The following is a 115343-nucleotide window of genomic DNA, read 5'->3' as shown; positions in this document are numbered from 1 at the left end:
GCAACGTATGGAAGGCCAAACTCGACAACCGCGCTGCGGCGTTTGTCTGGTACTTCACTGAAATCAGAAAGCGGGAAGAAGCCATCTAATGCGATTTGGTGCACTTCTTGTTTGCTTAGAGCAATACTCTTTGTGCCCCCAAGTAGCTTAGAGCCGCTACCTAACATGGTGATCTTCACTTCGTCAGGTGCGCTCGCTGAAAGCAAGTTCTCTTTCGCTTTACGTGTTTGCTGAATTAGCTTTGTTAGGCTTGCTGCAGTGAGCTTCTTACTTTGATTGAAGCGGCTTTCTGCAAGGTGTGCTAATGCTAAGTCGAGGTTATCACCACCCAGCATCAAGTGTTCGCCAACGCCAATACGATCAAGGGCTAGCTCATCTTGAGAAGAGAAACTTGCTTCAATCAAGCTTAAGTCGGTGGTACCACCGCCCACATCGCACACCAGAATCAGCGGTAACTCTTTGAGCTCATCAGCTGCGGTTTTCTGATGGCGTGCGTACCAGTCGTAACATACGGCTTGTGGCTCTTCGAGCAGGACGATTTTCTTTAAACCTGCCAACTCTGCGGCTTCAAGCGTGAGCTTACGAGCGGTTTCATCGAACGACGCTGGAACGGTCACAACCACATCTTGGTCTTCTAGCTTGTTACTAGGATGTCGGTAGTTCCATGCTTGACGAATGTGGTTAAGGTAGCTTGCGCTGGCAATGACGGGTGAGACTTTATCTACGTCTTGCGCGCCAGCCCAAGGGAGAATGTCTGAGCTACGATCAACTGCTTGGTGCGATAGCCAGCTTTTTGCACTGGATACCTGACGTCCTTCCACCTTCGCGCCTAATTCACGAGCCCATTCACCAACGATGAGATTGTTAATGTCGCCAGCAACAGGTTCGTTGTCCCAAGGAAGAGTGAGGTCAGAAGGGGAGATTTGACCTACAGCTGGATGATAGCGGAAAGAGGGCAGAAGTGGTTTACGAACGACTTCGCCCGGACCAATCAGTTGGTCGATGTCAAATAGGGATACTTCGGATTGTTCAAGGTTGTCGGTGATTTCACAGTAGGCCACCACAGTGTTTGTGGTGCCAAGGTCAATACCAACAAGAAAACGAGGAGATGCCATACAAAACCAAACCTTCGTGTATTTAAAAACGGCACCCGATTGGATGCCGTTTGACTTCTAATTATTGTTCTTCGTTTGAGTCACTTTTCGCGTCTTCGCGCACATCGAACTCAACATGCCATTTTTGCCCGTTATCAGCGGCAATGGCTTCTAAGTAAAGCGTACCAAGCTCTGTGACGCGAGAGGCTAGGGTAACTGGAACCACTTCACCTTCACGACGACCTTCAGATACAGGCAGCGTTACTTGAATTTCTGGAAGCTCTTCAAGCTCTTCTGGTGCCCAGTAGTCTAAGTGAGTACCTGCTAGGTCGTCACGACGAACGGTTGAGCCGAAGAATTGGAAGTTAACTGGCTGGCCGATGATCAAACCAAACTCTTGGCTTGGTACGTCAACGCTTGAGCCTTCTTCCATACCAAATGGTGCTACACACAGTGCTTCCATTGGAGGCGCCATGCCCGGAATCGCAGGCATCGCACTTTCGATACCCACGTAGTACGCCGAAGCAATACCGCCGCGGATACGAACGCCTTGACCACGACGCACAGAGCCGTAGTAAGCCGCACCGCTAGCAACTGCAAGGTCTAGATCCACACCTGTTAGGCGTTTCGCCATTTCTGCGTCTGCTTCAATTAGCCATTCGTTGATCGTGTCTTCTAGACGACTGGCTAGAAGTTTCGATTTCAGCACACCACCGTTGAATAGGATTGCCGTTGGTTTGATGAAGTCAGCCGATTGGGCTGCATCCGCACCTGGCATACCAGGCATGTTAGCGAATGGATTGAAATCTTGAGCTGCTGCTTCTGCGCCATTTCCTGAAGCAGAAAGGGCATTAGCTTGCTTAGACAAGAATGCAGCAATGTGACGAGTGATGCCTGCATCTTGTGCGTAAGGCAGACCCATTTGCGTTAGTGCGCCACGGTTACGTTGAACAGGGTGGTCCGTAATCGCAACTTGAGGGAAGAAGCCGTCAACCAATGTTTGTTGTACTTCTTCTTGAGTCAGTTCTGTCTTCAACGTTGCGCCAAGCAGTTTAGAACCGCGGCTTGGTACCACGATTGGTACTGACTGAAGTTCGCTGTCGTTCAATAGCGCTTCTTTCGCATCGCGACATGCGTGCGTCATCGCTTGAACTTGCCATGGCTGTAGCTCTTTGCCTTCTTGCGCTAGCTTCATCTTCAAGCGGTACGCAAGTGCAAGGTCCATGTTGTCACCGCCAAGTAGGATGTGCTCGCCTACCGCGATACGATTCAGAGTTAGGTTGCCGTCGTCTTCAGTTACTTCAACCAAAGAAAGGTCGGTTGTACCACCACCGATATCGACCACAAGCACAATGTCGCCAACTTCAACTTCGTCGCGCCATTTGTCGTTGCTGTTATCAATCCAGTTGTAAAGTGCTGCTTGTGGCTCTTCTAGAAGCGTTAGGTGCACAAAACCAACGTTGCGTGCAGCTTCGGCTGTAAGGTCACGAGCCGCAGGATCGAAAGAAGCCGGAACCGTAATGGTAACGTCTTGATCGGCAAGGTTGTAATTTGGATTTGCGTGATTCCAAGCATCTTTTAAGTGCTCAAGGTATAGCTCGGTTGCGCGAAGAGGGGATACTTTTTCCACTTCTTCTGGGCTACCTGCTGGTAGGAATGCGTCACGACGGTTTACACCACCGTGGCAAAGCCAAGATTTCGCACTTGCAACAAGACGAATTGGTGTTTTTGAACCTAGGTTACGTGCAATTGCACCAACTAGAGCTTTTGGCTCGCTCGACCACGGAAGAACGCGTGATTGCGGGTTCATTTCGTGCTCGTGCGGCTGGTAAAGGAAAGAGCCTAATTGGCTGCGAGTCTCTACTGTGCCCGGCGCAGTAAGCTGCGGGATAGGCATTACTTCAACGCGAGCATCTTCGTCGTGCGTATCAACAAAAGACATCACGCAGTGTGTGGTACCTAAGTCGATACCGACGCTGAATTTAGGCGTCTGTTGTTCTTGAGCAAACGCTTGGTTATTCGTTTCTTGAGAATGATTTTCTTGGTTCATGTGTTCCATTACAGCTCAACCTCGGCTGGAGCAATCACAGATGCATCGTAGTTTTCAGCCAGCTTAGGAAGGTTCATCGATGTTGCCTTCCAGCCTTTGTGCACTAACGTGCCTTGGAATGGCGCGCTGCCTGTCACGTTGCCAGTAAGGCGGATTTCTTGTGGGTTGAAGCCTTCTTCAACCGTAATACGAGTTTCTTCTTCTTCGTTGCGAACGTGCGCAAGTGTTACGTAATCGTTCAATACTTTCTGGCCACCAGTATGAATTACGCGAGCTGCTGCGCCGACTTCTTCATCAGAGAATGACGTTAGGTCTTCTTGTAGGAAGTCGATCAGACGAGCTTCTTGCTGCATGATAGAAAGTAGCTGCATTGCAGAATCAGTAGAAGCTGTTGCGAGTTTCGATTCAACTTCAACGACTTTTTCTACGACCTTCTCAACTTCAACGACTTTTTCTACTTCGACGATCTTTTCAACTGGCTTCTCAACTTCGACGATTTTCTCGACCGGTTTTTCTACGACTTTCTCAACCACTTTTGATTTGCGAGAGACCGCGACTAAAAGAAGCAAAACGCTCGATGCGGTTAGGCCAGCGTGAAGCATATCGAACGTTTGAGGAATTAGGTTCAAATCAATGTTCATGACGTTTTTTCTCTTTCTATTGATTATTGGTGCTCAGTATTGGCTCATATGTGTTCACTAAAACGATCGTCTTTGCGATCTTGCACCAAGTTTAGACATTAAAATGATGACGGATGGTAGCATATTCAAGGCTTAAGGCTGTAATAATTCGTGACTATACCGTACGAACAGCGTGAAAAATCGACGATCGGACTGCCCAGCATAGGTTGTTGCTTGATGTTTGTGCGTTGCTAACGCAGTATTTCAATAGATCCCGAAGTTTAACTTACGGAAGTATCAAAATTACGATATGACACAAAGCACCGCTCACAAGAGCGTTATCAAACGACATTCAGACTCTATTCTAGCTTTTGCAGCGACGTTGTGTGTCACTGCTGGTGTGGTCGGTGCTGCTTATACGATGCAGCAACGGTATACGCAGACGACGTTTGATACTTTAGCTGACCGACAAGCAGAATCACTGAAAGCGAACGTCGAAAATGATTTAAAGTTCATTGGTGCAGGTGCAAACTTTTTTCATTCGATTGAACGCACCTATTGGTCTTCGTTCCCAATGTATGCGGAACAAGTAATCAATAGCTCGCGAAGTCTAATTGGACTTCAATGGATGCAAAAGGTCGAATTCGAAGACCTTGATAAGCATATTTTAAAGACCCGTCAAACATTTCCTGATTTCCAACCGTTTACCGTTCCTAAAGATGGCCCCAAAACCTACGGGTACATTTTTGAACACAAAGAGCCAATTTTTATCGCATCGGATATTTATCCAAGAACACCAGAAAACCTTTCTCTACTAGGTTTCTATTTTTCACGTAAACGCTTTGATCTCATCTTGGATGATATATCCACAAATGGGCGAGCGAATGTCTCGGATAAAGTTCGCTTACTGCAAGATGGGTATGACAAGTCCATCCCTAAAACTGGGCTGCTAGTGTTCCATCCAGTGTTTGACTTCGAGGATAAACATTTATTAGGTGTAGTGACAGGGGTGATTCGAAGTACGGTTTACTTTGAGGATTTGATCACGAAAACCGCGACCGAGCTAGATATGTCGGTGCGCGTAGAAGATTTAGGCTTTGACGCAGCAGATGACCCCGTTCTCTTCCAAAGTTCAAACTGGGACAACATTCGAGGAACGGTTATAAGCCGTACCATTCAACTGCCTAATCGTGAGTGGCGGATTGATTTTAAACTTTCTGATGCCGTCTCTGCTTGGGAGCGTTCTATTTTAGCGGGCACGACATTAGCCGGGTTGGTAATCGCCTTTTTGATTAGTTGGATTGTGAATTTACAGTCACGAGAAAAAGAGCGCTTGGCGGTCATGTTAGAGCTTAAAACCGTCGAATTAAAAAGGATGGCTGAACGTGACCCTCTAACTCAGTTACTCAATCGCCGAGCGTTTAACGATCATTTGCTTAGCCAGATAAACAAAGGTGTTAGCTTCGCATTGGTTGGTTTTGATATCGATCACTTCAAAGCTATCAATGACAAGCACGGTCATTTAGGGGGAGATGAAGCATTGCAGCATGTGACTAAGCTAGTTAGTGCGAATCTAAAGCCTGGAGACCGATTTTATCGTGCTGGTGGTGATGAGTTCTGTATTATTTCTAAAGTCATTGATAAAGAAGTACTGGAAGCTTATCTGGAAAAGTTGCGGAGCATCGTGGCAAGTACGGCTTTTGACTATGGCGATGCTTCAATCATTTGCACGTTAAGTATCGGCGCGGCTGTCCATAAAGATGAAGATCCTGAAAGCTTGTATCACAAAATGGATAATCAACTTTATTTGAGTAAAAAAAACGGTCGTAATAATGTGTCGATTGGCGATTAAATGGGCGCGCAAATTCGAGTTTTACACCGTGTTACGGTAGAATCCCACGCTTTAAAATTTTATGTTAGGAATCAAGACAAACTATGAACCATAACCGTATTGTATGCTTCGATTTAGAAATGTGTTGCTGGAACGAAAATGGTGTCGGCAGCACGGGTGAAATTATCGAAGTTGGGTTGGCTGAAATAGATTTGTCTAGAGGCGAGATAGTCAAGCGAGCTCAATACTACGTAAAACCTGAACATGATGAAGTTTCGCTGTTTTGTGCCGAGCTAACAGGTATTACGCCGCGTAAAATTGAAAAACAAGGACGCCCATTAGAAGAAGTGCTTAAATCCATGGTTAAGAACTTTGGTGGTCGAAACAAGATTTATGCATCATGGGGCCGAGATGACCTCATCCTGCTTGAAGAGTGTAAGCAAAAAGGTATTGAAGCGCCATTTACGGAGTTCATCAACTTAGCGACGCTTTATCGCATTCAAAATCGTCTTAAGGATAAGCGTATTGGTCACCGAGCCGCTCAAGAAGCAAAAGGCATTGATTGGGAAGGGCGCCAACATTCTGGTTATGTGGATGCGTACAATTTAGCTAAGCTCGCTCTGACTATGCTTTAATGGTCCGCTATAGATAGGCAAACTTGTAATCAAATCGTCATTCAACCATTGTCGTTTTGTCATGGAATCTGTTTAGTGTTGAGTTCGTCAAACACATTCATATCTTGACCAGTATTTTAATAACAATGTCGTTGGCTTATCGAAAAAACGCGCGTAATGCGCGTTTTTTTGTGGCTATAGAACTCAATCTTCGCCATCATTTCACGGTAGACTTGAAATAGCTTGCGCGACTTACATGTTTACCTTGTTTCCTTACTGAGATTGCAACTTTGCTCGAATGAACTCACTGTGATCAACGTAGAGTAGTTCTGCTGTTTTGCGGATCACTGCATCTTCTAGTGGATCAATTTCGCCATCGGCATACGCCACTTCCCACATGCTTTTGATTAAGTTGTAGCGTGTTTCTTGAGTCAATTCTCTCAGTTGAGAAGTAAAATCGTACAGAGACGCGGAGTCTTTTATTTTCTGTTGCGCTTGATCTAACAAAGCATTTGATTCTTCTTCATTTAATGACAGAAGCTTCATTAATAATGAACGCTTTGTTTCTTGCTCTTTATCATCGACGTTATGGTCTGCGCCAGATACTTCACACAGCAAACACGCGATAGCCATATTCGGAGAGAGTGTGTTGGTTTGGCTTAAATCAGAGCCTTCAATGAGCTGTTTAAATAATGAGGTAAGAGAGTTAAACATATTGAACACCGAGCTATTGTTTATTTGGTTAACATGGTCATAAATACGGTAGATCTCAAGGTGTGGTATCAAATTTAGCACGCCGTTGACAGTCAAGAGCTTTGCTCATCTACCCAAATCCCTCGTACTTTTAAGTTCAGCCAAAATGACTTGCCTTCAAGAAAGGGCAAGTCATTTTGGGAGCGAGATTTAGCCTTCTGCACGAGTTGGTGGAAAATGTACCTCTTCACCATCGCTCGTTAGAATGCTAATTTGGCTCGGCTTTCCTTCGTCATCAAGACGCAGCTCACCAATGGCGCTGTGGTTAACTAAGCGATAAAAATTGTGCGAACTTGGTGCGCGTTTGTAGATCTTTAGCCGCTTACGTTTTGTGAACCAGTTTAAAGGCGAACGAGGGCTATATAGAAGCCTATCTAGACCATCACAAATATTGAGCAATTGGGTTGGGAACTGATTTTTAATCCCGCTACAGGTGATTTGATAGATATTCGGACTATTTTTTCGGTAGCGAAGTTTAATGTCGTATGCAAAAGAGTAGTGCACGTCGCCAGAGAGAATAACGAAATTGGTCGGCGTCTTAGTATGTGTAAAAATACTAATAAGCGTATTCGCACTTCCGGGGTGCGCCATCCAGTTTTCAGCATCGACCATCAATGGTTTACCAAGCATCGTCACTACTCGCTGCAGTGCTTCGATAAACTTCACTCCGAACATTGGCGCGGCAGAAACAATGATAACTTTGTCTTGATGAACAAGTTCTTGGTGGAACTCAATCATTGCTTCCCAGTCCATTAACCCAGAGGGCTTGTTCATTTTAGACTCAGAACGCCAGCGTCTGGTTCGCGTATCTAGCACGACAACTTTTGGCGTCGTCGGAATGGTGTAATGCCAATTCTCAAAGCGATACAAATATTGAATAAATGCATCTTGAGTTTGTGAGGAACCCTCGTTGAAAAAGCGTTGAGCGATACTCATAAACTCATCATTGAATTTTTCTGGCGCGTTTCCCCACCCTTGGCAGAGCCAGTAGGCAATCAGGCTGTTCCCGATAATACGTTTCGCAAAGACGTTGCTGTACGCGGCTTGTTCCCAGCCTATGGTAAGGTTCCAATCGTCGGTGACATCGTGATCATCAAAGATCATGTAGGTTGGAATGTGAGCGAGTAAGCGTTGAACCTTGTCCAGACCTGCGACGAATTTATCAATTTGAACTTTTTCTTCGCGCCATTGCTGTTGCCATTTGGGTTCGAGAGTTGCTCCGCCGACAGTAAACTCATTTTCTAATAAGCGATCTGTCCGAATAAGCTTCCATAAGGTCGGAGACCAAACCAATAAGTACATTGCAAAGCATTCGGCAAAGCTTATTAGATGGTTTTCACACTCTTTGGCGCTGAATATTGGCGTCCCTCTGTGCGGGAAAAACGTACTCAGTAAACTGCCATCATTCACATAATGAGGCAACAATTTGTCCCGACCATAATAACAAGCTGAGTGCTGGTAGAGGGCATTGGTATTTTTTATCGGCGCTTGCTCGAATTCTTCGCCCGGTAAACCGAGTAGGGCAATGACTTGTTCGATGGCGTCCAGAGTAGGGCCTGCAACATGGTCTGCGTAGATTTGGTCACCACTCATGATGAGCATATCTGGTCTTTCTTCGATGGTTTGAGATGCGATTTTATGATCCGCAGCGACCAATGTATCTTTACTGAAGTGGTGGGGATTCCGGCACGAGCCATGCAGAACATAATCTGCTTTTTCGCTGATTAGGAACTCAACGCCCAAATTTGGACAGTTATCTCGTTCATAAGTCAGATGAGGAAGCAGTTCCGTTACTGAGCCGTGTTGCGTTTGTATTTGATAGCGTAACGTTTGATGGGTCGGAAACTCGCCCTTTAATTGCAACAAACAGCACCACGCATTGAGACCGATTTGAAGCTGTTCTTTTTGCTCACTTAAGGGGGCTTGATGAATGACGGAGGCGTTTTCATCCGTAATTTGCACCATACCCTCCAAGCGTTGGGTGGTGACTAGCCAAATATTGATTTCAGTTGCGGTCACTTTGCGCAAAATCGGACCTGCAACGATAAGAGGAAGTGAAGATGTTTCAGTCGTGTTCATCAATGCTGGCAAAACGGCTCCTTATGTGTCAGCTTCTTCTTCTAATATTTCGATAACTTGTGAACTGCTAAGTTCATGTCCCATAAGGAATAAACCTAGCATGGCATCGGCTTTTGACGCGTTATCACTGTCTTCATCCAAAATCTGCTGAAGTCGCGTTCTGATTAGATCTATTTCGTGCTCGACGAAGCCGCGTCCCTCTTCGTCTCCCTGACCATCTTCTGGAGCATTATCAAAGTGCAAAAATAACATGTCACCATCAAGTTGAGTCCCTATCAACCTTTCAGGCAGCCATGCTTCTCCCATCACAATGTCTGGGTCCGTGTCTGCGGGTATATGATTCAAGGTAGAGATAAGTTCTGATGCTTTCACTTTTTACTTCATTATGTTTGATTTGGAACTAAGCTAGAGTTTTAAGAGCTTGTTACGATAGTAAAAATATTCACAAATAAGCTCATCTAGTCGTGCAATATTAATATAATCTTGGGACTCAAACTGTCACGAGGATGACAACATTTGTCATTGTAACGGCTATCATCAGAAGAACATAAGCTTTAAATGGCAAATCATTGATGTTTGCCTGCTTCTCAACTAACATTTTTCGAACTCATGAAGAGATTAATTCTAACAACACTCACTTTGCCTTTAGCTGCGATGGCTTCTTCTGCGTATGGTGTAGAAGAGCAAACGTGGGGAATTGCAGCGATGTATCGCACTGCATCGATCCCGTTTTATACCGCCGATAATGACTCGACGGTGAGTACATTTGTACCAATGATGTTCTTTGAAAACGAGCATTTGTATATCAATGGCATTGAAGGCGGCGTTTTTCTGTATGACGAGAGTGATTCTGATTGGCGCGCGAGTGCGATCATGCGATTGAGATTTGTTGATATTCCCATGTCGCTACAAAATGCCAATGAAGGGGACAGAGTCGACTTTGGTGGTCAAGTTCGTTATAGCATTAACGACAACTGGCGCGCAGAAGTAGAACTAATGACGGACGATGAACTCCAGTTTCACTCTAATTATCGCCTTGCCGCTAATTATGCGTTTGGTGATTGGGAGTTAGAGCCATCTATCACGATTCGATACAAAGACGCTGACTTCAACAGTGAATATTATGCGTTTAAAGATGTTACTGGGGAAAGAATTGGAGCAGGACTTGATGCCAACCTCGGCATCAAAGCGCGTTATCATGTGACTTCCAACTTGTATTTATTGGGGGAGACGAGTGTCACTCGCTTAGATGATAATGCCTACAACAGCCTGCTTGTAGAGGACCGATATCAAGGTGAAGTGTTTGTCGGTTTTGGCTTTTTCAACGATAAAGGCAAAGCTCCGAAATCAACACTGAGCAATAAACCATACCTACGTATCGCGCATGGTTGGGCAACGCCTTCAAATATTGGTGAAATATTTAGCTTTGAGAGAGAAAAAGACCCATACGACAATCAACTTACTTCATTGTTTTATGGGCACCCGCTAACGGACGAGTTGTTTGGTTTTCCTCTTGATATTTATTTAACGCCAGGTTTGGTTCATCACTGGTCGTCCAGTGTTCAGTCCGCGAGCACAGAATACGTGATGGCGATTAAGGCTTATTATACCGTTAATTGGCCAACGACTTGGCGATTTGGTGTTGCGGAAGGTATGTCATACGTCGACAACATTACCTACATCGAAGGAACCGAAATGGAAGACAAGGGTTATACACCAAGTAAGCTACTGAACTACTTAGACTTCTCGTTTGATGTAAATATAGGTGACTTATTCAACCAAAAAAACTGGGAAAATATGTGGGTGGGTTATTCATTGCATCACCGCTCAGCAATTTTCGAAAGTGCGTCCCAGTTTGGGCGCATTAAAGGCGGGAGCAACTACAATACCATTTACTTCCAGTTCGAGTTTTAGAGCATCGTAAGATGCATATAGGTCGGATTTGCAACTGACTTCTTTATCGCCCATTATGAGTAATGATGAATAATACAATGCTGCTTTCAACGCGAACCTTCGTGTATCGTGCCAAAGTTAAGGCTGTTTGTGATGCATCTGATGAATCGGATGGCATGAGCACCATGAGTATCGACTCCTCATTCAATATTCAAATTGAGGCGATAAACTGTACCAACGATGAATTTGCCAAGCGCTTTTTTGTCGTCCACGGGGAAGGACATTTAGAGAGTGATGAATGGTTAGTGTTGTACGTCAATTCTCTTGAGGTTGACGTTGGAGACGATCTCGAAATTCCGAGTGATGTCGCGTTTGATGCGATGATTGAGAATATGATAAACGAAGCTGAGCAGTCTTTGGAAAAGCTCTATCACGAAGCGCTACACAACTTAGAGAAAGTGAATCGCTCTGGGAGAAATAAGATAACTTCTAAACACGATTAGGGTATTTTGATCGACAAGGGATTGGCGCGAACCAATCCCTTGTTATTTGTATTCTACTTGTTCTTGAACTTAGGCCAATTTACGCTATCGCTGCAAGTTGGCTCTGCGCTTCAGAAATGCCTTTCGCAGCGAAATCTTCACCCATGTTTAGCGCTTCCGCATAAACAAATTCCACATCAGTTATACCAACGAAACCTAGCACGGTACGCAGGTATGGTGTGACGTTGTCAGTTGGTGAATCTTTATGGATACCACCGCGAGTCGTGATGACAATCGCTTTCTTACCTTCGATCAGGCCTTGAACGCCGTTTTCAGTGTATTTGAATGTCACGCCAGCACGAGCAATCAAATCAATCCAGTTTTTAAGCTGAGTTGGAATTGTAAAGTTATACATTGGTGCGGCAATAACCAAAGTGTCTGCGGCTTTTACTTCTTCAATAAGGGTATCCGACAGTTCGACAACCGCTTGTTGTTCTTGTGAAAGATCTTCCGTTGCGCGAAGTGCAGTGGCAACGGCGAAGTCCAAAACTGGTAATGGGTTGGCAGCCAAATCACGAACAGTTAGCTTGTCTTGGTCCACATTTTTGATGAAGTCTTCAACCAGTTTGTTTGATTGAGAGTAGTCGCCAAGGATGCTTGATTTTAGAGCTAGTACACGAGACATAATGGTTATTCCTTAAATAAGTGCTTTTGACTATGGGAGCCATTATAAGCGAGGCATGTTGGTTAAAAAGTATAGGGATTCGCTGAACATGTTCGAAAAATTTGAATGCGGTTTCGGTTATCTTGTTACAGATCTTGTGTGATACAATCCGCGCAGTTTTTGTAATGAAAAGAATAGGAAACGCTTTGACTTCGTCACAGCCCCCAAAAAAGAATCCCGCTGAAGAGCAAGCGACACCGTCAAATGGTGTGCAAAAGGCGACAGCGAAACAAGATAAAGCACCTCAGGCTCAAGTGAATAGCGCGGCGTCTCTACGCAAAGCGTTAAGCCAGTGCATGATGCGTGACCGCTTCCGTTTAAGTAAACGCATTTCTGGTGCGAGCAAACTTAAGAAAGACGCAGCACGTAATGCTGTGTTTGATGAAATTGCACTCGACATTGCTAAATCGATGATGGTTGCGGAACAACGCAGCAACTACAAACCAACGATTGAATACCCAGAAATTCTGCCCGTCAGCCAAAAGCGTGACGACATCGCTAAAGCGATTGAAGAAAACCAAGTGGTTATCGTCGCGGGTGAAACCGGTTCAGGTAAAACCACTCAGTTGCCAAAGATCTGTGCAGAACTTGGTCGCGGTAAATTTGGTCTGATTGGTCATACTCAGCCTCGTCGTCTTGCAGCGCGTTCGGTTGCGAACCGTATTGCCGAAGAGATGGAAACTAAGTTGGGTGAGTTTGTTGGTTACAAGGTTCGATTCAACGATCAGATCTCTGAAAATACCCAAATCAAATTGATGACGGACGGTATCTTGTTGGCTGAAATTCAGCATGACCGTTTCTTGAATCAATACGACACCATCATTATCGATGAAGCGCACGAGCGCAGCCTCAACATCGATTTCATCTTGGGTTACTTGAAAGAGTTGCTGCCACGTCGTCCTGATTTGAAAGTGATCATCACGTCGGCAACCATCGACCCAGAACGCTTCTCAAAACACTTCAACAATGCACCAATCATTGAAGTATCGGGTCGTACTTACCCAGTAGAAACACGTTACCGCCCACTAAGCGGTGATGACGACAATGATCGTGACCAGCTTGAAGGCATCTTCGAAGCGGTAGATGAACTGTGCGATGAAGGTTTAGGTGACATCCTGATTTTCATGAACGGTGAACGTGAAATCCGTGATACCGCAGATGCATTGTCCAAACGTAATCTGAAGAGCACGGAAATTGTGCCGCTTTACGCGCGTTTGTCGGCAGGTGAGCAGAATAAGATTTTCCAACCTCACACTGGTCGCCGAATTGTACTGGCAACCAACGTGGCAGAAACCTCGCTAACTGTTCCTGGCATTAAGTACGTTATCGACCCGGGTACGGCGCGTATCAGTCGATACAGTTACCGTACAAAGGTTCAGCGTCTTCCAATCGAGCCAGTTTCTCAGGCGAGTGCGAACCAGCGTAAAGGTCGTTGTGGTCGTGTGGAAGAGGGTATCTGTATCCGTCTGTACTCAGAGGAAGATTTTGAGTCGCGCCCAGAGTTTACCGACCCCGAGATCCTGCGTACCAACCTAGCATCGGTTATCTTACAGATGACGGCACTTGGCTTGGGCGACATTCAAGCTTTCCCATTTGTGGAAGCGCCGGACAAACGTAACATCCAAGATGGTGTTCGTTTGCTGGAAGAGCTTGGCGCGATTAATTCTGAGGTAAAAGACCCGAAAAAACGCCTGACTTCCATCGGTCGCCAATTAGCTCGTTTGCCAATCGACCCACGATTGGCGCGTATGGTTTTGGAAGCGCCAAAATATGGTGCGCTTAAAGAAGTGATGATCATTGCAGCAGCCTTGTCGATTCAAGATCCACGCGAGCGTCCTTCAGACAAACAACAATCATCAGATGATAAGCACCGTCGTTTCTTCCATGAAGAGTCGGACTTCCTGACGTTTGTGAATTTGTGGGAATACATACAAAAGCAGCAAAAAGCGTTGTCTAGCAACCAGTTCCGCAAACAGTGCAAGCAAGATTATTTGAACTACTTGCGCGTTCGCGAGTGGCAAGACGTGTACTTCCAAATTCATCAGTCGATGCGTGAAATGGAATTCAAACTTAACGATGAGCCTGCGTCGTACCATGGTGTACACAGTGCGATCTTGGTTGGTTTGCTGTCGCACATCGGTATGAAAGACCAAGAAAAGAATGAATATCAAGGCGCGCGCAACGCTCGTTTCCACATCTTCCCTGCATCGGGTCTATTTAAGAAACAACCTAAGTGGATAATGTCAGCCGAGTTGGTGGAAACCTCGAAACTTTGGGGCCGTATCATTGCCAAGATTCAGCCGGAATGGATTGAGCCATTAGCCAAACACCTTATCAAGCGCAGTTACAGCGAACCGCATTGGTCGAAGAAACGTGCGGCGGTGATGGCGCACGAAAAAGTCATGCTTTACGGCGTGCCAATCGTACCGAAACGTTTGGTGAACTACGGCAGTATCGATTCGACCGTTAGCCGAGAAATCTTTATTCGTAGTGCGCTGGTGGAAGGCGAGTGGGAAACCAAACACGCGTTCTTTAAGCAAAACCGTAAGCTTCTGCAAGAAGTGGAAGAGCTTGAACACAAATCTCGTCGTCGTGACATCTTGGTGGATGATGATGAGCTGTTTGATTTCTATGACCAACGTGTTGGTACCGAAGTGGTGTCTGGTAAACATTTCGATACGTGGTGGAAAAAAGCATCGAAAGAAGATCCTGAACTGCTGAACTTTGAAAAAGAGATGCTGTTCAAGGGCGACGCTAGTCATGTCACCGACTTGGATTACCCGAACTTCTGGCATCAAAATGGTTTGAAGCTCAAGTTGAGTTACCAATTTGAACCAGGCGATGATAGTGACGGTGTCACAGTGCATTTGCCGTTGCCGATTTTAAACCAAGTTGAACCAGCGGGCTTTGACTGGCAGATCCCAGGTTTACGTCATGAGCTTGTGGTTAGCTTGATTAAATCGCTGCCGAAGACGATTCGTAAGAACTTTGTGCCTGCGCCGAACTATGCCGATGCATTCTTAGCTCGCGTAACACCAATGGAAGCGCCGCTGCTAGATTCATTGGAGAAAGAGTTGCGCCGCATGACGGGTGTAGAAGTGTTGCGTGAAGACTGGAACTTGGAACAGGTGCCTGAACACTTGAAAGTCACGTTCCGCGCGGTTGATCATCGAAATCGCAAACTGAAGGAACATAAAGATCTTCACGAATTGAAAGAGAGCTTGAAAGACAAAGTTCAAGAAACGCTTTCCAAAGTGGCAGATGACGATATTGAACAGCAAGGTCTGCATACGTGGAGCTTCGGTGAATTGCCGAAAGTGTATCAACAAAAACGTGGTGGCTACGATGTAAAAGCGTATCCAGCACTTGTTGATAGCAAAGACAGCGTTGAAATCAAACTCTACGAAACCGAATTTGAGCAGATCACCGCAATGCGTGCTGGCCAGCGTCGCCTAATTTTATTGAACGTACCGTCGCCAATTAAATACTTGCACGCTAACTTACCGAACAAATCGAAGTTGGGTTTGTATTTTAACCCTTACGGCAAAGTGCTTGATCTGATCGATGACTGTATCGCCTGTGGTGTCGATAAGCTTATTGAAGAGCAGGGTGGCTTAGTTTGGGAGCCAGAGAAGTTCGAAGCGTTGAAAGAACACGTTCGTGCTGAACTGGGTGATACCGTCGTAGAGATCGCGAAACAGGTTGAGACTATTCTGACAACGGCGTTCAGCATCAATAAGAAGCTAAAAGGCAAAATCGACTTCACTATGGCGTTTGCTCTGTCGGATATCAAAGCACAAATTGAAGGCTTGATCTTCAAAGGCTTTGCGACGGAATGTGGCTGGAAACGCTTGCCGGATATTCTTCGCTACATGCGTGCGATAGAGCGTCGTATGGAGAAGTTGCCAATCGATCCAAACAAAGATCGTTTACACATGCTGAAGATTGAATCTGTGACTCAAGACTATAAAGAGTTGCTGAACAAGATCCCGAAAGGTGTGGCCATTCCTGAAAACGTAAAGGAAGTGCGTTGGATGATTGAAGAGCTTCGCGTGAGTTACTTTGCCCAACAATTAGGCACTCCTTATCCTGTTTCTGATAAACGAGTCAAAAACGCGATTGATGCTTGCTAATCAACCAGTAAAATAGCGTCAGATTTGCAATTATCGCGTATGAGGTTACTGGTACACTAATTGCTAGTAACTCAATAAGCGTTATTTTTTAGTTCTGGGAGGCAATGGTTCGCCTCCCTTTATTTGTAGTACCAACGACTGAGTTATGCAGACGTGGGAATAATAAAGAGTAAAGGTAGATGATGAAAAAAACTCTATTAGCAGTGGCGCTACTTGGCGCATCTTCTGCGGCAATGGCAGATTCTTGGATTTACGGTGGTGCAACAGTAGGTCAGTCTGACTACAAAGGTGAGACGGATACATCATACTCTGTTCACGTTGGTACAGGTATTCTACCTATCATTGGTATTGAAGCTGGTGTAACGCAACACGGTGAATTTAACGTAAATGGTCAAGACACTAAGCTAACGTCTTACTATGCAGCACTTAAGCCAAGCATCGACTTTGGTCCACTGCATGTGTATGCAAAAGGTGGCTTCCACCAGTGGGACAAAGAAGTGAAAGGCGGCAAAGACGATGACGATTTGGATCTAATGTACGGTGTAGGTGCTGAGTACTTCATTTTTGGTCCGATGTCTGTTGGTGCTAGCTACATGAACTACACGGCGGGTAAAGACGATATCGGCACGTTCTCTGTTAACGCAACACTGCATTTCCTATAAGCGTCTAGCTTTCTAACACCCATATGAAAAACACCGACTTTATGTCGGTGTTTTTTTGTCTGGAAGTCACAAAACAAAAGTTGAACATAAATTATTCACTTTTGGATCTTAAAATGCTCATGCTTTCCAATATATAGTGGCGATTAAATACGCATATTTGCGTAATGTTTCGCTTAGGAATCGCTCAGGAAGGGATAGTATGAAAAAAACACTCTCGTTATTAGCTCTAACGTTGTGCTCAACATCAGCAATGGCTGACTCATGGATTTACGCTGGCGGTCAAATTGGTCAATCTGATATCGATAGCGAAAACGATACAACCTACGGTATTCATGTGGGTACTGGTATTTTGCCATTCATTGGCATTGAGGCAGGTTACTTTAACCACGGCAAAGTGGATTTATCACTGAGTGGCAGCAGGGGTAGTGCTGATTTTGATTCATTCTATTTAGCAGCGAAACCAAGCATCGACTTTGGGCCGCTTCATGTCTATGCCAAAGGTGGCATCAATGCATTCAACGTTGATTATGACGGCGGACTGAGAAATTTAGATAAAGATGATGGTGTCTCCTACATGTATGGTGTCGGTGCCGAATACTTCTTGCTCGATAATGTTTCTATTGGGGCAAGCTATCAAGCGTTTGGCGTGGATATTGACAGCGATAGTGACACCGTGAGTAGTGTGACGGGGAATATTACCTTCCATTTCCTATAATAATCAGTCTCTATGAAAACGTTACTGACTTGGTTTCATCGCTATCTTTGAAACCAAGTCAGTGTTACTTATCTCAATTTACGCGCCCATCAATGATAAAGCCACAGAGCGCAAGTATTTCCAGTGCTTTTCGAACGATCAAATTACGATAAAATCAATCGTTAGACCTCATAATTTTTGTGTTGATATTACTTTGTTCTCATCTGCGTTTAACTGAGCCAAAAATGCAATAAATGGCGATTTTTTGCAAAAATATGTGATTACTGCTAAACTTCGCCCCGCTTTAAAACTTTAGAGTTCAAATTAATGGAGGGCGGTATTGGAGTTCTTCTCACCTGAGGGGCGTTTCAAATTCACGTTAAATTTGTATTTATGGATAATGCATTTAAAAAATATAGTATCGACACAACAGACTATCAGGTTGGACAGGACAACGTTCAAAAGTGGGGATTCGACATACATAACCCCGTTTTTGGCATCAGTGCGGGTCTCGTTGTTTTCTGTCTAATTTCACTTCTTCTTGTTGAGCCAACCACTGCTCGTGATGTATTAAACGGTCTGAAAAACGGAATTATCGAACAGTTTGATGCGTTCTTTATGTGGTCGACAAACTTCTTCTTATTATTCGCTGTTGCTCTTCTTTTTTCTCCGCTGGGTAAAATCCGCTTAGGTGGCAAAGAAGCAACGCCGGATCACTCAACTGTTTCTTGGTTGTCGATGCTTTTTGCTGCTGGTATGGGTATTGGCCTTCTGTTCTGGAGTGTGGCGGAGCCGACCGCGTACTTCACTGATTGGTGGGGAATGCCACTGAACGCAGTGCCATACACAGAAGAAGCGAAATCTCTCGCAATGGGTGCCACCATGTTCCACTGGGGTGTGCATGGTTGGAGTATTTACGCACTCGTTGCACTAGCACTTGCGTTTTTTGCTTTTAACAAGGGTTTACCGCTTTCATTGCGCGCGGCGTTTTATCCAATTTTTGGTGACCGAGCATGGGGTTGGTTAGGACATGTTATCGACATTCTTGCCGTTTTATCCACGCTGTTTGGTCTTGCAACGTCGCTGGGTCTCGGTGCTCAGCAGGCGACCAGTGGTATTAACCATGTCTTTGGTCTAGAAGGCGGCATTGGTACACAAATGATTGTGATCACCTTTGTTACCTTTATCGCGGTGCTATCAGTAATTCGTGGTATTGATGGTGGTGTTAAGCTACTGAGTAACGTCAATATGGTGGTTGCGTTTGCCCTGCTTATTTTCATTACCTTTATCACGTTTGATACGGCGTGGGGTTCGCTACGCGACACAACAATGGCTTACATTGAAAATATTATTCCGTTGAGCAACCCCCACGGTCGTGAAGATGAAACTTGGATGCACGGCTGGACGGTATTCTACTGGGCTTGGTGGGTATCTTGGTCACCGTTTGTTGGTATGTTTATCGCGCGTGTGTCTAAAGGTCGTACGGTTCGAGAATTCCTGTTCGCAGTGATCGTTATTCCTACTGTCGTTACCTTGATTTGGATGTCTGTATTCGGTGGTATCGCGCTTGACCAAGTGGTGAATAAAGTCGGTGAGCTAGGTGCAAATGGTCTAACTGATATTTCACTGACTCTGTTCCATGTTTACGATGCGCTTCCGTATAGCTCAGTGATTTCAATGCTTTCTATCGTGCTGATTCTGGTGTTCTTTATTACATCATCAGACTCTGGCTCACTGGTTATCGATAGTATCACTGCGGGTGGTAAGATTGATGCACCAATTCCACAACGTATTTTCTGGGCTTGTATTGAAGGTGCAATTGCAGCCGTTATGCTTTGGGTTGGTGGTAAAGAAGCCTTGCAAGCATTGCAGTCAGGTGTGGTTGCAACGGGATTACCGTTTACCTTTGTTCTGTTGTTGATGTGTGTAAGCTTGGTTAAAGGGTTAAGAACCGAACTGTCAGCTTACAAATAAACACTATCCACTATTGAATTTAAATGCCGAGCCTAATGCGCTCGGCATTTTTTATTTCTACTTTTCTTTTTCAATAATTCCGTTACAGTTTGGGCTTATTCCCACCTCATTTAACAACATTATGTCACTGGCTAAACTCATTCTTATTCGTGGACTTCCAGGTTCAGGTAAAACAACCTTAGCAAAGCAACTAGCGATAGAGCTTGGTGCTAAGCATTTTGAAGCTGACATGTATTTTGAAAATGATGAAGGTGATTATCACTTTAACCCAACTCAATTGTCCCAAGCTCATGAATGGTGTTTTCAGCAAACTCGAAAGTGGTTGAACAAAGGGAAAGTCGTGATTGTGAGTAATACGTTTGTTCGGCACTGGGAGATGAAGCGTTATTTGGACTACTGCGTGAAGAAGCGCATTGAGGTGGAAGTTAAGGTGTGTCGCGGAGCGTATCAAAGCATTCATGATGTGCCACCAGCGACCATCGAAAAGATGCGACGCCAGTGGCAAGAGTGACCGTTACGAGAATCGAGAAACTACTGGCCTCGTCCATCAATCATCACAACGAATGTTTTACTCATGATTGAAAGGTCCATTGAAATCCAAGAGTAGAACGAACCTAAGCTTAGTGCGTAACTGTGGTCAAAACCAACTTTACGTCGTACATCTTCAATGCAAGCATCATAGCCTTGGTTAACTTGCGCTAGGCCTGTAATTCCTGGTAATACGCCATATGTGCGTTCTACAAAATAAGGGATTTCATCTTCCAACTTTTGGTAGAAAGCAGGGCGCTCTGGACGTGGCCCGATCATAGACATTTCACCTCTCAACACATTAAACAGCTGTGGTAACTCATCTAAACGCGTCTTACGTAAAAAACGTCCTACTGGTGTGATTCGAGGATCATTCTCGGTTGCCCAAACTGCACCGGAGCGTTGCTCCGCATCAATATACATGGTGCGAAACTTCATGATTTGAAAAAGATCCATTTTTTCTGGTGTACAGCGCCCAACACGCAGTTGACGATAAATCACTGGGCCTTTCGATGTTATTTTTATAGCTAGCGCGATAAATGGGAATAGTGGTGCAGTGACGAGCAAAATAAACATTGCAACCAGTACATCAAACGTTCTTTTCGCGTGGCATACATTTGAATCGTAGCGTGAGTTTTTCATGATGCTTTCCTTATTGGTTGACGCGTTTCCAACGCCCATTTTCCATTCCTAGCAAATACTTCATACCGCCGATGAAATTGGCGAGATGACCAATGACGATGTAGCTAATCAGTTTAAAAGGCTTGACTGTGTTAAGTGCAGGCACCAAGTAAGTGACAAGTGCGATACCATAAACACAGGCTTGAGCGAGCAGCATTATTTGAAACAGCGGGTTGTGTGCCAGTAGCAGTGAACAAACCAAGCAAACAATCATCAAATAGGGTGTTGCTAAGCGCAGAACCTTTCCCGATAGAAATGCAAAGGCAGTGCCACGATAGCGAGGTAGCAGTAATTTCTTTAATTGCATGAGCTGCTGCATGTTACCCGCTGAAATTCTTAGGCGTCGCTTGAAGTCTGCGTCGTCTGAGCTTTGTTCGAGTTCAAGAGCTAGCATGTTAGGTTCGTAGATAGCGTTATAGCCTCGCAAAACGATTCTCATAGGGAGAATAAAATCGTCATTAATGGTGCTGACTTCAAGTGGTTCAAATAGGTGGGTTCTGAATGTATAAAACGCACCGTGAGAACCAATCGTTGAACCTAGCAAGGATTCTTGGTGCTTCACTCGAGACTGGTATTGCCAGTACGCTGCTTCACCTTGGTTATCGGTACTCATTATTTGATATGTCGCGTTAACCACTCCAACCTTCTCATTTTGATAATGCTGACTAGCTAGCAACAGAGAATCGCAAGAAATCAATGCCGATGTATCACTCAGTGCGGTAATGTCCGAGCTAACATGACGCATTTCTTCGTTGAGTAGGGCAACTTTACCGCGATTGACTTGGTGGTCATTAATGATGAACAGTGTATCGGAGCAGATTGCTTCTTGAATCGTCGCTTGAGCAATCTCGGCTGTGTTATCTGTGCAGCCATCACATGCGATCACCACTTTCAATTTATCTCTTGGGTAATCTAAGCTCGCAAGGTTGCGGATCTTTTCTGCTATCCATTGTTCTTCATTGTAGGCGGGCACGATGACAGTAATAGATGGTAACTGACTGTCTGTTTGAGAGGCTTTGTAAGCTCGCTCTACAAATGGTGCTGTGGTTTTTTGCTGTTTTAAAGGAAGCCATTTAAGTAGCAATGGATAACCAACATGATGATAGACAATCAAAAATGCGGATAAACCAAAACCTGTAATCCAAAGTAAATCATTCATAGCTAGCCTCCTTGGCCAAACGTGAGTAGCGACTCACCATGTCTCTGATATCAAAATGTTTGAGAATAAAAGTTCGAGGAGAACCATGGGTTGATTTCAATTGCAGCGACAAAGCTTCCGCCAAAGAGAACACTCGGTTGGCTTCAACCAATGTGCTGTTAATCGGGCAGAGCGTCTCTTTCACGCCACCAACATCGGTTGCGACACAAGGAATGTCACATGCTTGAGCTTCTAGTGTTGAGAGGGGGAAACCCTCTTGAAGCGACGGTAAACAAAATAAATCGAGACTTTGGTAAAAGCTGGGCATATCGTCGACCAAACCTAAAAAGGTAACGCGATCCTCAAGTTTTAACGTTCTAACTTGTGCTTCCAATTGAGCTCTCTGAGAACCATCTCCAGCAATGGCTAGGTGTGTGTTTGGCGTAAGATGAGAGAAGGCTTCGATAAGCACTTTATGGCCTTTAACTGCTTCTAAACGTCCAGCCACTCCAATCACGGTTTTGTTGGCTGGAAGCCCAAACAAGTTTCTCTTGGTTGCTTGATTACCGCTTTGAAATTTCTGGCAATCGATTCCATTGTGAATGGTGCATACTTTGCGGTAATTCAGTTTTGTCTGGATTTGTTCGGCGACAAAGTTCGCATCGGCAACCACATGTGGACGAATCATTTTTAGCAGTAGGGACTGAAGTCGAGCTGACTTTCTGCTATTCAGATGCCAGGCGTCGTGCTCAGTATGGATAATTACTGGCACCTGCGCTAAGCGTGCTGCAATCCCACCATATAAGAGTGGACCGATATGGTGAGTGTGGACTACATCAGGCTTGAGTCCTTTGAGCATGGAAGTCAGCTTACTGATGGTTGTTCCGCTGAATCCAGGTTTCTTATTGAGAAAGTGCAGTTGGCCTTGGTAGGCCGAGAGTTTTGACCAGCATTGCAGTGCTTGCGCTTTGCTTCCCTCTAAACTTACGACAAACACGGAATGATTCGGTTGCGCAAAACGAAGCATCTCTAATACGAGCGTTTCCAAACCGCCAGGAGCTAAGTGCTGCACGACGTGTAATATCACTTTTTTATTGCGTTGAGTGCTATTTTGTTTTTGTCTGAATTCCATTCTCAAACCCTCGTTGAGTTCTTTGTTTATTTAGGAATTGCAGACTGCGTGCCAATAAATTAAGTGTTTAAAAACATCAGGTTAATGGCAAAGTATATGAAGGGCGATATTTATTCTCAATTTGAGATTCATATTAGTGGAAACCTTACACGGAGTTAGAATAAGCACAAAAAGAAAAGCACTCGCTGAACGAGTGCTTGTAATGGAGTGTTAACGGCTGTTAGCTTCCGTATACCACTTTAGGTAGGGTGGTGATCACAGGAACGCCAAGGTGCTTTTCTAATGCTCTTTTAGAGCGGATAGAGTTATCTGCTAACTCAAGTATCGTCGCTAATCCAATGCCCAAACCTGCTCCACCGATAAACCCTAAAATGACAAACACAAAACTAGGTAAGTTAGACGGAATGGTTGGTGTGAAAGGTTCATCAATGATTTTCACGCGTTTATTCTCTTCAAATACGCCAAGTGAACCAGTTAATTGAGCCATTTCATAACGCTCTACAAGGTCATCATACATTTCTCTTTTTACCGCGACATCACGAGCTAGGCGGTTAATTTCTGTTGCTGTGCTACCAAATCGATGCGCATTACTTTCTAACTCTTGAATCATTGTTCGTAAGCTATTTGTTTCTTCTGTGAGGGCTTCAAAGCGTCCGCGCATAATTTGCAGTTGGTGAAGCTGAGAGACCAGAAGAGGCTGAGCTTCTCCAAGACTGTTTACGGTGGTATTGCTTGCAATATCCCAAAGTTGGGCGCTGTTTAATTCCGGTTGTTTAGAGTTCAATAGTACTGAGCGCTCTTGCTCCAAGCGGTTTAACTCTCGTAGCTTGCCTTGAACCATGCTATGCGCCTCAGTGTACTTGGCGCGAAGCAAAGTGAGCTCACTACGAATGTCGATGATTTGTTCTTCAAGCTTACCGATAACCGGGTTGGTTTTAGAAAGCTGTTGGTCCAAACTACCTAGGCTTCGGGTAACACCAGCAAGCTCCGCTTCTTTTTCTGCCAAGGTTTGTTTAAGGCTTGCCAGACGAGTCAGGCTTTGTGCTTGCATTTCAGGCGTCGCGTGAGAGTAAGTATTCTTGTATTCTGCGAACGCTTGCTCTGCTTTATCCAGCTCTTCTCTGCGTTTATTAATATGGATGGTTAAAAAGTGACTTGAATCTTTAATTGAAGATCGTTCAGGAGCTAAAAGCTGTTCGACAAAATGTTCGCTGACGGAGAGTAACATCGACTCCATGCCATTCGGTTTGCCACTTCGTAGTTGGATTTGAATGAAGTCCTTACCAAGCTGCTGAACAGACAAACGCGACGCGAGATCTTTAATGATGAACTCTTGCTCTTTAGCACTCATGTCGTCACTAATCAGCGCTTGTTCTTTGGCAACTGAGTACAAAACATGTCGGCTTTTTAGCAAGGTACTGAGTGCGCTCAATCGGTCTTTCAGCATGGTTGAGACGGCAAGATCTTGAAGGAATGGGTTCATTTTCGCTGTCTCTTGGATAAGCATACTTGTATGAGCGACATAAGTCGTCGGAACCAGTTTACTTACGATGAAACCCAGCACAGGCAATACAAGCATAGGAATAACGATCATGTAGCGACGTCTCCAAGCTCCATGTAACAGTACACTGAGGTTTTCTCTTAAATCGTTCATAGCGCCCTCACTAATTTATCAACTTGGTTGGCTCTTGCTTCCCAGCTTTGCTGTTGAACAAATGACTTTGAATCTGTCGGTGGCGGTAGGAGGTGATCGAGACTGGCACGTACGTCTTCGACATCTTGAACCACATGAAGCATATGTTTGTAGGGCATTAATGCAGGAAACGGTGTGCTGATAACAGGGGTTCCTGTTGCCAAGTACTCAAGAAGTTTAAGCGGATTACATGCCTTGATTTGAGCGTTATCAACAAAGGGCAACCAACTGGCATCCCAGTGTTGGGAGTAACGTGGCAGAGTGTGATGCGCTCTCGGGCCCAGGTAGTATATGTTGCTCCTTTGTGGAAGCGGATTATCACTGAACTCGTTGGGGCCGATGAACACGAGATCCCAGTCAGGCGCTTGGTCTGCGACTTGGGCAATTAAGTCGTAGTCTAACCATTCAGACAAACTGCCATAAAAGCCCAGCACTTTGCGACCATTATTAGGAAAATCTTCAGCCTTAGGTGCTGGCTCAGAAAACAGACTAAAGTCGACACCGTGAGGCAAAGTGACGGTTTTACCAGATGTAAATTGAGTGGCGAGTTTGTCACTTGCTGTAAAAATCACATCAGCCGCGTTAACCAGTGTACGTTCATGCTTGGCAACCGTGTCGTGGTCAACACCAGCTAAAGCGCTAAAGTCATCGCCACAATAGTAAATTAGCCCACGTGAATTCATTTCCGCACAAACATCTGCGGCCGTCGGGAGAGATGTCCAAAATATAGGCTTATCAAAACCAAGAGCGTGTAACTGTTTATTGAGCTGGTATTTCATCATCTTAGCCGCTACTTTTCTTGCCAGCGCAGAACTTGGAGCAGGAATAGTGAGTAGGTTAATGGTGTGAATATTTGGGTTTATTTCAGACTCTAACGTTGGCTTATGCGATCCAGCGTTATTAAACACACGAGCGAGCTTGTTTAACGCACGTTGCATGTCTTTAGCGGTCAGCCTAGGTTGACGCAGACCAATTGAGTTAACCCAAAGGATGCGGTGGCTCGTTGCTAGTCGTTTGACAATGTGTTGAGTGGAGGAGGGTAGCCCGCCAAAATCTTCTCCAAATACTACGATATCTGTCATGTGGCTCTCCTTGAGTCTTCGTTATTTGATTACTAATCAAGAGAGTAATCACAATACGTGCCAAGGATTTATTTGTTATAAAACAGGTAATTGGACTTTCTATTGGTATTTGAAATTAGGGTTTCTCATTTTGACAATCACTTTGAACGATTCGACTAACGACTACCGTTAATGCCGCCAGAATGTATATTGGCCAAGTGAAACCTTGAGTGAGGAAGGTGCCTGATACGATGGTCCCGATCAGCCCACTTAAGACTGCATTTGCTCCAACAGATAGGGTGTAATCCGATGTTGGCGTCAGTAGTGAAATAGAATGCAAAGAGGTTCGAATCAATGACACAATCAATGTAATGAACACGGCGAGTCCAACAAACCCCGTTTCTGCTAATACGCCAAACCAAGTACTGTGTACGGCGTGATTGATACCGTCCCAGTGAGGGCTATAGAAATAGTAATTGAAGTAGAAATTATCAAGCCCAACCCCAGTTAACGGATGGTGGAGAGCCATTTTAAATGCGGCTTCCCACGCGTAAAGTCGCCCCATCGCAGAGGCATCTATACCATCCTCGGCTGCGCCACCAGACTCTCGCCCTGAGATACCAGCAAATGCGTAGAGTACGATGGCTGCGACGGCGCCTAGTACTAAGACTAACGTTTTGCTTTTGATGTGCTTAAAGGCAAAGTACGCAAATACCGATAGAGAGCCTAACAAGCCTCCGCGGCTTTGTGTCTCAATAATCGCAAAAAACAATACCAAACAGGTAACAAGTGCAAAGAGTCGGAGATGCTTAGGTGAACGTTTCTCCATTAACTGACTAACGGTAAAGGCGAGGGGAAACATTAACACCAGCGCCAAGTCGTTCGGATCGCCGAGTACTGAACCTATGGAGCGTCCAATCGATACGCGCGTTCCTTCCACTAAATCAATGCCATTCGCTGCGTTTTGTAATGCGACTAAACCAATCAACAATCCGGCGAAAATTATCGCTTTCGACATTTGTGCCAACTGAGCCGGTTTGGTAATAAGCCAGGTGATCGCCAATGTCATAATGATGATTTTCCAATAGGTATTTTTGAAAACTGTAATGGCAATGTCATGACTGGAGGCGAAGACGATGCCGATGATCACCAGCCCCCAAAATATGCACAGCCATTTTAATGAAGGGTGCCAAAAAGCCGTAAGCTGGCGACTTATCAAAAGGTGGAAAGCAAGTGCGGCCAGTGCCCCCAATGATAGTAGCAATGGGATCTTAAAGTTATAGATAACGGGAAACGCTTCATGAATACGGAAGAATGAAAAAATAACGAACAGCGTGACAAGCCAAAACGTTTGGTTGAGAACGAACAGTAAAGCCAGCGGGGCGAAACATAGTGCGACAATCAAAATAGGGTGAGGCATAACAATCCAAAGCAGGCCGATACAGACGGTAATCGTCAGCGCTGCGATGGACTGCTTTCTTCTCACCTTGGTTTCAGTCATAACGAGTATCTCTTTACCTGTCCACGCCATTTCACCATGTATCGAGTGAGCGCATTTAGCGTCTCTTTACTCATATAGCGAGTGGCTATCCCTGCCAGCAAAGTGCATGTCAAAATGCAAATTGCGATGGCGATGCCTATTGATTGTGAAGAGTGAAGCAGGAACAGTGCCACACCGGAGATAATCTGCAATAAAACCATCAGACTTAGGTGAAAAGGCAACGGCATGCATTGTTGACCTACCACATAAGTCAGGCCAAGCTTACACAGTTGTGCGTAATAAAGCGCAATGAAAACCCCATAGATACCCAGGGACGATAGGCCAAACAGCAAGGCAATTGCAACGCATGCTGAGACGATATTAATACCCAGTAACCAGCGAGTACGACGCTTGTACAAAATGGAAATATTAATGAGTTCGCTCCACTCTTTTAGCATGGCGATAGGCAGTAAGAACAAGCTGAACAGTACCGCCTCATGATAGGTTCCTGGTAACAGGTAAGTGATCATCACCATTGCTAATGTGCCGACTGCAACACTTAAACCTGTAATGTAAATCATGCCTAGATGAGTGATGCGCACAGCTTCTGTACTCCTACGCGCTTCTAGGTAATTAAATCGACGTGGCATCCACCACATGCCAAATGGCTGAACTAAAATACACATGCCAACCGCAAATTTTACCGCTATCGCGTAAATCCCTAAGGTCGCAAGTGAGGCGTTCGCGCCGATGAACCAGCGTTCAGCGCCATTGAGACAAAACGCAACCAATCCAGCCATCATCATGGGCAGACAGTAATTTAGGTATTGTTTCGCCACTGTCATATTTGGCAGAGTCATGCTGTAGCGGTTAATGATGTGCAGCCAGACAAACTGAGTAATAGCAGCCAACAAGCCACCCCATAAAACAGAAATGACATGTGGGTGAATAGACAGCGCCGTGATGATGAAAATGACCTGAAAAACAGTGGTAGTCACCATGACGTTAAGTAGGGTTCTTGCTTTGTCGTCCTGTGTTCTCAACCAAGCTGTGCCGATTGCGATACTGCCTTCTAGAACGATAGCAAACATAACAATAGCAAACTCGACTCGCGTAAAAGGCGCAGGAATAGGCGCGAGCATAATGATAGCGAGTAGGCATAAAGCCACGATGCCAGCGATGAATAAAGCAAGTGAGTACAGCTGGTTTAGTAGGCTTGTGCGCGTATTTTGATCCTTTTCAACCCCGACGAATCGATACAGCGCTTCATGCAAAGCGAAACTGACGAATAAGGTTGTGACAACGCCAAAAGTGGTAAGCAGTTCAAGCTTGCCCATTTGTTCTGGTGAGAGAAAGTGGGGCAATACAGGCAGCATGATTAAGCTGATGCTTTTGTTTATCACTAACGCGATAGCGAACAGCGACATATTGGTCATTGCTTTAGACATGGTCATATCCTTTGATGTATCGCGGTGTTTTGAGTTTACAATCGCCATTCGGTGCGGATTCTGCTGCAAGGTGCTGAGCGATTGGCAGATAACAACGTTCGGCCGTATAAAGTTGAGAAACGTTGAGTGCTTCGATACCCATTGTCACTTTCATCCATGGAGACTCATTCAAAAGGCGAATTGCGTTATGTAACGACGCCACATTGTTTGGTGTGTACTTGATGCAATTGCGGCCATGCGTCAATACGCGATCCCAGTAGCTATCATCATGTGGGATGACGATGCACATGCCTGCTGCGAGAGCTTCTAAAATGGATAACCCAAAAGGTTCGTTAACACTGGTGGAAACAAACACACCACACTGAGAGCGTAGGTCATCGAGGTTATCTGGGCATTCATGCCATTCAACACCTTTTGTGGTGAAGTCTGGTGTTGAATATTCCACACCTGCCACATTTGGTTTGATGTAACACACGGTAGATTTGATCTCTTTTGTCTTATCAAGTGTTAAAGCATCAAGAAAAAGATCGATGTTCTTCCATTTTAGTAAGCTGGCCGCCCAGAAGACGCGGTTTGAAATCGGATTTGCTTGCTTTGGCCAGCGGTCTCTCGATAGTCCGTTAACAAACGTAGACGCATTCAAACCACACCAATAGCGTTCAGTGGCTGGCTTCTCTGTTTTGAGGTAGACCTGTAAGGCCTCTAGCATCGATTCTCGGGTGTTTGCCAAGTAATAAATTGCGGATGCTTTTACCAAGCAGTAGCCGGAAGATCTTGAACGACCAATTGGACCATGAACCATTTGTACCACAGGCTTTTTGCTGATTAATCTTAGTAAGTACAAAGGCATATCATTACTTGGGCAAGATAGACCTAAAAAGCTATCTATCTTTGGTAGTTTCATGCACGCAAAAATCAGTTGGATAAAGTAATACGCGTTCATTAACCAGTAAGTGAGGCCATGAGTGGAGCTCAATGGTGATGGTTTGATTTTGATAATCTGCACACGAGGCGTATCGCTAAGTAGTGACTCCCAATGCTCTGGATTCGTGGTCAGCAGATAACCAATTACGTTCAGTTTATCGCACTGTTTGAGGAGCTCTGCATTCGCAATTTTAGAACCACCTTGCATTGGGATGGCGTCGAACATTAATACACGTTTCATGACTGTCCTCCTCAATTGATGCTCAACCAGCGTGAAAGAGGCTTCATGCAGTGAGTCATTGGCATTGGTGTAATACTGTTGTTCTCAAGCTCACCTTCATAAATACGTTCAATGGCGCTTATGGATGCTGCAGTCGTGAGGTTTTGGCTAGCATGAAGATAGGCGTTTTCAGCTAGCCTGTTTCTTAGTGCTGAATCCTGCATGACTTGTTGGATCGCGTTTAATAAGCCTGCCATTCCGCGATTCTGGTACAGTAGCGCAGAGTGATTATGCTCGAACAACTCAGGAATACCTCCTGTTTTAGGAGCCACGATAGGCAGTTGAGCTAAAGCCGCTTCCCCTAATACGAGACCAAAGGCTTCCTCGTAGGCGCCGCTAATAAAAGCGTCTGCATTCCCAGACATCCATGCACCTGCATTGCTTTTTTCCCCGACAAAGTGGACTCTGTCTTGGATACCGAGATCCGAAGCAAGTTGTTGCAATGTTTCTCTTTCCTCGCCATCGCCAACGATAACAAGATGAGGATTATCGTGATGGTAATTGTGCATGCGCATAGCGCGAATAAGGCGGTCGAATCCTTTTCTTTTAATCAATGAACCTACCGAGAGAAAGGTAAACGCTTGTGGAGGTATTCCGAGGTGAGCCTTGATATCAATGGGCGTATCAGAGTCCAGAAGCGATACACCGTTGTGCACAACATAAAGTTGGTCTTCTGGGTAACCGTCCTGAATAATTTCACGACCGACATCTTTACTAACGCAAATCAATTTTGGGGAGAGGTGTAGCCCAAGAGAGAAGCGATCTCGCAATGTATAGTGACAATGAAGTTGAGTGACAAGTGGGATGTGATTCATGCGTGCAGCCAAACACATCCATTGACAAGGACCACCGCTATTAACGTGTACCAAGTCGATATTGTGTTTTTCGATCAGTGCTGAGCCCTGTTTGATAAGGCTATTCCATCCGCTAATATCCCAGCGAGGCGCACTCCAGCCACCAACTAGATTGAAAACAGAATGTTCCGCTTCAATTCCGAGCGATTGACACTTATCGATTAGTGGCTGGCAGTTTGACCACACGAATGGCTCAAACTTATCATGGTCAATCCCTGAGATGAGATCCAGAAGTACCACTTCACTGCCGCGAATCCAGTTATCACCATAATGAACATATAGAATGCGTTTTGGAGTAGTCATAAGTCACCTCTGTCTCATCATTAACTTGTGTTAACTGCTGAGTTGCAACAGAGATGCCAAAATATGCCATTAGTTTATGTGTTTGAATATTATTAGATATTTGTGCTTGGACTCAAGGGGAGAAGCAATATTCTCATATTGAGAACCAATATGGCTTATTGCTCCGTTTCAATTTGATATTTTCGTAGCAATACAGGAATAACGCTTTGTGCCGAGAAATCATCAATAATGGTCTGCCGAGCGTTTTGACGAATGAGAGATTGCTGCGCTTCATCAAGAGACATCCAATGTTTAAGGCATTGAGCGAGAGATGGGACGTCATCGACAATAAAGCCATTTTCGCCAGTTTGGATAATATCGGGCAAGCGACCCACGCGTAGGCTCATCACGACTATTCCTCTAGCCATTGCTTCAAGCGCCGCCATAGGCAGGCCTTCATAGCGAGAAGAAATTACCAGCACGCCAATGTTTTTCCAAACGGTCTCCATTTCAGTTTGATGACCGAAAAATATCACATTTGAAGGGGCAATGTGGGCGAGTGATTCTCTTTCGGGTCCATCACCGTAAACACTAAACTGCAGTGTTGGGCAGAGCTTAGCCACTTCGATAAATTGGTCGGCACCTTTTTCTTGGCTCAATCGGCCGACGAAGGCGATTTCTTGATAGTTGAGATTACGATCGGGAATCGAAACAAAGTTATTCAGCAGATCCGAAGGGAAAATGACTTTACGCTGAATGCTTGGGCTGACGGAAAAGCAGTGGTTAGAGAGGTAGCCTGAACTTCTATCAAGCCAATCATAGAGCCACAGTTTGCCCGAGGATGATTCTCCTGCATGATAAGTTGAAATCAAGCGAGGAAATGTGCGCGTAAGTAGCTTGGCACAGCGCGCCAAGATTGACGCTTTGTAACCGTGGGAGTGAATGACCGATGGTTGGTGATTGGCGACCGCGCTTGTTAGGTGTTTGATCTTTAATGCCTTATGTGGCTCACCAGACAAATGGTTCAAGTAACTCACAGGGATGGTGGATTCTTCTGCTTTCTCTACAATCTGTGCTGGTGGCGAGTACTCAGTCGTTAAGACAACACGTGCTTTGTGCCCAAATGTCATTAATCCACGAGCAAGCTCTATGACGTGACTTTCGATACCGCCAAACAGGCGGCTATCAAGAAAAATCCAAATTTCACCAACGTCAGGTTTCTCAAGATTGTTCGAGATTAATTTCATCCGCTTCCCACGCTTGTTTTTTTCGGTAAACCGTAGATGGGCTTAGCTCCAGCATTACGGCGGCATTGAGAACGTTGCCATCACAGTATGCGATTGCGTTTTGAATCGCCTCGCGTTCCACTTGCCACATAGGGCGAATGGTTCCATCAGAGTTAAAGTACGGAGAGGCAGCCGCTGAGGATTGTATGTTAGGTTCCGGTGTCGGTATTGACGGTTCTCTAGCGGGGGCCAACTGTTCCTCAACATACACAGGTTGGGATGTTATTGTTGTAGGGTTTGCTGGCTCTTGAGTTACATGTGCGGGAGTGGATGTTCTCGCTGTTTTAGACTTTCTAGTCAGTTGAGCGGGTAGGTGATTCAGCGTGACTTTTTCGTCATTATTAAGCACCACAATGTTACGTATGATGTTTTGCAATTGCCTTACATTACCCGGCCATTCGTAGTGCTTGATGATATGTTGAGCTTCGCTGTCGATTGTTGAGAATTTCTTTTTGTCCTGTTTAGCATAAGTGGTCAAAAAGTGCTTGGCCAACGTGACGATGTCACTTCCTCGCTCACGTAGGGGGGGCATATCGATAGGTATTACGTGTACGCGGTAATACAAATCTTCACGAAAACGACCTTCTTCCACTTCTGTTAATGGATCTCGGTTGGTGGCACAAATGATTCGGACATCCACCTTCATCTCTCGAGTGCCACCAAGCGGTGTGTAGGTTCCTGTTTGAAGAAAACGGAGCAACTTCTTTTGCATCTCAAGTTCCATTTCACACAGTTCATCGAGAAAAAGCGTCCCACCGTGAGCCAGCGTCGCAGCACCTTTTCGGTCTGTTGTGGCCCCGGTAAATGCGCCTTTGACGTGGCCAAAAATCTCACTTTCCATTAAATCTCGTGGGATAGCCCCGCAGTTAATAGCAATAAAAGGCTTGTCTTTACGGTCGCTCTGACGGTGCACGGCTTCAGCACAGACTTCTTTACCTGTGCCGCTTTCACCCACAATAAAGACACTGGCAGATGTTGGAGCAACGGCATCAATGGTTTTATATACCGCCTGCATTGGGAGACTTGAACCGATAAATCCGTGATAGTTATGGCGATCAAACTTGGACTGAATGTTTTCTACTAAATCTTCCAATTTGGCGCGTTTGAGGTGTAATGCAACAGAAGTTTTTAGGCGATCGGCGTTAATAGGTTTTTCTAAGAAATCTTCCGCACCTTTTTGAATTAGGTTAACGGCTAAGTCTACGCTGCCGTGCGCTGTAGCAATAATAACTGAGGTAGGAATGTCATTCTGGTTGATCCAATCCAATACGTCTTCACCAGACATATCGGGCAGTTTCAAATCGAGAATGATGAGCTGAGGTTTGCTTCTTTCAATAAATTGAATTGCTTCGCGACCTGTTTCGACATGAAAAATGTCATAAGGTTCGTCTTTGACATACTGCTTATAAAGTATGGCTAGTGAAGTAGAGTCTTCTACCAGTAACACCCTTGGTCTCATAGTCCTATCCCAACGTAGTTCGTTTCACTTTTATGATTTTTGTCAGCACTATTATTTGTATTTGGCGTGATGAGCGAGTTATATGGCTTAGTGCTCTCTAGTGCTGAATATTCTCAATTTGAGAAAAGCGTTATCTAAGTATTAGCACAAGGTGGGAAATTTGCGAAAAATCCATACTTTTTAATTGATTAAGTTAAATTGTAAATGTCTTAGATGATATCGGCATCGCACTTTAATAAGTGCGATGATTGATAAGATAATTTGTCCTTGAAACCGCTACTCGAACCCTTGATCTTTTCGCTTTTCTAGCGCGTCAAACGATTCATTGGCCAGCTGGGAAAGAGACTCACAGAGAGCCAATGCTTCTAGTGTTTTTCCTTCCACACAATATTTCTCAATCATTCTTGCTTGTCTGGAAAGCGCTCGGTTACCTAAAGCAAGGGCAGAGCTGCCGAGTGTATGAACTTCGAACTCTAATGTTTGGAGGTCTTTCGCGCTTAATGCTTGCTCTACTTTCTCCATGCGCTCTCGTGACTCTTCAATATAGTGTTCAATCAGCGTAGGGATGATTTCGGCGCACGTATCTTTGATCATTTGCTGGAGAATGTGTTCATCCACCAATTCTTTTTCGATAGTCGGTGTGTTATTTGCAGTCATATTGGCGCTCCCTATAACATAAACAGTTCACTTTTCTTAATTTGTTGAGATATCTTTTCTTTCCACTTTTTGGGTAAAAAGCGTAGCTGGGAAACTTGGCGGATCAACTCATCTTTCAGGCTAGGTGTATGCTTCATATTCAGCACGGAACCAATCAAATTCGCATCGCTAGCATCAAGTAGTTTTTTGGCTTGTTCGAGTTGGGTTGCCGTCGTAGAGCCATAATGTGCGACTAATAAGGTGGCATCACATACGCCCGCAATCACTTGAGGGGCAATATTGCTTCGGTTGACACTCAGAAGTGGAGATGTGTCTATCACGACTCGCTCGTACTGCGTTAACCACTCTGCAATATTGCGCTTCAGCATCGTCGGATCTCGGTACGCAAATTGAGTGCTGGCGAGAGATGGAGCAGGGAGACCGACTAAGGTTTGATGCGTATTTTCTCTTGTGATCAGGTGGCCAACTTTTTCGGCATCATCAAACTCGTGAATGGTGCGATACGCGGGCTTGAACAGGTTAAGATCCACATACAAAGTATTGTGTCCAGCTAAAACCAGACGCTCTGCTAGAGATGAAGCAACGGAAGTGACGCCGTCTTCAGACTTACAACCCACAACACAAATCGTTTTGTGGCCTTTCTGTTCACTCTGAAGATAAATTTGCTCAATCTCAGCGTGAGTGGCAGGAATAGTCATTACAACGCTCCTATTAACACGATGGTTGTGGTGATTTGTAGAATATCTCTTAACCCGGCTCTCGCTTTTTCAGCAAAGCTTTCGTCTTTATGTGGAATATAAATGGTGTCGCCTGCACGGATGACTGGTAAATCATAAATGTTGGCGGTTTTGCTAAAGTTCACCAAATCAAATGTTCGAGCTTGGCCCTGACAGCAAGACATGTTGACCACACTGATTTTTTCAAGATACGCATTGTTAGTTGGGCCTCCGGCTTCGGCCAGCAGGTCAAGTACTGTCATGTTGTCATTAAATACATAGCGCCCTGGGTCTCTTACTTCACCTAATACGCGCACGGTGGATTCTTTGGAGCGATCCAACCAGTTTTTATTTTTTTCCGGAATGTAAATGGTATCGCCGGGACGAACGTGGGGCAGAATAGACTCATCGCCCGTTTCAAAGTACATCGACAAATTCAATTTACTCACTTTGGCATAGCCTAGGCCTCGGTGCGTCACACGAATATTGTGAATATCGGCATCCATTGTTGGTCCATCGGCGGCAGATAGAATATCCAGAAAGTGCATCTCTTCGGTAAAGCGATAGCGACCAGGGGCATTGATTTGACCGAAAACATATATCGAGGCATCAGAGCTCTGGCTTACCCATTGCGATTTGTTGTCTGATGGATCGTCAGGTAATGCATGGACTCTTACTACCGTGCCAGCAGAAACTCGGGGCAGATTCGATGTTGGTGAGCCATCTAAAATGTATTGATCTAAATCGAACTGTGTCATTTGACCATTATTGGCGACTTCAATTTTTGTGGTGTCAGCTCTACGTGTTGGGCCGCCGACATGGGCAAGCAGATCAATTAAATCCATTTCGTCTGACCATTCAATACGTCCCGGGCGCACGACTTCTCCCATCACAGCGACCGCTCGACTTGGCGCCACTTTTAGCCATGACTTCTCGTTGAAATCGGTTTTCTCAGGGACGAAAATCGCGTCTCCAGGCCCGACATTCGGTGGTCTAACCGAAGACAGCCCCTCGGTATGCGCGGTTAGGTCGAATTTGATGACCTTACCATCGGCTTTTATGACTCGAATTTGGCGAGATTCTGCATAGCGAGTAGGCCCGCCTGCATTGGCGAGAATATCCATGAAGCTAGCGTCTTGCTTTCCTTCATACGCGCCAGGGTGGGCAACTTCACCCATGACATAAACCACATTTGCACCCGCTTTGATTTCTTCTTCCTGTTTTGGAACAAAGATGGTGGCACCCGGTAGAATTTCTGGTAGTAAGCTTTGATCACCCGTATCCAGATACTTTTTTAGATTAAACATGGTTGGGTTGTTATTTGTGATCACGCGAATTTGCTCAACACTGGCATATCGTGTTACGCCGCCAGCTCTCATCACGACATCAACGAGCGTGGTATTCGGTTTGTAAGAGAATGAGCCGGGAGCATTCACTTCACCAAAGACTTTGATGGCACGAGCGGAGTCTGCGCTATCGCCTGAGTTCGCGAGTTTTGCTGCATCAAATTCTTGCTCAATATTCCCAACGAGTGGAGATGCTGGAACAAACAGTACGTCCAGCGATTCCAATTTCGGGAGCTGGCTATTATCACCAGTATCAAGGAAACGTTTGTAGTCAAACTCGATGTTTTTGTCGCCGCGTTTAACGATCATTTTATCGAGCTGAGCACCAGCGCGAAGGCCGCCAGCTTCGTATACAAACATTTGAATGTTGGAACCTGAAGGTAAGGTATATTCCCCGGGTTTGACCACGTAGCCTTGGACCGACACTAATAACTGTTGTTGTTTGATAAAGACTCGAGCGTTGTTTACGTCACGATACACGGTTTTTAGCGTTTCGATAATCACGTCTTGGAGTTGTTGCTCATTATATCCAGCAACAAATACAGGGCCGACTTCCGGTAAGTTAATACGCCCACGGCGATCGACTTGAAACCCTTTATTTAAAGACGCTTCTCCAGGTAGGTTAATCTGAATTAAATCGCCGACCTTAACAGTATTGTTTTCATCAGCTGACGAAGTAGGTACCCAAGCGACCAAGCACAAAAGAACTAAGGTGATAAATGGTTTCATCGTGTTCATAGCGCACCTCCTACAGATAGATTGCGATTTACTGAGGTATCGCTATCTGAATTAGGGCTAATAACCTCGATGCTTACGCGGCGATTGGTTAAACGCACGGCAGGTGTTTCACCCTCGTAAAGCGGCAGGCTATCTCCCACAGATTTGGTGGTTACGCGTTCTGAAGTGATGCCAAATACAGTCAGGTAACGCTTCACTTGTTCTGCACGCGCTTGAGCGAGTTTCTGGTTGTAATCTGGTGAGCCAGTGACATCGGCATGCCCAGTCACCACAAGAGTTAGGTTAGGGTGGTCACGTAAAATGTAGGCAGCTTCTGCCAAATGTCCCATGTACTTTGGATTAATTTCTGCTGAATCGACAGCAAATTGATTATCAATATTGAGGAGTGCATAAATTTCAGCGACGACGTTCAAATCGCTACGCAATGCTTCAATATCATCGGGTGGCGTACAAGTGGTTTGGCTTAATACATAGTCGAGTTGCTGTTCAAGTTGGTTTAAACGTCGACGTTGAATCACCAGATCGTTAGCTGCATCGAGTAGAAGTCCGCCTTCTAGCTCACGTGCGATTCTGTTTTGCTTCTCAAGCGCTTGCACTACTGCTGCAGGAAAGCACCAGCGTGCGCCTTCTTGAATCAACGCGTCTAGGTGTAGCTTGGTGAGTTGCCAATCAAACCTCAACCCATGCTCTGGACCTAACGGCTCATCGGGCATGACTGGGGAAAACTGATAATTTTCAATTGATATATCTTGATAGTTTTCCGCCAAGCCACCTTTTCCGTGGTCTGGGTAGTCAAACGACGAACAACCAAACATGCCGACAACAAGACCGCTTACTACATATCGTCGTATAAGATTTACCATGCCAACCTCCGTTTAAACCGGTATTTTTAGTGTCCTTTTGAGTTAACGGGAATAGCATGGTTAATACGAAGCAAGCTCATGATTTCTAAAGGTTGGCCTGATACGTTTTCAATACTCATGCTTCTTTCACGTTCAACTAGACGCTTATATAAGTAAACAATGGCACCAATCCCTGAAGAATCAAGAAATTGGACGTGCTGTAGGTTAATTTCGACTTCTTTGTGATGATTGTCGTGAATTACTTCATCAATGTGATGTTGTGCTTGTCGACAGCCACTTGCGTCTAAGTCACCAAAAAATTCAATGGCTAATTTGTCTTGATTAATTTCTAGTTTGCGTAATTCCATGACTCTATCTCCGTTTGTTTTCTCTACTTGGATATAGAGCAGGTAACGTGCCAAATTTAAATGCAAATAAAATCAAATGGTTATGATTTTTTGATAATGTCATTCAAATTGAGAAGGAATAGGTTCTCAATTTGAGAATCAAAAACGCATAGACAAACGGCTTGGTTCAGGAGAGATGTCGAATTAATATCGAGCGCTAAAGCAAGAGTCTCATCGAGATTAGGTTGTGACTTGATTTGAGACTCCCCCATCTTATTGTGAACAATGTGTAAATATTAAATGCAAAATCTGTCTAAAGTTTATGATTGTCCTTGCAAATCATTACTTAAGTTGATTGTTCTGAGTCGAAGAATGACTAGTAACAAATAGGTCATCGAGAGGAGTTACGGTTCAATAAAGGCGCTTTTTTGTACAAGGTCTTCTTATGCCATTAAAAATGACATTAATCGCGCTGGCTGTTATGACAGCGTCTTCGCAGCTTCAAGCTGATACTTCTCTCACACCTCCAGTTTCTCTTGCGCAAAGCTATCAAGATGGTATCGATGTATCTGAATACTGGTATAGCGAAAAACTCGACGGCATTCGCGCCTATTGGACCGGACAACATCTCGTGACGAGAAATGGTAACCGAATCTACGCTCCAGATTGGTTTATAGATTCACTCCCTGATTATCCGTTAGATGGTGAGCTATGGGCGGGACGAGGCAATTTTCATCTCGTACAACAAACGGTTTTGGATAAAACGCCTGTGGAGTCAGCTTGGCGAAACATTGATTTTATGATCTTTGATATGCCGTATTCTGCTGGTGATTACCGGAAGCGTTATTACAACATCAAAGACTTAGTGCTCGAAGTAGACCAACCTCATATCAAATATGTCGAACACCGAGCGATCCAAAATGAAGCTCACCTGTTTGCGCAATTGGATAAGATTTCAATATCCGATGGTGAAGGGGTGATGCTACGTAAGGTATCAAGCCGTTATCAAGCTGGACGTGGTAGTGACTTACTTAAACTGAAACGATACGCGGATGATGAAGCGCTAGTCGTGGGCTATAAGCCAGGCACGGGGCGTTTATTGGGTATGATGGGGGCGATGTTAGTTCGCTTACCAGATGGTACAGAGTTTTACATTGGTAGTGGGTTTACCGATGAAGTGCGTCGTCAGCCTCCGAAAATAGGTTCAACCGTCACGTTCAGGTACAACGGTTTTACTCATACCGGTAAGCCACGTTTTGCCCGATTCTTACGTGAGAGGCTGAAGGAATAGAACGCTCTGCACTTACTCGTTGCCAACGGTTACGCCGCACCGCTTGAAGAGACCCTGCCAAAACTGAACGTGGTTTAGGGTTTCTTGTCTAAAGGTTTTGTGTGCCTCTTTTATACCATATTGATGACCATGAACTTGCATACGCTTTTCTATCAATGTAGCGCCATCATGAAGTTGCTGATAGGTACTGTCTAAATAGGCTAAGTAAGGTTGCACTTCTTCAACGTAAATAGATTGGAAGACATTTCTTAGGTAGCGGAACTGGGTCACGTCTCGGTTTGGCCCGCACAATACATTATTCTGATGTTGTTTAAGTAACTGAGTCGTAGCTTTTAGCCAGTGAGAAGCGTTTATCATCGAATAGTAAAGCCGTCCGATTAAACGAGATTTCTCTAGCTCTTCTTGATACTGCACAATCTCAATATCGGGCAGACGTGAAATGGCGCGATGAGGCAAACCGTACATTTCACTGAAAAGGCGATAGACGTCATTAAGACGTGCAATATCATTCGTCGTTTCTTGAGATAGCCAATCCGACGCAGTTAGCTGCTTTTGCATTGCATCACTCGCGAGTAGCAAGTTATCAAGATGAGTACCTAAATGTTGCCACTTAGTCGAATAAAGCTCTGTCAATGTAGTACGTTCTTCATCGCTGAGCTGAAATTCGGATAGACATCGATTCATGACTCGTAACAGTGAAGTTTGGTAATCAAAATCATGAAAGGCATCCTGCACCTTTCCAAGTTGCGAGTTTTTCTCGGCAAGTAGATTGAATAATCCACACTGGCGTAATTGGTAGCTTTCTAGTAAACCAATCGATAGCCTGGGAAGTGGCTCGAATAAGTCACGTTTTGCAGGTATGGTCACAGTAGGTTGCGATTCGATTGGAAGAGTAGGAGCGTCCAACACATTGGCGACACGTTGGTGATACTTGTCAAACATGGCGTTTTCTGGGTTGAACCAGCTATCGCAACCGTTAAGAAACAAGACTAAGAACAATAAAATAGACCGCACAAATATCCTTTTTATAACTTCGTATTCGTCACCCAGAGAGCAGACTCTACTGACTCACAAGCTTGCTATAAGTATACTCAACAGCATTATTATTCGATCAAAAAAGCCAGCGTGTGCTGGCTTTTTCTTATTATCACTGAACTGAAAAGTTCAATTGCACCTCTGGTTCTTGGCGGTGCATCCAGCGCATTCTTACCCCTAACATAAGTGCGGCAGAAGAAAGGCCGATGATAAAGCCTAGCCAGAAACCTTGCGCTCCCATTGGCTCGACGATCCAGTCTGTGCGGCCAAGGACGTAACCCATTGGTAAACCAAGAATCCAGTAGGCGATAAACGTACGGTTGAATATGGCTCGCATATCTTTATAGCCACGCAGTGCACCTGCCGCGATTACCTGAACTGCGTCCGTACATTGATAAACAGCAGCAAATACGAGCAGTTGCATCGCTAGAGTGATGACCTCAGGGTTGCTAGTGTAAAGTTCGGCGATCCATTCACGAGACAATACGGTTAATATCGCTGTAAGAACAGATAAACCTAGACCAACCATGATGCCCACTCGTGAAGCAACGCGAGCGCCATCAACGTTTTCTTCGCCAAGTCGGTGTCCAACACGAATACTCACTGCCGCACCGATACTCATTGGAAGCATAAATACTAGCGACGAGAAGTTAATCGCAACCTGATGCGCAGCAACGATGATTGGTCCTAATGGTGATACCAATAATGCAACGACAGCAAATAGTGTCACTTCAAAGAACAGCGCTGCTGCAACAGGAAAGCCGAGCTTGAACAGACGAACTTGCGCTTTCCATTGTGGTCGATGCCATTCACCAAATAAGTTGATGCTTTTAAGTCGATCTGATGTCATTACATAAAGCAATAGTAGGGCAAACATAACCCAGTAAACAATTGTGGTTGCAACACCACAGCCAACACCGCCTAATTCAGGTGCGCCAAACTTGCCATACACGAAAATCCAGTTTAGAGGAATGTTGAGCAGTAAACCGATAAAGCCAATGACCATTGCTGGTTTCGTCAATGACATACCATCCGTAAAGCTTCTAAGCGTTTGAAAAAGCAAGAAGGCAGGGACTGCTAAGATAACAGCATGAATGTACCCCACTGTTTTTTCTGCCATCAGCGTTTCAACATCCATAAATCCGAGAATAAATTGGGTTTGAAGCAGCACTGCAATAATCGGCACACTGATCAACAATGCCAAAACGACGCCTTGTTGAATTTCAAACGGGATTTTTACTCGACGACCAGAGCCATTTAACTGTGCGACAACAGGGACTAACGCCATTAACAAACCCACACCAAATAAAATGGATGGAAGCCAAATACTTGAAGCGACAGAAACCGCAGCCATGTCGGTGGCACTAACGCCTCCGGCCATAACGGTATCAACAAACCCCATACCAGTTTGAGCAACAGATGCGATCAATACCGGGGTCGCCAATTTGATGAGACTTGATGCTTCTTCTTTATAGCGATGCACGAAAAATACTCCAGAGCGGAACAATAAGTTGAAAGAATGAGAGCGCTCGAGGACAAAAGATGTGGTGAACTGATCTGATGGTTGATTTTAGTCACGATAAGGTGAAAAAATGCCTCGGAGAAACTCCGCGCAAATGATAAACAATTGTATGTTTATATTCCATAGTTAGGTTGCGAATAGTGGATAACACTAACTTAATGCTCGCTAAGCTCAGGATACGCTAATACTGAGAGCTGTAATAAATCATGTTAATGTTAGAAGCATGTATGAGAACAAGGCTCCATTTTTCAATAGGTCGTTGCTCTATAATCTACAGGTTTTATCTCGATACACAGTGCTGTGCTTAAGGCTCTGTCATCGATTGCAGCTTGTATGAAATCAATAGGTAAAAAGAATGTTTACAGGAATAGTTCAGGGTACGGCGAAGGTCGTTAAAATTGATAAAAAAGAACGCTTTCAAACGCATGTTATCGAGTTAAGCGAAGAGCTTTGTAAAGGATTAGAAATAGGTGCATCTGTCGCTCACAATGGCTGCTGCCTGACCGTGACCAAAATTAATGGCAACCTTATCAGCTTTGATTTAATGCAAGCGACATTGGCTCTCACCAACTTAGGCGAGCTAGTTGAAGGTGACAGCGTAAACATTGAGCGAGCTGCCAAGTTTGGTGATGAAATTGGCGGACACAGCATGTCTGGCCATATTAGTTTGATGGCTGATATTGTCGAGATCATCGATACGCCTAATAACCGCACTATTTGGTTCCAACTGCCGCAAGAATCAATGAAATATGTGTTAGCGAAAGGCTATATCGGCTTGGATGGTTGTTCTTTGACGATTGGTGAGGTTGAAGCGTGTCGTTTTTCAGTACATCTAATTCCAGAAACCTTGCAACGAACACTCTTTGGAGTAAGACAAGTAGGGGACCGCGTTAATATCGAGTTTGACCCTCAGACTCAGGCCATAGTTGATACTGTTGAGCGAGTTCTCGCAGCAAAACAGCTTTAGAATGATAAAAAGGAGCCAAGCGCTCCTTTTTAATTCAAGTGACTTTGTGTTTCCAACGCTTACATGCTCGAGTTGTTATTCGTAATTGTCATCGATAAACAGTTCGACTTTATCTTGCAGCTCATCTACTCGCATATTTAAGTGAATGGCATGGCAACAAGCTGGGCAATCATCATAAAACTCTTGGTCACCATTACTTGCATCTAGTGTAATGCCGATTGAATGTCCACAATGGGGGCATTTGACATGCCTTTCGGTATAATTTTTCATACAACAACTCCTAATATCGCAGGGCTTTTAAACACTCTATTCTTTAAGGAAGTACAGCCCTTCACTTACTTTGCCTACAAGGAAAATAGGCACAATCCAAAGTTAAGTCTCCTTTGATATTAGGTGGAGTTGTTGCTAATTGAGTCGAAATAAGTATAAAACTTGACCCCAAACTCAACCTTGAGCTTAGGGTCATTTTCTGTAGTGATGTGCCTCGAGGTTTTACATCTTGAAATATGCAGTGGCTTCCAAATTAATAAGAAATAATTTTATTAATAACTTGTTGAGCCTGCTCCAAGTAATGGCCGCCAAATAAATTGCAATGGTTGAGAACATGGTAAAGGTTATAGATATCTTTACGCTCTTGATAACCAGCAGAAAGTGGCATAACAGATTCATAACCTTGATAAAATTCCGGTTGAAATCCACCAAAAAGCTCAGTCATCGCAATATCACACTCCCTGTCACCCCAGTAGCAGGCGGGATCGTAACAGATAGGGCCACATGCCGTGAGAGCCGCATTCCCGTTCCATAAATCGCCATGCAGCAAGGAGGGCTCTGGAGCATGGTTTGCTAGCAGTTGTTTTACGACATCTATAAAGTCGTCGATATCAACTAAAGTGACGCCTTTTTCTTTAAGGAGCTGTAATTGCCATCCTATGCGTTGTTCAGCAAAGAAGACACACCACTTCTTGTGCCACTTATTGGGTTGTAGAGTGGACCCGAGATAGTTATCCGTATCAAAACCAAATTCCTTTTGCTCGCCCCATTGATGAAGGTGAGCTAATTGCTGTCCTAATTTAAAGCTGTTTGGGCCATCTTCTAATGGCTTTGTTGGAAGGTAGTTAAGAATTAGGAATGAGGCATTTTTGGTTTTACCAACCAACACAACCTCTGGAACAAATAGGGTGGATGTCTCACGCAAAAGATGCAGACTTTCTGCCTCAACTTCAAACTTAGACAAAAACTCGCGATCGTTAATTTTCACGAAATAGCGCTGTTCGCCGTCATTAATCATGTAGCTTTCACTGATATCCCCGCCAGACAGTCTTACTTTTTCCGTGATCTGGTACTCGAATAATAAAGTATCAGAAAGCTGTTGCGATATTGCTTGCCACATACAAAACCTCGCGAATCTATTTGACCACCAACAGTTTAGGATAAAAAGCAAGGTGTTGGCGCTACGTTGAGCATACTTCGTAAAGAAACCTTCCTCTCAGTGTAGTCAATTTGTATAAATGTGAATCAAATCGCTTATAAGCCTCTGATTTGTCGGCATAGCATATGGAGGTGAACGTATACAACAGGTATTATTATTTTTTTGACGTTAGTTCCATTGGTGACATGAAAATACTGATATGTGATGACTCAGCGGTTGCAAGAAAGCTCATTGCGCGCTCCATCGTACAAGATACATCATTGCACCTGATCGAAGCTCAAGATGGGTATGAGGCGCTAAATATTCTTGCGGAGCAAAATATCGATATTTTGTTTCTCGATTTAACGATGCCGATCATGGACGGTTTTGAAGTCCTCGAGTCATTACCTGTTAGTCACTACCAGACTAAAATCGTCATTATTTCTGGAGATGTTCAACAAGAGGCAAAACAGCGCTGCATAGAGCTCGGTGCTCAAGCTTTTATCGCTAAGCCTCTGACAGAAGAGCAGATGATACCGCTCTATGAACAATTGGGGCTGCACTATGCGTTCAAGCCTAGCCATTCGATTGATCCTAAAAGCCAGATTTGCGAGGAGTTCTCCTCATTAGCCAAATTCCGCGAGATTGCAAACATTGCCCTTGGTAAAGGGGCTGCGATTATGGCAGACCACTTACACGAGTTCATCCAACTTCCTGTTCCACATGTTGGTCCGTTATCCTATGGCGAACTTCATATGACGCTTGTCGACGTTGTTGGGCGTGATGGCTCCGTCGCGGTTGCGCAGAGGTTTGTTGGTGGCGGTATTCATGGTGAAGCTCTGGTGTGTCTACGAGGTAGAGACATCAATCAAATTGGCGAGAAGTTAGGCTATCTGCTTGAGTTTACACCTCATAATGAAATCATTTTGAATATCTCGAACTTACTGGTTTCGTCATTTCTCACATCGTTAGGGGATCAGCTCGACAAGCAATTCTCACTTCGTCAGCCAGGCATTGTGGATACGTTAACGCCTTATTGTGAAGAGCAGGGTGAATTAGGTGAGCTGTTTACTATCGAATACACTTACATGGCAGAAGCGCTTGATTTTGAGTGTGAGGTACTGTTTTTAATTGATAAACCATCCGTAGAAATTATTTATGAAATCATGGAGCTAATCTAATGTCCGATATTACGCTGGACATAGCAGACTTTCATTGGGTCACACAAATTCTCGATACGATGGATTCAGGGCTTATCGTGTTGGATCAAGAGTATAAGGTCTGTGTGTGGAACAGTTTTATGCAGTCATACAGTGGCGTTCTGTCACAAGAAATCCTTGGCCAATGTTTATTTGATCATTTTGAAGAGCTGCCAAAAACTTGGCTAGAAACCAAGATAAAAACCGCCGCCGATCTGGAAACTCGTTCCTTCTCTAGCTGGGAAAACCGACCGTACCTTTTTAAATTCAACAATTTTTCTCCGGTTTCAAACAGCAGTGATTTCATGTATCAAGACATCGTAATCACCCCGTTAATCGGGCTCTCAGGAGAGGTCAGCCACATTGCTATTCAAGTGAATGATGTCTCTGAAACGGCAAGAAATCGCATTCATTTGAAAGAAACAAATCAACATTTGTCTGAAATCAGTCGCAAAGATGGTTTAACAGGTTTATTTAATCGTGCTTATTGGGAGCAATCGCTGAAAGAAGAGTTTGCTCACCTAAAAGTTATCGACGGACCATGCTCATTAGTAATATTTGATATCGACCACTTTAAAAAAGTGAATGATACCTATGGTCACCCGACGGGAGATGAAGTCATTCGTCGTACTTCTTCGTTATTAAGAAAGACAGCAAGAAGCAGTGATGTGTGCGGTCGTTTTGGCGGAGAAGAGTTTACGGTATTGCTTCCTCATACGAATCAAGAACAAGCTTGCTATTTCGCGGAGCGTTTACGTAAAAGAATTGAGCAAGAGATCGTGAAAGTGGAAGATTTTTTGATTAATTACACGATAAGTATTGGTGTTTGCGAGTATAAACCTTATTTTGAAACTCACACTCAATGGTTAAAGAGTGCCGATGCTGCGTTGTATCGTGCAAAAGAAAACGGTCGTAACCAAACTTGTTTGCATGAAAATGACTGAAATACAAAAAGGTTTGAAGAAACCCTGTATCCGAACGCAGTGAGGCAAAGCGCAATTGTTTGAAAAACATCCAGTTGGTTCGTGAATGTTTGTTAATATGAAATAAGTTAATGAAATTTTCTCGGCATGTCTTACTATTGAAACTATTCCGCTTTCAGCTTCGAAGGCTTGCAATAAACGGAGAAAAACAGTGGTTTTAGAAACCGATGGATATCTCGCTCTTATCGAGCACTTGTCGCTAAATCTAGATATTTTCACGACTGAAATTGGCGACACTGGATCCGAAAGCATCGAAGATGTCGTCACCGATATGGTGGCTTCAAACATCATGGCGATCTTTGAGCAAAACCCAGAGCTTCACTCAAGCGTACGCTTCAAATTACTAAAAGAGGCGGATGCGGTTGTTGAAGATCTTGGTGAGATATTGGCTGGTGTATGGCATAAAAAAGCGACTAATGAACAGATCACGTTTCTTGATGAATACATCGCTTTGGTTAAAAACCTATTCGATACTGCCGTTGCTACTTACGATTGATATTGTTTGATACCAGTCATCTCCAATTCTAAAAGTAAGAAGAGTTACATTGTAACTCTTCTTACTTGCCAAAACTTAGATGCCCAGTATGGGTTGTCGATTCTTGAAATGATCACACCTTTAGACGTTGACGCATGCATGAACTGCTTGTTACCCAAGTAAATCCCTACATGATAGGTCGTCCGTCTTGTCTTAAAAAACACCAAATCTCCTTGTTTGGCGTCCGTCCAATGTAATTCCACACCTTGTTTCGATTGTTGTCTCGTTGTCCTGGGTAACGATAGCTGATAAGCCTCAACAAAGGCTTTTTGCACAAATGCCGAGCAATCAATACCAGATTTTTGTGTGCCGCCTAAGCGATAAGGTGTGCCATGCCATTCTGTATAAAACTGGAACAAGTCAGGGTTATTGTCCAATAACTGATTTGTAGGTGTTGTCACTTGCACTTGCTCGCTAGGTTCAGGCCCAGAAGAGCAGGCGCTTAGTAGCACACTGATTATCAAAGGAAAATATACTCGACGCAAATCACCACCTGTCATCTCTACGACTCACAACTGAAATATTAGTGTCATAACCAATCCATAGTATGGGCTGCAAATCACGGTTTTGTCTCACAAATGTGACGGAATTACTGCAAAACCGATTCAACCTTAAGAAAGAATAAAAATTGATTATGGCAAAGCGAAAACGCTCACGCACATCACTTTCACTGATTCAGGCTGTTAGTGCAACATTTTTAACTATCATAGCTCTTGTTATAGCCCTTTCTGTCTCAAGTTTCAAAGGAATGGAACAGGTAGGAGAGCAATTTGAAGACTTGTCGCAAAAAGCGTTACCAATCGCGATGGCGAACGCAAAGTTAACTAGGAATGTATTGGAGATGGTTAAGCTACTCAACCATGGTATGCAAATTACTGAGCCAAAAGAGTTGCCTCTAATAAAAGAGCAAATCGATTCACTTGCGACTCAAAGCAAAAGTTTGGTTGGAGAAGCTTCTGGTGTTGCTGAGCAACTCTCTGAGGAGTTAGATACAAATTTAGCGCGTTTACATAACGTCACGCAGTCCATTTTACTGAAGCAATCTTCAGTGATAAAAATTCAAATGGATATTGATGCAGGAGTTGGTGGGTTCCGCTATGGGCTCAGCTCTATCGGCCCGGAAATGAATCGAATCAGCTCGTTTCTTAGTGCTGAAAATCCTGAATCGAGTGATGCCGCCAACCGATTTATTGCTTCAGCGAGCTCAATGGAAAGCACCTTCTTAGTAATGATGATGCATTCTGAGCTGAGCAAAGCCGAAAAAGAATATCGAGAAATGCGTAACCGTATTGCAGGTATTAATCTCGCCTATGAAGATTTCCAGTCTTTACATCCAGAAGTAAGCGAATATGCAAGCCTAACGGCACCGTACGAGATGGTGAAGCAAGGCTTTAGTGAAAAGGGCGTGCTGCGTTTGATCCTCGCCAAACTAGAACAAGGGGAATTGCAACGTTCAGAGTTTAAACAGGCTTCGATTCTTGCGGATGAAACCATGCGGTTGCTTGATCAAATATCACAAGCTGCTGGTGAGTTGATTGCGGATAAAGAGAGTGTGGTCAATGAGACCATTGAGTCAGTGAGCGTTGTGCTCGTGTTTGCGGCGTGCGTGATTTCTTTCATTATTCTGGTTACTTGGTTTAGCCTCAAGTCATGGACAAACCGAGGGTTAAGAAATGTACTAACGCGTCTTTCAGCACTTACCGAACATGACTTCCGTGACAACGCACAAGAGGTTGGTCCTTATGAGCTGAAAGAAGTGGCACGAAAACTAAACCAAGTGATTGATTCAACAAACAACTCTATCCAAACAGTTACACGTAACTGTGAGACGCTTTATCAGACGGCCGAAGTAAGCCACAGTGCAGCTGAACAAACGAGCGATGGGTTGACGACACAAAATGAAGCGTTGGCGAGCATGAGCACGACCATTACGCAACTTGAAGCCTCCATTCGTGAAATAGCAACAGTGACAAATGCCTCGTCACAGGACTCGATGCTTGCTACCAAGCACACTGAAAAAGGCGTTCAAGTTGTGGAACAAAACCGTGAACGTTTGGAATCACTTGAAAGCTCTTTGGATATGAATGAGCAATCTATGTTAGAGCTAAACCAACGTGTTAAGCAGATTCGTGAAATGGTCGATATGATCAGTGGTATTGCTGACAACACAAACTTGCTTGCTCTCAACGCAGCAATAGAAGCCGCTCGAGCTGGTGAACAAGGGCGTGGGTTTGCAGTTGTCGCGGATGAAGTCCGCAAACTAGCAAGTGATACTTCTCAACAAACAACGAACATCCGAGCAATGATGAGCGAGCTTATTACTGCCGCAGAGCGTTCGCGCCAAGCAGTCAATGATTCAAGAGAAGAAATGGCCCACGCACTGCAGTCCAGCAATGAAGTGAAATCGACATTCTCTGATATCAACCTTGCGGTTAAACACATTCAAGAGCGTGTTGAGCAAATCTCAGTTGCTACAGAAGAACAAGAACGTGCGACGGCGGACGTGTCTCAATCCATCAATAATATTTCCGAGCTTGGAGAGCGTACAAAGTTACAACTTGAATCCATGGTAGAGAGCTCTGAACAAGTGGCAGAAATTGCAGGGCATCAACAAGCAATGTTGCATAAATACGAGCTACATCAGTCCGCATAAGTGACATGTTTTCATCTTCTAAAAGCAGAACTTCGGTTCTGCTTTTTGTTGCTTCTACGCACCCTCTGATTGCTATTCAAATCGCAAAAGTGAGTTATATCGCATCTTGCTCATTTCTTAAGGGCTGAGTTATCACTACGTGGTGTTAATGCTATCTCGGTGAAACAAGATGGCTAGAATGTTGTCCGAATTCAAAGGAATGGATAATGCAACTTCATGCGATTCCTTTATATCCAGAACAAGCCAAAGCTTTCTGCTTAAACAACGAGGAGTGGTTTTGTGATCGATAAAGTTTGTCCCGTCGTTCTGCGTAAGCAAAACCAAGAGCTCCTACTTTTTAAACATCCGTTGGCGGGTATTCAGTTCGTCAAGGGTATTGTTGAAGTGTTTGATGAAAGTTACATCACAGCCGCTAAGCGGGAGCTCGCTGAAGAATCTGGAATTACGCACGTTATCTCCGCTCGGTATTTATGCTCATGGGACAGTGGCTTTCAAAATCAAGTATGGCATTTTGTTTTGTGCGAGTGTGCTGACCTAGAGGATTCATGGACGTTTCATACACAAGACGATGGCGGACATGATTTTGCGTTCTTTTGGCACGATATAGGGAGCGATATTTCCTCACAAGCGCATACCGTTTTTCAGAACGCACTGGAAAAAGTTCGAAAACTGATAGACCAAGGAGCGGTTTGAATGAGACTTCTGTTCTAACATTGGTGTATTTGAGCGAAATGCCAAAGCTAACACTATGCTTCTATCAGGAGCGAATAAATTTCTTTCGCACGCCTCACGTACTGTTTAAAGGCACTGTCGATCTCAAAAATGGCTATGAGATTACAAATGTTTAACTGACTTCTATATGCTTTGCGCATTCATTCAGATAAGGAAACGATAATGGATAAATTCGTCGTGTTTCTCTTATGCCTTTTTATGACAGTTGGCGGTGTGGTTCATCTTTATGACAACATTGCTAACGGTTTTTTGCCTTATGATTTTGCGCCACGCTGGTTGAATATTTATTGGAGCGCATTGGGGCTGTTAGACTTACTAGCGGTGTATCTGTTGGTGAAGCACCGTCGTTCCGGATTAGTGCTTATGCTATTGATTCTGACGACCAATGTTATTTTTAGCTCGCACGCTCACTATACATTAGAAATATTGGACAACAATGCCGCACTTCAAATGAAAACACTCTTTTTAGGTTTTTCATTCGGCGTATCTATCTGGTTATGGAACGCGCGTAAACATCGACAATCACGCCAGATATTTCGTTAACTTTCACTTTTCATCACTCAATTAAGGATAGTAAACAGGGATTCGTTATGAACGATTTTAAAGACTTGGCCAGTTTCGCTGGTTTCAGCGTACTGACAGGTTTAAGCTTTGGTACCACTTTCTTCAGTCTGGCTTTTCTATACAGCTCAATAGAAGCACAACGAGCAATGGATACTAATGCTTTGGTGTGCACGGTGCTTGGTGTGGTTGGTTTATTTGTTGGTATTACTCAATTAAACAAAAAACGTCAACTAACGGAGAGTGAATCCATTAGCTAGCATCGTAAGGATGAAGTGGTGTTTAACTGGTTGGTGTTTAGGTTTAGTCTATTCGCTTTGTTTACGCACTTCATCCACAAAAACTTTTCTTCAACTGTTGCGTCTTCTTCGGTTATAGCGAAAAGGTTGCGTTAACAGCTTGTCTAATCGTTGTTCTGCTTCATTCCTAATTTCCGGTATACCAATTACGACATCATCATGGCCAAGTTCAGGCTGAGCTCGATATGTCCCAAAAAGTCGGTCCCAAACAGAAAGGAAGAAACCGAAATTCGAGTTGGTTTCTTTTGCTATCACGGAATGATGAACGCGATGCATGTCTGGCGTCACTATGACGTTTCGCAGTTTCTGATCCGCTGATAAAGCCAGTTTTGCATTACTGTGATTAAACATCGCACTGGCATTGAGCACTATTTCGAATACCACGATAGCGATAGGAGAAACGCCTAAGATAAATACGGTGGCAATTTTGACACCCATCGAGATGATGATTTCGATGGGATGAAAACGTGCGCCAGTAGTGACATCAATGTCGAGATCGGCATGGTGCATTCGATGAAGCTTCCACAGTGGCTTTACATAGTGAAAGACCACATGCTGAACGTAAATGACGAAATCAAGCAGAATAACCGCTAGAAGCACGTTTAACCAAGCGGGCAGGGAGAGCAAATTAAATAGTCCCCATTGTTGCTCCTGAGCGATAATTGCAGCTTGAAAGGCGGCGATAGGCATGACTAACGCAACAATCAAGCTATTCACAGCAACCAGTGATAAGTTGTTGACCCAGCGAAACCCGCGTGAAGCGGTAAGTGTTTTTCTCGGCAGTTTGTTTTCCCAAAGGGCACAAAGTAATAATACGCCGAGAAAAAAGCCTAATCTTATCCACGAGGGATCTTGAAACGTCGTTTCTGTCACTGTCATTTCCTTATTTATTACTTTATCTATGACCGAGATAAGGGTGAAATTATTTCAACAAACAGTAAGGTGCTTTGAAGGGCTTATCTTGAGGCGAAACCATAATATCAGTAGAATCGCGCTCTACTTTTTACTTGGCATTACTTACCATGAGAATTCACGCTTTCCACCGTTTATATCAGTACCGACAATCTATCTCAACCAAGCCTTTCAACGCGCGTGGATGTAAAGTGGTTCGTTGCCAATATTGCCAGGTTTCTGAGCAACACTGTTTGTGCGATCTTCAGCCAAACATCAAGGCTAATATTGCATGTATGTTGATTGTTTCTGAAAACGAAGTATTTAAGCCAAGTAATACCGGTCGTCTAATTGCTGATACGATTCAAGAGACTTACGTGTATCAATGGAACCGAACAGAACCGTCTGAGGAGATGCTGGAGCTACTACAGGATGACAACTACCAACCAGTGATTGTATTTCCTGCAGACTATGTGGATGACCCGTCTCGTTTAATTGAAGATCTGGAGCCTGCGCGATTAGTAAACGAAGAGGCTCAGAACAAAAAATGGTTGCTAATCTTTATCGATGGTAGCTGGCGTGAGGCACGAAAGATATTCCGTCGTTCTGATTTTCTTAAATCTTTGCCTGTGCTTTCTATTGAGCCAGAATCTCTGTCTGAATACATCATGCGCCGTTCTGAGAATGAGCAGCATCTTTCAACCGCCGAAGTCGCGACGTTAGTTTTGAAACAAGCCGGTGAGAATAAAGCATCGGAATGCCTGCAGTTGTGGTTTGAAGCCTTTAGAGAAACCTACATGTTGACCAAGACCCGAGTCAAAAACGATCCCAACCGACCGCATTTAAAACGTTTCAAAGAGTGGGTGAAAACCGAGAGCTGACTCTAAGGAATGAACTTTTGTTGATGGCATGTTGTTCAACTGGCTGCGGTGAGGGGATAAATCTGCATTCGGTCACGGTTTGCAGGCGTACAGATATGGATAATGCCACTAGTTTATACTTTTGACTCCAGCCATTTTTGGAGTCGTTTAAGCATTTTTTAGGAGAGAAATACATGTATTACGGCTTTGATGTCGGTGGCACTAAAATTGAATTTGGTGCATTTAACGAGAAGCTTGAGCGTGTAGCGACGGAACGTGTACCTACACCAACAGACAACTACGAGCTGCTGGTTGATACCATTGCGGAATTGGTTAACAAATACGATGCAGAGTTTGGTTGCGAAGGCACCATTGGTCTTGGCCTGCCAGGTATGGAAGACGCAGACGATGCAACGGTATTAACGGTTAACGTTCCTGCGGCGAAAGGCAAACCACTGCGCGCGGACCTTGAAGCGAAAATCGGTCGCAGCGTAAAGATTGAAAACGATGCGAACTGTTTTGCGCTATCAGAAGCATGGGACGAAGAGCTTCAAGATGAGCCTTCTGTACTTGGTTTGATCCTAGGTACTGGCTTTGGTGGCGGTTTTATCTACGATGGTAAAGTTTTCTCTGGCCGTAACCACGTAGCAGGTGAGGTGGGCCATACTCGTTTACCTATCGATGCTTGGTTCCACTTAGGCGAAAACGCACCTCTGTTGGGCTGTGGTTGTGACAAGAAAGGTTGTTTAGACAGTTACCTTTCTGGTCGAGGCTTCGAGCTGCTCTACGCCCATTACTACGGTGAAGAGAAGAAAGCGATCGACATCATTAAAGCGCACGCAGAAGGTGAGGCGAAAGCCGTCGAGCACGTTGAGCGTTTTATGGAGTTGCTGGCTATCTGTTTTGCAAACATCTTTACAGCGACTGACCCACATGTTGTTGTGCTGGGTGGTGGTCTTTCAAACTTCGAATTGATTTATGAAGAGATGCCAAAACGCATCCCTAAACACTTATTGTCTGTGGCTAAGTGTCCTAAGATCATCAAAGCAAAACACGGTGATTCAGGCGGTGTACGCGGTGCTGCGTTCCTAAACATCAAGTAGTGACTGAAACGTTACTCGATATAAAGTAAGAAGAAATCTACGCCCCGTTTAGACCATCAAGGTAAAAACGGGGCTTTTTACTTATATATAGAAGTAACTCATATACCCAAGTAACTTCTATATGCTTGGGTATAGAGCACGAACAAAAATAGCATGCATAAAAAAACTCGCGACGAATCGCGAGTTTTCTGTTTACAGCTAAGCTTATTTGTTCTTTTTGCCTACGCCTAGGTTTTCTTTTTGAGCTAGGGTAATTTTGCTAAAGCCTAATTTTCTGAAGTAGTTATCGCGGTAGTTGCGCACCGCTTTAGTGTCAGACACTGCTTCGATTTGTTGCTCCATCTTTAGGAACTCAGTGATATCGATACCTTCTGCTTCTGCAACCGCTTCTTGAATGTTGCGGTGCTGCTGGTATGAGAACGTCAGTTCTTTGTCTTGGTCTTTGTAAGTGTAAAGAATGGTGCGAGCCATAGCTGTCTCTCTGAAAAGGTTTCTGTATTAAACAAAAAGGCCAGACTCGCTGACCTTTGAATTTCTAGTTTGGGCTAGATTCTGCCTTGAAGTGGGATAATTGTCACGCTTTCTCCCGCTTTTACTGTATCAATAGCTGGGGAGATTTCGATTAAACAGTTTGCTTCACTCATTGAGCGCAAAATACCAGAGCCTTGCTTGCCTGTTGTACGAACGGTTAAACGGCCAGTGTCATCCAGTTCATAGATTCCTCGACTAAACTCGGTACGACCTTGGCGAGAGCGAAGATTCTCAGTCGCGATGGCATTCACTTTCAGAGGCTTCCAGCCTTGTTCGCCTTGCATCTTACGCAGTGCAGGCTCAACAAAATTAATGAAAGAGACCATCACGGCAACAGGGTTGCCCGGCAGACCAAAGAACGGCTTGTTGTTGATTTGACCAAACGCGAGTGGACGTCCCGGACGCATGTTGATTCGCCAAAAATCGATTTGACCAAGTTTATCCAAGGCAAGTTTGATGTAATCCGCATCACCAACGGATACGCCACCAGAAGTCATAACCACGTCCGCTTGCGCCGATGCGTTTTCCAACGCTTCAATCATTAACTGTTCGTTGTCTTCCAGAATACCGAAATCCAAGATCTCGCAGCCGAGCTTTTCAAGCATGCCCATGATGGTAAAACGGTTGGAATCGTAGATAGAATTCGCTTTTTGCTCTGTTCCCGGCGCTTGTACTTCGTCACCGGTGGAGAACACGGCAACTTTCAATTTGCGGAACACATTCGCTTCACCAAAACCGAGAGAAGCGATCATGCCCATTTCTGGAGAGGCTAGGCGAGTGCCTGCGGTAAAGACGTCACTGCCGATAGCGAGATCTTCACCTGCTTGACGAACGTTTTGGCCTGCTTTGATATTCGCACCATTAAAGGTGACCTTGTCACCTTCTTGAGAGGCTTGCTCACGCATGACCACTGTGTCGCCGTTAAGTGGTGTTGGTGCGCCGGTCATGATCTTCACCGCTTGACCAACTTCCAGAGGCTGATCGTAAGCATGGCCCGCCATCACTTCAGCAACCACTTGGTAGCTATCGCGCTCAATATCATCACTGCGGATGGCATAACCGTCCATCGCGGAGTTGGTGTATTGCGGCACACTTACTGGTGAAATGATATGTTCCGCGAGAACGCGGCCATAGGCGTTTTCAATCTTGCATGCTTCTATTTCCGAAACCGTGTTCACCAAAGAAAGGATTTTTTCTTGGCCTTGAACCACAGAAAGGAAAGCAGGAGAAAGTGTGTCGCAACATGCGGCGTCTTTCTCTTTAGATTTTGGTGCTTTTGCATCTTGAACGTATTGGAGAACAAATTGAGCGATGGCATTCAAATCATTGATGTTCATTTGTGGCAGTTCAGAGTCCAACTCCGCACTGTCGGAAGCGATAGCAATGATGTTTTCATCGTGAGGGTAAAGCCAAGGCTTACCCACTTCTTCACGGTGCAATTCAATTTTAGGAAACGCGATGTTTTTACAGCCTTCGACCAAAACTACATCGAGGTTGTCTTCATCAAAACGTGTTAATAGGTATTCAAACTCTGCTTCGGCTTCTGGCGTTTCTGTCATTAACGCAAAACGGTTGCGAGAAGCAATCAGCATTTGAGACGCGCCAGCTTTGCGTAAACGGTAGCTGTCTTTACCCGGCTTATCGACATCGAAGTTGTGGTGCGCATGTTTTAGCATGCCAATGCGTAAACCTGCTTCAGTCAGCTTTGGCAATAGCGCTTCAAGTAGCGTGGTTTTGCCTGTGCCTGAATAAGCTGCAAAACCAAGAATAGGAATATTTAGCGTGTGTTTCATGATTCTAATTGTCCAAATTGCGCCAGTTCTTCCGGAGTGTTCAAGTTGACGAAACAGTTTGGTGAGTCGCTAAAGTCAACGTAACTGGTGTTGCACTCTTTGTAGAGCAGAATGATTTTTCGGTCGCCACGTTCTAAAAATGCGGTGAGTTTTGGCAGTACGCGCTTGTGGTAGAGCGTAAAAACAGGTTGCTGATGGTCACCATCATGAGCGACCAAAATATCACTGTCTTCTTTGGCGGCTTGGCAGAAACGCTCGACAAGGTCGGTGTTAATTTGTGGGCTATCGCAAGGTACAAATCCAACCCAGTCAGTTTCAGCATGCATCAAACCCGCGTGAATACCGCCCATAGGCCCAGGGAAATCTTTGAATTGATCACTAAATACGAAACCAAATTTGCTGTACGCATCTTGGTTTCGGTTGGCATTAATTAAAATGCGTGGTGTTTGTGGAGATAAACGTTCAATAACGTGTTCGATGAGTGGCTTCTGATTTAATTCAATCAGACCTTTATCTTTTCCACCCATACGGCTGGCTTGGCCACCAGCCAAAATGACCCAACTAGTTTGTGTTGGTTGAAGCATATGCATTCTCTTGGGATGTTTCTTTTGGTATGACATACAACAGAGGAGACTCTATCAAAGTCTTGTCTTTAATCCACCACTGTTTTTTACATAAGTCGGTCAGTGCGTTGGTTTGATGGCTTGTCACCACAATACTGGAACCACGATCCAAAAGATCTTTCGCCATCACCACCAATCGTTCAATGGATTCTTGGTCTAAAGACGCACTTGGCTCATCCATCAATAAAATCGACGGTTTTAAGATCCAAGCCCTTGCCATGGCAACGCGCTGTTTTTCACCGCCGGACAACACGGAAATATGTTCGTCCGCTAAGGTTTCTAAACCTACCATGCGTAGTGCGTGAATAACTTGAGCTCGCTTATCTTTTGGTGTGTCTTGTTGATATTTCACGCCATAGACTACGTTCTCATAAACAGTGCCGTCAAAAAGGTAAGGAGATTGATGAAGATAAATCACATCGACACGACCATTGCGACGCGTCAGTCTTTTCAGCCACGTATCTTTTGGCGCAACAACGTCGCCAGTAGAGGGTTTGAGCAAGCCAGCAAGGATTTTGAGTAGGGTAGTTTTGCCCACACCATTGTCACCCTTGAGATAAATGGCATCATTTGGGCCGATGGCTAACTCAGGGATGTGGAAAAGCACACGCTCTTTAAAGCGCATGGATAACTGCTCGGCGGTGATTTTTATAGTCATAATGCGCCTCTACATGGGGTTAATGGTGAGTCGTTTGTTTGCTTCATGTTCTATGTTCTGAGGTAGCCTTTGCCTCTCATGCTTGATAAGAAGAAGTTTAGTGCCAACGCTAAAGATAGTAATACAATTCCTAATGCAACTCCTTGCGCAAAAGCACCTTTGCTGCTTTCCATTGCGATAGCGGTCGGAATATTGCGCGTTACGCCCATAATGTTTCCGCCTACCATCATTGAGCAGCCCACCTCGGTTACGATACGTGAGAACCCTGCAATGATAGCTGCGAGTAGAGGAAAGCGGGTTTCCCAAATCATTGTAGCGGCCACGCGCGGAATGGAGACGCCTAGCGTGATGGCAGTTTCCACAGCGCGACGGTCGCTAGATTGCAATGCACCATGCATCATCGATACCAAAACAGGGAAACAGATCACCATTTGGCCGAAAATCATCGCCTTCTGAGTGAACAGCATTTGCCAGTCTCCCCAAGGGCCAGCGCGCGACAGCAACATGTACAGCAACAGGCCAATCACGACGGTAGGGACCGCTTGCAGCGTATTCACGATCGACAACAAAAACCATTTACCGCGAAAGTCGGTATACGCCAGTACAAAGGACATCAAAATAGCCGGCAATACCACTAAAGATATTGCCGTGATAGAAACACTAAAGGAGACCGCAACGATCTCCCATAGGTCTGCATCAAAATTCACCAGTAAGCGAAGCGCTTCCAGTGTTGTATCAGCAAGGTTCATATTGCGTTATTTGCTCTCAGCATTCGCAACAAACAGTTGTTTACCGTTTAGGCGGAAACCATTGATAAGTTCCTGTCCGCGAGGGTTCACCAACCAATCACTGAATGCTTTCGCGCCTTGGTAGTTGATTGTTGGGTAACGCTCAGGATTAACAAGAATAACTTGGTACGGGTTAAACAGTTTTTCATCGCCTTGGAACAGAATTTCTAGATCCAATTTGTTTTGATAAGCCAACCATGTGCCGCGGTCTGTCATGGTGTAGCCTTGCATTTCAGACGCCATGTTCAGAGTTGGGCCCATACCTTGACCTACGCTGCGGTAACCGCCAAAGTTTGGTTCGATTTTAGTTTGAGCCCAGAAGCCCATTTCTTTTTTGTGCGTACCAGAATCATCGCCGCGAGAGATGAACGTTGCGTTTTTGTTTGCGATCTCTTTGAATACATCTAACACGCCTTCGTCATTTTTGATTTTTGCTGGGTCAGCTTTCGGGCCAACAATTACAAAGTCGTTATACATCAGTTTACGAGGTAGAACGCCGTAGCCTTTCTCAACGAATGTGCCTTCGGCTTTTGGTGCGTGTGTCATCACCAAATCTACGTCACCGTTTTCGCCCATTTTTAAGGCCTTGCCAGTACCCGCAGCGATAACATCGACTTTGTAGCCCGTGTCTTTTTCAAATTGTGGAAGCAGGTAATCAAGTAACCCTGAATGGTAAGTACTGGTAGTGGTTGCTAGGCGAACGTGCTCGCCATCTTGAGCGGAAAACGCAGAGTAACTTACAAGCGTGATTGACGTCGCAGCCAGAGTTAGCGCAATTTTTTTCATTTTTATATGTTCCTTTCCAATGATTCTTTGGCTTTTCTCCCGATGTATTGGGAGAGGCCTCTTGGGCGAGAGCGATTAGTTCAAAGTGCAAGTTGTCTTAGGGTGTTGGAATAACAAACACCAACATCCTGAGATCACTTGAATACGCCCTGTAGCCACCTTATAGCAAACAAGATGCCAACCTTTTACAAGCGAAAAGTGCTCGATTTATGCACTAAATCATGGGGTTATTTGCACAAAAGTTTGCGTTGGTACAAAATGTCGCACTTTTTGTAGGGTATCTCTGTTTAAACTTGGTACACTCTGTCCCATCCGAAGCCATCTGGGGTAAATATGTCTACTCAATCCCATATTAGTACAAACCAACAATATAACGCCTTTTCCGTACTGGTCGTTGATGATGAATTGGGCATGCAAGCCATTTTGAAAAAGGCATTGGGGAAGCTTTTCTCACATGTCGACACTGCTGGCAGCATCGAAGAAGCAGAGCAACTGCGTAATTCTCGACATTATGATCTGATTTTACTGGATATTAATCTGCCGGGGCGCTCTGGGATTGAGTGGGAAGAAGCGTTTGAAGATGACGACAAACGTGCCGATGTGATCTTCATGACGGGCTATGCGGATTTAGAGGTTGCTATTCGCGCACTTCAACTTGGTGCTTCTGACTTTATCCTAAAGCCCTTCAACCTAGAACAAATGCTAAAAGCGGTCAGTCGCTGCATGGACCGACGTCTAAACGAGCGCATGCAGTACGCCATGAAGCGCGATTACCAACGTCACAATACCTCCGAGATCATCGGTGGTTCAGAGAAAACGCGTCAGCTTAAGCAGCTTATTAACCAGTTTGCACCGTCGCGTGCTTCTGTGTTGGTCGAAGGTGAGTCGGGTACGGGTAAAGAGCTGGTTGCGCGAGGTATTCACCAAGCGAGTGGGCGAACGGGCCCATTTGTGCCAATCAACTGTGGCGCCATTGCGCCAGAGCTACTTGAAAGTGAGTTATTTGGTCATACATCGGGCGCGTTTACCGGTGCGAAAAAATCTCGTGAAGGTTTGTTCCGCGTAGCAAATGGCGGCACCTTGTTCCTCGATGAAATCGGGGAAATGCCACTTGCAATGCAAGCGTCGCTGTTACGCGTTTTGGAGCAGCGTACTATCCGTCCTGTTGGTTCAGAAAAAGAAATCAGCATTGATGTCCGTATCGTTGCTGCCACCAACCGAAACCTGCAAGAAGAGGTCAACCAAGGCAACTTCCGCAGTGACCTGTATTACCGTTTGAATGTGCTCAAAATCGAAGTGTGTCCTCTGCGTGAGCGCAAAACCGATTTGTTTGAGCTCGTGCCATTTTTCAGCAATATGCTGACGCGCGAGCTCGGTATGCCTGCGCCAAAATGGGCGCACGAGGACATGGAAGCCATGAGTGAGTACGATTGGCCGGGAAACATTCGTGAGCTGAAAAACTTGATTGAGCGATGCATTTTGCTTGGCAAACCGCCTGCGCATTATTGGCGGGAGCTAAATGGTGGACACTCATTGCCTAATGTGTCGATTACCGTTTCTCATTCTGCTGAACTACCGACGTTTAAAGAAGGTAGAGAGTTCACTGGTGAGGGGTATCCAAACAACTGGACACTGAAAGAAGTCGAAAAAGCGCATATAAAACAGGTTGTTAATTTGCACGAAGGCAACAAATCAGCCGCTGCCCGTGACTTAGGCGTGGCGCGTAAGACCTTAGAACGTAAGTATAAAGAATGGGATTCTGAGGATGAGGAATATGCCGACTAACGGCCCACAGCACAAAGGATTGTCGAAATGGACGCACCGTTTTAAAACCATGGTGCGTTATCGCTTATTATTTTTAACCTCCGCACCTATCTTTCTGACTTTGATAGCCCTGATCGGGATTACCATTTATTGGTCCATCCATTATACGTGGCAAAATGCACTGCTGGATGTTTCTGAACGTCTTGGTGTTGCGAATAACAGCGTAACGTTGTTACAGCAAAAGCAATCGAATTACGTACGTGCGTTTGCTGACTCATACGATTTTCGTATTCGCATCAATCAAGGGATACCGCAAGATGAGCTGCAAAAGTGGGTCACTGAGCAGAAGAAAAGATATGCTTTAGATTTTCTCTCTTTCCAACGCGTCAACTCGATGGAAAACAAATTCCGCTTTATGGATCTCACTAAGCGAGAATCGTTTTTTGATGTACTCAATAAAGATGAACTCGAACGCCTCGATCCTGAACTCGCTAAACGAGCGGAAGTGCCTATTCTTGCTGATGGTGGCATGGAAACGCGTGGGTTAGTCAGTCGAACCGTGATTCCTGTGTATAGCCAAACGAATGATTTGATCGGCTTTCTTGATGGTGGTTTGCTTCTCAATAACAGTACTGTATTGGTAGATCAAATTCGCGACTTAATCTATCTCAGCGATAATGATCGCCTTCGTCCGGTTGGCACGTTGACGGTATTTCTTGATGATTTGCGTGTAAGTACCAACGTTCCTCTAGACAGCGAGCATAGGCTAGGGCGCGCCATAGGCACTCGCGTGAGCGCAGAAGTGTATAACCAAGTACTTTCAAAAGGTGAGCAGTGGGTTGACCGAGCCTATGTGTATGACGCTTGGTATATTACGGCGTATCAACCGATCAAAGACCAATACGACAATGTTATTGGTATGCTTTATACCGGTTACCTAATGTGGCCATTCGTTAAATCCTACATGACCAACATTGCAGAAATTAGCTTGATTACGGTTATGTTATTGCTGGTTTCCGGCGTGATGGTATATCGCGGTTCTTATGATCTGTTTCGACCGATCGAACGCATCCATAAAGTGGTGAAGCAGGTCCAACAAGGAAAAGAAAAACGGATTGGTCCGTTGGGATTGGATGCCGATCATGAACTCGCACAATTAGCCAGACAGTTTGATGATATGTTAGACGCGCTAGAAGAGCGCAAAATTGAACTGAAGAACTCCGCAGCGCAACTTGAATGCAAAGTTCAAGAGCGTACAGCGAGCCTTAGAGAAAAAACCCAAGATCTAGAGCTGCATATTCATTTGCTTAACCAAACCCGCGACAAACTCGTTGTTCATGAAAAACTGGCAGCACTGGGAGAACTCACCGCGGGGATTGCTCACGAAATCAATAACCCAACCGCCGTGATCCTTGGCAACGTGGAGTTGATCCACTTTGAGTTGGGTGACGATGCAAGTCGAGTACAAGAAGAGATTGATGCGATTCACGCGCAAATCGACCGTATTCGCAATATCACGCGCAGTTTATTGCAATACAGTCGCCAAGGTGGTGTTCAAGATGAAATCACTTGGCAACATGTCAATCCTATCATTGATGAAAGCATCACCTTGGTTAAAACGGGCACCAAGAAACGCGACGTCGAGTTTGTGACTGATCTACAAGCGCATACGTCCGTTGAGATAAACCGTCACCACTTGCTACAAATCTTAGTTAATTTGCAAATGAATGCCATTCACGCAATGAACGGCAAAGGCACGTTAACAGTAGTCAGTGAAGACTGGATTGAAGAGGGAGAAGTGAAAGGAGCCGCGATTCATGTTATTGACGAGGGTTGCGGTATTAAGCCAGAAAACTTGAATCGAATCTTCTCACCATTTTACACAACGAAGCGAGAAGGTACAGGGTTAGGGCTGTCGGTCTCCCAAAGTATCCTCAGCCAAACGGGTGGTGAGCTAAAAGCCGAGTCGGAATGGGGAAAGGGCAGTAAATTCAGTATTTATCTACCTAAAAAAGCCGAACTGATCCTAGAGGTGACGAATATCGCTTAGTCACGTGTTGTAAGCATTACGGAAGAAAGAGCCAGTTATAATACTGGCTCTTTTTTGTATTCAATGACGCATTTGTGCTTGAGCTTTTTGCTTTGAAGAAGCACTGCGATAGTTTCACTAGCGATGAATTAATAAAAACAACACTTGCAGTATGTAGCATGAACAAGTACCGTTGCCCGGTTTTTCTAAATACACCCCAATTGCTAAGGTAAAGGTTTTGATCTCCACAGCGAATATTACTCAACAATTCGGCGCTAAGCCGCTATTCGAAAACATTTCAGTTAAGTTCGGCGAAGGTAATCGCTACGGCTTAATTGGAGCTAACGGTTGTGGTAAATCAACCTTTATGAAGATCCTCAGCGGCGAGCTTGAGCAAACCAGCGGTAACGTGAGTTACGATCCAAACGAGCGCGTTGCAAAACTAAACCAGGACCAGTTCGCTTACGAAGAATTTACGGTAATCGATACCGTTATCATGGGTCATAAAGAGCTATGGGAAGTGAAGAAAGAGCGTGACCGTATCTACTCACTTGCTGAAATGAGTGAAGAAGACGGCATGAAAGTGGCTGACCTAGAAGTTCAGTTTGCGGAAATGGACGGCTACATGGCAGAAGCAAAAGCGGGCGAGCTTCTTCTTGCGGTGGGTATTCCAATGGAACAACACTTCGGCCTAATGAGCGAAGTGGCGCCGGGCTGGAAACTTCGTGTGCTTCTAGCGCAAGTTCTATTCGCAGACCCAGACGTTATGCTGCTTGACGAACCTACCAACAACTTGGACATGGATACGATCCGTTGGTTGGAAGACACGCTAAACGCGCGTAACTGCACGATGATCATCATCTCGCACGACCGCCACTTCCTAAACTCAGTATGTACGCACATGGCTGACTTGGATTACGGTGAACTGCGCATTTACCCAGGTAACTATGATGAGTACATGACAGCAGCTTCTCAAGCTCGTGAACGTCTATTAAACGACAATGCGAAGAAGAAAGCACAAATTGCTGAGCTACAAACGTTCGTTGCACGTTTCTCAGCAAACGCATCGAAAGCAAAACAAGCGACATCTCGTGCTAAGCAAATCGACAAGATCAAACTGGATGAAGTTAAAGCGTCTAGCCGTCAAAACCCATTCATTCGTTTCGAACAGTCGAAAGAGCTGTTCCGTAACGCTCTGATTGTTGAAAACCTAAGCCAAGGATTCGAAGAGGACTTGTTCTCAGACTTCAATGCAATTTTTGAAGTGGGTGAGCGCGTTGCGATCATCGGTGAGAACGGTGTGGGTAAAACAACACTTCTAAACACGCTTGCTGGTGTGCTTGAACCGCGTGCGGGTGAGTACAAATGGTCTGAAAACTCAAACATCGGTTACTACGCGCAAGACCACGCGCATGACTTTGCAGAAGACATGAACCTAACGGATTGGATGGGTCAATGGCGTCAAGAAGGTGATGACGAGCAAGTCGTTCGTGGTTTCCTTGGTCGTATGCTGTTTGGTCAAGACGACATTAAAAAGTCAGTAAAAGTACTGTCTGGTGGTGAGCAAGGTCGTATGCTGCTTGGTAAGCTGATGATGCACAAGCCAAACATGCTGCTAATGGACGAACCTACCAACCACATGGATATGGAATCGATTGAATCTTTGAACACCGCGCTTGAGCAATACAAAGGCACGTTGTTCTTCGTATCTCACGACCGTGTATTCGTAGACTCGCTAGCAACGCGTATTATCGAAATCCGCGATGGCAAGATCACGGACTTCAAAGGCACGTACTCTGAGTTCCTAAAATCTCGTGGCGTTGACGCGTAATTACTAGAGAAGCGTTTAAAAAGCAAAAGCCTCGCTATTTAGCGAGGCTTTTTATATTGGTCTTAATCCTTAAACTGACCGGTTATATACGCATATATGCCGACGACACCAAATGTAATGATCATTGAGAGCATAATGCCACTGGGCGTGAGCAAAAAATTCCACAGTTGGTCATTGTCCATAGTTCACATCCTTTGTGAATGAGCTGTAGTTAGCATCAATTAAAGCAAGCGTTGTTATTACTACAACACACGTTGCTGTTTCTGACTTATATCGTTTAATTAAGCCTTCATAACGTGATGATTTACTTATCCCAATTGTTATAAGTTTACACGAATCGACGGTTTTGTATTATTTTCTCGTTAACGAGATGCACTTTCGCCTTTCACATCAAACTCAATCTTGTCGGCTCCGGTAAATACTTGGAAGCGTAAACCTTTTGCTCGCGCAATGGTCGTAATGCCAAATTGCTTCGCTAGATCTAACCCCATTTGAGTAACACCAGAGCGAGAAAGCAGAACAGGAATGCCCATTTGAGCCACTTTAATCACCATCTCTGAAGTAAGGCGACCAGTTGTGTAGAAAATTTTATCTTCACCTGTTTCTTCTTTGAGCCACATCTCACCTGCAAGCGTATCCACTGCATTGTGGCGGCCGACATCTTCCACAAATGACAATACCTCATTGCCTTTGCAAACCGCACAGCCATGCACCGCACCTGCTTTTTTGTAGGTGTCGTTGTAATGAGTAAGCGCTTCTAGTGCGGAATAGATTTCTGATTGTTTAAGCGGAACTTGAGGCACTTGGTAGTTTTCAAGCTGCTTCATCACGTTGCCATACATGGTGCCTTGACCACAGCCAGATGTGACGGTTTTCTTTTTCAGAGCGCCTTCTAAATGTTCGGTATTTTCTTTAGTAATCACCGCTGCGGAATGCGTTTCCCAGTCAATAATGACGGATTCAATCGCTGCTGGATCGGACAGGAAGCTTTGGTTTTTCAAATAACCCAGTACTAACGCTTCTGGACGCGAACCTAGCGTCATGAGCGTGACCACTTCTTTCCAGTTCAGCATGACCGTAAGAGGGCGCTCGCACGCGATTTGCTTCGTGAGCTTTTCGCCGTACTCGTCGTACACATCGACTTCAATGGTTTGCAGGGGATTTTCACTGGTTTTAATAATATTTGGTTTCAGCACAGTCGTGTCCTAGTGATTAAGAGCGTTAGGTTGCTACGCATTTAGCTTGCTAAGTGGTTAGCAAAGCAAATCTCGTTCCAAAATAGCGGTTCCCACAAAAATTGCGAGGTTTTATGTCAACAATGCATTAAAACTGCGAGTTCGCAGTAATGACACATCAGTACATTTGAGTTTCGGCTAGTTTGGTACTTATAGCCAGAGGACATGAATAGGCTAAGCTTTATCAGTGTGGCTCGTTTATTGCTTATAAGTCAATAAAATGGTCGAAAGTAAGGTCAAAGTGTCCTGATTGCTTTCAGACCAAAATAGAAAAACTGGGTGAGTTATGTCGGATAAGAAAGATTTCGAGAACAATTACGAGAAGACCGAAGACGCATGGCCAATTGGCGTAGAGCTTGTTGAGCATGAGATCAGTACAGGGATTTGGGTAACAACCCAATGGCAGTTGACGGGATTTGCGCTAAATCCGACGGAAGAGACTCCAGATGTTTGTCTGTTGCAATTGCACAAAGACGAACGTACAGACTACCGCTTTAACTTAAGCTCTCAGCAACCTAAACTTTTTTTAGTGATGGATAACGTCGAGTCTGGTGAAAAACCAGCGATACAGTTACTAACGGCTTCACAATCTGTCGCGGCGCAATATATGGATGGCGACAACCTTGTACTATCCAACGATATGCCGTTAGCCGTTCAGGCTTGGATGGAAGCCTTTATTGGTCGCCACGGTGAGTTGTTAGAAGTAAGACGTAAGAAACGCAAAGGAGCGGGCAGAGCAAATGGCAACTAGTTTTTTAAGCCGTTGGTCGAAACGTAAATTAGAAGAACCTTCCCAACAGGATGAAGAGATCACGCCGATAGCAGAGACGGAGCAATCCGAAGATTGTGTCACAGCGCTTTCAAACGCTGACGAAAGCTCAGACGCTTTGAACGTCAACGAGGTTAGTCAGTCACCAGACATTACCGCGAGTGTAGAGACTGAAAAGCCCGAAGAAATGTCTGTGGCGCAACTGCTGGTTTCTGAAGCTTCAGAAAGCGTTAAGAAAGCCGCGCTGCGCAAAATGTTCTTGTCCGAAGAATTTAACGTGCGTGATGGCCTAGACGATTACGATGATGATTACAGTAACTTAAAGTCACTTTCTAAAGACGTCGCAGAGACGCTGCGTGATTGGGTTAAAGAAAAAGTGGAAGAAGAACCAGACGCTGAAACGGCGCAAGGATCTGAACTTAACGCTGACGATATCGCATCTGAGGTGGTTGAAGACTCAGAACTAAACGCCGAAAAAAGTGCCGGAATTACCCAAGATGAAAATGAACTGTATATAAATACAGTGTCTGGTGAAAGTGATACTTTTGCTGAGGAATCACCGCCTAACGAGGTGAGACAAAATATACCACACAAAGAATAGGTACATTTTGACTAAACACTCAATGAACCGGCTGGGACAAAATGTCTCAACCGGTTTTTTTATCCCTACTATTTGTCGGTAAAATATCTAAGTGATTGAATTTTAATTGATATTTTATTGGCATGACATTTGCTATTTGTTGCTCAATACCAATCTGGTTGAAGTTAGCACGGACGCACTGCGTAGTATTCATCGCCTATAGATGGCGGAATAAGAATGCTCATTGATAAGTTAATCAGCAGAATCTCCGGCGCTAACTACACTAAGAGATGGAAAAGACTATCCATGTTCATAAATGGAATTGAGCAATGCTGAAACAATTATTAGAACAAGCAACTTCCAATAACGGTAAAGCGAGGCTGTACGCTTTCGAAAATACCGTAGAGTTGACCAATCTTATTCCACCAACCGTAAGCTATGAAAGCGGCGGTAATACTTTGATTGTGGGCCCAACGGCAATCATCGAAAGTGCGGCAGCGCAATTGTCGCAAATGAACAGCCTAACGCTGCTTTCTACCGATGGCGAAAAGGGCACAAATCCCGAGCTTTATTACGCCAATTCGGTTCAGGTTTCAGGGTTCTTAGGTACGTTTGAAGTTCTGATTGAAAATCATGGTTCGACCAACAATCTTGCCAAGGTCGCGATCAATAGCGATTGTTTCGATATCGTACTCGATCTTTGCCTTAACAGCTGCATGTCGGAAGAAGTCCCAGTACCGGGCTACTACCCAGTAGGTCGTGGCTATCCGAAACTGGCTGAAGCGTTGGAAGAGATTCCAACCTTAATGGGGACGTTCGATAAACCGAAATTCTTCCGTTTAGATACCGATTTATGTGCACACAGCTCTCGTGGCGTAAAAGGTTGCGAACGGTGTGTGGATGCTTGTCCGGCAGGGGCACTATCTAGTGAAGGCAGCGACAAAACGGGCCATCGCATCGAGATCAACCCATACCTATGTCAAGGCGTCGGTACTTGTGCTACAGCGTGTCCGACAGAAGCGATTCATTACGCACTGCCAAACCCTGAAGATACGCAAAAGTTTATTGAACGTACGCTAGCCAACTATGAGCAAGCGGGTGGTTTAGATCCTATCGTATTGATTTGTAGTTCACGCCACGAGAGCTACAACGTGATGGCACTAAAAGCACTGCCAGATAATGTAATTCCAATTGTGGTGGAAGAACTGCCTTCGGTTGGTATAGATACTTGGTTTGCTGCGCTTGTGAACGGTGCTACTCAGGTGCTGTTTGCGGCTTCGCGTTTTATGCCTCAAACCATTATTCGTGTGCTTAATAGCGAAGTAGGTATTGCTCAAGAGCTGCTCGACCAACTTGGTATCGCCAAAGAAACCATCGACATTTTGTATCTAGAGTCATTACGTGAAGGTGCTCCGACACTTTGTACCGAGTCTTTTGATTTGGCATTAGGAGACTTGCAAGGTAACAAACGTCAGCGTCTATTTACGGCGTTGGATGCATTGTCAGCATCACGTATTCCAGTTGAGAACATTGTTGAACTTCCAGCGAATGCACCTTACGGCACGGTCTCTTGTGAAAGCAAAGATTGTACGTTGTGCATGAGCTGTGTGGCTGTGTGTCCAACACGTGCATTGCATACGGACGGCCAATCTCCGTCGCTTAAATTCGTCGAGCAAGACTGCATTCAATGTGGGCTGTGCGAGAAAGCGTGTCCAGAGAAAGTGCTGACGCTTACTCCTCGTATGAACTGGGTGAAAGAAGAACGCCAGAAAGCGGTTGTGATTCATGAAGAAAAGGCAGCCGAGTGCATTCGTTGTCACAAGCCTTTTGCTCCGCAATCGATGATCGACATGCTGCAAAACAAGCTTCGTGGTCATTCTCATTTCTCTGATGAAGCCGCCATTAATCGCATCGCCATGTGTGAAGACTGTCGTGTGATCGACATGTTTGAATCGATGGCTGCTGATCCAATGAATCAATTGAAATACTAGGAGCTCGCAGTGGATACACAACAAGAACAAACACTGAGAACAGACATTTATCTCGTTCTATCCGCACTTTTTCGTAGTGCGCCAAGTGATGAGATGCTGGTGTTCCTGAAATCGCTAGAAATTGAACCGTCTGAGAGCGCGATGCAAAAAGCTTGGCTCGCACTGCAGCAAGCCGCGAACGAAGCGCAACGAGAAGCGTTAGAAGAAGAATATCAAGATCTGTTTATTGGCATTGGACGTGGTGAAGTTGTGCCATTCGGATCTTGGCATCGCACTGGCTCAATGATGGAAAAACCGTTAGCGGAAATTCGTCGCGATTTGGAACTTTTAGGCATCGAACGGGAAGAGAACGTGAAAGAGCCTGAAGACCATATTTCTGCACTGTGCGAAGTGATGGCAATGCTGACGGGTGAAGAGGAAGAACTTCAACAAGCGGTGTTTAACAAACACATCGCGCCGTGGTTCCAATCTTTTACGCGCCAACTAGAGAACGCAGAAAGCGTGAACTTCTACAAGCCAGCTGCACAGCTTTGCGATGCATTTTTAACGTTAGAGCAAGTGCGCTTTAGCGTGAACACCAAAAGCAGTAAGAGCAAATTAAAAATTGATGTGAAAAACGTCACTGATTACGAGTAATCGAGCAGTGCTTGGTCATATCGATAGAGAGGCATGAGTCTCCAAAGATCTACCGTAAGGTAAGGAAGCAATGATGAAAGATAATAAAGAAATAAACACAAGCCGTAGGGATCTCCTAAAAGGCTTCACAACCGCTGCCGTTGCTGGTGCTGTTGTTGCGGGAACCACGAAAGTGGCCGTTGCTTCAGAAACGGTTGAGCCTTCTGAAAAAGACGTGAAGAAGAAAGGGTATCGTGAAACTCAACACATTCGCGATTACTACGACACACTTTAGGAGATAACGGATGAAACTTGTCAAACGCTCCGACAGTGTGAGCAAAGAAACGAACCAGCTTGGCGTATCTCGTCGTGCATTCATGAAAAACACTTCGCTTGCCGCTGGTGGCGCAGTGGTTGGTGCTAGTCTATTCGCACCGGGAATGATGAAAAAAGCGCAAGCAAAATCAGTCGATCCAGAAGCGAAAACAGAAGTAAAACGTACTATCTGTTCTCACTGTTCAGTGGGTTGTGGTATTTACGCAGAAGTTCAAAATGGTGTTTGGACGGGTCAAGAGCCTGCATTCGACCACCCATTTAACGCCGGTGGTCACTGTGCAAAAGGCGCCGCACTGCGTGAACATGGTCACGGTGAGCGCCGCCTTAAATACCCAATGAAGCTTGAAAACGGTAAGTGGAAAAAGCTTTCTTGGGATCAAGCGATCGAAGAAATCGGTAACAAGGTGATGGACATCCGCAAAGAGTCTGGCCCTGATTCGGTTTACTTCTTGGGAAGCGCAAAGCACAGCAACGAACAAGCGTACTTGTTCCGCAAAATGGCATCACTTTGGGGTACGAACAACGTTGACCACCAAGCGCGTATTTGTCACTCAACAACCGTGGCGGGTGTAGCGAACACTTGGGGTTACGGAGCGATGACCAACTCTTTCAATGACATGCACAACTGTAAGTCGATGCTATTCATTGGTTCAAACCCAGCTGAAGCACACCCAGTAGCGATGCAGCACATTCTGATCGCAAAAGAGAAGAGCAACTGTAAGATCGTCGTAGCGGATCCTCGTCGTACACGTACGGCAGCAAAATCGGATCACTATGTATCACTTCGTCCTGGTTCTGACGTAGCATTCATTTGGGGTGTGTTGTGGCACATCTTCGAAAACCAATGGGAAGATAAAGAGTTCATCCGTCAACGTGTATTCGGTATGGATGAAATCCGTGCTGAAGTGGCGAAGTGGACGCCAGCAGAAGTTGAGCGCGTAACAGGCGTAAGCGAAGACGACGTTTACCAAACAGCAAAACTGCTTTCTGAAAATCGCCCAGGCTGTATTGTTTGGTGTATGGGTGGTACTCAGCATACTACTGGTAACAACAACACACGTGCTTACTGTGTGCTTGAACTAGCGCTTGGTAACATTGGTAAATCAGGCGGCGGCGCAAACATCTTCCGCGGTCACGATAACGTACAAGGCGCAACCGACCTTGGCGTACTTTCTGACACGCTACCGGGCTACTACGGCCTTTCTGAAGGTGCTTGGCGTCACTGGTCAAAAGTGTGGGAAATCGATTACGAATGGATTAAAGGCCGTTTCGATGACAACGCTTACGGTGGTCAAAAACCAATGCACAGTGCAGGTATTCCTGTATCTCGTTGGGTTGATGGTGTACTGGAAAACAAAGACAACATTCGTCAACGCGAAAACATCCGTGCAATGTTCTACTGGGGACACGCAGTGAACTCTCAAACACGTGGTGTTGAGATGAAAAAAGCGATGCAGAAGTTGGACATGATGGTGATTGTGGACCCATACCCAACGGTTGCTGCGGTAATGAACGACCGTACCGACGGCGTTTACCTGCTTCCTGCAACAACACAGTTTGAAACATACGGCAGTGTTACCGCTTCTAACCGCTCTCTACAATGGCGTGATCAGGTGATTGAACCTTTGTTCGAATCAAAACCTGACCATGAAATCATGTACCTGCTTTCGAAGAAACTGGGTTATTCAGATCTTCTGTTCAAAAACATCCGTGTTGAAAACAACCAGCCGGTGATTGAAGACCTAACGCGTGAATTCAACAAAGGTATGTGGACGATTGGTTACACAGGCCAAAGCCCAGAGCGTTTGAAAGCGCACCAACAAAACTGGCATACGTTCCACAAAACCACATTGGAAGCGGAAGGTGGCCCTGTAAACGGTGAAACCTACGGTCTACCTTGGCCATGTTGGGGTACACCGGAAATGAAACACCCAGGTACACACATTCTGTACGATACGTCTAAGACGGTTGAAGAAGGTGGTGGTAACTTCCGTACGCGCTTTGGTGTGGAATTCGAAGGCAAGAGCCTTCTTGCAGAAGACAGCTACTCGAAAGGCTGTGAAATCAAAGATGGTTACCCAGAGTTCACTGACAAGTTATTGAAACAACTTGGTTGGTGGGACGATCTAACTGCTGAAGAGAAAGCGGCAGCAGAGGGTAAAAACTGGAAGACTGACCTTTCTGGCGGTATTCAGCGTGTCGCGATCAAGCACGGTTGTATTCCATTTGGTAACGCGAAAGCGCGTGCGATTGTTTGGACGTTCCCAGACCGCGTACCGCTGCATCGTGAACCACTATACACACCACGTCGTGACCTTGTAACGGACTACCCAACTTGGGACGACAAAGATGCGATCTTCCGTGTTCCTACGTTGTATAAATCCATTCAAGAGCAAGACAAATCTGGCGAGTACCCAATCGTTCTGACTTCTGGTCGTCTGGTTGAATACGAAGGTGGCGGTGAAGAGACGCGTTCAAACCCTTGGCTTGCCGAGCTTCAACAAGAAATGTTTGTTGAAGTGAACCCGAAAGACGCGAACGATCTTGGCTTTAGAGATGGTGATGATGTTTGGGTTGAAGGTGCAGAGAAGGGAAGAATCAAGGTGAAAGCGATGGTTACACGCCGTGTGAAACCTGGCTTGGCGTTCATTCCGTTCCACTTTGGCGGTAAGTTCGAAGGTGAAGACCTACGTCCTAAATACCCAGAAGGTACACAGCCTTACGTTGTTGGCGAATCGGCCAACACGGCAACCACTTACGGTTACGACCCGGTTACCTTGATGCAGGAAACCAAAGTAACCCTATGTAACATTCGTAAAGCGTAAGGAGTCTGACAATGGCACGAATGAAATTTCTATGTGACACCAAGCGCTGTATCGAGTGTAACGGCTGTGTTACTGCATGTAAGAACGAAAACGACGATGCGCTTGAATGGGGCATTCAACGTCGCCGCGTGGTAACACTAAACGATGGTGAAGCCGGTGAAAACTCCATCTCTGTTGCTTGTATGCACTGTACCGATGCGCCTTGTATGGCAGTTTGTCCAGCAGACTGTTTCGAACATACCGAAGACGGCATCGTTCTTCACAATAAAGATCTGTGTATCGGTTGTGGTTACTGTTTGTTTGCTTGTCCGTTTGGCGCACCTCAGTTCCCTAAACAAGAAGCGTTTGGCGAACGTGGCAAAATGGATAAATGTACTTTCTGCGCGGGCGGCCCAGAAACAGAGCCAGGCTCTGAGGAAGAACGTCAAAAATACGGTGCGAACCGTATCGCAGAAGGCAAGTTACCGATGTGTGCATCGCTTTGTTCAACCAAAGCGCTGCTGGCGGGTGACGCAGAGAAAGTCTCTGACATTTTCCGTCAACGTGTGGTAGAACGCGGCGCGAAAAACGCAGGTTGGACAGACGGAAACGATCTTTCTTACGATGCGACGAAAAGCTAAGTAAGGAGAGGCACATGTTAAACACGCTTAAACGTGCGTCTCTAGCAATGCTGTCAATGATGACGGCATTGCTGCTGACTTTCGCAATGCCTGCTTCAGCAGAGGAACAATCTTCTAAAGTTATTCAACAGGAGATCACGCAACTCGCCGGGGCAGACTATTGGCGCGAGGTCAGAGAGGGGCAAGAAGGCTACACCACGTCTCAATCGCCAGAACATGGCGTATTGATCAGTAAACCTGGTGAGACTTGGTATATTCTAAAAGAGAAATGGATGTCTCCTGCGGGTGCTGTCGCGATTTTCGGCAGTATTGCAATGGTAATCATGGCTTACGTACTCGTTGGCCCTTTAATGCTTAGCAAGCCGCGTACTGGCAGAAAGATGAAACGTTGGTCTCGTTTAGACCGCGCGCTTCACTGGAGTATGGCGTTTACATTCTTAACGTTGGCATTCAGTGGTTTGATGCTGGTTTACGGTAAGCACTTCTTAAAACCGTACGTTCCTACTGAGTTCTGGGGCTTTATCGTCATGTTGGCGAAGCAGTACCACAATTACATGGGACCATTGTTCTTCATTTTGCTGATGCTCGTGCTCTTTAAATGGTGGCGCAAGTCGATTCCAAACATGACTGATGTTCGTTGGTTCATGAAAATGGGCGGTATGGTTGGTAAACACAAAGGCACACATCCGTCAGCTGGTTTCTCAAACGGTGGCGAGAAGGCAATCTATTGGTTATTGATCTTCTTTGGTGCTATCGCGGCAGTGAGTGGCTTAGTTCTGGACTTTCCTATCTTTGGCCAAACTCGCCGTGACATGGAGCTTTCTAACTTAGTTCATGCGATTTCGGCGCTGATTCTAATCTGTGGCTTTATCTTCCACATCTATATTGGTCTATTCGGTATGGAAGGTGCGTTAGAAGGCATGGTAACTGGTGAAGTCGATGAAACATGGGCGAAAGAACACCACGATCTTTGGTATGAAGAAGTAAAGTCCAAAGAAGCGATGGGCGAAACAGATACGGCACAAACGGAATCAAAAGGAGCGAAAGCGAATGAACAAACCTCATAACGGGATTTGGGTTGCGTACATCCTGAGCTGTTTGACCCCGTTTACGTTTCTGATCTCAGGCGTTATCGCAATTATCTATGCTGGTTACCGATTAGATAAGGGAGAAGACAGCGACGTAGTGATTTCTCATTACTACGGTTTAATTCGCACCTTCTTTCTCTACCTGACGTTTTTTGTTGTGTTGATCGTCACCGTCGCGACTTCTAATGGTGTACTCGTTGGCGTGAGTGATTATTGGTTGCATAGTACTTTGCTTGAAACCATCGCTTACTTTATTCCTTGGGTAGGGATGGTGTTTGCTGCATTAGCCATCTTGGTGTGGTTTATGCGAATGTTTCAAGGGATGCAGCAACTGCGCAATAACCAACCACACAGACCATCGACAGGTCCAAACCTTTAATCAGTATTCTTTAAGCAAAACCGCCGTAATAGGCGGTTTTTTTGTTGCTGTCATGTCTCAAATATGAAGCACTGAGTCCCACAGGTGATACTTGATGCAACTTATTGAGTGAATTTACGTAACTGGGCAGAAAATCATAGTTAAGTAAGAAACATGTAAAAAAATCGCGTCGCGATGAGACATTAGTCTCACTCACGCTATTGTTCATTTACTCAGGATTCATCGTCCCGTTAAAGTACGCTGCGCTCAGAAATTCAAAGAGTTGCATACGTGAAAATTGCCATCAATACATTCAGTCTACGCATACAGATGAATCTCTATCGGAGGATGTTTGATTAAGGCATCTTGCTCTCACAAATAAGAAGAGCGAAACGAGCACTAAATGATGCGGCAAGGTAAGAAAAGGACAAACACGTTACGGCTATGATCCCTCAATTCGTCATTCCTATCACGAATCGCTTTGGCGAAAGCTATCACTTCTCAGGTCAGTTACTTACTAGCGGCGAACCTAAAACATTCGTGACCAAACAAGAGGCAATAGAGTTTCTTGAGAGCTTTGGTGAGCTTGACCTTCGCTCTGTCGAGGACTTGTTCTATGCGATTGGTCAATTCAAGCCAAACATACCTGACGGTGAGCTTACTTCCCAACACTATAATTCAACGTTTGCCAATGCTTTGGTGAACGGTGACTTGCATGTCGCTCGAATTTTGCCGACCGGAGAAAACTACGCACTCTCCTCTGCGGTTACGCCTCCACCGACTCAAAGTACCGTCAATGCAAAGCCATCGAAGGGAAAGGGGAAGTCGAATAAAAAGAGTGGAAGAAGTGCCGCATCTGCTAAGCCTCAGCAACAAAGCAGCGAAAAACATGAGAAAGCCGGTGACCCTGTATCACTTGTTACGGGTGAAGAAATTCTCGAACTCTATGATATCGAGCTACAACAAGGCACTACTTGGCAGCGTAATTATCGCTCATCGCAGTCGGATGTAAATCATGGAATGGGCTTTGGTTGGCGACATGCATTTCAGTTTGAATTACGCGAAAAGACGGACGAGAAAGATAATGTTATCGCTTGGGAGTTTGTTGACGATAAGGCCGATATCACAGAATTTGAGCCAGTAGATATTGGAGCAACAAGTTATCAAATATACGCTGGTGCGAGCTGTTATTTCCTGAGCTCAACAACTCGGATTGTAACGCTCGCTAGTGGGCATCAATATCGGTTTGAGCAAAAAGATGATCGTTGGCTTGTTAAACAAGTTAGAAATGGCACGTTTTCAACGTTTCAATTGCAGTATTCTCGAAACCATCGATTGATCGAGATCGCATATAACAAGCGTCCGGTTCTTGAATGTCAATATGATAAGCAAGGACGCCTTGTAGAACTGCTTAATGCAAAGTCCCAAAAAGTTCTGACAACTTATACCTATGATGAGCACGATGATTTGGTCAGTGCAACTAATCATTTGGGCTTAAAGGAACAATATCAATATAGCGGTCATTTAATTGTTAAGCGTGTACGACCAACTGGCTTTACTCATTATTTTGAATGGGATGGCGAAGGTGCTAACGCGAAATGCATCAGGAACGTTGGGGACGCAGGAATTTATGACTATCGCTTCCATTATCAGGGAAATCATTCTTCTTATTCTGACTCGTTAGATCATCAATGGTCTTTCTTGCATGACGAGCAGGGTAACTTACTCGAGAAAATAAGCCCCACAGGTAAAACTTGGCGATGGCAATATGATGAATTAGGACGAAAAGCACAAGCTATCTATCCTGATCAGTCAACGGTCAATTATCAATATAATCAGCATGGTCAATTAGTTTCTAAGTTTCATTCCTCTGGCAAAGAAGTTCAATATGGTTATGACGGCTTAGGTAAGTTAGTTAAAACGGTTTCACCTGACGGGGATATCGAGAAGGCTTACTATAATAGCCTCGGTCAAAGAGTTTGGGATACCGATCAGTTCGGCTGTGTCACGGAATATGATTACGATAAACACGGTCAAGTCGTCAAAAAAGAGTCTGAAGATGGTAAGAAAAGTCAGTGGTGGTGGGATGAACAACAAAGACTTATCGCGAATGAAATAGACGGTACATTACTTCGTTACAGCTACAACGAAGAAGATCTGGTGAATGGCGTCGCTTATCCCGATGGGTGTATTGCTCAACTCGCTTATGATCAATTTGGCAGGCGTACATCAGTTCGTTATTTTAACGACGAAGACAAAGTCGGTTATAGCGAAGAATATTCTTACGATGAGCACAGCCGTGTTGCTCAGATTCGAACGCCAGCAGGCATTACCTCGTATCAGTGGGGAGCACTCGCGCAACAAGAAGCAGTCATCTTCCCCGATGGCAGCCATATTTCTTATGAATACGATCAACAACGTAACCTGACTAAATTAGTTCGGAGTGACGGCTTAGAATTCGAATTCCTGTATGACGATGAAGGCCAGCTATCAGGAACTGTTGGGTTTGATAATCTACAAAGCCAATTTGATTATGACGATATGGGGCGCATCCATCGTAAGCAAGTCGCCGATAGGACCGTGCTGTACCGCTATGACGCTGCGGGTTATCTCAAGCACGTCAAAGCAGGAAATGGTAGCAGTATTGTAGAGAACCACTTCAATTATACGTTTGGTGGGCGACTTACTTTCGCATCCAATCGCCATCAAACATTGCAATACCAATACTCTTCATTCGGGCATTTAACAAAGCGCCTTCAAGGTCAGTTTGAGATAGCGCAGGAGTTTAACAGAGTTGGCCAACGCGTATCTCAGGTACTGCCAGATAATACGGAGCTGAACTTCTCTTACGATCGATATGGGCGTTTTTCAGCGATTCGGTTTGGAAACCTAGATTTACCTCAAATCAAATTTCATTACGATGAAATGGGACGAGTTTCCCAAATTGAAACGGCACATTTTAATGAGCGCATCATTTATGATGGTGTTGGTCGTTTGGTTGAACAACATTGGCCAGATAGAGAGAAAAAGTACGTTTACAATGCGCAAAACCGTATTTCATCAATCATTGATAATACGGCAGGAGCAACGCACTATCAGTACGATGCCTTAGGGCAACTGAAACGAGTCAATGCTTCCGGAGAAGTGACTAAATTTGAATACGATAGTTTTGGCAATCCTACTTTGCCATCTTCAGAGGTATTCGCTGATCGTATTGAAGTACACGATGATGTCCGGTTCAAATATGACGCGCAAGGAAATCAGACAAAACGTGAGGGGCAAGGACACGTTCAGACTCGCGTATTTGATGCGTTAAATCAGCTCATTGAAGTTCACACCGACGATGGTATCAGTCAATATGAATATGATGCATTAGGGCGCAGAACGAAGAAAATTACACAACAAGGCGTTACGGAGTTCCTGTGGGAAGGTGAACGTTTAATTGGTGAACGCTCTTCAGGTGCTTTCCGCTGGTACCTATATCAACCAGAAACCTACACGCCAGTGGCACTGTTAGAGAATGACGTTATTTATTGGTACCAGTGCGATCAAATTGGTAAGCCAGAGCGACTAATCGATTGCGAACGGAATGTTGTATGGAGTGCAAGTTACGATGCTCACGGTTTTGCTCATGTACATATTGAAAAAGTAGTAAATCCACTGCGTTTTCAAGGGCAGTACTTCGATCAAGAAACCGACTTACACTACAACCTCGCTCGGTATTACGATCCTAAGCTAGGACGCTTTATCCAACAAGATCCGATATCTATTGCTGGTGGCATTAACCATTACCAATATGCAGTCAACCCTATCCAGTGGATTGATCCAACAGGCTTCTTGTGTGAAGAAGGGCTAAAACGCTTGGGTCAAATGTTGGCAGCGTATCAGGCGCAAAGCGGTGTCCCCCAAGAGGTTTGCGATCAGATTTTAGAAGCTGCAAAAGAGTCATCCGTCGGAGAAGATGGCGTTCGCTCGCAAGTCAAAATCCGAAAACCCAATGGTAAAAACAATATTCGATATGAATACGATTTAGACCATATTGATTGCGAGAAAAATGAAATTACTTTCTATCGTCATATCAATCATTCAGATGGCAGCAGGCACGAAGTTCAGTATGTTGTTGGGATTGAGGAATTTGTAAATGCTCATGTTTTTGACTCAGAGAAAGTTGGCGGGGAAGAAGGTTGCACGATCTTCACTGAAGACCTTGTGCTGAATAAAGCAGAGTATAAAGAAAACTCTGAACTCAATACGAGTGATTATGAGCTAACAGAAAAAAACAAAGCAAAAATTGATGAATGTTTGAAAGACCGTCAAGAGGCTATGAAGGCTCGAACTGGCGAAGATGGATATAACGCTCAAATCGCCAAGATTAATCAGCAATCTGCAAAAATTGGTGAGTTGGCCGCGGATGATTTTGTTCGAAATAAATGTCCCAATGCTAAGCTGCTTCATCCTAAAGATATTGGAACCTCAATTTCGAAGCCGGGCGACTTTGATATGGTTTATGAGGTGGAAGAGCCACCACCAGGTGAAATTATAATTGTTGAGGCCAAAGGAGGGAGCAGCCCGCTGGGCAGCCGCAAGATTGGAAATATGGCATATCAGCAAGGGACAACGGAATACACTGCAGAAATCACCAGGCTAATGTCGAAAAATAAAGAAGGAACGACTGAAAAAATAACAGCAAGAAAAATTCAACATGCAGCTTCGTTCGGCATACCTATTCGATATATACATACTCAAACAAGCATCCCTGAAAGTGGAAATGCCTCAGACGTAATAGTAGATGCGGCAGAGTTTAAAATTGATTCCAAAGGACTAATTTAAAATGCAAAGTAAAGTTGTAGAACGCAAAGCAAATCCTGAGTTGAGTGAAAGTGGAGTTTCTTCTGAGAAAGAATTTATCAATAAGATATTAGATCAGCGCAAAGAAGGTCTTAAAATCAGGCGAGAAAACTTGGTTAGTTTTGGTGATTTTGCCATTGACCAGGTTCGCTGGTATACATGGTTTCAAACTTCACATGAAGACGAACAAATTTGTACATTACGTCTTTACGAAACTTCATTAATGGGGGCTTGTTATCATAGACTTGCTATGAATCCCAATGATGAACTAACTATAAAGATTCTCGACTATCCTGAAGTAAAGTGGGACGGGGAAGGTATTTTAAAAACGGGGTGCATAAATCCTAATAGATGGATTGATATGTATTTCATATCGACAATTGTGCGTGATAGACCAAGTTTAGACGCATTGGCGAACTTTCCAATTTCTTTGATGAGGCAGAGCTCTACCAAAGCGGGTGAGCTGTCTTATATGTTAGTAGACGTCATTCAGTCGTTCCATCACCGTACAGCAGACTACCCTGATAAACTGGTGGCCGCGATGGACGCGGCAGTTGCTCAGGGTGATGATTGGGCGTTAGAAATCGCCATGGGTATTTTGGAAACTTTTGCTGCCCTGACAACTGACATCGGTTATGACTTTGAAGAAGTACTCATTAAGAACCTTCAGTTCCAAGAGAAATACCAAATGAGGCTCGATAAGCCAGAGGACTTGATTTCTATAGAAACTTTCATCTCTTTCCCTTTGCTTGGTATGGCTTGTATGTGGTACGACAAAGGCAATCGTTTATCTATTGAAACCGGTTGGCTTCCTCCTTATCTCGTCGAGGGGCGCTGGTTAGAGGATGTAAAAGCAGGGAAGATCACTCGATAAACCCCTTTAGTTAGCAATTCAGTATATAAGCCACCTCTCATGGGGTGGCTTTTACGTTTATCGTAAAAAGCTTGCTGCTTGTTGAGCTATATGGTGCGCATTATGTTGGTGCACTAAAACCATATTGGTGCACTTATTAGCGTGTTAAGCACCATTTCAAGAATGCATAATTTTATTAAAGTTCATACAAAACAATAAATTAAAGTGTAAGTGTTAGAAATGTAAATTATGGAATGAGAATTGCTCTGTTAGACGCTCTATAAATTAAGTTCACCAAATTGGTGATGAGCCTAACTTTGATGCACAGGATAAGTGCGCTACAGATCAACGGAGACAATCATAATGAGTGTAACTGCCAATCAGGTACACGGCGCTGTACAAACTCTCACGCAAAGTTCCGACACACTTTTCTTACTACTTGGCGCAATCATGGTTTTTTTGATGCATGCTGGTTTTGCTTTTCTTGAAGTAGGAACCGTGCGCCAAAAGAACCAAGTTAATGCTTTAGTTAAAATCTTGGCCGATTTCGGTATTTCCGCCATTGCGTATTTTTTCATTGGATACTGGGTCGCTTATGGCGGCACCTTCTTTGCTGATGCAGAGACGTTATCTCAAGGCAATGGTTACGAGTTGGTGAAGTTCTTTTTCTTGCTGACCTTCGCTGCAGCGATTCCTGCTATTGTTTCTGGTGGTATCGCAGAGCGAGCTCGTTTTTATCCGATTCTAATCGCAACATTTTTCACTGTCGGCATCGTATACCCGTTATTTGAGGGAATGATCTGGAACGGAAACTTTGGTGTTCAAGCTTGGTTTGAAAATACCTTTGGTTATGGCTTTCACGACTTTGCAGGTTCAGTCGTTGTACATGGTGTTGGCGGCTGGATAGCGTTGGTTGCCGTTGTGTTTTTGGGCATGAGAAAAGGCAGAGTTCGAGCAGGAAAGCATACCAACTTTGCACCTTCGAATATTCCGTTTTTGGCTTTGGGAGCTTGGATCTTATGTGTGGGGTGGTTTGGCTTCAACGTCATGTCAGCTCAAACCGTGTCAGGCATAAGTGGCTTGGTGGCTATGAACTCATTGATGGCAATGGTCGGAGGCATTGTCGCGTCATTGTTGGCTGGTAAGAATGACCCCGGCTTTATTCATAACGGCCCACTAGCTGGCTTGGTTGCTGTATGTGCGGGCTCAGACTTAATGCATCCTATCGGTGCTTTAGTGACAGGTGCGATTGCTGGCGTGCTATTTGTTTATCTTTTTACCTACCTACAAAACAAAACCAAGATTGATGATGTGTTGGGTGTCTGGCCTTTACACGGTTTATGTGGCGCTTGGGGTGGTATTGCTGCGGGGATCTTTGGTCAAAGCGCGTTGGGTGGGCTAGGTGGCGTGAGCATTATCGTTCAGCTTCTAGGAACGCTTTTGGGCATTTCTATCGCAGTGATTGGGGCGCTTGCAGTCTACGGCGCGATCAATGCCAGTATGGGACTAAGGCTTTCGGAAGAAGACGAATTCAATGGCGCTGACCTAGCCATTCATAAAATATCTTCTACCAACGAGGATTGAGGCCAATGTGGGAGCGGCGTAAAGCCGCTCTTTTAGCAATTGCCTTTTTTTGCTTGGCCAGGGGGACAGAAATCTCCATTACCACGATGGTTATCGTCATTGGTGCTGACTCTTACTTTTACGTCGTCCACTTCGCCTTCAACATTGGTTAGTTGGCAACCTGCTAAAGTCGTAAGTAATATAAGCGCTAGAGATACTTGTCTCATTGCTGTTCCTCTTAAATTGTAATTCTAATAGTGACCATTACGACCATGGTCTAATCCATATTACTACTGTTGCTATTCTTTCAGTGTTAAGCTAATGAAAAAACAGCAAGGATGAGTTATGAATTTCCCTTATAGAAATATTGTAGTACTTACTGGTGCAGGTATCTCGGCCGAATCTGGTATTCAAACATTTCGTGCGCAAGATGGCCTTTGGGAGAATCACCGTATTGAAGATGTAGCAACACCTGAAGGGTTTGCTCGCGATCCGGACCTTGTTCAAGACTTTTACAACCAACGCCGCAAGAAACTTCAAGACAATGCGATACAGCCGAATGCCGCGCATAAGGCACTGGGCCGCCTAGAAACCGAGTTAGAAGGTAAAGTGACGGTCATCACTCAAAATATAGACAACCTTCACGAAAGAGGCGGCAGCCATAACGTCATTCATATGCACGGTGAGCTTTTAAAAGCGAGATGCAGTGAATCAAACCAAGTTATAGAACATAGTGAAGACATTAAGACTGGTGAGCTTTGTCATTGCTGTCAGATCCCTTCACAAATGCGACCACATATTGTTTGGTTTGGTGAAATGCCACTACGAATGGGGGATATCTACGCAGCATTAGAAGAAGCAGATTTATTTATTTCTATCGGGACTTCTGGCGTCGTATATCCCGCAGCAGGTTTTGTTCATGATGCAAAAATGCATGGCGCACATACTATTGAAATTAACCTCGAGCCTAGTGCGGTAGAAAGTGAATTTGAGGAAAAACGCTACGGAAAAGCAAGCGTCGAGGTTCCAAAATTAGTTGACGAGATACTGGCTCTAGAAGGAAAAGAAAGAGCGTAATAATTCTCACAGAGGAGAGCTTTTGTCTTGTCATTGAGAACAAAAAAAGCGGCTCATGAGCCGCTTTTTCATATCTTTAAAACTAACGAATTAGTTGTTCACTTTTAGCTTTTGGAAGTACTCATCGTACATTACGCTCGCTTCGCCAACTTCATCTTGCCAAGTACCGCTGTCCATCACTTCTTGTGGTGGGAAGATGCTTGGATCGTTAGCAAATTCTTTCGGTAGCAGTTCGTGTGCCGTTTTCACTGGAGTAGGGTAACCAATCTCTAGTGCGATCTTAGCTGCGTTTTCTGGGCGCAGTAAGAAGTCAATCATCTTATGAGCCGCATCAACGTTCTTCGCGCCAGCTGGAATTGCCAGGCTGTCCATCCAGAAGATCGTTCCTTTTTCTGGCCAGATGATGTCGATGTTCGCGCCTTCTTGACGAGCCATGTAAGCAGAACCATTCCAAAGCATACCAAGTGAAACTTCACCCGCTAGGTAAGGGTTTGCAGGAAAGTCTGAGTTAAATACTAATACGTTTGGCATTAGCTTTTTCAGTTCTTCGTAAGCGGCTTTGATTTCTTCTGGGTTAGTCGTGTTTGGTGAGTAACCAAGCTTAGTCAATGCAATGTGGAATACTTCGCGAGAATCATCCATCAACATTAGTTGACCTTCCCACTTGCTATCCCAAAAATCATCCCACTTAGTAACAGATGATTTGTCTAGCATGTCAGCATTGATACCAATACCTGTCGCACCCCAAATGTAAGGGATAGAGTAGTTGTTGTTCGGATCGAACGGCTTGTTAAGGAAGTTAGTATCAAGATCGGCAAAATGAGACAATTTCTCTTTGTCGATCTGTTGCAGCATGCTTTCTTTACGCATTTTAGAGACGAAATAGGTAGACGGTACTACCAAGTCGTAACCAGAACCTTGGGTTTTAAGTTTTGCGTACATACTCTCGTTAGATTCATATGTAGAGTAAATAACTTTGATTCCAGTTTCTTTTGTAAAGTCTTCAAGAACTTCGTTTGGAATGTATTCCGACCAGTTGTAGAAATACAGTTCTTGATCAGCAGCCATTGCAGGGGTAGCGATGAGCGTCGCTGCACATAGAGCGCTTGCGTAGAATTTACTTTTCATTTGTTTTCCGTTTTGTTTCGCGATTGGACAAGTCAATACTAGCTGGAGTTATCAAGTTGATCCAAATCGCAGTAAGCACAAATCTGTTTATTTAGCTCGAGGGCTGTATCTCCGCTTTGTGAGAAGATAAAACTAGACATCGAGCCAGATAAACCTAGCAACGCATAATTATATCAGTCAATTACAAAAATAGGCAGCGTATTGCTGCCTATTTTCTTTTAGTCGATGACTTGTTACACAAGCTCGATTACTGTCCCGCTTTCAGCTTTAGGAAGTAATCTTCGTACTTAACGGTTAGATCACCAACCGCATCTTGCCATTCCACTCGATCAAGATCTTCTTGAGAAGGAAATAGCGGTGCAACATCTTTAAACTTAGCGTTCGATTCCTCTACCGCTGTTAAGTAACCAGTATCACGTGAGATTTGCTCTGCGATTTCTGGACGTAGTAGGAAGTCGATCATCTTGTGAGCTGCTTCTACGTTCTTCGCACCGGAAGAGATAGCGAAGTTATCAACCCAACCGATACCGCCTTCTTTAGGAAATACGAGTTTAAGATTTAGGCCTTCATTTTGAGCAGCTGCAGCGCTGCCGTTCCAAAGCATACCAACGCCCACTTCACCAGACATGTAAGGTGCGCCTGGGTTGTCAGAGTTGAAAACTAGAACGTTTGGCATCAACTTTTGTAGCTCAGCGTACGCTTCATCTATTTGTTTAGGGTCTTTTGAGTTGCCTGAATAGCCAAGTTTACGCAGAGCGATATGGAAGACTTCACGAGTGTCGTCCATCAGCATTACTTGACCTTCAAGCTCAGGCTTCCATAGATCTGCCCAGCTTTGGAAGTCGTTTGGATCGTACATATCTGCGTTAACCGCTAGACCTGTAATCGCAACAACGTGTGGAATAGAGTAGTCGTTATTTGGATCGTAAGGCTTGTCTAGATAGTTCTTATCTAGGTTGCCGAAGTTTTTAAGCTTAGTCTTATCGATCTTTTGTAGCATACCTTCATCGCGCATTTTTGCTACGAAGTACGTTGAAGGTACCACTAGATCATAACCTTGGTTATGAGTTTTTAGCTTTGCGTACAAAGTTTCATTCGACTCGTAAGTCGAGTAGATCACTTTGATACCAGTTTCTTTGGTAAATTGCTCTAGGATATTACTGTTGATGTAAGGCCCCCAGTTCATAAATACCAATTCTTTATCGTCCGCTGCCGCTGAACCTGAGAACAGAGAAAGCGCACATGCACTACCAGCTAATAGAGTAGCCCATTTTTTCATTGACGTTAGCTCCAAACCAAACGTTGTCCAAATCATTTTGGACGGTAGATAGAAAAACAGAATGGCATGTAACCATTCTGTTTCGTGATGTTAACGGATGTGGATTTTACTTTACTTTTTCTCTTGCGAGCAACTGAGAAATTACGACAAGAATTAAAGAAACTACCAACATGACCGTTGCAAGAGCATTCACTTCCGGTGAAATACCCACCTTAACCATCGAGTAAATTTTCAATGGTAGGATTTCATACGTTGGACCTGTTACGAACGAACTGATAATTACGTCGTCCAGAGACAGGGTAAAGCTAAGCAGCCAGCCTGCCGCAACTGCTGGTTTTGCAAGAGGAAGGATGATCTGCTTTAAGATAACCCATTCACTTGCGCCAAGATCTTTTGCTGCTTCCAACATCTTCACATCGAAGCCATTTAAGCGGCTGTATACGGTTACCACCACAAATGGCAAACAGAAGGTGATGTGGGCAATCAATAGAGTAAAGAAGCCCAGCTGTGCGCCTAATACTAGGAACAGAGCAAGTAATGAAATCGCCATGACAATATCTGGAGACATCATTACGACAAACAGCATGCCGTTTACAGCACCTTTGCCTTTGAACGAGTAACGGAATAGGGCAACAGCTGTTAAGCTCCCAATAATAGTAGCCGCTGTTGCAGAAAATACCGCCACGTTCAATGAGTGCCATGCAGCCTGCATTAGGCTGTCGTTGTTGACTAGGGTTTCATACCATTTCGTGGTGAAACCACCCCATTTCATACCAAATTTATTGGCGTTAAATGAGTTTACGATTAGTACAACGATTGGCAGATACAAAAATGCATAAACCAACGCCATAAAGCTAAATCTAACTGTGCGTCCCATTAGTCTAGCTCCACTTTCTTATTCAATAATTTTCCTGCTCGGTAGTAAGCGTAAAGCATGACCGCCATTGCGAAGGTGAGGGCGATACTGGTCGCAGCACCAAATGGCCAATCACGAGCGTTCAATACTTGGCTCTTAATTACGTTACCAATCAGTAGGTTCTTCGCACCGCCTAGAAGATCTGAGATGTAGAACATACCCAGCGCAGGTAGTAGAACCAACAAACAGCCACCGATAATGCCAGGCATTGTCAGAGGTAGAATTACTTTAGTAATGGTTTGGAGCTTGTTCGCACCGAGGTCTTTTGCTGCCTCGATGTAAGTGTTGTCCAACTTCTCGATTGCCGAGTAAAGCGGCAGAATCATGAAAGGAAGTAGGATGTATACAAGACCAATCATTACAGCCGTTTCGGTATACATAATACGCAACGGCTTGTCGATGATTTCCATTGCCATCAGCGACTTGTTCAAAATGCCCTGTGTACCGAGAACAATCTTCAGTCCGTAAGTTCGAATCAAAGAGTTCGTCCAAAATGGTACGATCACCAAAAACAGCATAAACGGACGCCATTTTTCAGGCATTTTCGCTACGATATAAGCAAACGGGTATCCAATGACTAAACACAACAACGTTGCCACAATTGCCATGTAGAACGAGTGCATCAGCACTTTCGCATACAGTGGGTCCAGCAGACGCAAGTAGTTGTCGAAAGTGAATGTCATTTCGATTAAGTTTGCTTCATCACGCGTTAAGAAACTGGTACCAATAATCATCACGTTTGGTACCAACACAAACAGTGTTAGCCAGCCTACGATTAAGGCAATGATCGCGTTCTGAAGATTAATCTTCTTGCTTATCATTGAGTACTACCTCCCAGCTCTCAACCCAAGTGATAGCGACTTTCTGGCCAAGTGAGTGGTCCACATCAGGATCATCTTCGTTAAAGAATTCGCTTACCATTACACGCATACCTGAATCCAATTGGATAACAGAATCTAACGTCATACCTTTATAAGTACGCTCAGTTACGTGACCAACAATGCCTTTTTCTTCAGACTCTTTGATTTCTTCGATACGTAAGTCTTCAGGGCGAAGTAGTACTTGTAGTTTGTCGCCTTTCTGTGCTTCCTTATCGTAGTAAACGACGGATTCAACACCTTCAATTTCTGCGCGGATGCGTTTGTCATCGATGCGCTCTAGCATGGTTGCATTGAATACGTTGATCTCACCAATAAAGCGAGCAACAAACAGGTTCTTAGGCTCTTCGTAAATCTCACGCGGAGAGCCATCTTGTTCGATAACGCCATCACGCATCACGATAATGCGGTCTGACATCGATAGGGCTTCTTCCTGGTCATGTGTTACAAAGATAAAGGTAATACCAAGTTGACGCTGAAGCTGCTTCAACTCAATCTGCATTTGTTTACGCAACTTGTAGTCCAGCGCCGATAGCGATTCATCGAGCAGAAGTACTTTTGGTTTATTAACAACTGCACGAGCAATTGCGATACGCTGTTGCTGGCCACCAGAAAGTTGGTGCGGTTTACGCTGTGCCATTTTTTCTAGACGAACCATGCGTAATGCTTCCATTACTCTTGGTTCAATCTCTGCTGCAGGCGTTTTCTGCATACGAAGACCAAAAGCGACATTGTCAAAAACGGTCATGTGTGGAAACAGTGCGTAACTTTGAAATACCGTGTTGACGTGTCTCTGCTCAGCAGGAACCTGTGTTACATCTTGGTCATCCAAAATGATTTGACCGTTATCCGCCGCTTCAAAACCAGCGATCATTCGTAAAACAGTCGTTTTACCACAACCAGAAGGCCCAAGAATCGTCAGAAACTCACCATGATTAACATCCAGATTTAAATTACCGATGATTTCCTTACCATCGAAACTTTTACTAATACCAGATAAACGAATAACTGGCTTTCCTGCTTGCGGTTTTGCGTTCAACGTCTGTATTTCCCCCACGTTCAAGCTGGAATAATCCCAGCTGATGTGACACTAGCCATTCACTTTTGAGGCGCGCATCATAATCACCAAAATTGTGAAATTAAAGCATTTTCTTATCTTGAAACAGAAAAAATTTTGCAGGCAAAAGTCATCATTCCTTACCATACTGTTTTTATAAGATTAATTGGCATTTAAACACAGTTTGATAGCACTAAGCTCTGTACAATAATTGTTTTCAATTTCATAACCTTGTGAGTGGTTAATTATCAACCATACAGTTGAGATTGCAAGGATAGTACGTGAGTTGTAATGTTAGATGTGGAAAGATTTCTTTATAATAACGGCCACATTAATTGACTGGAATTCCAGTGAAAATTTTACAAGTTAATCTTGGATAAACTATGAACGACGATTTTGAGAAAGATTTCAATCTTGGGGGGAGTGTAGAGCGAGCTTTGTCTGGCAACTACGAGCTTAAAGCTGGGGCTGTTTTCAATGAGGCTTGGCGAGCAACCATCCAGCACTTTTTATCCTTTTCTCCTGCTATTATTGTATTGCTTTTTGTCCAGTTAGGTATTTTCTATATCGCGTTACAACTGCAGTTGGGTGATCTGACCGTTATTCTTGATGCATTTGAGAATCCAGAATCATTCACTAACGATATTGTGTCTTCTATTTATGTCGCGAACTTTAGTTATGAGGTGATCAGCGCCCCAATTTATGCAGGGATCAGCTTGATGGCGATGAGTCATATAGCGGGCTTAAAGACTAAGTTGCGCCATGTAGGTAAAGGGCTGCAGTTTACTATTCCCGTGATCCTAGCAACGCTGATGAGCCTAATGCTGCAAGGCGTAGTTGGTATGATCTTCCCTCTACTGTCCTTGTATCTTTCTTTAGCGTTTAGTCACTCTATCTTGTTGATTTGTGAAAAAAGAGTGCCACCAATGCAGGCGCTACTGTTATCACTTCGCGCTATTAACAAGAAGATTTTTGTTGTCGCAGGGCTTTACTTAGGCGTGATGTTGATGTTTATTGTCGCAGCGATGTTCTACGGTATTGGCTTGATTTTTGTGTTGCCATTCTTCTTTCATTTGAAAGGCATACTCTACCGCGAAATGTTTGGAATTAAGCTCAAAATCGTTGCAACACAGAAAAACGACAATGATCACGATGGTAACTCACAGGTGTTTGATGCCTAATTCTTTAAAATCAATAAGTTTACGAGTGGCGGCTACCTGTATAGCCGCCACTTTCATTTCCATTGGACCGTATTTACACTACGAGCAACAGTTTAAATATGTTGAGAATCCTGATGTGCTGTCCGGGACAATTAAGCATGTCGATTTGTCTCATTTGCCACACATTGGTGATATCCCTGACTTCAACGCAATAAAAGACACCAAAGAGAAAAAAGCGGCGTTTTTTGATTTTTTAAGGCCTAAAATAGCACTTGAGAATCAACGAATTCGCCATGAACGAGCGTTTCTTACTTCTTTAAAGGTGGGACAAATCACTCAAGAGCAAGAAGAGTACGCTCAGCGACTAGCGGCTCTGTATTCTTTGCCTTTGAGCGACAACAAAGTCGATCACGCGTGGTTGGGTGAAATGCTTGTGCGAGTGAATGTCTTACCAGAAGCGCTGGTTCTAACTCAAGCAGCAAATGAATCTGCGTGGGGCACTTCTCGTTTTGCCACTCAAGCGAACAACTTGTTCGGCCAATGGTGTTATAAAAAGGGTTGTGGAATTGTTCCTGCGCAACGTGGCGCAGGCAAAGCTCATGAAGTTGAAAAATTCGATTCTGTACAGCAGTCGGTTCATGGCTACTTTATGAATGTCAATCGAAACCCAGCGTATGCTGAACTGCGTGAAATCAGAGCTTCTCTAGCCGAAAAGAACAAAGACCTGTTATCGGTCGCAACGGCTTCAGAGTTAACTCATGGATTGATAGCATATTCTGAACGTGGCATTGCCTATGTACACGATCTTCGCGCTATGATTCGTCATAATAACGCCTACTGGACACAATAAAATAACGGATAAAATGAAAAAGTTAAGCCTAAGTCTATTGGGAAGTGCGGCGCTAATTCTTGTATCGCCAATAACCCAAGCTCAAGAGTACATGTTCACGTACTCAAAGTTATACACCCAACTCAAAAACAACAATAAAGAAGGGCATGACAACGTGAAAGTTGGCGTCTTCTTTGTGGACGCAAAAACTAAGCAAATTTGTACAATAGAAAAAGCTTGGATGGAAAAAGAAGAGCACTATGAAGAGTTTGTTATCCCTGCTTCACAAGAGTTGCCTCTGCCAGTCGATAAAAACTTAAAGTCAGCGAATCCGTTGGTTTTTGTCGATACTCCAAAAGATACTCGCTGCGATTACTCACTTGTCGTGATGACCAAAGAACCATTACAGGGTAACGTTTCTTACGAGCAACTTAAGCCTCTTCTACCTCAAATGCAGACGATGCTGGAAGATTTAGGCGGTATGTTTGCGGGTTGGTTTACACCTGAAGTTCAAGGTGTGACGATGGAGTTTGCAAATCAACTGAATGATAAAGTGATTTTCTCAAACGGAACCGAAAAGCCAATTGTCAATGGCAAGATACAAGTCGCACTAAGTGAAATAGGGCAAGGTGGCACAATGACACTACCAGAACCGACGATGCGAGTGCTACCTTATCTGCCTAACGCAAAGAAGTGAACACTGAGAGTTTAGAAAGGGCTGCAATTGCGGCTCTTTTTTCATTTGTGACCGTAACTAAAGTATCTTTCACACTCTTTTCTTAAAGACTCAATAAGACAAGCATTTAATCCTGCGTAAAAAGCTCGTATAATCCACGCCCCAAAGAAACCCATGTTAGGAAGTCCTAGTCGATTTATCGGCGATGTGAGAGCCCGCAATGAACCAAATAGATACAAGAAAAGAAACCCTAGAATTCAACAAGCTTCAGAAACGCCTGAGAAGACATGTTGGAAATGCCATTACTGATTACAACATGATCGAAGAAGGCGATGTTGTGATGGCATGTATTAGCGGTGGTAAAGATTCATTCGCGATGCTTGATATCCTGTTGAATCTTCAAAAAGCTGCGCCAATCAAATTTGAAGTGGTTGCGGTAAACCTAGACCAAAAACAACCGGGCTTCCCTGAGCATATTCTGCCTGAGTATTTCGAAACACTAAATATCCCTTACTACATCGTAGATAAGGACACGTATTCAGTCGTAAAAGAGAAAGTACCAGAAGGCAAAACCACTTGTGGTCTGTGTTCACGCCTACGACGTGGTACGTTGTATTCATTTGCAGAGAAGATTGGTGCAACTAAGCTTGCGCTAGGTCATCACATGGATGACATCGTTGAAACAATGTTCTTGAATATGTTCCACGGCTCTCGCCTTAAAGCAATGCCACCAAAGTTACGCTCTGATGATGGTCGTAACGTGGTTATTCGTCCATTAACTTACTGTCGTGAAAAAGATCTTATCAAATACGCTGAGCACAAGGATTTCCCAATTATTCCGTGTAACCTTTGTGGCTCTCAAGAGAACCTTCAGCGTCAATCTATAAAAGCAATGTTGATTGAATGGGATAAGAAGACGCCAGGGCGTGTGGAAGCGATTTTTAAATCAATTCAAAACGTAAGCCCAAGCCAACTAGCAGACCGCGAATTGTTCGACTTTGTTAACTTACCGCTAGATCGTGAAGGTAACCGCGAAGAGTATGAATTTAATGAGGCTGTCGTTTCTTCGACGAATATTGATGAATCAATGTTCATCGATGTTACGAACATCTAACTCGTAAAAAAGGAGGTCAACTAGACCTCCTTTTTTGTATTCAACGCTTTAACTGTCCCCAAGCAAAAATCCCCCTTTTATTAGGGGGATTTATTAGCGTCTGTTTGAAAGCGCTCAATATAGCAATGCTAAAGAGAGATTAGGTTGCTGTATTTGGATCGAGAGGGCTAATGTAGCCTTTTGGTTTTAGAGCCAATACATCGCAATTTATTTTATCGATCACGTGCTCAGCTGTATTACCAATAAAGACAGCAGAAAGCCCGGTTCGCCCTGTGGTGCCTAAAATAACCATTGCAGCATTCAAGCGCTCTGCTGCTGCTGGAATGACATCTTCAGGTAAGCCTTGCTCAACAATCGTTTGCTCTTCATCAAGGCCGTGTTTTTGGCGTAATGCTTTCATCGCAGTTAAGTGATGACCTCGAACGGCATCGGTATAAGTCGTTGGATCAAACTCAGGAAGTTCAATGGTAATGTTCGCCGGTGTAACAGGATACGCATTGACAAGGTATGGTTTGGCATCCAGTCGAGTGGTGACTTCTTTTAGTCGCTCGACCATAGCATCGTTGAGATCAATATGAGTTGGATTTTCAGAGCCTACGTGCACCGAGGCAAGAATGCTTGCTTGTTCTGGCCAATCTGCATTTTTAATCAGAAGTACTGGGATAGGGCATTTACGTAGCAAGTGCCAATCGGTCGGAGTGAAAATTACAGATTCTAACACGTCGTGCTTACGTGTGCCTTTAATGACTAGGTCATGGCTGCCTGCATAGACCTCAGCGATAATTGCTTCGTAAGGACGGTTGTGCCAGACGACACATACATCAAAGTCGAAGCCATCGTTTAGATAAGGTTGAGCAATTTTACGCATCCACTGCTCACGTTGATGGATAACACCTCGACGCATAGCATCTCTTTCATCCACTGATAGCATTGACGTCATGTCATAAGAGAAATCGTAAATGGATAAAAAGAAAGTGATTCGGCTTCTAGATACACTTTTTTGAGCTAATTGAACAGCTCTTGCAAGTGCGGGCTGCTCATCATTATTGATGTCAGCTACAACAAGGATCTTACTGTATATACTCATAACTAAGCCCACTTCTATTGCAAAACCAGATACTGAATATAAATTAAATCAGTATTTTGGAGTACTTACCGTACATTTTTACTGTAGCTTAGTTTGGGTAACTTTTTGAGGACTTTCGAAAGGAATTTATGAGAAATATGATGTAGCTCATTTTCGAGCTACATCAATAATTGGGGTGTATTATTCTTTAGTTACACCAGCAAGTTCCATCAATGCATCGTGGTCTAAGATAGTGATATATTTACCTTTTACACTTAGGATCTCGGATTTCTGGAAACGACCCAACAAGCGACTGATTGTTTCCACTGTAAGACCAAGATAGTTACCAATATCACCACGAGTCATCGTTAAACGAAACTCTCTAGGGCTGAAGCCACGTTGAGAAAAACGAGTTGATAGGTTGTATAGGAAAGCCGCTAGACGTTCTTCTGCATTCTTTTTAGAAAGAAGCAAAATCATTTCCTGATCACCTTTAATTTCGTTACTCATCAAACGCATAATTTGCTGGCGAAGCTTAGGCATTTTACCTGATAGGTCGTCTAAAATTTCGTATGGGATTTCACATACCATCGACGTTTCAAGCGCTTGAGCAAAGCTAGGGTGGGAGTCACCTGTAATGGCATCGAAACCAACTAGGTCTCCGGCCAAGTGAAACGCTGTGATTTGCTCATCACCTTGCTCTGTGATCGTATAGCTCTTGATGGTACCAGAGCGGATAGCGTACAGAGATTTTAGCTCGTCACCAGCCTTAAAAAGCTCTTGTCCTTTTTGGATAGGCTTCTTACGTTCGATGATTTGGTCAAGCTGATCAAGTTCTGCCTCATTCAGAGTGAACGGGATACACAGCTGACTAATGCTACAATCTTGGCAATGAATGGCGCAACCGCCTGATTGGATACGCTTTGTTGCAGGTTTTTCAGAAATCATAACAACCTTTCACTATTTGATATACATCAATATTTTAGCATCGCTTAATCCTAAAGGGTAGCAAAAATGTCACCTCAATAGAGTTTAACGTTATATGAAACCGAGTAACTCTAAAGCTCCTACAGCAGTGTACGAACCATATCCAATAAGGATTAATGCTGAAATATTTCTAAATATTAACGATTTTTGTAATTTCTGAAAATGGTTGGCACCATATCCAATAATAAGCATTGCCGGAAGTGTTCCGAGGCCAAACGCGAGCATAATAAGACCACCGTTTATTGCGCTGCCTGAAACCGCCGACCAAGTTAGCGCAGAATAAACCAAGCCGCATGGTAACCAGCCCCAAATGAAGCCAAATGGTAAAGCATGAAGAGGGTGCTTTAATGGCAACAAACGCTTACCAGCAGGTGAGATAAAGCGCCAAATGTGCTGTCCTAACTTTTCTATTAACAGTAAACCTTGCCACCATCTAGCAATATAAAGCGCAACCAGAATCATGAACAGTGCGGCAATCAGCCTTAACCAAGCAAGAGAATGCGTTAATCCACTTAGCTCAGATAAACCTGATATTGCTCCGCCTACTAATGCACCGATTACGGCATAGCTGCTCAATCGCCCTAGGTTGTAGAAGAGTGGAATAAGGGGGGAGCTTTTACTTGTAGAAGAGCCCATGGTAAGCAGAGACGCGATACCACCACACATTCCCATGCAATGACCGGCCCCAACGAGGCCGATCATCAAAGCACCAATAAAGTCAGGAGTCATAAAGGTTGCTATTTTTTATCACTATTAGATTTGTCTTCTTCATCAAGAAGAATGTTATGTCCTTGTCGTTCTAGATCTTCAAACTGATCACTTCTTACTGCCCAAAGAAAAACGGCAACAGCAACACAAACGAGAACGATAGCGATGGGAATCAATATATAAAGACTTTCCATGTTTGCTTTCTCTACTTATTTCTCTTTGAGCAGGCGCAAAGAGTTAGATACAACGATAATTGAGCTTGCAGACATGCCAACTACTGCAATGTAGGGAGCCACTAAACCAGCGACAGCTAAAGGCAAAATTAACAGGTTGTAACCCAAAGACCAAGCCAAGTTTTCTCGAATAATCTTTCTTGTACGCAGTGCAAGCAAACGTGCCTCTAGTAGCTTTTCGAGATTATCCCCAAGTAACGTCATATCTGCAGATGCTTTAGCGACATCCGTACCACCGCCCATTGCAACAGAAAGATGAGCTCCGGCGAGAGTAGGTGCGTCATTGATGCCATCGCCAACCATCATTGTGATACTGTCTTCATCAAGACTCTTAAGGTACGCGAGTTTGTCTTCTGGTTTTGCTGACGCAACGACGTGATCGATACCAATTTCATTCGCTACAGGTCGAGCGTTTGAGAGAGAGTCACCTGTTAGCAGCGTTGTCTTAATTCCAGCGTCGGCAAAACGTTGAACAAAGGCTTTGCTTTCTTTTCGGATAGGGTCGCGGTAGTAAAAACTAGCGACATGCTCGCCATCAACTGAAAGATAGACCGCGTGGCTTTCTTCGCTTTCCTTGCCTTGAACAAAAGCCGCACTGCCTATCTTAACGACTTTGCCATTCCAGATCCCCTCAATCCCTGAACCAATCACGTTTTGCACTTCATACACAACAAAGTCATCATTGGCGTAACTTGCAAAAGAGCGAGCGATAGGATGGTTTGCATGAGCTTCTAATGCCGCGGCTAGAGAGAGACAATCTTCTTTTGGAAGATCACTCAACACTTTTGTATCACAGATCTCAATATCGCCTTTCGTTAGAGTACCTGTTTTATCTACAACTAAGTGGTTGATCTTACATAGCGTCTCGAACACATGACCTTTACGAAGCAAAATGCCAAAGTTTCCCATACGAGAGGTAGCACAGGTGAGAGCTGTTGGAGTCGCAAGAGATAGGGCACATGGACAGGTGGCTACCAATACGGATAGCATGATCCAAAACGCATCATCTGGTTTTGTTTGATGCCAGTAAAACCAAGTACCAGCAGAAATAATAAGAATTGCTCCAACAAAGTAACGAGCAACAACGTCTGCAATTTCTGCGATTTTAGGTTTGGAGTGTTGAGCTTCATCTTGTAAACGCACGATATTGGAAATCATTGAGTCGGCTTTGGAACTCATGACCTCTAGCTCAAATGACTCATCACCGTTTAGTGTTCCTGCATAAAGCGCATCGCCTTCTCGTTTCACAACATGTACGGATTCACCCGTTAGCATGGATTCATCAATATGAATACGACCCGAAATAACTTTGCCGTCAGCTGGGATATGTTCACCAGGAAGGACGCGAATACGATCACCAACTTTTAGAGTTTTCACTGGTATTTGCTCGCCATCCAGCGTCGTGGCGATCGCTGGGATCAACTTTAATAGGTTACCACTCGCCGCTGCGGCTTTGCGACGCGCTCGCATCTCTAAAAATCGTCCAACCAATAGGAAGAAAGTGAACATTGAAATCGATTCGAAGAAGACTTCGCCCTGTTCTGTAACGGTTGCTATTAAGCTGGCTACATAGGCAAAAATAAGTGCAATCGAGACAGGCACATCCATACCGAGGGTTCGGCCTTTGATGCTTCGCCACGCATTTAAGTAAAACGGAAGAGCAGAGTAGAGTAGGACTGGCGTAGCAAAGATCAGACTTACCCAACGAAAGTAATTTTTAAACTCCGGTTCTAGGTCACCAAAAACTTCTAGGTACAATGCGACGGCTAGCATCATAACTTGCATGGTAGCTAAACCAGCAATACCTAATCTGTATAAGTATTGCTTCATCATTCGATGATAAGAGGCTTCTTGCTTATCAGCTTCAAATGGTGCGGCTTTATAACCCAATTTATGAATGACAGATAGGAGCTCACTTAATCGCACCTGAGTCTTATCCCAGGCTAGTAATGCGCGGTTAGTGGTTGTATTCACGCGGATAGACACTAACCCAGCCGTATTAGAGACTTGCTTTTCGATTAACCACGCACAAGCTGCACATGAAACGCCTTCTAAAGAAAGAGTTACTTCAGAGACATTTTCACGATTTCGCACAAATTCTGATTGTACATCTTCATTATCATAATGAATTAAAGCTTGGAGTTGCTCTGGTACTAAATCTGCTTTTTCCGCAGGCGCAGTTCTATATTGATAGTAGGATACTAAGCCGCTGTCTACGATGGTTTGAGCAACCGTCTCGCAGCCAGGACAACACATCTTGCGGGATTCACCGAGTATATCAACTTTAAAATCCGTGTTGGCTGGTACATCTTCACCACAGTGATAACAGGATTCACACATATGCTTACTTCATTAACGGTGTTGACGAGGCAGGAAATTCAACTTTACCTTGGATCATCCATTGTTGGTCATGTGGTTGTAGTTCGACAAACCAAGGGCCTTGAATAGATTCTTCTGCCGTTAGGCGGTAATTACCAGATGCATCCGCCGTAACGAGCTTTGTAAAGTCACGATCAGGAAGAGTACGATGAGTGAAAGTGGCCGTTAGAGCAGGGTAATGAGATAGCTTCCCTTTAGCGAAAACAATCACAACATTGTTATTTTCAGAAGAAATCTCTGCGTTAAGACCTAGGTCACGAGCGACATTCATTTTACTAATGTCGATGTTAATGCCTTTGCCTTTTTTATAGTAATCCTCGGCGACTAAAGAAACAGAGTTGTTCGAGAAAACGACCACAGTAATCACAGTCCAAACTACGACAGTAAGAGGAAGGATGATTAGGAACCACGGCCAAAATTGTTTATACCAAGGCTTTACCATAAAAAAGTTCTCAACAGCTAAATGAAAAAATGTAAGGCGTTAAATTTAAAGGAAAGACAGCCCCTATGAAAGGGGCTGTTATTGCTATGTTACTTAATATCTCAGTTACTTACTCTCTGAGTTACTTAAGCTCCAGACATAAGAGGCAACGAGCTGAACTTTATCTTCACCCAAAATGTCTTTCCACGCGGGCATTACACCTGAGCGGCCGTTCATTACGGTTTCGGTTACAGCTGCACGAGAGTCGCCAAATAGCCAATCTTGGTCTGTAAGATCAGGTGCACCGACTGCAGGGTTACCCTTACCATCAGTACCGTGACAAGCTGCACACACGACGAAACGTGCTTTACCTGCCGCTGCTTCACGAGCATTCACTTTACGACCAGATAGGCTAAGTGTGTAGCTTACAACTTCTTGCACACCTTGCTCACCAAGCGCATCTTTCCATGCTGGCATTTGACCAATACGGCCATGCATGATGGTTGTTACGATTGCAGCTGGTTCACCGCCGTATAGCCATGCATCATCAGTTAGGTTAGGGAAACCTTTCTGACCACGAGCATCAGAGCCGTGACATTGAGAACAGTTTTGCAAAAACAAACGTTGGCCAACTTTTAATGCTTCAGGATCTTGCGCAATTTCAGGAATTGGGCGTAGACCACTGTCATTGTGCGCGAGTTTACGGAATGCTTCGCCGAAGTAAGCGTCGGCATCATCCAGTTCTTTTGCATATTGGTTTAGTTGCTTGTTCTCTTGTGCTGCAGCGATGGCTTCTTTTGACTCTTCTAGTGAGCGAACGGTTTGAGCCGAACTCTGCCAGTTTAAAAAGCCCTTGAAGCTACCTAGACCTGGGAATAGGGCAAGGTAAACTGCTGCGAACACAAATGTGCTTACAAACAGGTAAGTCCACCACTTTGGTAGAGGGTTGTTTAGCTCGCGAATACCATCGTACTCGTGGCCCATGTCTTCCCCTTCCTCGACGCCCATTTTATCTTTAGCGCACCAAGTCAGGAGAATCGCACAGCCTACCAGCGTACCGACAGTAATCACGATAATCCAGAGACTCCAGAATGTAGTCATTACTTCTTCACTCCTTGGTTATTTGGGGTCGTTTGTTCTTCGTCAGCAAACACCAAGTTGGCATCTTCTTCAAAGCGTGCTTTACGCTTTTTACTAAATGCCCACCATACGATGCCGATAAAACTAGCGAAGAGTACAACGGTATAAATACTATGAATTGTACCGAAATCCATATGATCCCCTTACTTCATTGCATGACCAAGAGACTGAAGGTAAGCGATGATTGCATCCATCTCTGTTTTACCTTCTACTTCTTTAGCCGAATTCGCGATCTCTTCATCAGTGTATGGAACACCGAACTGATCACGAAATAGCTCAAGTTTCTTCTGCGTTAGCTTACCGTCTAAAACGTTTTCAGCTAACCACGGGAAACCTGGCATGTTTGACTCAGGCACAAGCTCACGAGGATCTAGTAGGTGAACGCGGTGCCATTCATCAGAATAACGACCACCAACACGAGCTAAATCCGGACCTGTACGCTTAGAGCCCCAAAGGAATGGGTGTTCCCAAACACTCTCACCGGCGACAGAGTAGTGACCGTAACGTTCAGTCTCTGAGCGGAAAGGACGAACCATCTGGCTGTGACAAACGTTACAACCTTCACGGATGTAGATGTCACGACCTTCCATCTCCAGAGGAGTGTAAGCACGCAGATTCTCTACAGGTTCAGTCGTTTGCTTTTGGAAAATCAGAGGAGTGATCTCTACAAGAGCACCCCAGCTGATAGCAAACACGATAAAAATAGCCAACAAACCGACATTACGTTCTAAGATTTCGTGGCGATTATTAGAATTATTACTCATTCTTAAATCTCCTTATGCCGGATGTGGGATAGCTTTTAGGCTTTCTTTAGGTGCACTTACCGTTTTGTACGTGTTGTATGCCATTAGGAACATACCAGATAGGAAGATAAATCCGCCTAGGAAACGTACAAAGTAGAACGGATAAGACGCTTCTACAGACTCAACAAAGCTGTAAGTTAGCGTACCGTCAGAGTTAACCGCGCGCCACATAAGCCCTTGCATTACACCAGAGATCCACATCGCAACGATGTAAAGAACGGTACCGATTGTTGCTAGCCAGAAATGCACATTAACTAGACCAACAGAGTACATACGTTCTTGGCCAAATAGGCGGGGTACCAAGTGATATACAGAGCCGATAGAGACCATCGCAACCCAACCTAACGCACCAGAGTGAACGTGACCAATGGTCCAGTCTGTGTAGTGAGAAAGTGCGTTAACCGTCTTAATCGACATCATTGGACCTTCAAAGGTAGACATACCGTAGAATGACAAAGAAACGATTAGGAAACGTAGGATAGGGTCATAACGAAGCTTATGCCATGCACCAGATAACGTCATAATACCGTTGATCATACCACCCCAAGAAGGAGCAAATAGAACCAGCGACATCACCATACCTAGAGACTGAGTCCAGTCCGGTAGCGCTGTATAGTGAAGGTGGTGAGGGCCTGCCCAAATATATAGAGAAATAAGCGCCCAGAAGTGAACGATAGATAGACGGTAAGAATAAACAGGACGTTCAGCTTGTTTAGGAACGAAGTAGTACATCATGCCTAGGAAACCAGCGGTGAGTAGGAAACCTACCGCATTGTGTCCATACCACCACTGAACCATCGCATCCACTGCGCCTGAGTAAATCGAGTAAGATTTACCAAGTGACACAGGAATAGCCATGCTGTTCACGATGTGAAGTACTGCTACTGTGATAATAAAGGCACCGAAGAACCAGTTTGCCACATATATGTGTGACGTGTTTCGTTTCACCAGTGTGCCGAAGAACACCACCGCATATGATACCCATACTAGCGCAATTGCGATATCAATAGGCCATTCTAGCTCAGCATACTCTTTACCCGATGTTAAACCGAGAGGCAAAGTAATGGCTGCTGCCAGGATGATTGCTTGCCAACCCCAAAAGGTGAAGGCAACGAGTGGGCCACCAAAAAGACGTGTTTGACATGTGCGCTGTACAACATAATAAGACGTTGCGAACAGAGCACTGGTACCAAACGCAAAAATTACCGCATTAGTATGCAGTGGACGTAAGCGACTGTACGTCAACCACGGCGTATCAAAGTTTAGCTGTGGCCAAACTAATTGAGCGGCAATCAAAACACCAACAGCCATACCAACTATGCCCCATAAAATGGTCACAAGGGTAAATTGGCGAACGACTGTATAGTTGTAGTTTTGTTCAAGCTGCTTTACTTGGCTCATTTGCATGCTTCCAATTTCTAATTAACTACACTTTTACTTCCAACACGACTTGCGTCGTAACACCACCCAAGTAAACTCTAGAATTCAAGTGTTATCATCACCTTATTTCCATTGCTGACTTTAATAAAAAGTGGCATTTTCAGCGTGACACTATACTTGAATTAACAATTCAATGACAGGGTAGTAACCTTACTGGCCCCCTGGAAATCATTTTTTATTTAAAAAGTTTGAAGTTTGTAACAAGGATATTAGTAATTATGCCTGCACAAAAGTTAACAAAGGCGCGACTTGCACAAATCTTAATCATGCTCAGTGTGTTAATAAGCGCATTTTTCTGGCGTACCTTTACACACGAGAGCGTTACTAGCATTGACTGTTCACAAAAAGAACGATGCGATGTAACAATTGAAGGTGAAATAATCACAATTAATCGTGACTCAACGGGAATTTCGCTCGAAACGATAAAAAGTAGCACTCTAAAAATTGATCCAAATCAATCTGGCAAATTTATCAATCTCGATCGAGAGCATAAGAAAATAGAATGGGACACAATGCCTGAATCAAAAAAAATCACCTTTAAAAAAGGCGAAAACATTGTTGTAGTTCAATTATAAATACGATCTGTCACGAGATAATCGCAACTTCTTAATGAAATTTTCACCTTCTTACCTAGAGAAAATTGGTTGGAATGGTATAACAGCAGAGTGATACCCAATTATAAAATCGTATGCATTGCCAATCAGTTTTTACTCATATTAAAGATGAAGACTCAGCGATAGAAACGCTTAGGTCCGAACTGACACAACAGAACTTGTCTTACGTGATGTGCTACTACACGGAAGAGTACGACTTCGAGTTAATTCGAGAAGCGTTTCTTGAGCATTTTCCCGGTGTGCCTTTTCATGGCGCCAGTTCATGCCAAGCAGTAATGACAGACCAGGGGTTTCATTCGGGCCCAGTGATTGCGGCGCTCGCAATTTATGACTCAGGCCCTCATGCTTATGGCACTGGTATTTCTAACTATGATTCAGGTGACAGTGTAACTAGAGCCTTAGATATGGCTCTTGAGAACGCTAACCGCGTAGGAGAAGTGCCAAACTTAATACTGCTTCATGCAACTCCAGGGCAAGAGGAATCAATCATTGCATCTATAGATGAAAGGTTTGGTACGCTGATCCCAATTATTGGTGGTTCAGCCGCTGATAATCATATCACGGGAAAATGGTCTGTCATTACCACCCAAGGATCTCAAACTGCAGGTTTAAGTCTGACATTATTTTACTCCTCACAGCCTGTTGATATTGCTTTTAGTGCTGGGCACACTCCAACCAATATCAAAGGGGTTGCAACCAAAACTAACGATAGGTGCTTGCTAGAAATTGATGACGAACCGGCCCTCAATGTTTATAGAAAGTGGACAAACCATCAAGATAACCAAGTAGGTAAAAACAACCTGCTATTTACAAACTCGAGTGCTTATCCACTAGGGCGTGTCGCTGGCCACCTCTATGAGCGTCCATATTACAAATTGTCCCATCCAATTCGTGAGACGCGAGATGGAGGAATTGAGCTATTTACACGAATAGAAGAGGGTGATGAACTCACTTTAATGAAAGGAAGCAGAGAACACCTCGTTGCACGCGCCGCTAAAGTTGTAAATGCAGCCTTTAATCAAAAATTAGAAGAATCTCGAAAAATTGGGGTGATAAACATCTTTTGCGCAGGTCCTATGTTGCACTTAATGCAAGACATGAATAGCGTTTGTGAACAAATTAACCAAGAACTAGAACAGTTACCTTTTATTTGCCCTTTTACTTTTGGTGAGCAAGGTAGATTTATTGGTGGTGAGAATGGACATGGAAACCTGATGATTTCATCAGCGATATTCCATAAACCTTATGAAAGATAAATACTTAGACATATACCAACAGGAAGCGCTGCAAGAAGCGTTAGTCGAACTAAAACAGGCTAGGCAAAGAGAGCGACTGCTCGCCGATGAGAATAAAGCTATTCTTTCAGCGATATCCGCGATGAGTGAAGCAAAAAACCGGCACGAGATATTTACGGGATTAAATAATGTCCTTAAGAAGTACATCAACTTTGATGATTTTATCGTTCTAACTCGTGATGATGAGAGGTACCCCTTCAAAACGTTGATATCGACAAATAGTGTATTTGATAACATATCTTGGTTACACGGTAACGCATCTGAGAGGGCGCTGAATGGCGAATGTATTCTGCTGTTCGAACCAGATAGGCTTGCGGAGTTTATTAACCTGAACAGCTTTATAAAAAGCCATGTAAACTCGGTAGTCCTAACGGGCATACGTTCAGAAGTAACACAAACGGTCATCTTACTTATTGGTGCTAAGAAAGGGCACTTTAGCATAGAAAATAAGGAAACCTTAAGACGCTTTCGGCCTTTAATTGAGAGGGCTGTCATCGATATTGAGACCAAAGAGAAGTTACAACGTATTGTTGAAGTGCGAACAACTCAGCTTGCTAAAGCAAGAGAAGAAGCAGAGCTTGCAAATCGCTCAAAGTCAGAATTCTTAGCGATGATGAGTCATGAAATTAGAACCCCTCTAAATTCCGTCCTTGGAATGCTCGATATTCTGAAACAATCCACCTTATCAGAAGAGCAAATCGATGCCCTGAGCCAAATGGAATGCTCAGCGGAGTTGCTTCTCGCGATTATCAGCGACATCCTTGACCTCTCAAAAATTGAATCAGGTCGCTTTCAACTCAATGAGCAGTGGGTTAATTTAAGAGACACTGTCACTTTTGTTATTTCTCAACAAAAACAAATAGCTAAGAAGAAGAGCCTTCAATTTAAACTCAATTGCATGGTAACTACCGACAAACAGTTTTGGATTGACTCTACGCGATTATCTCAAATCCTGTTTAATCTTATTGGGAATGCAATAAAGTTTACTGATGAAGGAGAAGTAAAAGTTTCAGTATCTGAGCAAGACTCCGAGCTTGTAATTTCAATATCAGACACCGGAATTGGTATATCTAAAGCCAAGCAAGAACATCTATTTACGGCATTTCATCAAGGTGATCGTTCCATCACGAGACGCTTTGGTGGTACAGGACTAGGGCTAGCAATAACCAAGCATTTAGTTGAAATGATGCGCGGCAAGATTATCGTTAAAAGTGACGAGCATGTCGGCTCAACATTTACTATTAAGATTCCCGTTTTAACTCGGTGCAATCAAAATCGTCCAGTTAAAATAGAAAACAACCAACCAATAAAAGCGATGGATCTTCTCGTAGTCGAAGATACCGAGTCGAATCAGTTTGTAATAAAGCTTATTTTAAATAAGCTTGGTCATAATGTTCATATCGCAAGTCATGGAGCAGAAGCATTAACGTTCTTAGAGGAAAATGAGGATTTAATCGACCTGATTCTTATGGATGTCTCGATGCCAGTAATGGATGGGATTACTGCAACAAGGCTTATCCGAGATAAAGGCTTCAAGACTCCAATCATCGCATTAACCGCTCATGCGCTAGAAAGTGATAGAGATAAATGCCTTGACGCAGGTATGGATGGATTCATTTCCAAACCAGTTCGAAGACAAGATATCTTTGAAGCTATACAGCCATTTCTGTAAGTAGAAAAAGCATTAATATAGATCTTAACAATCGATAGATTATTAAGATCTATATTAAGTATTTTATGGTAAATAGCCATTATGTTTAATGGTTATGATAGAGACCTTAAATTTCAAATCGACAGGGGAATTAGGAGTACTCATTGGCAACATTTGGCGTACGAGCATATTCAATTTAACATAACACATATAATGCGCACTGTAATAGTGGTTCCTGTGGACTTGTAATCACGACAGCTAATCCAGTGCAAGCCATTGAGATTCCTGACAATCCGAGCCCATTAACTTTTTTGCAATTCCTTCCCATACTGATTTTATCTGCAGATTATCATTTCGAGTTGATTGGTTTATCTCACCTAGCCTGCATTCCCAACCAATTACACGAGAGCCACTTCATTTTCATCTAGTTCATCGAGTCTGAAAGCTTTGCGCTCTTGCTGTCCGGTGCTTCTAATCAACATTGCAATCACGAACCTGTGGCTATATGAAGCCGAATATACTTTTCTGGATATTTATAACGATAGCGTTTTCCTTTCCTTAAGTTGGATTTTACATACCGACAAACTTTTTTGTCACCACTACTGGTTACTCTTTTTATTACTGCTTTTTTACCTTTGTGTTCCATCTCTATCATGACATCACAATAACCTTGGTAGTCATCAAATTTATTGTCTGCTTTCCTTTGAATCTTAGTTTTAATCTTTTTAGCCAATGGATTCGTTTCCGAGTCGTCAGACAAAGCTGAAGCACTTACAAAGAGAAAGATCATTAAAGTTACAACGTATCGCATAGTTTAAGTCCGTTTATCTTATTGATTAATCAATGATAAATAATTTTTCTATAGATACGAAAATGGGACGCTATATTGCGTCCCATTTAACACGATTAAGTAACTGATATGTAATTAAGCTCGCTTCTTGCCTTTGCTCGCTTTGAAACCTTGATGCGGAAAAACGTTGCGAATCCGCTGTTGGATTTTTTTGGGAACGTCCTTGGAAAAGCTCAAACGCATGCCGGTTCGTTGGCTATATACCTTCATTTCACCACTAAACGGATTGTGTTCACTAATATCTTGTAAGTTATGTTTGAAAGAAGGTGGTAGATGCCCTTTTACGTTACTGATATGGCCGTTATCAAACTTTACTTTTAGCACTGGTCTATCAACTGCGATCAACCAAAAGATTACGATGGCAGCAATTAAGATTACATATAACATTTGGCACTCCCTATCCTAGCTAGATAGCAATTTACTCAAATCCTCTTTGATCGAGGTAACTTTTTGACTCGCTTTTTCACTTCTCGATGCTTCAGAAAGTAGATATTCAATTGCGTCAGATAATGTACAACCGAGCTCGGTTGCTCTGCTAGAAAGCTTTTCCCAAACTCGATAATCTAAGTCAATGGACTTTTTCTTTGTATGGACTTGCTCTGCATTGAAATGACGCTTCCTTTTCGCTCGGATAGCCTGCTTGAGTTTGTTGTCCAACTCTTCTGACATGTGGTTTTCTATCCAAGCTAATACAAGCGTAGGTTCGTGTTCAAGGCGTTTTAGCTCTGCAACCGCGGCATCTGCTTCACTTGTATCAATATGTCGGGTAATCGCTTCACCATCTTTCCATTTCTTGATGAGATACTTCCATTTCCACCCACACTCTAGATTCTCAAGCTGCTGATATTTCATTTATTCCGACCCATAAACATAACCTAGTGACAGCGTAACCCAGATAATTTACTTGGGCAAATAAAACTCTTAGAAGTATCGATGTTGATCACTCATTTGTCTAAGTATTGTTCATTGAGTGTTGAATGCCGTGAGCGAACCAAATTGGTGCTAGGGTGTTATAGTCCATTTCGTTATAATGTCGGCAAGATTGAATTACGATGAATTTTAATGAACCAACTTAATTGGCAAGACGTAACACCTTCACTTGAGCAGTACGAAGCACTTTTAAAGTCTGCACCTTCGTTACCAAAGAAGTCTTTTACTGATCTTCAACCGAGGATGTCGGCAACGATATCTCGCTTTTCCAAAATGTCGGGATTGACACGCGTGCTACTCATTAACTGCGTCGATAATTCTGTCTATAGAGAGTTCATCAGTAAAGCTCTTCAGAGTCATTCTAACGCTGCGATTGTTTTGTCGGAATCACTTGATGCCAAACGTTTATTTGACCGTTACAGTGTTGATGTAAGTGGTGATATTGCCTTCCAACCTGGCTTGATTTCACAAGCTGACGACGGTTATTTGATTGTACCTGCTAATCTCATTCTGGCTAACCCGGGACTTTGGCCGAATATAAAGTCTGCAATTCAACAAAACCTTATCGAGCCACTGAACCTAAGCCCTACTCGCTTACCTACTTCAGTACCGCCATCTAAAGCTTATGATGTAAAACTGATTGTAACTGGGGAAAGAAGTCAGTTAGCAGAGCTAGAATATATCGACGAGGACTTTTGTTCAGGCTTTGCCATGTATACCGAAGTTGAAGAAGATATTCATTTGTCAGAGCAGAATTTGACAGATTACTTTGGTTTGGTGAACTGGATATGTTCTCAATATCAGCTGCCTCACTTAACGGAATGTGGCTTTAGAAGACTGTTGCTAGCTGGTATGAGATTTACTGAAGATCAACATTATTTGCCGTTAGGTGTAATGTGGCATTCTCAACTTCTAACACTTGCCAGCCAGTTCAGTGATGGCCAAACATTAGATTACGAGTCATTAGATAAAGCGATTGACGACAAGTATTATCGCGAATCCTATCTTCCTCAGCGTGCCGTGTACGATATTTTAGATGGACAAGTCATTATTGAGACAACTGGGGAACAAGTTGGTCAAATCAATGGCCTAACCGTCATCGATATGGCTGGACACCCTGTCAGCTATGGTGAGCCTGCCAGAATATCGTGTGTAATTCACTTTGGTGATGGCGATGTTTCCGATGTTGAGCGCAAAGCTGAGCTTGGAGGCAATCTACATGCGAAAGGCATGATGATTATGCAAGCTTTCTTAAGCTCTGCTCTAAAACTGGATGAACCACTGCCTTACTCTGCCTCGATTGTATTTGAACAGTCTTATAGTGAAGTTGACGGTGACAGCGCATCTCTCGCAGAACTTTGTTGCTTGGTGAGTGCGTTATCTGAATCTCCAATTAATCAACAAGTTGCGGTTACAGGAGCCGTCGATCAGTTTGGTCGAGTGCAAGCAGTCGGTGGCTTGAACGAGAAAATTGAAGGTTTTTATCAGGTTTGTAAACATCAGGGTTTTACGGGAAATCAAGGCGTTGTCATGCCGAAATCAAACCTTAAACACCTTGCATTACATAAAGATGTAATAGAAAGCATTAAAAATGGTGAGTTCCATATTTGGTCCGTCTCTACGGTAGATGAAGCTATTCCGATTGTTATGAATAAACCTTTTAGAGGCGAAGACGAGAGCATTATTGGCAAAATAGCGGAACGTATTGAAAACTTTGAAAGACATGAGCATCCAGAAGGAATTGTGCAGCGCATCAAAAACTGGTTTGTCTAGTACTGATCGGAGTTGTTTAGCGTACACGTGTTCACTAAGATGCAGCTATCAAAAATTGGAGTAATTGATAATGCAAAACAAACGTGATTCTTATAACCGTGACGATCTACTTGCTTCTAGCCAAGGTGAGCTATTTGGACCAGGTTACCCTCAGCTTCCTGCGCCAAACATGCTAATGATGGATCGTATTACTAAAATGTCTGAGACAGAGGGCGATTTTGGTAAAGGTTTGATCTTGGCGGAATTGGATATTACTCCAGATTTGTGGTTCTTTGATTGCCACTTCCCTGGTGATCCAGTAATGCCTGGCTGCCTTGGCCTTGACGCGATGTGGCAACTTGTTGGCTTCTTCCTTGGCTGGGTTGGCGGTAAAGGTAAAGGTCGCGCTCTAGGTGTTGGTGAAGTGAAGTTTACAGGCCAAATCCTACCGACGGCGAAAAAAGTAACCTACGAAATCCATATGAAACGCGTCGTAAATCGTAAACTAGTAATGGGTTTGGCTGACGGTCGTGTATGCGTAGATGGCAAAGAAATCTATGTTGCGAAAGATTTGAAAGTTGGTTTGTTCCAAGACACTTCAAACTTCTAATCACGACTTTAATCGATTTATAAAGGCTCCTATTTAGGGGCCTTTTTGTTTGCCTAGTCTATAAATGTAGAAAAGGCTCCGCAGAGCCCTTTCGAATCCTTCTTTTTGTATGTGGAGAGTTTATTTGTAGAGACCAGATTGTCTTTCATCTCTGGCATCACGCCAACCACCTAACCAATACGACCGAGCATCAACTTGTTGATATGGGCAAGCCTCTTGAGACCTTCCATTCAACCCAGCTTTATAGCCTTGAGATTGAGCTCGTTCTAGGCGATCACGCTTTTGTCTCTTCATAGTTAATTCCTCATACAGGTCCATTTACTAACGTACAGCTGTTATTGTGAAACTTTGATGGAGTTTTTATGACTCCACTTATAAGAATCGATCAAGTTGAGTGATTTCTCAAGGCATAAAAAAAGCAGAGGCTCAAATGTGTGAGCCTCTGCTTGATTTAAAAATTACTGACGATTTTTGACTATTTTCTACGGAACCCAAACAATCCAAGCATGGTCAAAGCTAACCAACCAAGGCCTGCACCTTGACGCTCTGTTGTCGTTGAGTCAACGCTTCGAGACACAATGTCCTTCTCAGTCGCACCTGCAATAGGCACCAATTTTACAGCTACGATTTGCTCATCAGAACTACATGTCGCGTTGTTTGCTGTTGTACTGTAACCGCCAGCACATTTCATCGCGGTACCAGAAATCACACCTGCATCGTTGATATCGGTTGCGTCAAGAATACGGAACTGGTTGTTTTGTTCAGAGTAGTCACCGCCATTAGTCAAACTATCTAGGAACCAAGCTTTTCCATTAAATAGTGTTGAAGCACGTTCACTAGTCTCACCACCTACACTATATGGGTAGATAAAACCGCGCTTACGACGTGGCTTACCATCGTCTTCACGCGTCGTTTCCGCATCGAGCTGTCCGACAATTTCATTGTAAGAGTTGATCCCGCCCATCTTACCGCCCGCACCGCTGAAGAAAATTCCGGTACTTGGGTAAAAAGCGTTGATAGAATCCTTACGAACATCATTTACGATAAAGAGACGATTTGGAGCAGAACCCGTTGGCATTAAGTATCCACCTGAACGTTTTGCTTCACCAATAGCAACAAAATTTGAGTTAACATCGGTTAATCGTGAGTTTGTATGAACCGTATCATCGCCCTCACGCTGTCTCGCTCCTACAACAACTTTGTTTTTCCAAGTTGCGTTTTCAACGCTACCTTCTGCCTCTAGGGTTCCGACAAAAACAGTAGCATTCAGATAGTTATCATCACTGTATGTGTTGTAACCCACGCCGTAAACCGTTGTTCCATCTGTGACAAGGTCACGCATGCTTCCTTGAGCCAGTCTTTCTCCATCTTTAGATGTGCCACTTGGCCAAGCCAACTCACTGACGGTTCCACTTTGATCCCAAATAGCTGCTTTCGATGTGTGGTGAGCGCCATTGGTATTGCTTGCCGTTCGAGATACACTACCAACGGTAAAAATGCCATCGGTTTTCCAAGCGTGGCTTTGCACAACGCTTGCGTCGTTATCACCTGTAACAAAATTTGGTTCAATAGGTGCTACGACTGTATTTCTTGTTTCCAGTGTCGACTGGTTTTCACTGCTGACTTTACTTTGATTACCGACAGCTGCACCATCTTCGGTAAGCTGATTGATAACATTGTTATATTCATTTTTATAAGCAGCAGAATCGCCTTCTACAAATGCTAACGCATTAGAAGTAAAGTCTTTACTACGCTCTTTGTTCCATGGGGTCCAGTTTACAGAAGCCCAAGAGTCACAAGTAGAATAGCGAAGCTGGTTATAACAGTAACGTTCAAAATCTTTGAGTTCTTGGATGTAATAAAAGCCCGCGTCCAATCCAAATGGAATTTCCTCACGATAGCTGTTCCCATCCACGGCTTGTGTCGCTGAAATCGGTGTTGTGCGAGTTTCCATCGCAAGCTTAAATTGGTCTGGTGTACAGTTTGCTGCTGCATCAAAACAGCCCAAAGCGAAAGGGGAACCTGTTGAAGGATCTGTACCCGCATCACCTTGCTGAATTGCAACGCCGTAAGCCGTTTGGTAGTCACCGTTTGAACCATGATCCTGAGGTGAAACCTCAACCACTTGATACAATGCCGCCTGTGCGTTCATTGTGGTACCAACCATCATCGCAATGGCGGTCAATTTGAATTTATTACTACAATTCATTGAATTCTTAACTATCCTGTTGCATTGCTTCGAGTTCTTCCCATCTCTCGAATGCGATTTCCAACTCCTGCTCTAGTGCAGCAAGCTGTTCCAATACCGGCTGAGTTTGCTCTACAGGTTTAGCAAAGAACTCTGGATCGTTCACTTGCTCCTGAAGGCTCTCGATATCCGACTCTAATTGTTCTAGTTTAGCTGGTAGAGCTTCTAATTCTCTTTGCAGCTTATACGATAACTTCTTCGAGTTGTTCTTAGGTTGAGTTGTTTTGGGAGTTTCCTCAACCACTTTTTCTTTTTTCGCTGGCTTTTCAACCGCTTGACGAACCGCCAATACCTGCTCACGCTGCTGTCTTGCATCGTGATAACCACCAACAAACTCTTCAATCACTCCGTTGCCTTCGAAGATCCAGCTTGTGGTAACGGTATTATCAACAAACTCTCGGTCGTGGCTAACTAAAAGCAATGTGCCCTGATAGTTGGCAAGCATTTCTTCTAAAAGTTCCAACGTTTCGATATCCAAATCGTTGGTTGGTTCATCAAGAATAAGTAAGTTGTTTGGTTTCAACAAGATACGAGCTAGCAGTAATCGGTTTTTCTCACCACCAGAGAGCGCCTTAACCGGGGTTCTTGCGCGCTTAGGTGCAAATAAGAAGTCTTGAAGATAACTCAGCGCATGACGCTGACGTCCCCCAACCATTACTTCTTGTTTCCCATCCGCTAAGTTATCGATCACTGTTTTTTCTGGATCCAAAATCTCTCGGTACTGATCAAAGTACGCGACTTCTAATTTTGTTCCGCAGTGTAAACGACCAGACTGCGCTTCCAATTGCCCTAATAGCAATTTAAGTACCGTACTCTTACCGCAGCCATTTGGTCCGATAAGTGCAATACGGTCACCGCGCATAATGTTAAAGCTAAAGTTGTCGACGATTGTCTTGCCTTCGTAAGCAAAAGATATGTTTTCTGCTTCAAATACAATTTTCCCTGAACGTGAAGCATCATCGATATTAAGGTTAACTTTGCCTTGGACATCCCGGCGATCGCGACGCTCTTCACGAAGTTTCTTCAATGCGCGTACACGACCTTCATTTCGAGTTCGGCGTGCTTTAATGCCCTGCCGAATCCAAACTTCCTCTTGAGCAAGCTTTTTGTCGAATTCAGCATTCTGCATTTCTTCAACGCGGAGCATCTCTTCTTTTTCTTCTAGGTAGTTGTCGTAATCACCTGGGAAAGAAGCTAATTGCCCGCGATCTAAGTCAACAATGCGTGTTGCCATTGATTTGATGAACGCACGGTCGTGAGAAATAAAGATGATCGAGCCTTTGAAGTCTTTTAAGACGTTCTCTAACCATTCGATAGTTGTTACATCAAGATGGTTTGTTGGCTCATCAAGAAGTAATACATCAGGGTCACAAACCAGCGCGCGAGCTAAAGCGGCTTTACGTTGCCAACCACCGGATAAATCGGTCAGTTTAGTTTCTGGACTTAGTTTTAAAGCACCAAGTACGTTCTTAACACGGTCATCAAAGCGCCAAGCATTAGAATGGTCAAGCTGCTCTTGAACCTTGGCTAAACGGTTGATGTTTTTCTCACTCGGGTCTTGAGCAACAAGATCGAGAAGATCGTGATAAATCTTCAGTTGTTCGCCGATTTCAGCCAAACCGCCAGATACGTATTCGTAAACCGTACCCTCTTGATTACGCGGTGGATCTTGTTCAAGTCGAGAAACAACGACGTCTTGAGTGATTTGAATCTTGCCGTCGTCCAACAAAATGTCGCCGGCAAGCACTTTCATTAACGTGGACTTACCTGCTCCGTTGCGACCCACTAAACAAACGCGTTCGTTTTCTTGAAGAGCGAACTCCGCTTTGTCCAGTAATGGGTGATCACCAAATGCAAGTTGTGCGTTATGAATGGTAAGTAATGCCATTATTATCCAACCAATGTGTGAGTTGTTCTAAGTCAAACGGCCAGTTCAACTCAGAATCTTGATACTTTAATACGGGTATTGTGACGCCGTAACGAGAAAACAGTGCATCATCGAACGCAATATCAATGATATCTGTTTGCTCGGCCAAACCAATTTGGTCTACTAGAGCAAATGCCATCTCACAAAGATGGCATCCCTCCGTGCTATACAATATCAGCACGTATTAATCCTTTTGTTTACACTACGCGTGCGTTACTAGCCAACAGTTATGAATCTGTTTATTACGCGCAAAATCTAATGGTAACGTTTGAGAAGAAATATTCTGAGCCTTCAAACCAAGTTCGGCCAGCGACTCTTCATCCATCTTGAAGTGGCGCTTGTTATTAGAGAATACGATAGTGCCTCCACTTCTTAGTAAACGTTTAAGATTCTTCATCAGTTTAATGTGGTCACGTTGTACATCGAATGATGTTTCCATACGCTTAGAGTTAGAGAACGTAGGTGGATCAATAAAGATCAAGTCGTACTCACCTTTCGCGTTTTCTAGCCATTGCAAACAGTCTGCTTGTTCATAGCGATGCTGACGTCCTACACAACCGTTAAGCTGCATATTGTCTTTCGCCCAGTTCAAGTAGGTATTTGACATATCAATAGTCGTTGTGGAACGAGCGCCACCAACCGCTGCGTGAACCGTCGCACTCCCAGTATATGCAAACAAGTTTAAGAAATCTTTACCTTGCGCCATTTCACCTAAGCGACGACGAGTGATCTTATGATCCAAGAACAAGCCAGTGTCTAGATAGTCATGAAGGTTTACGATCAGCTTCACGCCGTACTCGTTTACTTCAAGCGTCTCTGATACCTGACCTAATTTTTGGTATTGGCTGCGACCCTTCTGCTTTTCACGAACTTTAAGTACAACTTTGTTCGCCTCTACACCTGTCACCTGAATCGTTGCACGAATAATATCCGTTAGGCGACGTTTTGCTTTTTCTTCTGGAATGTTTTTTGGCGCAGCATACTCTTGAATTACGATTTGATCGCCGTATACATCTATCGCCACATTGTATTCAGGAAGGTCAGCGTCATAGATTCGGTAGCAATCAAGCTTCTCTTTACGAGCCCACTTGCCAATCTTGCCAATGTTTTTCTTTAAACGGTTTGAAAAGTCTGGTGCGATTTGAACATTAGTATCA

General features: G+C 44.1%; 106 protein-coding genes (2 of these 106 cut by a window edge). 45 read left to right on the top strand and 61 right to left on the bottom strand.

Annotated elements, in window-relative coordinates; all coding sequences use genetic code 11:
- From EX191_RS03080 to EX191_RS03070, 3 genes are all read right to left on the bottom strand, one after another.
- Positions 1-1115, bottom strand: partial view of an Hsp70 family protein gene (locus EX191_RS03080; protein ID WP_193447104.1) — the 5' end (the start) only. 1696 nt of this gene lie to the left of the window's left edge; 1115 of the gene's 2811 nt are visible here — the first part of the coding sequence; the start codon lies at positions 1113-1115; its stop codon lies beyond the left edge, outside the window.
- 61 nt (positions 1116-1176) lie between these two features.
- Complete coding sequence (locus tag EX191_RS03075) at positions 1177-3153, bottom strand: Hsp70 family protein (RefSeq protein WP_193447103.1); 1977 nt, start codon at positions 3151-3153, stop codon at positions 1177-1179.
- Entirely contained in the window at positions 3153-3785 is a 633-nt protein-coding gene (locus EX191_RS03070) for a DUF2760 domain-containing protein (protein WP_046875236.1), read from the bottom strand. The genes EX191_RS03075 and EX191_RS03070 overlap by 1 nt, the downstream gene beginning before the upstream one ends.
- Before the next feature lie 289 nt (positions 3786-4074).
- Here EX191_RS03070 and EX191_RS03065 point away from each other — a divergent pair, with 289 nt between their 5' ends.
- Positions 4075-5616: a sensor domain-containing diguanylate cyclase gene (locus tag EX191_RS03065; RefSeq protein ID WP_193447102.1), complete on the top strand. Its 1542-nt coding sequence runs from the start codon at positions 4075-4077 to the stop codon at positions 5614-5616.
- A gap of 83 nt (positions 5617-5699) precedes the next feature.
- Positions 5700-6230, top strand: coding sequence for a 3'-5' exonuclease (locus EX191_RS03060; protein ID WP_005394213.1), 531 nt, complete (start codon positions 5700-5702; stop codon positions 6228-6230).
- 252 nt (positions 6231-6482) lie between these two features.
- On the opposite strand, the gene EX191_RS03055 is transcribed toward EX191_RS03060, so the two are convergent.
- The 3 genes from EX191_RS03055 to EX191_RS03045 all read right to left on the bottom strand — a co-directional run bounded on the left by EX191_RS03055 (position 6483) and on the right by EX191_RS03045 (position 9413).
- On the bottom strand, positions 6483-6923 hold the full coding sequence (locus EX191_RS03055) for a tellurite resistance TerB family protein (protein ID WP_046875238.1): 441 nt from the start codon (positions 6921-6923) through the stop codon (positions 6483-6485).
- A gap of 189 nt (positions 6924-7112) precedes the next feature.
- Positions 7113-9053 carry an alkaline phosphatase D family protein gene (locus EX191_RS03050; RefSeq protein WP_193447101.1) on the bottom strand — a complete coding sequence of 647 codons (1941 nt, stop codon included), beginning with the start codon at positions 9051-9053 and terminating at the stop codon, positions 7113-7115.
- Positions 9054-9062: 9 nt separating this feature from the next.
- Positions 9063-9413: a VC1380 family protein gene (locus EX191_RS03045; RefSeq protein WP_182036576.1), complete on the bottom strand. Its 351-nt coding sequence runs from the start codon at positions 9411-9413 to the stop codon at positions 9063-9065.
- Positions 9414-9650: 237 nt separating this feature from the next.
- Here EX191_RS03045 and EX191_RS03040 point away from each other — a divergent pair, with 237 nt between their 5' ends.
- Both EX191_RS03040 and EX191_RS03035 read left to right on the top strand, forming a co-directional pair.
- On the top strand, positions 9651-10955 hold the full coding sequence (locus EX191_RS03040) for a MipA/OmpV family protein (RefSeq protein WP_047008808.1): 1305 nt from the start codon (positions 9651-9653) through the stop codon (positions 10953-10955).
- Positions 10956-11020: 65 nt separating this feature from the next.
- Positions 11021-11437, top strand: a complete 417-nt coding sequence (locus tag EX191_RS03035; RefSeq protein WP_225461655.1) for a hypothetical protein — start codon at positions 11021-11023, stop codon at positions 11435-11437.
- 79 nt (positions 11438-11516) lie between these two features.
- On the opposite strand, the gene EX191_RS03030 is transcribed toward EX191_RS03035, so the two are convergent.
- Entirely contained in the window at positions 11517-12101 is a 585-nt protein-coding gene (locus EX191_RS03030; RefSeq protein WP_046875241.1) for an FMN-dependent NADH-azoreductase, read from the bottom strand.
- A 185-nt stretch (positions 12102-12286) separates the two neighbouring features.
- Here EX191_RS03030 and hrpA point away from each other — a divergent pair, with 185 nt between their 5' ends.
- The 5 genes from hrpA to EX191_RS03005 all read left to right on the top strand — a co-directional run bounded on the left by hrpA (position 12287) and on the right by EX191_RS03005 (position 20114).
- Positions 12287-16273, top strand: a complete 3987-nt coding sequence (hrpA, locus tag EX191_RS03025; protein WP_193447100.1) for an ATP-dependent RNA helicase HrpA — start codon at positions 12287-12289, stop codon at positions 16271-16273.
- 182 nt (positions 16274-16455) lie between these two features.
- A complete protein-coding gene (locus EX191_RS03020) occupies positions 16456-16935 on the top strand; it encodes an outer membrane beta-barrel protein (protein WP_005394221.1) in 480 nt (159 codons plus the stop codon).
- A 199-nt stretch (positions 16936-17134) separates the two neighbouring features.
- On the top strand, positions 17135-17650 hold the full coding sequence (locus tag EX191_RS03015; protein WP_005394222.1) for an outer membrane beta-barrel protein: 516 nt from the start codon (positions 17135-17137) through the stop codon (positions 17648-17650).
- Between the two features lie 372 nt (positions 17651-18022).
- Positions 18023-19603 carry a BCCT family transporter gene (locus EX191_RS03010; protein ID WP_005394224.1) on the top strand — a complete coding sequence of 527 codons (1581 nt, stop codon included), beginning with the start codon at positions 18023-18025 and terminating at the stop codon, positions 19601-19603.
- Between the two features lie 121 nt (positions 19604-19724).
- A complete protein-coding gene (locus tag EX191_RS03005) occupies positions 19725-20114 on the top strand; it encodes an ATP-binding protein (RefSeq protein WP_167426598.1) in 390 nt (129 codons plus the stop codon).
- Between the two features lie 20 nt (positions 20115-20134).
- Here the strand turns inward: EX191_RS03005 and EX191_RS03000 are convergent, their stop codons facing one another.
- The 16 genes from EX191_RS03000 to EX191_RS02925 form a co-directional block, all read right to left on the bottom strand.
- Positions 20135-20773, bottom strand: coding sequence for a sugar transferase (locus tag EX191_RS03000; protein WP_005394228.1), 639 nt, complete (start codon positions 20771-20773; stop codon positions 20135-20137).
- Positions 20774-20783: 10 nt separating this feature from the next.
- The gene (locus tag EX191_RS02995) at positions 20784-21971 is read right to left on the bottom strand and encodes a glycosyltransferase family 2 protein (RefSeq protein WP_006742949.1); all 1188 of its coding nucleotides are present in this window, start codon (positions 21969-21971) and stop codon (positions 20784-20786) included.
- Positions 21964-23082, bottom strand: a complete 1119-nt coding sequence (locus EX191_RS02990; protein WP_193447099.1) for a glycosyltransferase — start codon at positions 23080-23082, stop codon at positions 21964-21966. The genes EX191_RS02995 and EX191_RS02990 overlap by 8 nt, the downstream gene beginning before the upstream one ends.
- Before the next feature lie 220 nt (positions 23083-23302).
- Positions 23303-24736, bottom strand: a complete 1434-nt coding sequence (locus EX191_RS02985) for a GumC family protein (protein WP_048626363.1) — start codon at positions 24734-24736, stop codon at positions 23303-23305.
- Positions 24733-25857: a glycosyltransferase gene (locus EX191_RS02980; RefSeq protein ID WP_193447098.1), complete on the bottom strand. Its 1125-nt coding sequence runs from the start codon at positions 25855-25857 to the stop codon at positions 24733-24735. Before EX191_RS02980 ends, EX191_RS02985 begins: the two co-directional genes overlap by 4 nt.
- A 115-nt stretch (positions 25858-25972) precedes the next feature.
- On the bottom strand, positions 25973-27337 hold the full coding sequence (locus tag EX191_RS02975) for an O-antigen ligase family protein (RefSeq protein ID WP_193447097.1): 1365 nt from the start codon (positions 27335-27337) through the stop codon (positions 25973-25975).
- Complete coding sequence (locus tag EX191_RS02970; protein WP_193447096.1) at positions 27334-28764, bottom strand: lipopolysaccharide biosynthesis protein; 1431 nt, start codon at positions 28762-28764, stop codon at positions 27334-27336. Before EX191_RS02970 ends, EX191_RS02975 begins: the two co-directional genes overlap by 4 nt.
- The gene (locus EX191_RS02965) at positions 28757-29929 is read right to left on the bottom strand and encodes a glycosyltransferase family 4 protein (protein ID WP_047008757.1); all 1173 of its coding nucleotides are present in this window, start codon (positions 29927-29929) and stop codon (positions 28757-28759) included. The genes EX191_RS02970 and EX191_RS02965 overlap by 8 nt, the downstream gene beginning before the upstream one ends.
- An 11-nt stretch (positions 29930-29940) precedes the next feature.
- Positions 29941-31125 carry a glycosyltransferase gene (locus tag EX191_RS02960; protein WP_193447095.1) on the bottom strand — a complete coding sequence of 395 codons (1185 nt, stop codon included), beginning with the start codon at positions 31123-31125 and terminating at the stop codon, positions 29941-29943.
- Between the two features lie 155 nt (positions 31126-31280).
- Complete coding sequence (locus tag EX191_RS02955; RefSeq protein WP_193447094.1) at positions 31281-32351, bottom strand: glycosyltransferase family 4 protein; 1071 nt, start codon at positions 32349-32351, stop codon at positions 31281-31283.
- Positions 32326-33849, bottom strand: coding sequence for a sigma-54-dependent transcriptional regulator (locus tag EX191_RS02950; RefSeq protein ID WP_150918671.1), 1524 nt, complete (start codon positions 33847-33849; stop codon positions 32326-32328). Before EX191_RS02950 ends, EX191_RS02955 begins: the two co-directional genes overlap by 26 nt.
- A gap of 276 nt (positions 33850-34125) precedes the next feature.
- The gene (locus tag EX191_RS02945) at positions 34126-34506 is read right to left on the bottom strand and encodes an Hpt domain-containing protein (RefSeq protein ID WP_193447093.1); all 381 of its coding nucleotides are present in this window, start codon (positions 34504-34506) and stop codon (positions 34126-34128) included.
- 11 nt (positions 34507-34517) lie between these two features.
- A complete protein-coding gene (locus tag EX191_RS02940; protein ID WP_193447092.1) occupies positions 34518-35204 on the bottom strand; it encodes an AAA family ATPase in 687 nt (228 codons plus the stop codon).
- Complete coding sequence (locus EX191_RS02935) at positions 35204-37306, bottom strand: SLBB domain-containing protein (protein ID WP_114322354.1); 2103 nt, start codon at positions 37304-37306, stop codon at positions 35204-35206. The genes EX191_RS02940 and EX191_RS02935 overlap by 1 nt, the downstream gene beginning before the upstream one ends.
- The gene (locus EX191_RS02930; RefSeq protein ID WP_046875254.1) at positions 37303-38169 is read right to left on the bottom strand and encodes an OmpA family protein; all 867 of its coding nucleotides are present in this window, start codon (positions 38167-38169) and stop codon (positions 37303-37305) included. Before EX191_RS02930 ends, EX191_RS02935 begins: the two co-directional genes overlap by 4 nt.
- Positions 38170-38195: 26 nt before the next feature.
- Positions 38196-38516 carry an STAS domain-containing protein gene (locus EX191_RS02925; protein WP_005394270.1) on the bottom strand — a complete coding sequence of 107 codons (321 nt, stop codon included), beginning with the start codon at positions 38514-38516 and terminating at the stop codon, positions 38196-38198.
- Positions 38517-38940: 424 nt separating this feature from the next.
- On the opposite strand from EX191_RS02925, the gene EX191_RS02920 reads away from it, so the two are divergent.
- The gene (locus tag EX191_RS02920) at positions 38941-39786 is read left to right on the top strand and encodes a DNA ligase (RefSeq protein WP_046875255.1); all 846 of its coding nucleotides are present in this window, start codon (positions 38941-38943) and stop codon (positions 39784-39786) included.
- A 12-nt stretch (positions 39787-39798) separates the two neighbouring features.
- On the opposite strand, the gene EX191_RS02915 is transcribed toward EX191_RS02920, so the two are convergent.
- Both EX191_RS02915 and EX191_RS02910 read right to left on the bottom strand, forming a co-directional pair.
- A complete protein-coding gene (locus EX191_RS02915) occupies positions 39799-40800 on the bottom strand; it encodes a DUF3080 family protein (RefSeq protein WP_193447091.1) in 1002 nt (333 codons plus the stop codon).
- A gap of 133 nt (positions 40801-40933) precedes the next feature.
- The gene (locus tag EX191_RS02910; RefSeq protein WP_124008853.1) at positions 40934-42304 is read right to left on the bottom strand and encodes an MATE family efflux transporter; all 1371 of its coding nucleotides are present in this window, start codon (positions 42302-42304) and stop codon (positions 40934-40936) included.
- 394 nt (positions 42305-42698) lie between these two features.
- Between EX191_RS02910 and EX191_RS02905 the strand changes: the two genes are divergently transcribed.
- Positions 42699-43310: a riboflavin synthase subunit alpha gene (locus tag EX191_RS02905; RefSeq protein WP_193447090.1), complete on the top strand. Its 612-nt coding sequence runs from the start codon at positions 42699-42701 to the stop codon at positions 43308-43310.
- Positions 43311-43385: 75 nt separating this feature from the next.
- On the opposite strand, the gene EX191_RS02900 is transcribed toward EX191_RS02905, so the two are convergent.
- Together EX191_RS02900 and EX191_RS02895 are read right to left on the bottom strand one after the other, a co-directional pair.
- Positions 43386-43580, bottom strand: coding sequence for a CPXCG motif-containing cysteine-rich protein (locus EX191_RS02900; protein WP_005396219.1), 195 nt, complete (start codon positions 43578-43580; stop codon positions 43386-43388).
- A 253-nt stretch (positions 43581-43833) separates the two neighbouring features.
- Positions 43834-44700: a fructosamine kinase family protein gene (locus EX191_RS02895; protein ID WP_005396217.1), complete on the bottom strand. Its 867-nt coding sequence runs from the start codon at positions 44698-44700 to the stop codon at positions 43834-43836.
- A gap of 224 nt (positions 44701-44924) precedes the next feature.
- Here EX191_RS02895 and EX191_RS02890 point away from each other — a divergent pair, with 224 nt between their 5' ends.
- From EX191_RS02890 to EX191_RS02880, 3 genes are all read left to right on the top strand, one after another.
- The gene (locus EX191_RS02890; protein ID WP_193447089.1) at positions 44925-45899 is read left to right on the top strand and encodes a response regulator; all 975 of its coding nucleotides are present in this window, start codon (positions 44925-44927) and stop codon (positions 45897-45899) included.
- The gene (locus tag EX191_RS02885; RefSeq protein WP_005396213.1) at positions 45899-46861 is read left to right on the top strand and encodes a GGDEF domain-containing protein; all 963 of its coding nucleotides are present in this window, start codon (positions 45899-45901) and stop codon (positions 46859-46861) included. Before EX191_RS02890 ends, EX191_RS02885 begins: the two co-directional genes overlap by 1 nt.
- A 190-nt stretch (positions 46862-47051) precedes the next feature.
- Positions 47052-47396 carry a DUF3802 family protein gene (locus tag EX191_RS02880; RefSeq protein WP_005396212.1) on the top strand — a complete coding sequence of 115 codons (345 nt, stop codon included), beginning with the start codon at positions 47052-47054 and terminating at the stop codon, positions 47394-47396.
- A 44-nt stretch (positions 47397-47440) separates the two neighbouring features.
- Here the strand turns inward: EX191_RS02880 and EX191_RS02875 are convergent, their stop codons facing one another.
- Positions 47441-47935: an NlpC/P60 family protein gene (locus EX191_RS02875; RefSeq protein WP_065646735.1), complete on the bottom strand. Its 495-nt coding sequence runs from the start codon at positions 47933-47935 to the stop codon at positions 47441-47443.
- 134 nt (positions 47936-48069) lie between these two features.
- Between EX191_RS02875 and EX191_RS02870 the strand changes: the two genes are divergently transcribed.
- The 4 genes from EX191_RS02870 (at position 48070) to EX191_RS02855 (ending at position 51641) form a co-directional block, all read left to right on the top strand.
- A complete protein-coding gene (locus EX191_RS02870; protein ID WP_193447088.1) occupies positions 48070-50088 on the top strand; it encodes a methyl-accepting chemotaxis protein in 2019 nt (672 codons plus the stop codon).
- Positions 50089-50367: 279 nt separating this feature from the next.
- Positions 50368-50781 (top strand): NUDIX domain-containing protein, encoded by a 414-nt coding sequence (locus tag EX191_RS02865; RefSeq protein WP_193447087.1) that lies wholly within the window; start codon positions 50368-50370, stop codon positions 50779-50781.
- Between the two features lie 201 nt (positions 50782-50982).
- Positions 50983-51363: a hypothetical protein gene (locus EX191_RS02860; RefSeq protein ID WP_025631620.1), complete on the top strand. Its 381-nt coding sequence runs from the start codon at positions 50983-50985 to the stop codon at positions 51361-51363.
- A gap of 47 nt (positions 51364-51410) precedes the next feature.
- Positions 51411-51641 (top strand): hypothetical protein, encoded by a 231-nt coding sequence (locus EX191_RS02855; RefSeq protein ID WP_193447086.1) that lies wholly within the window; start codon positions 51411-51413, stop codon positions 51639-51641.
- A 90-nt stretch (positions 51642-51731) separates the two neighbouring features.
- Here the strand turns inward: EX191_RS02855 and EX191_RS02850 are convergent, their stop codons facing one another.
- A complete protein-coding gene (locus EX191_RS02850; RefSeq protein WP_012841839.1) occupies positions 51732-52553 on the bottom strand; it encodes a sterol desaturase family protein in 822 nt (273 codons plus the stop codon).
- Between the two features lie 149 nt (positions 52554-52702).
- Between EX191_RS02850 and EX191_RS02845 the strand changes: the two genes are divergently transcribed.
- The gene (locus tag EX191_RS02845; protein WP_041853036.1) at positions 52703-53452 is read left to right on the top strand and encodes a tRNA-uridine aminocarboxypropyltransferase; all 750 of its coding nucleotides are present in this window, start codon (positions 52703-52705) and stop codon (positions 53450-53452) included.
- A 173-nt stretch (positions 53453-53625) separates the two neighbouring features.
- On the top strand, positions 53626-54534 hold the full coding sequence (gene nagK, locus EX191_RS02840) for an N-acetylglucosamine kinase (RefSeq protein ID WP_006742573.1): 909 nt from the start codon (positions 53626-53628) through the stop codon (positions 54532-54534).
- 204 nt (positions 54535-54738) lie between these two features.
- Here the strand turns inward: nagK and EX191_RS02835 are convergent, their stop codons facing one another.
- From EX191_RS02835 to EX191_RS02810, 6 genes are all read right to left on the bottom strand, one after another.
- Entirely contained in the window at positions 54739-55005 is a 267-nt protein-coding gene (locus EX191_RS02835) for a DUF2960 domain-containing protein (RefSeq protein ID WP_005377584.1), read from the bottom strand.
- A 74-nt stretch (positions 55006-55079) separates the two neighbouring features.
- Positions 55080-56858 (bottom strand): bifunctional molybdopterin-guanine dinucleotide biosynthesis adaptor protein MobB/molybdopterin molybdotransferase MoeA, encoded by a 1779-nt coding sequence (locus EX191_RS02830; protein ID WP_193447085.1) that lies wholly within the window; start codon positions 56856-56858, stop codon positions 55080-55082.
- The gene (gene mobA, locus EX191_RS02825; RefSeq protein WP_025534433.1) at positions 56855-57442 is read right to left on the bottom strand and encodes a molybdenum cofactor guanylyltransferase MobA; all 588 of its coding nucleotides are present in this window, start codon (positions 57440-57442) and stop codon (positions 56855-56857) included. The genes EX191_RS02830 and mobA overlap by 4 nt, the downstream gene beginning before the upstream one ends.
- The gene (locus EX191_RS02820) at positions 57420-58139 is read right to left on the bottom strand and encodes an energy-coupling factor ABC transporter ATP-binding protein (RefSeq protein WP_005396189.1); all 720 of its coding nucleotides are present in this window, start codon (positions 58137-58139) and stop codon (positions 57420-57422) included. The genes mobA and EX191_RS02820 overlap by 23 nt, the downstream gene beginning before the upstream one ends.
- 50 nt (positions 58140-58189) lie before the next feature.
- Positions 58190-58888, bottom strand: coding sequence for an ABC transporter permease (locus EX191_RS02815; protein ID WP_005396188.1), 699 nt, complete (start codon positions 58886-58888; stop codon positions 58190-58192).
- A 6-nt stretch (positions 58889-58894) separates the two neighbouring features.
- Positions 58895-59713 carry an ABC transporter substrate-binding protein gene (locus tag EX191_RS02810; RefSeq protein WP_005396187.1) on the bottom strand — a complete coding sequence of 273 codons (819 nt, stop codon included), beginning with the start codon at positions 59711-59713 and terminating at the stop codon, positions 58895-58897.
- Positions 59714-60046: 333 nt separating this feature from the next.
- Between EX191_RS02810 and EX191_RS02805 the strand changes: the two genes are divergently transcribed.
- The 3 genes from EX191_RS02805 to EX191_RS02795 all read left to right on the top strand — a co-directional run bounded on the left by EX191_RS02805 (position 60047) and on the right by EX191_RS02795 (position 65337).
- A complete protein-coding gene (locus EX191_RS02805; RefSeq protein WP_139059779.1) occupies positions 60047-61498 on the top strand; it encodes a sigma-54-dependent transcriptional regulator in 1452 nt (483 codons plus the stop codon).
- Positions 61488-63527 carry a sensor histidine kinase gene (locus EX191_RS02800; RefSeq protein WP_193447084.1) on the top strand — a complete coding sequence of 680 codons (2040 nt, stop codon included), beginning with the start codon at positions 61488-61490 and terminating at the stop codon, positions 63525-63527. The genes EX191_RS02805 and EX191_RS02800 overlap by 11 nt, the downstream gene beginning before the upstream one ends.
- Before the next feature lie 217 nt (positions 63528-63744).
- On the top strand, positions 63745-65337 hold the full coding sequence (locus tag EX191_RS02795; RefSeq protein WP_012841837.1) for an ABC-F family ATPase: 1593 nt from the start codon (positions 63745-63747) through the stop codon (positions 65335-65337).
- Positions 65338-65699: 362 nt separating this feature from the next.
- Here the strand turns inward: EX191_RS02795 and EX191_RS02790 are convergent, their stop codons facing one another.
- Positions 65700-66533, bottom strand: coding sequence for a formate dehydrogenase accessory sulfurtransferase FdhD (locus tag EX191_RS02790; protein ID WP_005396179.1), 834 nt, complete (start codon positions 66531-66533; stop codon positions 65700-65702).
- A 325-nt stretch (positions 66534-66858) separates the two neighbouring features.
- Between EX191_RS02790 and EX191_RS02785 the strand changes: the two genes are divergently transcribed.
- The 12 genes from EX191_RS02785 (at position 66859) to EX191_RS02730 (ending at position 83039) form a co-directional block, all read left to right on the top strand.
- Positions 66859-67323, top strand: coding sequence for a DUF3305 domain-containing protein (locus tag EX191_RS02785; RefSeq protein ID WP_005396177.1), 465 nt, complete (start codon positions 66859-66861; stop codon positions 67321-67323).
- On the top strand, positions 67313-67942 hold the full coding sequence (locus EX191_RS02780) for a DUF3306 domain-containing protein (RefSeq protein WP_193447083.1): 630 nt from the start codon (positions 67313-67315) through the stop codon (positions 67940-67942). The genes EX191_RS02785 and EX191_RS02780 overlap by 11 nt, the downstream gene beginning before the upstream one ends.
- A 308-nt stretch (positions 67943-68250) precedes the next feature.
- The gene (locus EX191_RS02775) at positions 68251-69912 is read left to right on the top strand and encodes a 4Fe-4S dicluster domain-containing protein (RefSeq protein ID WP_005396174.1); all 1662 of its coding nucleotides are present in this window, start codon (positions 68251-68253) and stop codon (positions 69910-69912) included.
- Positions 69913-69921: 9 nt separating this feature from the next.
- Positions 69922-70548, top strand: a complete 627-nt coding sequence (locus EX191_RS02770; RefSeq protein ID WP_193447082.1) for a molecular chaperone TorD family protein — start codon at positions 69922-69924, stop codon at positions 70546-70548.
- Between the two features lie 73 nt (positions 70549-70621).
- A complete protein-coding gene (locus EX191_RS02765; RefSeq protein ID WP_005396171.1) occupies positions 70622-70822 on the top strand; it encodes a twin-arginine translocation signal domain-containing protein in 201 nt (66 codons plus the stop codon).
- A 10-nt stretch (positions 70823-70832) separates the two neighbouring features.
- Positions 70833-73688 (top strand): formate dehydrogenase subunit alpha, encoded by a 2856-nt coding sequence (locus EX191_RS02760; RefSeq protein WP_193447081.1) that lies wholly within the window; start codon positions 70833-70835, stop codon positions 73686-73688.
- Positions 73689-73699: 11 nt separating this feature from the next.
- Positions 73700-74308, top strand: a complete 609-nt coding sequence (gene fdh3B / locus EX191_RS02755) for a formate dehydrogenase FDH3 subunit beta (protein ID WP_005377536.1) — start codon at positions 73700-73702, stop codon at positions 74306-74308.
- A 14-nt stretch (positions 74309-74322) separates the two neighbouring features.
- Complete coding sequence (locus EX191_RS02750) at positions 74323-75375, top strand: formate dehydrogenase subunit gamma (RefSeq protein WP_005396168.1); 1053 nt, start codon at positions 74323-74325, stop codon at positions 75373-75375.
- Positions 75359-75775: a membrane protein gene (locus EX191_RS02745; RefSeq protein WP_012841836.1), complete on the top strand. Its 417-nt coding sequence runs from the start codon at positions 75359-75361 to the stop codon at positions 75773-75775. Before EX191_RS02750 ends, EX191_RS02745 begins: the two co-directional genes overlap by 17 nt.
- 423 nt (positions 75776-76198) lie before the next feature.
- A complete protein-coding gene (locus EX191_RS02740) occupies positions 76199-80584 on the top strand; it encodes an RHS repeat-associated core domain-containing protein (RefSeq protein ID WP_193447080.1) in 4386 nt (1461 codons plus the stop codon).
- 1 nt (position 80585) lies between these two features.
- Positions 80586-81476, top strand: a complete 891-nt coding sequence (locus EX191_RS02735) for an immunity 49 family protein (RefSeq protein WP_031822097.1) — start codon at positions 80586-80588, stop codon at positions 81474-81476.
- A 342-nt stretch (positions 81477-81818) separates the two neighbouring features.
- Positions 81819-83039, top strand: coding sequence for an ammonium transporter (locus EX191_RS02730; RefSeq protein WP_012841834.1), 1221 nt, complete (start codon positions 81819-81821; stop codon positions 83037-83039).
- Positions 83040-83071: 32 nt separating this feature from the next.
- On the opposite strand, the gene EX191_RS02725 is transcribed toward EX191_RS02730, so the two are convergent.
- A complete protein-coding gene (locus tag EX191_RS02725) occupies positions 83072-83245 on the bottom strand; it encodes a hypothetical protein (RefSeq protein ID WP_012841833.1) in 174 nt (57 codons plus the stop codon).
- A 118-nt stretch (positions 83246-83363) separates the two neighbouring features.
- Here EX191_RS02725 and cobB point away from each other — a divergent pair, with 118 nt between their 5' ends.
- The gene (gene cobB, locus EX191_RS02720; RefSeq protein WP_005396469.1) at positions 83364-84095 is read left to right on the top strand and encodes a Sir2 family NAD+-dependent deacetylase; all 732 of its coding nucleotides are present in this window, start codon (positions 83364-83366) and stop codon (positions 84093-84095) included.
- Between the two features lie 90 nt (positions 84096-84185).
- Here the strand turns inward: cobB and EX191_RS02715 are convergent, their stop codons facing one another.
- The 5 genes from EX191_RS02715 to potA all read right to left on the bottom strand — a co-directional run bounded on the left by EX191_RS02715 (position 84186) and on the right by potA (position 89335).
- The gene (locus tag EX191_RS02715; protein ID WP_005396470.1) at positions 84186-85223 is read right to left on the bottom strand and encodes an extracellular solute-binding protein; all 1038 of its coding nucleotides are present in this window, start codon (positions 85221-85223) and stop codon (positions 84186-84188) included.
- Positions 85224-85470: 247 nt separating this feature from the next.
- Positions 85471-86502 (bottom strand): extracellular solute-binding protein, encoded by a 1032-nt coding sequence (locus tag EX191_RS02710; protein WP_012841832.1) that lies wholly within the window; start codon positions 86500-86502, stop codon positions 85471-85473.
- Between the two features lie 106 nt (positions 86503-86608).
- The gene (potC, locus tag EX191_RS02705; RefSeq protein ID WP_005396472.1) at positions 86609-87379 is read right to left on the bottom strand and encodes a spermidine/putrescine ABC transporter permease PotC; all 771 of its coding nucleotides are present in this window, start codon (positions 87377-87379) and stop codon (positions 86609-86611) included.
- Complete coding sequence (potB, locus tag EX191_RS02700; protein WP_012841831.1) at positions 87379-88239, bottom strand: spermidine/putrescine ABC transporter permease PotB; 861 nt, start codon at positions 88237-88239, stop codon at positions 87379-87381. The genes potC and potB overlap by 1 nt, the downstream gene beginning before the upstream one ends.
- On the bottom strand, positions 88220-89335 hold the full coding sequence (gene potA / locus EX191_RS02695) for a spermidine/putrescine ABC transporter ATP-binding protein PotA (RefSeq protein ID WP_005396475.1): 1116 nt from the start codon (positions 89333-89335) through the stop codon (positions 88220-88222). Before potA ends, potB begins: the two co-directional genes overlap by 20 nt.
- Before the next feature lie 401 nt (positions 89336-89736).
- Here potA and EX191_RS02690 point away from each other — a divergent pair, with 401 nt between their 5' ends.
- From EX191_RS02690 to ttcA, 4 genes are all read left to right on the top strand, one after another.
- Positions 89737-90534, top strand: a complete 798-nt coding sequence (locus tag EX191_RS02690; RefSeq protein WP_012841829.1) for a DUF2189 domain-containing protein — start codon at positions 89737-89739, stop codon at positions 90532-90534.
- Positions 90527-91363 carry a glucosaminidase domain-containing protein gene (locus EX191_RS02685; RefSeq protein WP_053807420.1) on the top strand — a complete coding sequence of 279 codons (837 nt, stop codon included), beginning with the start codon at positions 90527-90529 and terminating at the stop codon, positions 91361-91363. Before EX191_RS02690 ends, EX191_RS02685 begins: the two co-directional genes overlap by 8 nt.
- A 13-nt stretch (positions 91364-91376) precedes the next feature.
- A complete protein-coding gene (locus EX191_RS02680) occupies positions 91377-92039 on the top strand; it encodes a DUF2987 domain-containing protein (protein ID WP_053807421.1) in 663 nt (220 codons plus the stop codon).
- Positions 92040-92238: 199 nt separating this feature from the next.
- Positions 92239-93132 (top strand): tRNA 2-thiocytidine(32) synthetase TtcA, encoded by an 894-nt coding sequence (gene ttcA / locus EX191_RS02675; protein ID WP_005377502.1) that lies wholly within the window; start codon positions 92239-92241, stop codon positions 93130-93132.
- A gap of 139 nt (positions 93133-93271) precedes the next feature.
- Here ttcA and uspE read toward each other — a convergent pair whose 3' ends face one another.
- From uspE to ccoN, 10 genes are all read right to left on the bottom strand, one after another.
- Positions 93272-94219, bottom strand: coding sequence for a universal stress protein UspE (gene uspE, locus EX191_RS02670; protein ID WP_053807422.1), 948 nt, complete (start codon positions 94217-94219; stop codon positions 93272-93274).
- A gap of 180 nt (positions 94220-94399) precedes the next feature.
- Positions 94400-95146: an FNR family transcription factor gene (locus EX191_RS02665; RefSeq protein WP_005377497.1), complete on the bottom strand. Its 747-nt coding sequence runs from the start codon at positions 95144-95146 to the stop codon at positions 94400-94402.
- Positions 95147-95236: 90 nt separating this feature from the next.
- Positions 95237-95914, bottom strand: a complete 678-nt coding sequence (locus EX191_RS02660; protein ID WP_145474025.1) for a sulfite exporter TauE/SafE family protein — start codon at positions 95912-95914, stop codon at positions 95237-95239.
- An 8-nt stretch (positions 95915-95922) separates the two neighbouring features.
- A complete protein-coding gene (gene ccoS / locus EX191_RS02655) occupies positions 95923-96087 on the bottom strand; it encodes a cbb3-type cytochrome oxidase assembly protein CcoS (protein WP_012841826.1) in 165 nt (54 codons plus the stop codon).
- Between the two features lie 15 nt (positions 96088-96102).
- Complete coding sequence (locus EX191_RS02650) at positions 96103-98466, bottom strand: heavy metal translocating P-type ATPase (RefSeq protein WP_193447079.1); 2364 nt, start codon at positions 98464-98466, stop codon at positions 96103-96105.
- Between the two features lie 4 nt (positions 98467-98470).
- Entirely contained in the window at positions 98471-98947 is a 477-nt protein-coding gene (locus EX191_RS02645) for a FixH family protein (RefSeq protein WP_005396484.1), read from the bottom strand.
- 105 nt (positions 98948-99052) lie between these two features.
- Positions 99053-100027: a cytochrome-c oxidase, cbb3-type subunit III gene (gene ccoP, locus EX191_RS02640; protein WP_005377487.1), complete on the bottom strand. Its 975-nt coding sequence runs from the start codon at positions 100025-100027 to the stop codon at positions 99053-99055.
- A complete protein-coding gene (locus tag EX191_RS02635) occupies positions 100027-100200 on the bottom strand; it encodes a cbb3-type cytochrome oxidase subunit 3 (RefSeq protein ID WP_005396487.1) in 174 nt (57 codons plus the stop codon). The genes ccoP and EX191_RS02635 overlap by 1 nt, the downstream gene beginning before the upstream one ends.
- 9 nt (positions 100201-100209) lie before the next feature.
- Positions 100210-100830, bottom strand: a complete 621-nt coding sequence (ccoO, locus tag EX191_RS02630; protein WP_005377475.1) for a cytochrome-c oxidase, cbb3-type subunit II — start codon at positions 100828-100830, stop codon at positions 100210-100212.
- Positions 100831-100842: 12 nt separating this feature from the next.
- Entirely contained in the window at positions 100843-102270 is a 1428-nt protein-coding gene (gene ccoN, locus EX191_RS02625; RefSeq protein WP_005396488.1) for a cytochrome-c oxidase, cbb3-type subunit I, read from the bottom strand.
- Positions 102271-102527: 257 nt separating this feature from the next.
- Between ccoN and EX191_RS02620 the strand changes: the two genes are divergently transcribed.
- The 3 genes from EX191_RS02620 to EX191_RS02610 all read left to right on the top strand — a co-directional run bounded on the left by EX191_RS02620 (position 102528) and on the right by EX191_RS02610 (position 105890).
- Positions 102528-102884 (top strand): hypothetical protein, encoded by a 357-nt coding sequence (locus EX191_RS02620; RefSeq protein WP_193447078.1) that lies wholly within the window; start codon positions 102528-102530, stop codon positions 102882-102884.
- A gap of 113 nt (positions 102885-102997) precedes the next feature.
- Positions 102998-104179 carry an FIST signal transduction protein gene (locus tag EX191_RS02615; RefSeq protein WP_193447077.1) on the top strand — a complete coding sequence of 394 codons (1182 nt, stop codon included), beginning with the start codon at positions 102998-103000 and terminating at the stop codon, positions 104177-104179.
- On the top strand, positions 104169-105890 hold the full coding sequence (locus EX191_RS02610; protein ID WP_193447076.1) for an ATP-binding protein: 1722 nt from the start codon (positions 104169-104171) through the stop codon (positions 105888-105890). The genes EX191_RS02615 and EX191_RS02610 overlap by 11 nt, the downstream gene beginning before the upstream one ends.
- A 175-nt stretch (positions 105891-106065) precedes the next feature.
- Here the strand turns inward: EX191_RS02610 and EX191_RS23155 are convergent, their stop codons facing one another.
- From EX191_RS23155 to matP, 4 genes are all read right to left on the bottom strand, one after another.
- Entirely contained in the window at positions 106066-106146 is an 81-nt protein-coding gene (locus EX191_RS23155; protein ID WP_414718280.1) for a DUF3693 domain-containing protein, read from the bottom strand.
- Positions 106147-106356: 210 nt separating this feature from the next.
- Positions 106357-106680 carry a hypothetical protein gene (locus tag EX191_RS02600; protein WP_104971713.1) on the bottom strand — a complete coding sequence of 108 codons (324 nt, stop codon included), beginning with the start codon at positions 106678-106680 and terminating at the stop codon, positions 106357-106359.
- A gap of 114 nt (positions 106681-106794) precedes the next feature.
- Positions 106795-107106 carry a DUF3634 family protein gene (locus EX191_RS02595; RefSeq protein ID WP_005396496.1) on the bottom strand — a complete coding sequence of 104 codons (312 nt, stop codon included), beginning with the start codon at positions 107104-107106 and terminating at the stop codon, positions 106795-106797.
- A 15-nt stretch (positions 107107-107121) separates the two neighbouring features.
- On the bottom strand, positions 107122-107571 hold the full coding sequence (matP, locus tag EX191_RS02590) for a macrodomain Ter protein MatP (protein ID WP_053807434.1): 450 nt from the start codon (positions 107569-107571) through the stop codon (positions 107122-107124).
- A gap of 210 nt (positions 107572-107781) precedes the next feature.
- Here matP and EX191_RS02585 point away from each other — a divergent pair, with 210 nt between their 5' ends.
- On the top strand, positions 107782-109422 hold the full coding sequence (locus tag EX191_RS02585) for a S16 family serine protease (protein WP_053807435.1): 1641 nt from the start codon (positions 107782-107784) through the stop codon (positions 109420-109422).
- Between the two features lie 70 nt (positions 109423-109492).
- Positions 109493-110011, top strand: a complete 519-nt coding sequence (fabA, locus tag EX191_RS02580) for a bifunctional 3-hydroxydecanoyl-ACP dehydratase/trans-2-decenoyl-ACP isomerase (RefSeq protein WP_005396499.1) — start codon at positions 109493-109495, stop codon at positions 110009-110011.
- Positions 110012-110131: 120 nt separating this feature from the next.
- Here the strand turns inward: fabA and rmf are convergent, their stop codons facing one another.
- From rmf to rlmKL, 5 genes are all read right to left on the bottom strand, one after another.
- Entirely contained in the window at positions 110132-110305 is a 174-nt protein-coding gene (rmf, locus tag EX191_RS02575; protein WP_005377453.1) for a ribosome modulation factor, read from the bottom strand.
- Between the two features lie 181 nt (positions 110306-110486).
- On the bottom strand, positions 110487-112220 hold the full coding sequence (locus EX191_RS02570) for a DUF3466 family protein (protein WP_193447075.1): 1734 nt from the start codon (positions 112218-112220) through the stop codon (positions 110487-110489).
- A gap of 7 nt (positions 112221-112227) precedes the next feature.
- Positions 112228-114147, bottom strand: coding sequence for an ABC transporter ATP-binding protein (locus EX191_RS02565; RefSeq protein ID WP_193447074.1), 1920 nt, complete (start codon positions 114145-114147; stop codon positions 112228-112230).
- Positions 114125-114367 carry a glutaredoxin family protein gene (locus EX191_RS02560; protein ID WP_074190119.1) on the bottom strand — a complete coding sequence of 81 codons (243 nt, stop codon included), beginning with the start codon at positions 114365-114367 and terminating at the stop codon, positions 114125-114127. Before EX191_RS02560 ends, EX191_RS02565 begins: the two co-directional genes overlap by 23 nt.
- Positions 114368-114388: 21 nt before the next feature.
- Positions 114389-115343, bottom strand: the final stretch of a protein-coding gene (gene rlmKL, locus EX191_RS02555; RefSeq protein WP_193447073.1) for a bifunctional 23S rRNA (guanine(2069)-N(7))-methyltransferase RlmK/23S rRNA (guanine(2445)-N(2))-methyltransferase RlmL. 1166 nt of this gene lie beyond the right edge of the window; 955 of the gene's 2121 nt are visible here — the last part of the coding sequence; the start codon falls outside the window, past its right edge — the gene reads right to left on this strand; it ends in the stop codon at positions 114389-114391.

Source organism: Vibrio chemaguriensis (assembly GCF_012275705.1).
Lineage (GTDB): Bacteria > Pseudomonadota > Gammaproteobacteria > Enterobacterales > Vibrionaceae > Vibrio > Vibrio diabolicus.
Note: the sequence above shows the minus strand (reverse complement) of the source record. Positions and strands in the feature narration are given on the sequence as shown.

Coding starts and splice junctions, on each gene's coding strand:
- EX191_RS02785 (WP_005396177.1), top strand. CDS start 66,859: ATGTCGGATAAGAAAGATTTCGAGAACAATTACGAGAAGACCGAAGAC.
- EX191_RS02800 (WP_193447084.1), top strand. CDS start 61,488: ATGCCGACTAACGGCCCACAGCACAAAGGATTGTCGAAATGGACGCAC.
- EX191_RS02945 (WP_193447093.1), bottom strand. CDS start 34,506: ATGACTGCAAATAACACACCGACTATCGAAAAAGAATTGGTGGATGAA.
- rmf (WP_005377453.1), bottom strand. CDS start 110,305: ATGAAGAGACAAAAGCGTGATCGCCTAGAACGAGCTCAATCTCAAGGC.
- EX191_RS02820 (WP_005396189.1), bottom strand. CDS start 58,139: ATGACTATAAAAATCACCGCCGAGCAGTTATCCATGCGCTTTAAAGAG.
- EX191_RS02895 (WP_005396217.1), bottom strand. CDS start 44,700: ATGTGGCAAGCAATATCGCAACAGCTTTCTGATACTTTATTATTCGAG.
- EX191_RS02955 (WP_193447094.1), bottom strand. CDS start 32,351: ATGAAATTAATCTCGAACAATCTTGAGAAACCTGACGTTGGTGAAATT.
- EX191_RS02710 (WP_012841832.1), bottom strand. CDS start 86,502: ATGAAAAAATGGGCTACTCTATTAGCTGGTAGTGCATGTGCGCTTTCT.
- EX191_RS02885 (WP_005396213.1), top strand. CDS start 45,899: ATGTCCGATATTACGCTGGACATAGCAGACTTTCATTGGGTCACACAA.
- EX191_RS02875 (WP_065646735.1), bottom strand. CDS start 47,935: ATGACAGGTGGTGATTTGCGTCGAGTATATTTTCCTTTGATAATCAGT.
- EX191_RS02645 (WP_005396484.1), bottom strand. CDS start 98,947: ATGGTAAAGCCTTGGTATAAACAATTTTGGCCGTGGTTCCTAATCATC.
- EX191_RS03020 (WP_005394221.1), top strand. CDS start 16,456: ATGAAAAAAACTCTATTAGCAGTGGCGCTACTTGGCGCATCTTCTGCG.
- EX191_RS02745 (WP_012841836.1), top strand. CDS start 75,359: ATGAACAAACCTCATAACGGGATTTGGGTTGCGTACATCCTGAGCTGT.
- fdh3B (WP_005377536.1), top strand. CDS start 73,700: ATGGCACGAATGAAATTTCTATGTGACACCAAGCGCTGTATCGAGTGT.
- EX191_RS02600 (WP_104971713.1), bottom strand. CDS start 106,680: ATGCGATACGTTGTAACTTTAATGATCTTTCTCTTTGTAAGTGCTTCA.
- EX191_RS02565 (WP_193447074.1), bottom strand. CDS start 114,147: ATGGCATTACTTACCATTCATAACGCACAACTTGCATTTGGTGATCAC.
- potB (WP_012841831.1), bottom strand. CDS start 88,239: ATGATAAGCAAGAAGATTAATCTTCAGAACGCGATCATTGCCTTAATC.
- EX191_RS02815 (WP_005396188.1), bottom strand. CDS start 58,888: ATGAACCTTGCTGATACAACACTGGAAGCGCTTCGCTTACTGGTGAAT.
- EX191_RS02690 (WP_012841829.1), top strand. CDS start 89,737: ATGAACGACGATTTTGAGAAAGATTTCAATCTTGGGGGGAGTGTAGAG.
- EX191_RS03055 (WP_046875238.1), bottom strand. CDS start 6,923: ATGTTTAACTCTCTTACCTCATTATTTAAACAGCTCATTGAAGGCTCT.
- EX191_RS02595 (WP_005396496.1), bottom strand. CDS start 107,106: ATGTTATATGTAATCTTAATTGCTGCCATCGTAATCTTTTGGTTGATC.
- EX191_RS03035 (WP_225461655.1), top strand. CDS start 11,021: ATGAATAATACAATGCTGCTTTCAACGCGAACCTTCGTGTATCGTGCC.
- potC (WP_005396472.1), bottom strand. CDS start 87,379: ATGGGACGCACAGTTAGATTTAGCTTTATGGCGTTGGTTTATGCATTT.
- EX191_RS02810 (WP_005396187.1), bottom strand. CDS start 59,713: ATGAAAAAAATTGCGCTAACTCTGGCTGCGACGTCAATCACGCTTGTA.
- mobA (WP_025534433.1), bottom strand. CDS start 57,442: ATGCTTCAACCAACACAAACTAGTTGGGTCATTTTGGCTGGTGGCCAA.
- EX191_RS03005 (WP_167426598.1), top strand. CDS start 19,725: ATGTCACTGGCTAAACTCATTCTTATTCGTGGACTTCCAGGTTCAGGT.
- EX191_RS02660 (WP_145474025.1), bottom strand. CDS start 95,914: ATGACTCCTGACTTTATTGGTGCTTTGATGATCGGCCTCGTTGGGGCC.
- EX191_RS02585 (WP_053807435.1), top strand. CDS start 107,782: ATGAACCAACTTAATTGGCAAGACGTAACACCTTCACTTGAGCAGTAC.
- fabA (WP_005396499.1), top strand. CDS start 109,493: ATGCAAAACAAACGTGATTCTTATAACCGTGACGATCTACTTGCTTCT.
- EX191_RS02870 (WP_193447088.1), top strand. CDS start 48,070: ATGGCAAAGCGAAAACGCTCACGCACATCACTTTCACTGATTCAGGCT.
- EX191_RS02905 (WP_193447090.1), top strand. CDS start 42,699: ATGTTTACAGGAATAGTTCAGGGTACGGCGAAGGTCGTTAAAATTGAT.
- EX191_RS02890 (WP_193447089.1), top strand. CDS start 44,925: ATGAAAATACTGATATGTGATGACTCAGCGGTTGCAAGAAAGCTCATT.
- EX191_RS02685 (WP_053807420.1), top strand. CDS start 90,527: ATGCCTAATTCTTTAAAATCAATAAGTTTACGAGTGGCGGCTACCTGT.
- ttcA (WP_005377502.1), top strand. CDS start 92,239: ATGAACCAAATAGATACAAGAAAAGAAACCCTAGAATTCAACAAGCTT.
- EX191_RS02650 (WP_193447079.1), bottom strand. CDS start 98,466: ATGTGTGAATCCTGTTATCACTGTGGTGAAGATGTACCAGCCAACACG.
- ccoP (WP_005377487.1), bottom strand. CDS start 100,027: ATGACTACATTCTGGAGTCTCTGGATTATCGTGATTACTGTCGGTACG.
- ccoO (WP_005377475.1), bottom strand. CDS start 100,830: ATGAGTAATAATTCTAATAATCGCCACGAAATCTTAGAACGTAATGTC.
- EX191_RS02635 (WP_005396487.1), bottom strand. CDS start 100,200: ATGGATTTCGGTACAATTCATAGTATTTATACCGTTGTACTCTTCGCT.
- matP (WP_053807434.1), bottom strand. CDS start 107,571: ATGAAATATCAGCAGCTTGAGAATCTAGAGTGTGGGTGGAAATGGAAG.
- EX191_RS02740 (WP_193447080.1), top strand. CDS start 76,199: ATGATCCCTCAATTCGTCATTCCTATCACGAATCGCTTTGGCGAAAGC.
- EX191_RS02725 (WP_012841833.1), bottom strand. CDS start 83,245: ATGAGACAAGTATCTCTAGCGCTTATATTACTTACGACTTTAGCAGGT.
- EX191_RS02665 (WP_005377497.1), bottom strand. CDS start 95,146: ATGATTTCTGAAAAACCTGCAACAAAGCGTATCCAATCAGGCGGTTGC.
- EX191_RS03040 (WP_047008808.1), top strand. CDS start 9,651: ATGAAGAGATTAATTCTAACAACACTCACTTTGCCTTTAGCTGCGATG.
- cobB (WP_005396469.1), top strand. CDS start 83,364: ATGAATTTCCCTTATAGAAATATTGTAGTACTTACTGGTGCAGGTATC.
- EX191_RS03015 (WP_005394222.1), top strand. CDS start 17,135: ATGAAAAAAACACTCTCGTTATTAGCTCTAACGTTGTGCTCAACATCA.
- EX191_RS02860 (WP_025631620.1), top strand. CDS start 50,983: ATGGATAAATTCGTCGTGTTTCTCTTATGCCTTTTTATGACAGTTGGC.
- EX191_RS02855 (WP_193447086.1), top strand. CDS start 51,411: ATGAACGATTTTAAAGACTTGGCCAGTTTCGCTGGTTTCAGCGTACTG.
- EX191_RS02620 (WP_193447078.1), top strand. CDS start 102,528: ATGCCTGCACAAAAGTTAACAAAGGCGCGACTTGCACAAATCTTAATC.
- EX191_RS02610 (WP_193447076.1), top strand. CDS start 104,169: ATGAAAGATAAATACTTAGACATATACCAACAGGAAGCGCTGCAAGAA.
- EX191_RS02715 (WP_005396470.1), bottom strand. CDS start 85,223: ATGAAAAGTAAATTCTACGCAAGCGCTCTATGTGCAGCGACGCTCATC.
- EX191_RS02765 (WP_005396171.1), top strand. CDS start 70,622: ATGAAAGATAATAAAGAAATAAACACAAGCCGTAGGGATCTCCTAAAA.
- EX191_RS02780 (WP_193447083.1), top strand. CDS start 67,313: ATGGCAACTAGTTTTTTAAGCCGTTGGTCGAAACGTAAATTAGAAGAA.
- EX191_RS02925 (WP_005394270.1), bottom strand. CDS start 38,516: ATGGAATTACGCAAACTAGAAATTAATCAAGACAAATTAGCCATTGAA.
- EX191_RS02995 (WP_006742949.1), bottom strand. CDS start 21,971: ATGAATGATTTACTTTGGATTACAGGTTTTGGTTTATCCGCATTTTTG.
- EX191_RS02900 (WP_005396219.1), bottom strand. CDS start 43,580: ATGAAAAATTATACCGAAAGGCATGTCAAATGCCCCCATTGTGGACAT.
- EX191_RS02970 (WP_193447096.1), bottom strand. CDS start 28,764: ATGTCTAAAGCAATGACCAATATGTCGCTGTTCGCTATCGCGTTAGTG.
- EX191_RS03010 (WP_005394224.1), top strand. CDS start 18,023: ATGGATAATGCATTTAAAAAATATAGTATCGACACAACAGACTATCAG.
- EX191_RS03070 (WP_046875236.1), bottom strand. CDS start 3,785: ATGAACATTGATTTGAACCTAATTCCTCAAACGTTCGATATGCTTCAC.
- EX191_RS02775 (WP_005396174.1), top strand. CDS start 68,251: ATGCTGAAACAATTATTAGAACAAGCAACTTCCAATAACGGTAAAGCG.
- EX191_RS02940 (WP_193447092.1), bottom strand. CDS start 35,204: ATGACTATTCCTGCCACTCACGCTGAGATTGAGCAAATTTATCTTCAG.
- EX191_RS02990 (WP_193447099.1), bottom strand. CDS start 23,082: ATGGAATTCAGACAAAAACAAAATAGCACTCAACGCAATAAAAAAGTG.
- EX191_RS02735 (WP_031822097.1), top strand. CDS start 80,586: ATGCAAAGTAAAGTTGTAGAACGCAAAGCAAATCCTGAGTTGAGTGAA.
- ccoN (WP_005396488.1), bottom strand. CDS start 102,270: ATGAGCCAAGTAAAGCAGCTTGAACAAAACTACAACTATACAGTCGTT.
- EX191_RS02830 (WP_193447085.1), bottom strand. CDS start 56,858: ATGAAACACACGCTAAATATTCCTATTCTTGGTTTTGCAGCTTATTCA.
- EX191_RS03075 (WP_193447103.1), bottom strand. CDS start 3,153: ATGGAACACATGAACCAAGAAAATCATTCTCAAGAAACGAATAACCAA.
- EX191_RS02680 (WP_053807421.1), top strand. CDS start 91,377: ATGAAAAAGTTAAGCCTAAGTCTATTGGGAAGTGCGGCGCTAATTCTT.
- EX191_RS03060 (WP_005394213.1), top strand. CDS start 5,700: ATGAACCATAACCGTATTGTATGCTTCGATTTAGAAATGTGTTGCTGG.
- EX191_RS02975 (WP_193447097.1), bottom strand. CDS start 27,337: ATGACTGAAACCAAGGTGAGAAGAAAGCAGTCCATCGCAGCGCTGACG.
- uspE (WP_053807422.1), bottom strand. CDS start 94,219: ATGAGTATATACAGTAAGATCCTTGTTGTAGCTGACATCAATAATGAT.
- EX191_RS02845 (WP_041853036.1), top strand. CDS start 52,703: ATGAGAATTCACGCTTTCCACCGTTTATATCAGTACCGACAATCTATC.
- EX191_RS02930 (WP_046875254.1), bottom strand. CDS start 38,169: ATGGTAAATCTTATACGACGATATGTAGTAAGCGGTCTTGTTGTCGGC.
- EX191_RS02760 (WP_193447081.1), top strand. CDS start 70,833: ATGAAACTTGTCAAACGCTCCGACAGTGTGAGCAAAGAAACGAACCAG.
- EX191_RS03030 (WP_046875241.1), bottom strand. CDS start 12,101: ATGTCTCGTGTACTAGCTCTAAAATCAAGCATCCTTGGCGACTACTCT.
- ccoS (WP_012841826.1), bottom strand. CDS start 96,087: ATGGAAAGTCTTTATATATTGATTCCCATCGCTATCGTTCTCGTTTGT.
- EX191_RS02965 (WP_047008757.1), bottom strand. CDS start 29,929: ATGAAACGTGTATTAATGTTCGACGCCATCCCAATGCAAGGTGGTTCT.
- EX191_RS02750 (WP_005396168.1), top strand. CDS start 74,323: ATGTTAAACACGCTTAAACGTGCGTCTCTAGCAATGCTGTCAATGATG.
- EX191_RS02960 (WP_193447095.1), bottom strand. CDS start 31,125: ATGACTACTCCAAAACGCATTCTATATGTTCATTATGGTGATAACTGG.
- EX191_RS02835 (WP_005377584.1), bottom strand. CDS start 55,005: ATGGCTCGCACCATTCTTTACACTTACAAAGACCAAGACAAAGAACTG.
- EX191_RS23155 (WP_414718280.1), bottom strand. CDS start 106,146: ATGGCTTGCACTGGATTAGCTGTCGTGATTACAAGTCCACAGGAACCA.
- EX191_RS03000 (WP_005394228.1), bottom strand. CDS start 20,773: ATGAAAAACTCACGCTACGATTCAAATGTATGCCACGCGAAAAGAACG.
- EX191_RS02985 (WP_048626363.1), bottom strand. CDS start 24,736: ATGAACGATTTAAGAGAAAACCTCAGTGTACTGTTACATGGAGCTTGG.
- EX191_RS02730 (WP_012841834.1), top strand. CDS start 81,819: ATGAGTGTAACTGCCAATCAGGTACACGGCGCTGTACAAACTCTCACG.
- EX191_RS02570 (WP_193447075.1), bottom strand. CDS start 112,220: ATGAATTGTAGTAATAAATTCAAATTGACCGCCATTGCGATGATGGTT.
- EX191_RS02615 (WP_193447077.1), top strand. CDS start 102,998: ATGCATTGCCAATCAGTTTTTACTCATATTAAAGATGAAGACTCAGCG.
- EX191_RS02805 (WP_139059779.1), top strand. CDS start 60,047: ATGTCTACTCAATCCCATATTAGTACAAACCAACAATATAACGCCTTT.
- EX191_RS02980 (WP_193447098.1), bottom strand. CDS start 25,857: ATGACAGATATCGTAGTATTTGGAGAAGATTTTGGCGGGCTACCCTCC.
- EX191_RS02935 (WP_114322354.1), bottom strand. CDS start 37,306: ATGAACACGATGAAACCATTTATCACCTTAGTTCTTTTGTGCTTGGTC.
- EX191_RS02950 (WP_150918671.1), bottom strand. CDS start 33,849: ATGAGACCAAGGGTGTTACTGGTAGAAGACTCTACTTCACTAGCCATA.
- nagK (WP_006742573.1), top strand. CDS start 53,626: ATGTATTACGGCTTTGATGTCGGTGGCACTAAAATTGAATTTGGTGCA.
- EX191_RS02920 (WP_046875255.1), top strand. CDS start 38,941: ATGCCATTAAAAATGACATTAATCGCGCTGGCTGTTATGACAGCGTCT.
- EX191_RS03065 (WP_193447102.1), top strand. CDS start 4,075: ATGACACAAAGCACCGCTCACAAGAGCGTTATCAAACGACATTCAGAC.